The sequence below is a fragment of the Nisaea sediminum genome (assembly GCF_014904705.1).
In the GTDB taxonomy this organism is placed as follows: domain Bacteria; phylum Pseudomonadota; class Alphaproteobacteria; order Thalassobaculales; family Thalassobaculaceae; genus Nisaea; species Nisaea sediminum.
Genome location: NZ_JACZCQ010000010.1, coordinates 171,178 through 285,030, shown reverse-complemented (window position 1 = coordinate 285,030; position 113,853 = coordinate 171,178). Strand labels below are relative to the sequence as shown.

Sequence of the window (113,853 nt, the reverse complement as noted above, 5' to 3'; positions counted from 1 at the left end):
CCACCAGACTGCCGAGCCGGCCGTCCCACGGGATCCAGTAGCCGAGATTAGTTCGCTGAAGGACGTCCCCGTCGCCGGTCCGGGCACTGACGTAATTCGCCGTCGGTTGGTCGGCGCCGAGTGCAACCTCGATCTCGACAGACACATTCGCACTGTCGACCTCCATCTGGGCCAGCCGTACGCCCTCTTCGCTGAGGGTGACCGGGTCGGCGAAAGCGGTTCCGCAGGCAACGGCGAGAAGGGAAAACGCGGCCAGTCCGCCGCGATAGAAGTGCCGGAAATTCATTTCGCCGCAGTCTCCCTTACCGGATGCATTGGCGGCATGCCGTCCAGGTGGAAAGCATGACAGGTTACGCAGGGGCTGGGTACCCGGTCGGAGACCGCTTCCCCGCCGTGACAATCGCGGCAGACGGAGATCTTCGGCAGCAGCACGTCCGAACTCTCGATGGAGTCGGCGGCCGCATGGCAATCGGTGCAGACGACATCCTCGTGCGCCCCGTGATCGAAACGCGCCTTCGGGTGCCAGACCGCGGCGACCTTCACTGGCGCGACGGACAGCGCCTCCGGGGCGGCATCGGTGTTGGTCAGCACATGACAGCTGCCGCACTGGCTCTTGGAGAACAGATAGCGCGCCGCCCAGTCCGCCTTCTGACGGGCCCAGGCCAGCGCCTGAGGCCGCTCTTCCGCCGTCAGCGGCGTGCCCGGACGCCGGCGCACCACGGCCGGCGCTTCAGGTTCGCTGACGCCGCCCTCGAGTGCCCGCTCCGCGTAGAATTCCCGGAGTTCGCGATAGACCTGATCGGGCTTGCCATGGGAGACGGTGCGCTTCGGCGCGTCCTGATCGAAGGTCAGCCTGTGGCACGCGCCGCAATTGTCCTCCATGACGAGAGGCTTCATGAGCGCGCCGCCGGCCTCCGGGACATGACAGCTGGCGCACTCGAGCTGTGTGCTCTGGCCCGTCTCCGGATCCTTCATCTTCTTCGGATCGAGGTGGGTCTTGTGCGGGAAGCGCAGGTTGGAGACTTCCTTCGGGTTGTCGTCGAGGCTGATACGCACCTGCTTCCCCGCTGCCGGATCTGTCCAGACAGTCGCCCGGAACTCGGGATGCGCCTTGCCGAAATCGCCTGCGTTCAGAAGCGCGGTTTGCGGCCACGCCTTGTCGAGCCCTTCGTGACAGGAGGCACAGAGCCGCTGCCGCTCGGAGCGGACCGGCTGCGGCCCGTTATGCTCCGTGTGACAGCTCGCGCAACGGGTTTCTGTGATACCGGTCGCGACAGAAGCCTCCAGCGCGGCATGCGCATGCTGCCCGGTGTGGCAGGAGGTACAGGCCGCATCCTCCACCTGAATGAAGGGCTTGGTGTGGCAGGCACTGCAATTGTCAGCGAAGAACTTGTGCGAGTTCATCATCTCGCCGGGATTCCAGCTGATGTCGAACCCCATCTCGTGCCCCTTCGCCATCGCGGCACCCGTGGCGACGACCTCTTCCACCGGCGCATCCTTCTCCGGCGACAGGAAAGGCCAGATCACCGGCACGGCGAGGAACAGAACGAGGATGAGCAGCGAGAGAACCCAGGCGGTCCCGCGCTTGCTGATCCCCGATTCGGCGACCGACAGGCAGGACCGGCGCCGGAGTTCCTCGAGATCGTCGCCGAGCGGCTGGGTCAGCTCCAGCGTCACCCCCAGATCGAGACCGTCCGGCTTTTCCTCGACGACGATCTCGTAGGGACCGGCGCCGAGCGTATCCCCGGTCTTCAGCACCGCCGTCCGGGTCACTGCGCCGTTTACACGCAGGTCGACGCTCCCGACAGCCTCGACGAATATCCCGTCATTGTTCAGATGGATGATGCCGAGATGGAGCGGCACGCGGGGGTCAGGCAGAAAGAGCTCGTTGTCACTACCCCGTCCGATGCGCAGGACTTCCGCTGAGACGAGCTCTTCCTTGCGGCCGATACCGCCCTTGGCCCGTCGTGTCAGCGTGGTGATCCGTGCGTCCATGATCCGGTCACCAGTAGTAGAAGACGGAAATGATATGCGCGGTCAGCGCAGCGAGCAGCGCGAAGGACAGCGGCACATGGAGATGCAGCCAGATGTCCATCAGCGCCTTGAGCTGGATATCGCGCCGGACAGTCGTCAGTAGCGAGCATTTCTTGCCGATCAGCGTCAGCAGCTTGCGCACCGACGGTCCATGCTCCGGGCCGACATTCGTGCTCACACGACGCAGCTCCTCGAACGCCTCGGCGGCCGCACATTTGCGATCCCTGCCGGAAAGCTGTCTCCAGCAGGAGCCTCCGATCCGGGTCTCGTTGCTGGACTTCAACACCAGCGCCGCGATCTCGTCCGGCAGATTAGCGGAGACCTGCCGGCATTCCCGGTCGATATCGCCGATCTGGCTAAGGAACTCGTCAAGCGAAAGGCCGCGCCGATTTTCCGTCATCATCCGCGGGTAACGGGCATAGGTGTAGATCCCAAAAGCGCCGCTCGCGATCACCAGCATCATCAGCACATAGGCGAGCGTGTGCACGTTCCAGCCGAGCTGAAAACCGGTATGCAGGGTCGCGACGACGATCAGGCTGAGCCCGAGATAGACATGAGCGGAGAGCCAGGAGCGCAGGCGAAAGGCGCCACCGTAGCGTCGCTTGCGGATGCCGAACCACATCAGCCAGACGATCAGCAGGGCACCGATCGTCCCGAGACCGTAGCCGAGCCAGGTCCCGCCGCTCTGCACGTCGAGCGGATCGTAAATCGCATAGGCGACGGCCGAGAGGATGCAGAGCGCGCTCGCCCATTTCAGGAACTTGAAATTGCTGTGAACCAGGAACCCCTCGTGCATCCCTACCTCCCGAACCGTGCGAGGTTGGTAATGGAGAGGAACTCCTCGGGCTTGACCCGGATGGCGGCCCCCGTCGGGCAGGCGCTGACGCAGGAGGCGCCGCCGGTGACGTCCTTGCACATATCGCATTTGACCGCCGATTCGCGCGCGCCGTCCGGCTTCACCATCGGGCGCTTGTCCTCGCCCGGCCCGGGGCCGCTGCCGAACATCAGCCAGGACAGCAGCCCCGGCTTCTTCGGGCGCGGATAGGCCATCTGGATCACGTTATACGGGCAGTCGCGGGCGCAGTTGCCGCAGCCTATGCACTTGTCGTCGATGAAGACCTCGCCGTCCGGGGCACGATGGATCGCATCGGCCGGGCAGTCCGCCATGCAATGCGGATGCTCGCAGTGCCGGCAGGAGGTCGGGACATGCAGGGTGCCGAAGGTCGGGCCGGCTTCTCGGTTGAGGCGCGAGACACCGCCATGTGTCTCCGCGCAGGCCTTCTCGCAATTATCGCAGCGGACGCAGAGGCTCTCATCGATCAGCAGGATATCCGTCGCCTCGCCGACACCCTGGTTGACCAGGAAGTCGATGATGTCGCCGGACTCGGGCCGGGTCTCCGTCTGCACGTTCTCGACCAGCCGGTCCTGGAACCGGGATTCGATCTCCCGCCGGAGATCGGGTTCGCGGTCCAGCAGGCTCCGGAACGCCGCCGCGTTGATCCTGATCGCCTCGGAGGCAACCGTCGCCTTCACAGTGGCCGAACGCGGCGTATTCCCGAGCAGGGCCATCTCGCCGATATAGTTTCCGGCCGGGATATACGAGAGCACGATGTCCCGTCCGGCGATGCGGCGGGACACCGTCATCGAGCCCGTCCGGATCAGATAGACATCGTTGCTGGTCTCGCCTTCGGTGATCACAGTGTCACCCGCGGAGAAACTCTCGATCTCGGCCGTTTCCACGACCTCCCGCAGCATCTCCGGATCGATGTTCGGCGCCAGATGCATCTGGATCTGTCGCGAGATCGCGGCCTGGTCCAGAACCCGGCGCGCCGCCGGAACGGAGTTGATCAGGCGCAGCATGGCGCGGCGCGGCGTCTCGACCAGGAAGCACTGCTCGCGGGCGATGATCGTCGCCGTCCGGCGGCGGCCCGCGATCAGGCCCATTTCACCAAAGAAAGAGCCCGCTCCTAGGGTCACAACCTCGCTCGGGTCCGCCGGATTGATCTGCACATCGACAGCGCCGTTCACGATGGAATAGACGCTGTTGGTGTAGTCGTTCCGCTCGAAGATCACGTCGCCGGGCTGTTTCAGGTGCACCGTACTGTCGATCATGAACTCACGAAGCTGGAGCATGGTCATGGAAGAGAGCAGCGGCACGTTCGACTGGATCGCGCCGAGGACATCCTCGACCTTGACGTTGCCGAGGGTCCGGAACTTGTTCTCGAGGAGCGGCTCGTCGGCGGGCTTCACCTCGTTACCGATGATCGTCTCGACGACCTCGTAACCCTGGTTCATCGCCAGCTTGATCAGCGGGTAGCCGGCCAGCGCACCGATGACGTAGAGGCCGGGGACAGAGGATTCGTAAGTCTGGGACAGCTCGGGAAGCGCACCCGGATCGTCGCCCGCGAACCCGATGCCGCAGTCTTCAACGAACTTACGCGGCGGATTCGCTCCGAGACGGGCGATGACCCGGTCGCAGGCCACCACACTCTCACCCTCCGGCACTTTGAGCGTGATCCGGCCCGGTTCGACGCTGAGCGGTGCGGCATTGTAGAAGCATTCGATCCTGCCGCTTTCGATCGCTTCCGTGATCAGCGAGAGATTTCCCGCCTTCGCCCGCGCGAATTCGTCGCGCCGGTTGACGATCACCACATTGTTCTGCGCCGCGAGCCCGATGGCATTCTCGATCGCCGCATCGCCCGCGCCGACCACGACAATCGTTTCGTCCTCGTACTCCAGCGGATCGTCGAGCTGATACTGCACGCGTTCCCACTGGTCTCCCGGAACGCCGAGCTTGCGCAGGTTTCCCTGCAGTCCGATGGAAAGGACCACATGCCCGGCGGAGACCGTTTCGCCGTTCGCCAGCGCGACCGTGAAATCGCCCTTCTGGCCGCTGATCCCGGTCACCTCGGCCCTGTAGCGGATATTCACCCCGAGATTTTCCAGTTCCCGGTCCCAGGTGCCGAGAATGTCCTCGCGGACCCCCGCCTCGAAACTCATGTCGCTGCGCAGCGGCATGACATCGGGCGTCGCCATCACGAATTTCTTTTTCTGATACTTGAAAATGGTGTCGGCGGCGTGATCCGTCCGCTCGAGCAACAGATGCGGAATGCCTCGTTCGGCCGCACGTCCGGCAGCGCTGAGCCCAGCGGGACCAGATCCGACGATCACAATTTCAAAGCGATCAATCACGGCTCACCGCTAGACCCCAGACATATCTCTCAAGTTTATTCGGACTATTGATTGCCCTTTAACTACCAGAGGACGATATGCGTTAACTCACATGCTGTCAAAAATGAGGTTCTTGAAATCACATGAAAATTTGACGTTCTTGCTGCTCGCAAAGATGCGTCCCGGTCAAAGGCCCGCAATCCAGGCGATCCAGCCCGCCACCGCGAGGAAGGGACCGAAGGAAATTCGGGCATTGCGCGCAATAGATTTGCCCGCGATTCCCGTGCCGGCAAGCACCGCAAGCGCCCCGCCGGAAGCCATCAGGATTGTCAGCGGCAAGGCTCCGATGCCGACCCAGGCACCAAGCGCGGCGATCATCTTCACGTCGCCCAATCCGAGCCCGTCGATTCCCCGATACCGCCGGTAAGCGAAACCGACCAGCCAGGCGCCGCCGCCACCGAGCGCTGCTCCGGCGATGCTCTCGGCCGGTGATACCGGCCCCGCCGCGAAAGAACATCCCAATCCGGCGAGCAGCAAAGGCAGAGTGACGACATCCGGGAGCCGGCCGGTGCGCAGATCGTGAAAGCCAAGAAAGACAAGCGCGAGCCCGAGTGCGATACCGCCGGCAGTGAGGAGAGAGAACGTCCAATCCGCCTCGATCAGCGCGGATGCGACAACAATGGCACTCATCGCCTCCATCAACGGGAACAATGGATCGATCTTGTTCCCGCATGTCGCGCAACGCCCCCGCAATACAACGTATCCGAGCACCGGTACGAGCGCGAAAACCGGCACCAGATCGCCGCACTCTGCGCAATGCGATCGCCTGGCTCCGAAAACGGGAGCCTTGCGGGCGCTGCGCGAGACGCAAGTGGCAAGAAAACTGCCGATCGCGAGCGCCGCTACCAACGAAATCGCACCCTGAATGAAGCGCTCTTCAGCCAAAAAAACCCGTCTCCCGTTACCCGTGCTCTTGTCACCCACGAGTTTAAGGTGTGAAACTCCCCGTAACGAACGGGGCGGATTATGTCGAGAAACGATACGCTAGCACTTCTGCTCGCGAGTGCCGCGGCTTGCTCCGTCTTTGTGGGCGCCGGGACCTGGATCGCGGGTTTGCCGCGGGATGTGGTACCGCAACCGGTGGGATCCGCGCTGTCTCTACCCGACGCGCAGATCGAGAATCTTCTTGTTCATCTGCAGAATAATCCGCGCGATGTCGAAGCGATGAAGCGGCTCGGTGCACTCTATGCGGAAACCGGCGAACTGAAGGAAGCCGTATCGGCCTATGTGTCCGCCTCCATCGAACGTCCCGGCGATGCCGAAACGGAACGTGCCTTGATGGACCTGCAGGCCCGGGCACAGCAAAAAGGAAAACATTAGGCGCTATCATCGGCCGAAGAAGAGCCGAACGGCGAAATGAGAGTAACGGACGGGGAGCTCCGGAGGGACTATGCTGAAGCGTTTTTTCGTCACTGGGACCGTCGCAGTCCTGCTGCTTGCCGCGGGCGTGCGGGATGGATTCGCCACCCCTGACCTCCCGCAGAACAGGCCGGACATTCATCTTGGCGTCACCTCCTGCGCCGGCAGCACTTGCCACGGCGCGGCCGCCGCCTGGGATAAATCGACCGTGCTGCAGAACGAGTACGTAACCTGGTCGCAGAAGGACAGCCACTCCAAGGCCTATACCGTCCTGATGAACGATGCCTCGAAACGGATCGCGGCAAATCTCGGTCTGCCGAACGCGCATGAAGCCGATGTCTGCCTCGATTGCCACGCCGACAATGTTGCTCCGGCGGCGCGCGGAAGGGTGTTCCAGATTTCCGACGGGATCGGCTGCGAGGCCTGTCACGGCGGCGCGGAACGCTGGCTCGGCCTGCATGTCGCCGGCATCGCCGGACATGCGGAGAACGTCGCCGCAGGCATGTATCCGACCGAGGATCCGGTGAAGCGCGCCGAACTTTGTCTCTCCTGCCATTTCGGCGATGAGACCAAGTTCGTCACGCACCGGATCATGGGTGCCGGACATCCCCGCATGAGCTTCGAACTCGACACCTTCACCGCCATCCAGCCGGCGCATTTCGTGGTGGACGACGATTACCGCAAGCGCAAGCAGGTGGCGAACGGGATCCAGACCTGGGCGATCGGCCAGGCGATCGCGCTGGAACGCCGGATCGACGCGCTGCTCGACCCGAAGCGGGGCATGGACGGGATCTTCCCCGAGCTGGTGCTTTTCGACTGCCAGGCCTGCCACCATTCGCTGACCGAGCCGCGCTGGCAGGCCCGCCCGAGCACGGGCCTTGGCCCGGGGGTGGTCCGGTTCGACGATTCCAACCTGCTGATGCTGCGCGTGCTGGTCAGCAGCCTCGATCCGGACCAGGGCGCCAGGCTCGCCGAGCAGACCAAACAACTGCACAAGGCCAGCACCGAAAGCGTGGATGCCTTCCACGCCGCGGCGAAAGAGCTGAAACAGACGACAGGCGACCTTGTCTCGATGTTCTCCGGGCACAAGTTTGGAAAGGCGGACATCTCGAAGCTTCTGGCCGGCCTCATCACGGAAGCGAAGAACGCGGAATTCTCCGATTATGCGGGCGCCGAGCAGGCCACCATGGCGATCGGTTCTGTGCTTTCCACCGCCACGCAGATGGGGATGACCGAACTGGCCGATGCTGCGAAGGATCCGCTCGACAAGGCTTTCGCGGCTTTGGCGAAATACGACGCTTGGGATTATGCGGGCTTCCGCAGCGCCATCGAGGCGATCCCGGTTCCGAACTGACGACGCGCGTCGCCGTTTCCACCAGGAGACGGCGACGCCCAGCTAATCCTGTCTGACGCTGAGGCTGAAAGGCCCGGTTCCGGCGCAGCAATGCCGGACCTCGAGCGTATAGATGCCCGCCGCCAGATCCGCTTCGAGCGCGAAATTGTACCCGTCACCGCCATCGTCGTTGCGGGCGACGACCGAGCCGTCCGGCGAAAGCAGCACCGCCTCGACATCGCTCGGCCCGGTCGACGTGACGGCAAGTCTGCTGCCCTCGGTCGCGGGAATGCTGAAACAGACCGTCTCCCCAGCGCGGGCGATCGATGCCGCGATGCCGTCCTGCAGAGGCATCGGCCCAACGGGAGCGGACGGCTCCTGCGCCGGCGCACGGGGCGCGGCGCCGTCGCGGACCGACACGTCGCGTTCGGCAACCGGACGGAACCGCACACCCTCCCGATATCCGAGAACGGCCTGACGGCCCTCCGCCCCCGCAACGGCCGAGACGCTGGCGATGACGCCGCCGCCGTCGAGCGGATCGGAAAGCACCTCGAGTCCGGCTGTCCCGACCGCGATATCGGCCGCGGCGAAAGTCAGCGTGCGGACCCCGCCCGGATCGAGAACGATTGGACCGCCGCTATCGGTGAATGCTTCGTCGATCGCGGCGGCCAAAGTGGCAAGAGACGCATCCGCCGGCGTGGAACGGGCAATTGCGGCAACGGCCTCCGGCACCGCCGCGCTGCGCGCCAGCAACAGCCGCAACAAATCCGACAATGCCGCTTCCGGCGCGTCGAACCAGCGTCCGGGCGCCCCGTTGACGGAGATGAAATAGCGTGCGCCGTCGCGCCGGAAGCGGAGACGGCCTTCCGGCTTTTCCCCGCCGAGCTGACGGTAGAGATCGTAGATCCCGAGGCAGCGTTCGGCCCACGCACGATCTCCGGGACCGTAGGGTAGCCCGCCTTCGCCGCCGGCAAGATCCTCACCCGCGTCATAGAACATCAGAGTCCCGAGCACGGAGCCCGCTGCCGGCTCTTTGCCGAGAACTCTCTCGGCTCCCTCGCGGATCGTCGTGGCCGAGACCGGGCATATCGCCACAAACAGAATCGCGCCGCCGGCCAGCAGGAGGGAGGCAGCGCGCATTGTCATGTCCTCAGGCCGCCGCGTGCGGCGTCAGGATCTGCCGGATGGCCGACCCGTCCGCGAGGCGGTCGAAGCCTTCGTTGATGTCCTCGAACCCGACAGAGCGGCTGATCAGCGCGTCGATCGGCAACCGTCCCTGACGGTAGAGATCGATGAAGCGCGGAATGTCCCTGACCGGAACGCAGCCGCCCATGTAGCTGCCGCGGATCGCCTTTTCGTCCGAGACCAGCTGCGGCGGGCTGAAGGAGAACTTGCTGTCGGCGGGCGCGAGCCCCGCGATCACCAGTTCTCCGCCCGTGCGCAGCAGGCTGTAGCCGGTTTCCAGCGCCGGAACCACACCGGCGAAATCGAAGGCAAAATCTACCCCGCCCCTGGTGATGTCGCGCACCTGCTCGGTCAGATTCGGATCGGCCGCATTGAAAGTATGTGTCGCGCCGAGCTGGCGGGCGAGACCGAGCCGCTCGTCGTTGAGATCGATGGCGATAACGGCGCCCGCTCCCGCGACCTTCGCGCCGAGCAGACCATTCAGCCCGACACCGCCGAGCCCGATCACCGCGACCGTGTCGCCGGCCCGGATCCGTGCGGTGTTCAGCACGGCACCGACACCGGTCATCACCGCACAGCCGAAGATCGCCGCCGTCTCCAGCGGAATGTCACTGTCGACCTTCACGCAGCTGCCCCGGTCGATCACGGCATATTCCGCGAAACAGGAGACGCCGGAGTGATGCGCCAGCATCTCGCCGTCGGCCGCCTTCAGCCGCCGTCCGCCGCCCATCAGTTCGCCCTTTGCGCGGGCCTCGGCATTGACCTCGCAGATCTGCGGTCGGCCTTCGAGGCAGCGGCGGCAGCGTCCGCAATTGGCGCTGAACTGGAAGACTACAGGATCGCCCGGCTTCAGATCCCGGATGCCCGGGCCGACCTCGACCACCTCGCCCGCTCCCTCGTGCCCGAGCACGAGCGGCAGCGGCCGAGGCCGGCTGCCGTTGATCACGGAAAGGTCGGAATGACAGAGCCCGCCGCCGATCACCCGGACCAGCAGCTCGCCCGCCTCGGGCTTGGAGAGTTCGATCTCCTCGACCGAAATCGGCTGCGATGTCTCATATGGCGCTTTCGCCCCGCTCTGCCGCAGCACGGCCGCCCGCATCTTCATGTCTCATCCCCTGATTATTGTCTTGGTGGGACCGGATCAGAACTGTCCGGCGCCCGGAACTGGTCGATCAGCCCCCTATACTGGCGCAAAAGCGTGCGCGTCGCATCCGTCGCTTCTTCCCGGTTTCGGATCACCCGGGGGGTGATCAGCACGACCAGTTCGGTGCGCTGGGTCGACTTGTCCGTGGTGCCGAAAAGGTCGCCCACGACCGGGAGCTGGTGCAGCACCGGAATGCCCGACTTCACGTCGTTCTGGATCTCGCGGATCAGACCGGCGAGCAGCACCGTCGTTCCGCTCTCGACCGCCGCGGTGCTGACCACACGGCGTTGCTGGATGGTCGGCGAATCGATGTCGGAGCTGTCCGTCCGCACCACGTCGCTGACTTCCTGCGAGACCTCGAGCGTCACCACGCCGCTCGCCTTCACCTTCGGCGTGACGTTGAGTGTGACGCCGGTGTCGCGGTATTCGATCTCGTTCACGATCCGGTTGTCGTCGGTCACCGTCGCAGAGGAGGTCCGGGTCACGATCGGCACCTGATCGCCGACATGGAGCCGTGCCGTCCCGCCGTCGAGCACCAGCAGCTGCGGCGAGGAGACGACCCGGACATCGGTCAACTCGGAAAGCGCGTCGATCACGATCTTGCTGCTGTTCGGCCCGCCGATCGAGATCCCGAAACCGGGCGTCAGGGGAGACACGGTGTTGGCGTTCGTGCCGCGCGTGAAGATGGTGCTGAACTCGCCCGTCTCGATGAAATACTGCAGCCCGTAGCGCAGGTCGTCCTGCAGCGAGACCTCCAGCACCGTGCCCTCGATCAGCACCTGCAGCGGCGTGATGTCGAGCTTGGCGAGTACCTCGGAGATGAGCTCGTATTCCCTCCCGGTCGCCCAGACCAGGATTGCGTTGCTGGACCCGTCGGCATTGAAGCGCGGCCCGCTGCTCCGAAGGCGCTCCGCGCCGCTGCCGCCCTCGACACCGGCCGCGTTCTTGTCAGGAACCGGACCGCCGAGGAACCCGTCATCCTTGAAGGCGCCTTCCAGCGTCTTCACCAGCGACGTCGCCTCGCCATGCTTTACGAAATAGACGAAGAGCCGCCGCTCGTCGGCATTCCGGGTGCGGTCGAGCCGCTTGATCCAGGTCCGCGCCCGGACCACCTGCGCCTCGTCCGCCGCAATCACGAGGATCGCGTTGAGCCGGTCGATCGGCGTGAAGCGGACGATGCCGTTCGCCCCCTCGCCACCCGCCGAGAACAACTCGTTCAGTTCCGGGATCACCGCCTCGACCGAGGCATTGGCGAGCCCGATGATCGCCACGGAACGCCCGGCGAGCCGGTCCACGTCCAGCAGCCCGATCGCCCGTTCCGCAGCGCGCCGCTCGGTCGCCGGTCCCGAGACCAGCACCAGATCGTCCGCCAGCCCCACCGGGAGCACCCGACCGGCACGCACGAAGGGTTCGAGCAGCCGGACCATCTGCGTCGCCGAGACATAGCTGAGCGAGAAGACCTCGGCGCCGGAGCCCGGCCCCCCGGCAAGGCCGATGCCGGTGCCGCCCTCGCTGCCGGCCGCGCCGCGCACGACGCGGACGAGGTCGCCTTCATAGACCGCGGACAGCCCGTGCGAGGCAAGCAATCCCTCAAGCAGGACCGTCATCTGCCCCCGTGTCAGCGGTCGCGCGGTCCGCAGCGTCACCCGCCCGGTCAGATCCGGCGGCAGCACGTAGGAGAGCCCGAGCTGATCGCCGATGATGACCTTCAGCGCCTGTTCCAGCCCGGCACCGTCGAAGGAAACGGAGAGTGTACCGACCGGACGGGGCGCGGTCTCGGCGACACGCCCGGCGCCGCGCGCGGTTCCCGGATAGACCTCGTCCACCGGCGCAAGCGTCGCGGGATCGGTACTCGAAAGCTCGGAATCGACGCGCGTCGCGCCGGGTTTTCCTGAATTGTCTTCTTCCAGCGCATTGGCAATCGAGGGAACATCCCGCCCGGCCTCGGGGCGCCCCCCGCCGATCCGGTCGCAGGCGGTGATACCGGTGACGATGACCGCAGCCAGAAGCGCGAAGCGGAGAGATGCCGTCATTGTTTCTGTCCGGCTGCCGGCAGCCATCTCGTGTTGCGACCGCCGCTCCCGGAAGACGCGTCTTCCGCTCCGCCCAGCAGATCGACGCGGATCTCTCCGTGAGAGAGAATCACAGCCGTCTCGGCAATGCTCTCGACCGTCCAGCCGTCCACGCTTTCCCCCTCGTATAACTGCACCGGCTTGCCGCCGGGTGTTTCCAGCAAAATCATACGTTTTGCCCCCGTGCTGACTATACCGGTCAGGCGGTAGCCGACAAGCTGCGGCGGCGCGGGCGTAGGCGACTGCGCGACCGGGGCGTCGGGGACCGGGCGCCTGGTTGAACGGAACAGCGGCCGGCGCAGGGTTTCGGGATAGCTTGTCTCCGCTCCGGGCAGCACGAGTTCCGGCAATGGCGGGGGCGCCCATTCCGGCGCCTCGGATAGGACAGGCTCCGGAACCTGCAGCCATGGCATGGCGGCGGCCCCGAGCCCGAGCAGGACAACCGCCGGCATCAGGAATTTCAATCCGCGCATCTCAATGTTCCTTCGCGGACAGTGCGCGCAGATCGAGCGACAGGCGAAGCGGTCCCTCCGCCGATACCGTCCGGATCGAGACCTCCTCGACGAGGATCACGGGACGCGCGTTCGAGAGTGCGATCAGGAGGGACTGGATCTGTTCGAGCGATCCGTCACCGTCGATCCTGAGCGCGTGACGGCGATACAGCTCCTCCGTCTCGACCTCGCCGACCTGCAACCGCGTCAGCGCGACACCTGCGGCGGACGCGAGTTCGCGAAGCTGCGCCTGAAAGGCTGACTGCACGGCTCCGTCGCTTCCCGAGCGGAGGATGTCCCAGCGTCCCTCTGCCTCGACCGCTTCGGCACGCGCCGTTTCGATGGCCTCCGCTCCCCCCAGCAGAGTCGTCTGCCGGAACAGGATCTGCCGCTGCCGGTCGAGTTGCCGGGCGGCCTCGCCGCTCCAGTCCTGCAACGGAGCCACCACACCTGTCCAAAGGGCGGCGATCAAGGCGAAGAGCAGGGCCCAGGAGAGTATGGGAGAAATGCGGTTGGCGCCTGTCATCTGCCCCTGGTCTCCAGCGCGGCGCCGATCCGGAAACGCTCGCCGCCCCCGGCGGGGTCGCGGGTGACCGGAGCCTCGAAGGCAACCTCCGTCATCCCCGGCATGGCCTCAAGTTTTTCAAGCAGGCCGCTCGCGTCGCGCGCGAACCCTTCAAGGGTGAGCCGGCCGGGCCGGACCTCGAAGCCGGTCAGCCAGGCATCGTCCGGCAGCGCCATGGTGACAGCCTCAAGGAGAGTCGGCACGTCGGGTTCCGCCGCGAGGACCGCCTGGAGGCGCTCCGCAAGCTGCCGGTGACGGTCGAGCGCGCCCCGCGCCTCCTGAACCGCCGCCACCCCGCCGCGCAACTGGTCGATCTCGGCTGAAACATCCTGCAACTCGAAATAGGGCTTCGGCAGCGGCGAGAGCAGTGCGAGCAGGATCGAGAGCGCCGCCATCGTCGGCCAGAACAGACCGCGCCTGCCCTGCGCCGTGACCGGGCTTCCGTTGAAATCGAACGCTGAGGGCGCTCGGACTTGCTCGGCGCCGGCAAGCATCAGTGCCGGCGCGCCGCCGCCGGCCGACTCGAATTGCCTGACGGCCGCTTCAAGACGGGTTCTGGGCACCACATACAGCCGGATCCGCAGCTTGCCGTCCCGCTCCTCCAATAGATCGTAGGCCAGCCTGACCTCTCCGCGCTTGAAGGGCGTCAGGCGCTCCACCTCGCCGTCCAGCAGGGAACCGAGCGAACGGCGGGCGGATGCCGGCACAGAGAGCGTTGCGTTCACCCGGTCGGCCGCCGGCATCACGAGCGCGACCGGCGATCCAAGCGCAGCGAGATGCTTCGACAGATCGCCGGTGCTCGCTGTGCCTTTCGGTTGCACGTTCCCGCCGCGGGCAGCGAAAAGCAGAAAGCCGTCGCCAACCGGCTCGACGATCGTCACGGAGCGGCCGAACAAGGTGCGGAAACGCGGCGGCAAACCCGCCACCAGGCCATCTCCCCATGCCCCCATGAATGCACCGAGCCCCGTCAACTGTCCTCCCGCCCGCAGGTCTGATTTGCGCCATGGTACAAGGCCGGACGGGAGCGGCAAACGGACTTACTCACTTGACCGCCATTCGAGAATGCGAACGGGATGCCGGATGTCGTGCGAGAGCGCGACGACGGCGCTGATGGCAACCAGCGTGCCCGGGCCGGTTTCCCGTTCTCCGGCGAGATGCCAGGTGCGTCCGCCGCCGCGTCCGTCGATCACCATGCCGGAGATCCGCTCGGCCCGCCGCACCGCCGCCGCCAGTTCGGGCGCGGCATGCCGCGTATCCACGAATTCGGCCCTGCAATGCACCGTCACAACCTTCGCCAGTTCCGCCCGCTCGGTGGCGTTCAGACCCGGAAGCGCCAGCAATTGCGAGACATCGAGGAAGGGCTCCCGCGCGAGGCGCGCCTCCCGCAGGAGATCGACGACGGAGGCCACGCGGACCGCGTCCGCGCCGACCCCGGCAAGCAGCTCGACGAAGACATCGAGATTGCCGCGGTTGACGTCCCAGCGACTGCAGATATCGGCGATCCGCAGCTCAACGATCTCCTCTCCGACACGTACAGGCCGGACCGCCGCCGCTCTCCCGCTCATCTCCGCGGCCTCCTCATCGAAGAGGTCCGGGATCACCGCCTGGATCGCGCTCTCGAGCAGGATCGCGTTCTCGGAGCGCGCGATGGCCGTCCCCGCGGTGCCAACGGCGGATCGCCCGAGCCCCGTCAGACCGAGAAGCAGGCCGGAGGCAAGTGCCAGAAGCACCAGGGCGAGCAGCATTGCCGTGCCGCGCTCTCCCTCGGGCACCGGCCGCCTCACTGGTCCGCCCTTTCGGCCGGGACAGTCACGATCAGGGCCGGGGCACCACCGTCGAGTTCGAGGCGGACGAGACGCGGGGGCGCCAGTTCGCCCGCCCAACTGTCATGCCAAACGGGCTCCGTGTCCGCGTCTTTCCGTCCGAAAAAGGAGAACCTTTCCGCGTCCGGAGCAAAGCGCGCGACCGCGTCCGCGAAGCGGCCTTCGCGGATCTCCACTGCCCCGTCTTCGGCAATGGCCAGGACCCGGCGGCGCGGTCCGTCCGCCGCTGCCGCGATGAACAGGAGGGTCCGGCTGTCACCCGAAAAACTGCTTTCCGGACGGCCGGACTCGTAGCCGAGCAGCGGCAGCGCCGCGTTCATCTCCCGCCGGAACCGCCGCTCGAACGCGATCCGGTCTCCGATCTCCGCAGTCCGGATCGCAAGCCGGCGCTCGCCGTCGGTGGCGAACCTTATGAGACCTGTCGCGAGCAGCGAGACAAGACCGATCAGCGCGAGGGCGACCAGCAGCTCCATCAAGGTGAAGCCAGCCTCGCGGTTCCTCGCCCCGTCGCACTTCACCGGCTTTCTCCAGGCGGAACGGTCTTCACCGCATCGAGTGTCACACCGGATCCGCCGAGGACCGCGTCGAGCCTGATATCGTAGCTGACCAGAAGATCCGTCCGGATCCGCTCGGAGACCGTCGCTGTCCAGCCGCCGGACGCGCCGAAATCGCCGGACATCTCGCCCGCACGCAGCGGCCGGCTGACCCCGAGTTCCGCCAGAACGGACCGCGCCGCGCTCATCGCCTCCGCGCTCCGTTCCGCGCGTCCGGAGGCGAATATCCCGGTGCCGAGCGTCTCGGCGAGCAGCATGGCCACGAGAGCGATCAGCGTCAGGCCGACCAGGGTTTCAAGCAGGGAGAACCCGTCGTCCCGGTTCATGGCTTGTGGAGGTCGGCATCCTCGCCGTCACCGCCCGGCGCGCCGTCCGCGCCAAGCGTCGACAGGCGATAGGGCGCCCTGTTCTCGCCCGGCTGCCGGTAGAGATAGGGCCGCGACCATGGATCAAGCGGGACCGTCTCGCCCTGAAGATAGGGACCGTTCCAGCGCTCCATGCCGGAGGGCTTCGCGACAAGGGCCTGGAGCCCCTCCTCTGTGCTCGGATAGCGCCCGGCATCGAGATGGAGCAGATCGAGCGCGGTGCCGAGATTGTCCATCTGCGCCGCTGCCACATCGCCCTTCGCTTTGCCAAGCACCCCCATGACACGGGGACCGACGAGCGCGGCGAGGAGTCCGAGAATGACCAGCACGACCAGCAGTTCGAGCAGGGTGAAGCCTTCCTCGCCCCGGCGCCTGCGGCTCTCCGGTCCGGACCTTCGCTTCAGGATCATGCGCTCCTCCCCAGAGCCCCGTCAGAGCAATGCATCGTTCAGGCTCGTCACCGTCAGCATCAGGGCGACGGTGACGGTGGCGACGATGCCGCCCAATACTAGGATGATGACCGGCTCGATCAAAGCCGTCAGCCCGGCGAGCCGTTCGCGCGCCTCTCCGCCGTGATACTCCGCCGTGCGTTCCAGCATCAGAGCAAGGTTACCGCTCTCTTCGCCGATCCGGATCAGCTGGATCGCCGCATCCGGGAAACGCCCGCTTTCCGCCGCCGCCGTGGAAAGGGACCGACCTTCCCGCACCCGGCCCGCGAGGTCTTCTCCCGCCTCCCGCATCACCGCGTTCGAGAAGAGCGCGGCCGCGATACGGAGAGCCTCCGGCAGCGGAACGCCTCGTCCGGCAAGCAGGGCAAGGCCCCGAGCCCAGCGCTCGATCTCGAGGCTTTCCAACAAGCGGCCGAAAACCGGCAGACGCAGCAAGGCCTCGTCGGCCTGCCGGCGTCCCGCCGGGGTGAAAAGACCTGCCAGTAGAACCCCGATCAGCATCAGGCCGATCCAGCCGAAATCGCGAACGCCTTCAGAGAGTGACAGAAGCGCCTGCGTCAGGGCCGGCATGTCCGTGCCGCCCTGGCGGAAGATCGGTTCGAAGCGGGGAATGACGAAGACCATCAGCGCCGTGATCGCCGCGAGGGCGGCGATGGTCAGGACGGCCGGATAAGTCAGCGCCGAGCGCAGCTTCTCCCTCTCGGCGTGGCGGGCTTCGTGATGACGGGCGAGCGCCGAGATGCCGGGAGCGAGCTCGCCGGTTCGCTCCGCGGCTGAGATGACGGCACGGTCGAATCCATCGAAAGGCCCCTCCGCCGCCTCGATGGCCGCCGAGAGACTCTCCCCCGCTTCGATCCTCCCGGCAACACCGCCCGCGAGGCCCGAAAGACCGGCCATAGACCGGTCTCCCGCCAACACACGGAAGGCGCGGTCCACCGGCAGTCCGGCCTCGAGCAGGGTGGAAAGTTGACGGAAGAAAAGCCGGAGATCGCCGCGCGAAGCCGTCATCTCAGGTCCGCGCGCCGCCGAGCACGGAAAGCACCTCTTCGGCTGTTGTCTCCCCGGCAACGAGGCGCCGGCGCGCATCCGCCGGCATGGAAAGATCGGGGTCGAGCACCGAACGCAGCCGCCCGGCATCCGCCCTTTCGGCGATCGCGGCTTCGAGACGGCTGTCCATCGGCATGATCTCGGAGAGCACAAGGCGGCCCCGATACCCGGTCTCGTGGCACCGGGCGCATCCAACCGCCCGGCCGATTTCTGTCCCCGGCTGAAGCCCGAGACGTTCGGCAATCGTGGTCTCTGCCGGTGCCATGGACCTGCAGTCCGGGCAGAGCCGGCGGACGAGGCGCTGCGCCAGGACGGCCCTGAGCGACGCACTCAGAAGATAGGGCTCGATCCCCATATCCATCAGCCGCGCCGCGGCGCCGGGCGCGTCGTTGGTGTGCAGCGTGGAGAGCACGAGGTGCCCGGTCAGGGCCGCCTGGACGGCGAGCCGCGCGGTTTCCTCGTCGCGGATCTCGCCGACCATGATGATGTCCGGGTCATGCCGGAGCACGGAGCGCAGGAGGTTGGCGAAACCGAGCCCGATGCGCGGATTGACCTGGATCTGATTGACGCCGTCGAGCCGGTACTCGATGGGATCCTCCAGCGTGACGATCTTGCGTTCGGCGAGATTGAGCCGCCGCAGGGCGGCATAGAGCGTCGTGGTCTTGCCGCTACCGGTCGGCCCCGTCGCCAGCACCATGCCGTGCGGCGCCGAGAGCACATCCGTCAGCGCCGAGGCCACCGGACCGGCGAGCCCCAGACTCTCAATGTCGGTCGGACCGCGTTCCGGATCGAGCAGGCGCAGGACGACGCTTTCCCCGTTCAGCGTCGGCGCCGTCGAGACCCGGATATCGATCTTCCGGCCCGCCACATTCATGCTTGCGCGTCCGTCCTGCGGCAGGCGCTTTTCGGCGATGTTGAGACCCGCGAGTACCTTGATACGCCCGACCAACATGTCGGTGAGATAGGCGGGCGGACGGGCGCCGAGCTCCATCAGCCGCCCGTCGATGCGGTAACGAAGGCGCAGACCGCCTCCCGCCGGCTCCAGATGCAGGTCGGAGGCGCGATTGGAGATCGCGGTTCGGACCAGATCCTCCAGCAGCCGGACCGCCGGGCCGTCTTCAGCCGCCCCCCCAACGTCCGGTTCGGCGCTGACGGCCACGGCTCCGTCCCCGCCCTTGCCATAGAGACGGTCGAACGCCCGGTCGAGATCGGAGGGACTTGCGACCTCCAGACGGATGTCCTTCCCGACGAGCAGTCCCATCGCCTGCACGGCATCCCGGTCGAGCGGATCCGCCATCGCGAGAGTCAGACTGCGTGCATCCTCCGCGACCGGCAGGATGCGGGATTGCCGGAGAAAGGAGAGCGTCGCCCCGCCGGCGGCAAACGGCGCGGCGGGAAAGCGCTCGGGCCCGGCGAAGGGAATGTTCAGATAAGCGGCGAGCGCCTCCGCCATTTCGGCCTCGCCGACCAGGCCGGCGGAGACCAGAGCCCGGTCCGGACGTTCGGGGTCCGTGAGCGCTCCGTCCGGAAGGTCATGCCCGCGCTCGCGCAGCAGGTCCCGTAATCCTGTGTAGTCGATCATCGGCGGCTCTCGCGACAGACTCGGCCGGACTCTACGCCGGGGAGCCATCTCCCGCAATCGCTCCAAGACGCAAAAGCGTCGGGAATCAGTATTATAGCGATAAGAGCCATGGCAGACTGTCTGTCCGGCAAGGTTCCGACGGGCGGAGAGGCATGAGATTTCTGGGCGGCAAGAAACTGCAGATCCTGTTCCCTGCCGTGATCCTGTTTCTCGCCGTCGCCTTCCGCATTGCCGATCCGATCCTGCTGGAAGAGTTCCGTCTCCGCATCTTCGACAACTACCAGCGCCTCGCGCCGCGGCTTTACCAGGACGCGCCCGTAGTTGTGGTGGATCTCGACGAGGAGACGATGAAACGGCACGGCCAATGGCCCTGGCCCCGTACGAAACTCGCCGAGCTGGTTCAGCGTCTGAGCGATCACGGGGTGGCACTGATCGCCTTTGACATCGTGTTCTCGGAGCCCGACAGGACATCTCCGGCCCGCCTGCTCGCGGAACTGGCCGACCGCGACGGTACCGGCAAGATCTCGGAACTGATCCGCAAGAGCGGGGCTCTGGATAACGATCTCCTCCTTGCCGAGACCATGGCTTCGGTCCCGGCGGCGACGGTCTCCGGCTTCATCCTGACCCAACAGGACACTGGGGCGAGTCCCCCCGTGAAAGCGGGCTTCGCGACCACCGGCGACAATCCTCTCCAGTTCCTGACCCAGTTCGCCGGTGCAACCCCGAACCTGCCGCAGATCGACGAGGCGGCGTCCGGCATCGGCAGTCTGAATGCCTTCACGGACAGCGACGGTGTCGTGCGCCGGGTGCCGATGTTCGTCGCGCACAAAGACAGGCTCTACCCGTCCCTCTCCGCAGAAATTCTCCGGGTGGCCCAGGGTGCCTCGACCTTCGTCGTGAAATCCTCCGGCGCCAGCGGTCAGGAAGCGTTCGGCGAGGCGACCGGGATCGTTGAGGTAAAGGTCGGCCAGATCGTGCTGCCGACCGACAAGGGCGGGCGGGTCCTGTTGCACGATACCGGACCGGCTCCGGATCGCTCCCTCGCCGCATGGAAAGTGTTCGAAGCGACCGAACCTCTGCCGCGGCTGGAGGGCGCGATCACGATCATCGGCACCAGCGCCGTCGGCCTCAAGGACCAGCAGACCACACCGCTCGACCCCAACGCGGCGGGCGTCACGGTCCACGCACAAATCCTCGAACAGGCGTTCTTCGGCGATTTCCTGAACCGTCCGGACTGGGCCGACGGCGCCGAAATCCTGCTCCTGCTGTTCCTCGGCGGCATGATCATCCTGATCTTCGCCCTGCCGCAGATCGCGACCCTGCCTGCGACACTGTTCAGTCTCGGCATCGTCGGCGCGGGCGTTGCCGCGAGCTGGTACGCCTATACCGACCATGCCCTGCTGCTCGACCCGATCTATCCCGGCATCATGGGGATCGCCGTCTATACCAGCGCATCGCTCCTGCGCTTCGTCTCGACCGAGCGCGAACGCAAACAAATCCGCACCGCCTTCGGCCAGTACATGGCGCCCGCCCTCATCGAGCGCCTGGCGCAGGACCCGGGCCAGCTCCGGCTCGGCGGCGAGATCCGTCCGCTCACCCTGCTCTTCTGCGACATCCGCGGCTTCACGACGATCTCCGAGAAGCTGAACGCGGAGGAACTGACCCACCTGATTAACCGCTTCCTCACCCCGATGACCAACATCATCATGAGCCGACAGGGTACGATCGACAAATATATGGGCGATTGCATCATGGCCTTCTGGAACGCCCCCCTGGACGTGCCTCGGCATGGGAAGGAAGGCGTCGATTCCGCGCTCGCGATGCGCGAACGGCTGGTGCTGCTGAATTCGGAACTGAAACTCGAGGCGGCGGCGAGGCGCCAGTCGGACATCGAGATCGGGATCGGCATTGGGCTCAATACCGGCGAGGCCTGCGTCGGCAATGTCGGCTCCGACCAGCGTTTCGACTATTCCGCCCTCGGCGATACGGTAAATCTCGCCTCACGCCTGGAGGGCCAGTGCAAGACCTACGGCGTCGAGATTGTCGTTAGCGAGAGCACGAAGGAAGAAGTGCCGGGCTACGCGGTGCTGGAGCTCGATCTGATCACGGTCAAGGGCAAGACCGTCCCGATCCGGATTTTCACCGTGCTCGGAGGACCGGAAAAGGCGGCCGATCCGGCCTTCGCCACGCTCTCGGAGGAGAATGCGGCGATGATCGCGGCTTTCCGGGAGCAGCGCTGGGGCGACGCGGAGGCACATTCGGCGGCCGCACGGAAACATGCCAGCGCGCTCGGGGAAAAACTCGACGAGTTCTACGATCTCTATGACGCACGCATCGCCAGCTTCAGGAAAGAACCGCCGCCAGCAGACTGGGACGGGGTTTACATCTCGCTCGAGAAATGACGACGCGCTATAGAAACCGTCCTGCCTGACCGATTAGAAGAGCTTTCCATGTCCCTTGCCTTTCGCCGTGCCACTGCGGCCGATCTCCCGGCCATCATCGAAATGCTCGCCGACGACGAGCTTGGCAGGCAGCGCGAGGATACCAGCGTGCCGGTCGCGGACTGCTACCGGGAAGCCTTCTCTGCCATCGACCGGGACGGAAACCAGTTTCTCGCCGTTGCCGAAAACTCAGGCGAAATCGTCGGCACCCTGCAGCTGACCTTCCTGCCGGGCCTCTCGCATCAGGGGCTCTGGCGCGGCCAGATCGAGTCGGTGCGGGTGTCTTCCAAAACCCGGGGCGGCGGCATTGGCCGGCAGATGCTGGAATGGGCGATTACGACCTGCAAGGAGCGCGGCTGCCGCATCATCCAGCTGACCAGCGACAAGAGCAGAACCGACGCGATCCGGTTCTACGAGAGTCTCGGCTTCACCGCGAGCCACGAAGGCTTCAAGCTGAAGCTGTGATTAAGTGTCCCAAATGCAAATTTACGACCGATAGCCTGGCGAAGGCCTGTCGCAACTGCGGTTACGCGCACGAGCCCGTGCTCTCCAAGTTCCAGCGTTGGGATATTACGATCGAGTTTTGGATAGTCCTGTTGGGAACCATCGCGAGCACGATCTGGTATTTGCTTGCTATTTGACTACGGGCCAATTTCTTCCGCCCAGGCCGCCTCGAAGACCAGCACCGCCAGCTGCAGTTAGCCGGCGGTGCCCAATCGGATGGAACGGAGCGTTACTGACGCGCCGCGTATCCCCGTCCGGAATCGTAGTCCTCTTCCTTGACCTCGCGCTGACGGCGGATTTCGTAATACGCTTCGATCTCGGCGCGCCTTTCGGCAGCTTTCTGTTCGAGGCCGCAACTGGAGGTCTTGGCGACCTGCTCGATGGCCTCGAACTCTCCCTTGCGCTTGGCCAGTTCGGCCTCCTCGCCGTTGTCACCGGCCGCGGCCACCGCCAGCGGAACGAAAAACAGAATGGCCACGCCGGTGACCAGCGCATCTTTAGATGCCTCCGCATCCTGCGCCCGGCTCGCGGTCAGCAACCTGTCAGCCGCCCTCTCCATCTCGAACTCGAGCTGCTGGCAGTTGAGCCCGGTGTATTTTCCGGCATCCGCCTTCTGGGCTTCGATCGTGTGCGAACTCGACGCGCAACCGGACATGGTGAGCGCTGCGGCAGTGACGGCCGCAACCGAAAATTTCTTCATGGAATAATCCCCGACTGAATACCTGAATACGCAGGCCCCGAAGCATCTGTTCCAGCAAAGGGGGCTCAAGGCAACCATCGTTTGCTCGATTTACGAAAAATCAAAACTCAGGAGCACCATTCGCCGACAAGCGCCCCTATTTTTTCAATTTTAACGGGATTAATGCAGTCTCGCAGAATCAGGCCCGCGGCAGGCAGTAGAAGATCGACTCGTAGCGCGTCATCGAATAGCTGCCGAAACGGAACTCGTAATCCTCGCACATCGCCATCATCCGGAGCGGCATCTCCCAGAGATGCCGGGTCGCGTGATAGACGCTGAGCGCGATCTGCGGACGGTAGCGGGCGACGATCTCGGGAAGATCCGCGATCAGCATTTCCTCGGCACCCTCGACGTCGAACTTCATCAGGTCGATTCGCTCGGGCGCGATCTCCTCGATCAGCGTCGAGAGCTTGCGTGTTGGGTAGACCGGCAGCGACTTCTCGCTTCGGGCCTTCGCTTCGGCGGTCATCGCGTGGGCATGTGAGGCGGCCTGGCCGTCGTCATACTGGAGAAAATCCGTCTCCCCGTCCCTGTCTGTGACGCAGTAAGGGAACAGCTCGACCAGTCCCTCGTACTGGTCGAGCGCATCCCGCACATAGCGGCTGAGATAGGTATGGCCGAGCGGGTCGATATTGATCAGCCGGCCCTGCCCATGCATCAGGGCCGCGAAGCCGGGAATTTCGAAACCGTCGAAAACTCCGAAATTCAGTACCGTGTCTCCCGGTGACACCTCTACATGCTCGAAATATTGCTGCCCCCGCAGCATCGTGCCGACAAAGGCATCGAGCCGCGCGAACGGGGGATCCCGCAGCACGGAGAGATAGGCACTCCTGCTCTGCTCGTCGGCGAGCGCGTCGTGGACCTTGCGGATATCGCCGGCTCCGAGTTTCAGGCGATTGGGTTCATGAACCGCCGGATACAAGGTGGAAGAGATCTCGATCCTGCCGGCCTCCAACTTTGCGGTCCCCTCGCGCAGCAGGATCGTGATTGCCGTGTCTTTCGGCAGGTGCACGCGCTCCGGCTCGTCTGCTCCGTCGATGAGGTCGGAAATGTCGTTCAGAAACCGGGAAAAGCCGCTGGACGGGCAATCCGCCGCCAGTGGCAGGACCATGATCCGCTCGGCCGGCCATCCGGCTCCTGAGAGCCGGCGCGCGCGCTCCTCCCAGTCCGCATCCGTGATCAGGACAAAGCTCTCGCCCTCCGTCACGGGAAGCCTCTGGTCCGGTCCGATGATGCCGAGGCATTCCGCCCCCGGATGAAGCCGCGCGACGAGCCGGACAAGTTTCCAGGTCAGGGCATCGGCGCCGTACACCCAATAGGGCGCCGCGGGCAGGTGGATCGGGTGGGAGATGGCCCTGTAGGCAGCGCTCGAATATGACATGGCGCCTTGGTTCCAGATTTCCGCGGGCTTGTAAATAGATCCGGCGGCCGGACAGACGGGGAACGCCAGCAATCTGCGGCAAGACGAAAGCGGCCTCCGGAGAGGCCGCTTCTGCCCGGTTCACTCATGTATCAGCGGTAGGTCTGGCCGCCGTCGAGATCGACCACGATCCCGGTCGCCCAACCGGCGCGCGGCGAGCAGAGGAAGGTTACCACGTCCGCGATCTCCTCCACCGTCGCCGCCCGTCCGAGCGGTTGGCCCGCCAGGAAATCCTGCCATCGACTCTCGTCGCCCTTTTCCGCCGAAGCCTTGGTCTTCAGCAATGTCACCAGCCGGTCGGTCGCGACCAGTCCCGGATTGACCCCGAGCACGCGCATCCCGTCGGCAAGCGCGTTCGACCCCATCGCCTTGGTGAAGGCGTTGAGCGAGGCATTGCCAGCCGTCCCGGCGATGTATTTCGGATCAAGCTTCACGCCGGCGAGACCGATGACGTTGAAGATCACGCCACCGCCTTTCGCCTTCATCAACGGATAGAAGGCGCGGGCCATGTTGATGTAGCCGAAGACCTTCAGATCCCAGGCCTGCCGCCAGGTCGCCTCGTCGATCGCCTGCAGATCGCCGCCGGGGATCGCACCCGCGTTGTTGACGACGATGTCCGGCACCGGAACCGCCGCGCTGAGCCGTTCGACGGCGCCCGGCGCGGAGAGATCCACCGGATGGATCGCACAGTCCGCGCCCGCACCGGCCAGCAGGTCGCGCGCCTCCTCCAGCCGATCCTTATCGCGGGCGACGAGATCGAGAGTACAGCCTTCCGCCGCGAACGCCCGCGCGCAGCCGAGGCCGATGCCTTTCGACGCGCCGGTCACCAGGACGCGCTTGCCTTTCAGTCCGAGATCCATCCCTTTGCTCCCATTTGTTCTTGCTGACGGTCGTTGATTTATCCGTCGCTTGTTCCTCCGATACCATGTGTCTCTCGCCAGTCGGAAAGAAAGGCCCCCATTTCTTCCGAGCCTGTCGCCGCAAGAGCCTCTTCCGGAAATCGGGCTCCGGCTTCAAGCAACAGCCGCGCACAGGCGAGGTAATCGGCCGCGTCCGAGGGAGGGGCGAACTCGGCCCCGTGTATCACTGTCCCGATCGCATCGCCGCCGAAGCGGTTCCGGTGAGAGAGGTTCGGCTTCAATGTGAGCAGGTAGGCCACCTGGTCCGCCTGCCCGTTCCAGCCGGCGGCATGCAGCGGGGTCAGCGCCATCTCGTCGGTCTCGTCCGGATCGAGCCCGGCGTCGAATAGCGCCTTCAGATGTGGTAGCGCCCCTGGCTGACCTGCGATCCTGACGGCGAGCTTGCGGTCCTCGCTGCCGAGCGCCAATCCGCGAACGTCACCGGCGGGCTCTCCGCCGCCGGCGCAGGAGGCCAGAACGGCAACTTCGGGCGGAAGCTCCTCTCCGCAACCCCGCGCCTCCAGTACCCGGGCGAAATCCCGGTTTCCGTAGAGACAGGCGAGGGCATAGGCCGTGCGGCCGTTCCAGACCGCCCGCGGCTCGGCGCCGTGCTCGAGAAGCAGTTCGGCGAATGCCCCCGAGCGCCCCCGCCGCGCCGCCTGATGCAGGGCGGTGAAGGTCACCGGCGGCTGCCCGCTCGGATGGGGGTGAAGTCCCTCGTTGGGATCCGCGCCGTGTTCGAGCAAAATCCGGACGGCTTCGATGCGGTCGAAGTCGAGAGCCCGGGCGAGCGCGTTGGTGCGCGCGGGATTGACACCATAACGGCAAAGCAGGCGCAGCCCGTCGAGATGCTCCAGCTCGACGGAGTGGTAGAGGCTCTCGTTGTCGTCCGGGTCGGCACCGTGCTCCAGAAGCCAGGCCGCGAGCGGCATGTTGTCCCCGTGCCCGAGCGCACCGTAGAGCGCGGATTGACGGTGTGTATCCGAAGGATCCTCCGCGTAGCTCTCGTTCGCGGAGGCGCCGTTGGCCCGCAGCAGTTCGGCGACCGCGAGGATCCGCTCTGACGGGACCTCCACACATTTGTGATAACGCGAGAAGCAGAGATGGACGAGCGGCGTGCGGCCTCCGTTTTCCGTTCGCGCCGCTGCCGGGTCCGCGGCGATCCGGGCCCGCACAGCCTCGAGATCGTAAAGCGCGAGTTCGATCGCCAAGTCGAAATGGGCTAGCGCCGGCTCGGCGCCGAGCAGCTTTTCGATGACCCAGCCCTGACCGTGGAAGAGCGCTTTCTTCAGCCGATCCGCTCTTTCCGCAACGGTCATCTCGCCGGCCTCGAGGGCGAGTTTAAGTTTCGGCCAGCTTTCGTGGCCATGCTCCACGGCAACGACTTGAAGAACGTCGGCGTGGCGCGGCGCGGTCACATCCGTCAGGACGGCGCGCAGCCGCGCGGTCGCGGCAGGATCGCCGGCAGCGATCGCTTTTCTCAGAAGTTTTGCCGAACGGCGCAGGTTATCGAGTGTTGCGGACATCCGTTTTCTCCCGACAGCGCGCCCATGGATCCGCTACGTCGGGCGCCGGAGGAAAACCGGAAGAAAGACTTCTACTCCAAGGTGCTTTCGCTTTCCGCGGATCGGGACGCCGCCTTGCCGGCTCGGGATTGCTACCATCGGCATGCATCTCATGCAACGCAAGCGATCAAGGTATGCACACGAAATCGCCCCCGTCCGGTTGACCCTCGGCCCATTCGGAGTCACGCTTTCATTGTCCCATCCGGACAAGGCGAAACCCAAAGAGGGAGATCGTTAACGCGATGGAACCACCGATGCAGGAACCGCGTCTCTGACGAAGGGGCGCGACGGCAACGAGGCGGCCCGGGCCGCCGGTAAGTCCGCAGACATATGAAGATCAGAGAGCCTCAGGCTCGATAGTCTGTCTTATGCAACAGACATGAAAAAATGCTATGCCCCACCTGACGCAGACGCGCGGTGGGGCTTTGCATTTCCGCCTTCCGTGGTCGCGCACGGCCCACATCGCACACGGAACGAAAACCGGCATCGATGCACAAGAACCTCAGGCACGACCGCGTTCTGGTCGTCGATCTCGAACTGACATGCTGGGACGGCCCCCCGCCCGCGGGCGAGCGTCCTGAGATCATCGAGATCGGGCTCGCCGAAATTGACCTGAAACGCGACGAGATCGTCCGTACAACCTCGATCCTCACAAAACCTGTGGACTCGCAAATCTCGGCTTTCTGCGCCGAGTTCACCGGGATCACCGCAGAGATGATCGCCGCCGACGGGATCCGTTTTCAGGACGCCTGCCACCGGCTGCGAAAGACCTATGGTTCGAGTTCGAAACTCTGGCTCGGTTGGGGGTCTGACAATGCCCTGTTCGATACCGAAGTTCGGGCGAAACAGGCCGTGGATCCCTTCTCGCACTGCTATCTGGATCTCTGCCAGGTGCAGGAATATGTGCTCGCCGGCGGACGCCGGATCTCGCTCGACGAAGCGCTCGAAGTCATGAAGCTGGAACGGGCCGGCACCGCCCACCGGGCCGAGGGAGACGCAATCGACACCGCGCGGCTGTTCCTCGCCTGGCGCGAGCGTTTCGGCCTCGGCTATCTGCCCCACGAACATTTCGATTGAGGAATAAGCCGGTCAGCGGCCGAACAGGTCCGCGACCGTATCCAGCCAGAGCTTGTCCGCAGCCTCACCCTCGAGGGTGCCGTAGGCCGCCATATAGATCTCGGCAACCTGGAGGAACCGGTCCTTCTCGGTCAGCATCCAATCCTCGTAGGACCAGGGCAGATCCGTCGGCGCGATGTTGCTGATCGCACCGCAGAAATGAGCATCCTCCGGCCCGGTCGCCGTTTCGACCACGGTCTGTTCGATGGCGAAATCGAAATCCTCGAAATAGCGGATCCTCCGGTCATCCTCGTCGGAATAGTTCCGCAGCAGCAAGCCGTCGACGCTCGCGCCCGGCGCGCTGACGAGCGCGGGATAAGGCTCGTTCGCGACCCTTACACGCGCGTAACCGTGCAATGTGGCAGCGGTGGAGAAAGACCCGGGCGACCGTCCGAGCACCAGCCGCAACACATCCGGGTCCATCAGGGTCCCGAAAAAGAAATAGGGGAGGCGCATCTTCGCGTTACCGGTCCGCGGCGAGATGTACCGTGCAGCGGGTCGAGCCTTCCCGGGTGAAGATATAGACGCCCTGCTCGATCGGGTAATTGCGCGGCCGCCGGATGTCGCGTGCGCGGGCCGCCCTGTAGGTCCGCCCGCCGATCCGCGCGATACCGCCGCCGAAGCGGTTGAATCGTCCGTCGCGGCAGGCGTCTGTCGCCTGCTTGTCGAAATCGGCGACCTGCCTCAAGGCGCGGCTCTCCAGCATGAGCAGACCGCGCTTCGCCGCGTTCTCGTAGATCGTGCTTTTTTCCAGGGTCACCCGCTTCATCCGCCATTCCGGCCGCTCCGGCGCGCGGGACATGTGACGCGGGTTCGTCTTGTCCGGCGAAGCACGCTCCGCCGACGCCGGACCGCCGCCGCCGGCAATGCCGGTCAGCACGACCGCGCAGATCACGGCAAGAGACAGATTGCGGAGCGGTTTACCCAAAACGGCCTTCCCGAAAAATTACCCGACATCCAGCAGATGCTTCGCCAGCATAACATGGATGCCCTTGTTTCCGTTCACCATCTGGGTCACCCGAAGGTCGGCTGCAAGGCTGCAGAGCATGTAGGCCTCGGGCCGGCTGCGGTTGGTCCGCTCTGTGATGAGGTCCAGCATCTGGCGCAATGCCTCGCGTCCCGCCTCGTCCAGGTCCTCGTTGAAGGCCATGGTGATGAAATGGTCCGGCGTCTCCGCGCGCGGCAGCTTCAGGCTCATATCCTTGCGCACGGTCAGACGGAAACGGCCCTGCAGCGCCATTTCGATCGCCGTGACATTGACCTCTCCGTCGCCCTGGCAACCATGCCCGTCACCCGCCGAGAACAGAGCGCCCTCCACGAAAACCGGCAGATAGAGGGTGGAACCCGCGACCAGCTCCTTGTTGTCGAGATTGCCGCCATTGGCGCGCGGCTGGATCGTGCTGACCCGCCCCCAGGCCGGTGGCGGCGCGACACCCATGACGCCGAAGAACGGCGCGAGCGGGAGTTCGAGCCCCCAGGGCAGCCGGCCCACATTGCGCTCCATATCGATGGCGATGGTGGCATGGGTGATCTCGTCGAACTCGTCCGGCAGCGTGCCCTTGAGCGGCGCGCTGTAATTGAATCCCCAGTCCTGACGCGGCTTGACGTCGAGGATATCGACCTGCAGCACGTCGCCCGGCTTCGCGCCCTCGACATGAACCGGCCCGGTCAGGATATGCCCCGGAAGGCCCGGCCGCATCGTCTCGATGACTTCGAGATGTTCCGGCAGGACGGTGTATCCGGGGCCCGGCAGAACCGGCTTGTCGCCGGAGATGCTCGAGATCGTCACTTCGTCGCCGGAAGCCACCGACAGGACCGGTTCCAGCGCGGCGTCGAAGAATCCCCAGTGAACCGTCTTAGGACTGCTTTCAAGTCTGTGCTCGCTCATCTGACTCCCCCGCCCGACGAAAAGAAACCCATCAGTGGCCGTTTTCCACGACCGCCTGTCCCGATTTCAGCGCAGCCTTCTTCCGCGCCGCTTTCTTGGCCTGGCGCTCCCGCCGTGCCTTCTTGAACCGCTCGATGTAGACGTGACTCCAGCGATAGCTCAGCCAGCCGCCGCCGATCATCCAGGGAAGACAGCCGACAAAGAGCGGCAGCCCCCACTCGTCCAGCATCGCGGCGAAATAGACCCAGACCGCCATGATCCCGGAAACGTCCTGTCCGAGAATCTGCTCGAGACGCGCTGAGAAATGTTCAAAGGCGCTGAGATTGTCCCAGCGCCCCAGCATCAGGTTCCCCGTCTGCAGGAAAATGTAATAGACGATCGGCACCGTGAAGACGTTGGTGAGCCACGTCCAGGCCAGCGCAACCACGAGATTGAAAGTCCAGTTCGGGCGCAGCAGGCGGATCAGCGACCAGATCCCGGCGACGATCGGCATCTGTATTCCAACCAAGGGCGTCAGAGAGACGGCGACCCCGATGCCGACCCCGCGGGCGGTATAGTCCGGCAAATCGGTTCCCCGCAGGATGGGAATGACGAGCCGGTAACGCATGAGGCGCCTGAGCGGAGTGATCATATGTTCGGTCAAACTGGTCGAGAGTTGCCAATCGGCGTCACGGTCAAGCCATAGCAAGCCGCAGCCGCCGCGCGCAAAGAGAGATTTGCACGATTGTCTTTACATTTCGTGACCGCATCCAGCTTTAAGAAGGGCCCTGCGACGAAATAGCTATGGTCGCTCGCCCTTCGCCAGCCGGGCCGCGATGTCGTCGACCACATCGCGCAGCGAGGCAACGCTATCGATCAGATAGTGCGGATTGGCGCTCCTGAGGGTCCTCTCCGCCTTCTTCTTGCGCGCGGCGAAGCTCGTCTCGTCCAGCGCCTCGGTCTCCTCGCGGGAAAGTCCGAAAGCATTGCCGGACACCGTGACGCCGACCGTCCAGCAGCCCGCCGCATTGCCTTCCGCGATGCCGGGCTCCGTATCGTCGACCTTGATGCAGGCCGCGGCCGGCCAGACGTCGAGATCGAGGAAGCATTTATACATCATCAGCGGCGTCGGCCGCCCGTGCGCGAGATCTCCCGCGCAGACCATATTATCCGGCGCGTAGCCAAGATCGCGCGCGATCGGCACCAGCCGCTCCATGATCTCGCGATTGTAGCCGGTGGTGGAGCCGATCTTCATACCGCGTTCCCGCAGGGCGCCGACGGTTTCGAGCGCCCCCGGGATCATGTCCGCGAAATCCGGGATCACGTCGACATTCATCGGCACGAAGACCTCGTAGATCCGGTCGACATCGGCATCGGTGAACGCCGCGCCGTGCGCTTTCTCCCAGGCTTCCGCGATCCGCGGCTGGGTTCCCACGGCCTTGATGTGATCCCATTTCGGCAATCCCATCGGCGCGCGCGCCTCATCGATCGTGATTTCGACATCGAAGGCGGCGAAGGCACGCTGGAAGACCCCCATCGGCGCCCGGCTGCCATGATCGATAATCGTGCCGGCCCAATCGAATATGACGGCCTTTAGCTCAAGCTTCTCCGCGGACATCTGGAACTCCTTCCGAATTTATGCCGCCGCGCCGTAGAGCGATGCGACGGTTTCCTCTCCGAGCGCGAATGCGGTGCTCATCCCCGTGCCGCTCGAGACGACAAGAATGCGCACGCCCTCGGACGGCGTGTCGATAAAGGCCGTGCGGTCGGCGGCGGACGGGTAGATCCCGGTCCAGCGCTCGATAACCTTGCTGTTCTTCAGTGCCAGCACGCGGCCCGCTTCCTCGACAATCAGATCCTCCACCGCGGCCGGCGCGAACGGATCGGGCGTCGCGGCATAGTGATGGGAATCCCCCACCACGAGGGAGCCGTCAGCCCCCTGCACGACGATCAGGTGAATGCCATGAGCCAGCCATTGCGGCTGCTCCACCTCAAGGCGCGTGCGCAGAATCTTGGACGCCGGAAGTTCGGTATAGCCCTCGTACCGTACCAGGCTGAGATCCGACATGACCGCGCCGGGCAACTTCCATTCCGGCGGCTGCGGCGCCAAGCGCAACATCTGCAGCTTGCAAAGGCGGAGGCCGTAAGAGGCAAGACGCTCGGGAAACAGAGTTGCCAGATCCGGCCCGGGGCAGACGACCACCGCCTCGGCCTCGATCAGGCCCGCGGTCGTCTCCACGCCTCCATCAGAAACACCGATCACGGCGGTGGACCAGCGAATGTCGACGCCACATTCGGCCTGCAGATATTGCGCGATCCTCGGCAGCGCCTGGCGCGGTTCGACGCGCGCCTCGTGCGGGCTCCACATCGCCGCGGCGAGACGGGACGAGACCAGCACCGGAGCCTTCGCCGCCGCAGCCTCCGCAGTCAGCATCAAGCATTCGCGGCCCATCTCGGTCGCGGCGAATTCTTCCAGAACGGCGACCGCTTCCGGTCGCTGCGCCGTGATCAGAAGGCCTTCATGCAATACCGGGATTCCCGCCTTGGGGGCAATATCGCGCCATATTTCGGCCGACCGGCGTGCCCGTTCCCAGGTTTCACCCGCTTTCTGGCCGGTAACGGTCACGAAGCCGAAATTCCGGACCGAAGCGCCGTTCGATTGGGCGTCCCGATCGATGACGATGACGCGCTTGCCGCGCTTCGAAGCGGCCAGCGCCGTCGCCAGACCGCAGATACCGCCGCCGACAATCGCGAGATCGTAGGAATTTGCCATTTTCGCCCGCCCGAACTGAGGTGCCGGCTGCGGATAGCATACCGGCGTGACAAGTAGGTTACTCAGTAGTGCCTAAAGCACCGGCGCATCAACGGCGAAAAATGCGTATTGCTCGGAGATGTCACGCCACGAGCCGTTCTCGAAAATCTGGACTCGCGGCAGGACCGGCGGCATTTCGTGCTCGAAAACCTGCACGACAATGGCCATGTCCGCGTTCCTGCCATCGCGCGAGAGCGGCATCATCAGGCGGGACGTTCGCAGCATGCGCCCCTCGTCCCAGCGGAAGCGGCTGTGCGAGAAGACCGGAAGCTTTTCCTTGCAGGTGAGCATGAAGAGACCGTGGACGAAGTCGAAGTAACTTCCCCGCAGAACCTCGGAGAGGTCGATGCCCGTAATATCCCGGCCGAAATTCTCGGCGAAGTTCGTTCCGACCACCCTGTGGCGCACGCTCCCCGCTGCGACGTCGACATCCGTCAGCAGGCTGTGAGGAAGCAGAGCCGGCCCCATATCCATCGGATCCAGATCGCGGCGCAACGGCATCGCTGCCCCGTTGCGGATGCGAGTCCAGTAATCGAACGCGCGACAGAGAACGCCGTTCCCTAATACAGATTCCGTGCTATTCCGCAACGCAACACGCCCCAAACGCGATGCAGGAGAGCCAGCAGTAGCTCGCTCCGGTCCAGACACGAATCTATCATTTCATTTTAATTTAACTCAAACCCTTTTCGCATTGAAAAACAAAGAAAATACAAACCTATTTGGTGCAGAAAATTTATTTCTGCACCTTACGCGGATATTGATCGGACATTATTTCAAACTTGGATTCTCTTCAGCTGCCAAGTTCCGTCCGATACCCCTCGAGGAGCGGCGCAACGCCGGAAAGATCATATCCCTGTGCCGCGGCGGCGGAAGTAACCTCGGCGATCGATTTTCCGTGAAAACAGACCTGGGTCAGCGCCCACAGGATCGTCGATCTCGTCCCGCTCCGGCAAAAGGCAAAAACGGGTCCGTCGGCCGACTCGACCGCCGTATGATGCTCCGCCACCAGTTCGGGAGTGAGCGTAGGCATGGTCATCGGAATAAAACGATACGACAGCCCCGCGGCCTCGGCCGCGGCCCTCAGATCGACCTCAAGAGCCTGTCCCGGCTCCTCCCCATCCGGCCGATTGTTGATCACGAATTTAAAGCCTTGATCAGCTATCGCTTGCATATCTGAAGGAAATACCTGACCATCGACCGCATAATGCTCGCTGATTTCTCTGATATTCATTATGGTGCACTCCGCCTCAACGACTCTGAAATCTGATTGATTTTTCTCACAACGCCGGGTTCAAAACGACTCTCTATCAGCCACAAATTGTTCCTTTCGTGGTGAATCGCACCGCCGATTTTGCCTACTTGGTTCATTATCATATGCGATCTGATATAAAACATGTTGAAGACCACCATGCCGCGCACTTCGCTTCCAGTGCTTCCAGTGAGTCTGGATCAGGACATGGGTTTGGGGGAACCTATAGTGTCACGGTCGATTGACCAGCATCTTCTGCAGGAAGACGCCCAGAAGTTCATGGGTACATTCCTTTCAGAGCACAAGAAGTGGCTGCAACGCAAACCCGGCGGCAAGCAGTGCGATCTGTCGCGCCTGGACCTTGCCGGCATAGATCTCAAGAGCGCTTTGCTCCCACGCGCCGTTCTGGTCGGAACGGGCCTGCAGAACGCCCAGATGGAAGATGCCGACCTGAGCGAGTCCGATCTTTTCGGCGCGAAGCTTCAGGGCGCGAACCTGAAGCGGGCCAAGCTGAAACGCACGATCCTGCGCGGCGTCAATCTGAAGAATGCCGACCTGTCCCATGCCGACCTCGAGGATGCGGATTTCCGTGGCGGCCTGGTCCTTGGAGACTCGCCGGGTGAAACGATCGGCATGGAGCAGAGCGATCTCAGCGCCTGCCTGATGGATTTCGCCCGCGGTCAACGCGCCAAGTTCTCCAATGTGGATCTGAGTGGTGCCAGCCTCCGGGAAGCAAATCTGAAGGGTGCCGAGCTTTTCGGATCCGATCTGTCCGGAGTGGACCTCACCGGCGCCAATCTCGAGGATGCCGATCTCTCGGACACCCGCCTGACGGACGCCAAGCTCGAGCGCACGATCCTGAAGGGCGCGCGCCTCGCCAACAGCATGGTCAGCGAGGATGCCCTCGCCAGAGCCGAAACCGATGCGCACGCCTTCGACGAGATCAACAACGTCAAGCTCAGCATCGATCTCAACACCACGGGCGATTTCAAATCGCTGCCCCAGGAATTGCGGATCGCACTGGCCCAGCATTTCGAATGGCTGCAGTCGAACGGCGAACGCGGAACACGCGCGATCATCAAATCGATGTCGCTGCGCAAACTGAAGTTGCGGCGCCAGAACCTGACCGGTGTATCGCTCTATTCCTGCGATCTGAGCGATGCCGATCTGTCCTTCGCCAACCTGGTGCTGGCCGATCTCGAGAAGTGCAATCTCATGAACGCCACGCTCGCGGGCGCGCTGATGTTCGGCACCAATCTGAAAGGCGCGTTCCTTAGCGGAGCGGATCTTTCCAACGCCCATGTCGGCGCCATGCCGATTTTCGGGGCCGACGGAAAGCGGACCGGGAAGGTGCGCAAGACCGACATGAGCGCGGCGAACCTGAACAACGTCAACTTCGACGGCGTCGACATGGAAAGCATCGTCAGATAAGGCGCGGCGCGCCTCAGCTCTTCATCGAATTCCGCAAATCCTGATGCTGCAACCCGGCGAAAATCGATTTCGCCCCCTTCATGTGGGTATTGACCTTGGCGTTGTAGCAGATGTGGTCGAAACCGTGCTTGTCCACGATCTTGATCTTCTGATTGCGGAACCGCGCTTCGTCCTTCGGGCCTGTGAGGTAGAACCTGATCTCCTCGACCTGGTCGCCGAAAACATTCAGCCCCCTGAACCCGTCCAGAACCTTGTTCGCCGCCATGACATAGCGGTGCGCGGTCCAGATGTCTGAGCCGAGGGAGAGGTTCGCGCAATCGCCGACCAGGATCTGATCCGTGCGCGCCTTGCCGATCAGACGGGCGACATTGATGGTGACGTCGCCGACGATATATTCGTGGCGCGCGACATATTTCGGGCTCGGCTCGTAAAATACGTAATGGCTACCGCCGCTGAGAGCCAATCTGATGTCCGGCAGCGGCATCTTGTCCGTCATTTCCCGCTGCAGGCTCTTGTAATAGAGCGAGAACAGGGTCATCAGAACGAAGAGGCTGATATCCTCCTCAATGCCAGTCTCGAGGTTCCAGACGTAATAGCCGTCGCCGGTCGTCGAGCGCCCCATGACCATCGGCAGCCCTTTCTGGTGCAGGGTCGCCTCGGCGAGCGAGAGGCTGAATTTCAGCGTCGACAGATGGTTTGCCTGCTCTTCCGGGCTGTATTTCGAGAACCCGACGACATCGATGAGGAAGACGGTGCGGAAGCGGGCGAATCCGATCGAGTAGCGGGACATGACGGATTCGACATCGTCGTGCGAAAGCCCGTTGCCGCTGCCTCCGATCGGGAAATCCAGCCGGATTTCCGTCGGTTGCACACCGAGAAAACTCACGATGAGCTTGAATTCCTCGTCCGTGCAGTGACGCGGCCCCTCGAAGATCCGTTCCTCCGGCTCCTTCAGTTGAAAGAGACGCGTCTTCGGCAGCAGGATGATCTCAAGGCCCTTGCGTGACGGACGCCATGCCACGACCGCGTTCGAGCCGAACTGCGACAGACCGAAGAGAAGCTGATTCAAGGAAAGGCGCAGGTCGTCCCGGCGTCCGACGGGCGGCTGCGATCTCACGGTCTCCTGCATACTCGTTCACCAAGTGTAAAGGATTGCTCCATAACCTAAGCCATACTATGGCGGTCGGAAACCACCTTGAACCTGAACAGAAAATGCGTCCCGTGGCTTTCGTCGGATGCACGATCTCCCAAATTCCGGGGGGTTCACCGTCACGTGCATTCGCGTCGCGCATGCGGCAAATATTGAACCTTCGAGTGTCTGCATGACCGTGGCATTTGAGATATCCGAGCATCGCCCCATCCCAGAAGAGGTTATGACCTCGATAAAGTCGCACCATGCATATGTCGCCGGGCGGCCGGGCGGGACCCGACTCAACCACAACGACCTCGACGTCTCGAAATGCCGCTTCGACTACATGTCCCTGACGCAGGCGGTCATCCCTTGCGCAGATTTCACCGAGACCTCGTGCGGGCGCACCGACTTCAGCAAATCCGATCTCTACGGTTCGAACTTCGCCTGGGCAGACCTGAAGGGCGCGATCTTCTCCAAAGCCGACCTCCGCGGCGCGAACTTCACGATGGCGGACCTTACCGGCGCCTCCCTGCTGGAGGCCGACATGCGGCCCGGCCAGATCGTCCGATGGGCCACCAAGAGCAACGGCGGCGCCACGAGCACAAATCTGGACGGCGCGAATATGAACGACGTCGATCTTCGCGGAGCCGACCTTCAGGACGCCAATCTGACGAATGTCCGCGCCATCGGCACGATGTTCACCGACGACGACATGCATGCGGTCAACCTCGCCGGCGCGACCCTGGACGGGGCTGACCTCTCCGGGTCCAAATTGCGCGGGGTCATTCTCGCCGGCGCTTCTGTCGTCGGAACGAACCTTTCGAACTGCGATCTTTCGGGCGCCAATCTGCGCAATGTCGACCTGTCGAAAGCCAAGCTGCACAATACCAATCTCGACGGCGCAATCACTTTGGAGAACAGCGAGGATCTTCCCGGCGAGATCGCGGAGATGATCGGGTTGCACAGCAAGTGGATCGTCTCGAACGGCGAGGTTGGCGAGCGGGCCGATTTCAGCGGCATGGACCTGCACGAGATCGAGCTGACGGGATGCGATCTGCGCGGCGCGACATTCTCGGGCGCAAATCTGGACGGCGCGACTTTCGACCAGTCCGAATTGATGCTCGCCAATTTCTCCGGTGCCAGCCTGGTTCGTGCAAGCTTCATTGGCGCGGCCCTCCGTGGCACAATGTTCTCCAACGCGGATCTGCGGGAAACGAAGTTCATGGGCGCGCGCCTCGAAGTCGCCGAAATCTTCAATGCGAAACACCAGCGAACTGGCAAGACGATACCCGTCATGTTCAACGGCGCCGCCCTTCACGGCACCAATTTCGGCCGCGCCAAGATCGATGGCGCGATCTTCAACGACTCGGTTCAGGTCGGCACGATCTGGGAACATGCCAGAATCGATAACTGCACCGGCATTATCTGACGGGGATCGGACAATCGCACCGTCAATCACATCGCGCGCCCCAGAAGGCCAACCGGAACGTCGCAGCTTCAACCGTCGCGAGACATCGCTGACGGGGGCGATCTCTACGTCGCCGGACTTCCGGGAAAGCTGGCCTGTTGCGGTGCAGGACATCTCGCTCATCGGAATGCATATCGTCGGCGAGTTGCCCGATTTTGACTCATCCCGCACCTACTTTCGTCTCACGGGAACGAAAACCTGCATCGCCTGCGACCGGGTTTCCCAAAATGATGGCGGCCTCCGCGTGAAGATCGAACTCGCCCATCTGGAGCTTCAGAACCTGATATTGGAATCCGACGTTTACGCCTCCCTTGTCCTCGAAGCGATCCCCGACGAACTTCCGTCCTCCTGATCCAAAATATTCTTTATCCATTTGAAATAATTGCATTTTAAAGAAGACAAAATTAGTATTCTATGGCTATTGCAATTGAGAATGACTTTCAATAAGGTTCTCTCATCGACACCGGAACCGACGGCTCCGACCGGTCGGCCAAATGAAGGCGAGAGATATGAAGACCAAGATTTTTGCACAGATGGTGATCGCCGCAGCGACAGTCGCCGGCGCCCTGACCGGCCTCCCGGCCAGCGCCGACGAGAGCGGCTCCAAGAAAGCAGTGCTCGCGACCTATGCGGACATCGCCGCGGCCGGCTATGCCGACTCCCTCGCGAGCGCCGAATCCCTCCGCAATGCGGTTTCCACGCTGATCGCAGCGCCGACAGAGGCCAATCTGGCCGTGGCGCGCAGCGCCTGGATCGCCGCGCGCGAGCCTTACCAGCAGACCGAGGCTTACCGTTTCGGCAATGCGATCGTCGATGATTGGGAAGGCAAGGTGAACGCCTGGCCGCTCGACGAAGGCCTGATCGACTACGTGAAGACCGACTATTACGGCTCCGAGTCGGACGCCAATCCCTATTACACCGCGAACGTGATCGCGAACCCGGCTATGACGATCGGCGGCAAGACCATCGACGCCGGTACGATCGACCGCGCTCTGGTCGAATCGCTGCACGAGATCGACGAGATCGAGGCTAATGTCTCGACCGGTTACCACGCCATCGAGTTCCTGCTCTGGGGGCAGGACCTGAACGGCACCGGCGCAGGCGCGGGTGACCGCAAGGCCAGCGATTTCGACACCGGGAACTGCACCAATGGCAATTGCGCGCGCCGCGCCGCCTATCTCGCCGTCGCCACCGACATGCTGGTGGACGAGCTTGAGTGGATGGCGGCCCAGTGGGCCGACGGCGGCGCCGCGCGCACCGGCCTTCTGGATGGCGATGCGGACAAGGGCATCGCCACGATCCTGACCGGCATGGGCAGCCTCTCCTACGGCGAACTCGCCGGCGAGCGGATGAAGCTCGGCCTCATGCTGCACGATCCCGAGGAAGAGCATGATTGCTTCAGCGATAACACCCACCGCTCGCACTACAACGATGCGCTGGGAATCCGGAATGTCTATCTCGGCGAATACAAGCGGATCAACGGCACGGTCGTGAAAGGCGCGAGCCTGTCCGCCCTGGTCGCCGCCACGGACAAGGGTGCCGACGCCGACCTGCGCGCCGCCCTGGACGCCACCATGAACAGGATGACGGTCCTCTCCGACGAAGCGGAGAAGGGTCAGCGTTATGACCAGATGCTCGCGGAGGGAAACGCGCGCGGCAATGAGATCGTTCAAGCCGCCGTCGACGCCCTGACCGCGCAAACCAAGTCGATCGAGCGTGTCGTCGCAGCGCTCGGTCTGTCTGCCCTCGAGTTCGAAGGCTCCGACAGTCTCGACAACCCGGGAGCTGTCTTTCAGTAAGCGGGTGCGACACCAGCATATCTCTCCCACTAGGGGGCGGCTCACGCCGCCCCCTCTTTTATTCCGGGAGAGAACCGGACTGCGATAAAACGTCCCGTTCCCTCCATTGGAACGGCCCGTGTTCTTGCGATAGAACAGGCACATGTTGAACAGAAAGACCCTGCTGCTGACCGCGCTGCTCGCCATCGCCGGCGGCATTTCAGAGAGCGCCGCCGGCAGCGACGCCGAACGGATCACGCGCGTGGTGGCGCCGACCTCGGATTTCTCCAGCGCCGAGAAGTACGAGACCATGCAAGGGGGAGCGACGACGCACCTCAAACGAATCAATGGCGACGTCTTCTCTCATCCCTCGGCCAACATGGCCTTCGAGCGTAGGCTCGATTTCGAAATCGGCGACGGCATCTTCAAGAAGATGTGGGTCAGCTCGCCCGCCAGCACCAAATCCTCCGACGGCCTCGGCCCGCTCTACAATGCCCGCTCCTGCCAGCGCTGCCATCTGAAGGACGGGCGCGGCGCGCCACCGGTCGGCGTTCACGCGGGTTCCGTCGCCCTCCTAATCCGGCTCAGCGTTCCGCCCCGGAACGATGCGGAGCGGGCGCTTTTGGAGGCCGGAACCGTCCACGCGATCCCCGACCCGGTCTATGGTGGCCAGTTGCAACCCTTCGCCACACCGGGCCTGGACGCCGAGGCGCAGGTCGAGATCAGCTACGAACCGGTTCCGATCGCGCTCGCAGACGGCACCATGATCGAACTTCGCAAGCCGACGGTCACCCTCGCCGATCCCGCCTATGGGGCAATCCGCAACGACCTCATGATATCCGCCCGGATCGCCACGCCGATGATCGGCCTTGGCCTTCTGGAGGCGCTCTCCGAAGAAGATATCCTTAGCTGGGCCGATCCCGACGACCGGGACGGAGACGGTGTCTCCGGACGCCCCAACCGGGTCATGAGTGCGCTTCATCGGGAAGTCATGCTCGGCCGTTTCGGCTGGAAGGCCAACGAGCCGACCCTGAAGGATCAGGTTTCCGCCGCCTTCGCCGGCGACCTTGGCATATCGTCGAGCGTGCATCCGGCCAATGCCGGCGATTGCACGGAGGCACAGCCGGTCTGTCTCGACGCTCCGCACGGCGGCGACGCCGAGGACGGCAATGTCGAAGTGAACGATCACCTGCTCGATCTCGTGACCTTCTACAGCCGCAACCTGTCCGTTCCGGCACGGCGCAAAGTGGATGATCCGTCGGTACTTGCCGGCAAGCGGGTGTTCTACGAGACCGGTTGCATCGCGTGTCATCGCCCGAAATATGTGACGCCGCGCGATCCCTTGCGGCCGGAGCAGTCCTTCCAGCTAATCTGGCCCTATACGGACATGTTGCTGCACGACATGGGTGACGGCCTCGCCGATAACCGCCCCGACGGCAACGCGGACGGACGGGAATGGCGCACGCCGCCGCTCTGGGGTATCGGTCTCACCGACACCGTCAATGGCCATACCTTCTTCCTGCACGACGGTCGCGCACGGAACCTGCTGGAGGCAATTCTCTGGCATGGTGGCGAAGCCGCAAGCGCGCGCGACCGGGTGCTCGCTCTCTCCAAGCAGGAACGCGAGCACCTGCTTCGCTTCCTGAATTCCCTCTGACGAGGAGGACGACATGAAACGCATCGTAGCTTCAGCAGCCATCGCCTTCTCGGTCTCCTTCTTCCCGCAACCGGAAGGCGCTCGCGCCCAGGATGCCGAGACGGCCTATGCGACCATCGCCGCGGCCAGCGTCACCAACCATATTCTTCCGCGTTACGAGCGCCTCGCCGCCGCCGGCGCCACGCTCGCCGGCGAGGCGGACGCCTATTGTGCGGCCCCGGATGCCGCGGCTTTTTTCGCGCTCGACCGGGCCTTTCGCGATTTCTGGCTCAGCTGGGCGGACATCCGGCATATCCAATTCGGCCCGATCACCTATCTCGACCGTGCCTACCGGATCCAGTTTTGGCCGGACACGCGCGGCAAGATCGGCAAGCAGCTCGCCCGCACCCTCGCCGACGCGGACAGCGCCTCCCTCTCCGCGGAGCGCTTCGCCACCACCAGCGTCGCGATCCAGGGATTGCCCGCGCTCGAACGCCTGCTGGCCGAGGGCCATGACGGCTACGCCGGCGCCAAGGGCGCTTTCCGCTGCGCCCTGACCCGTGCGATCGCCCGGAACCTGGCCACGATCTCCGAGGAGCTTGTCGCCAACTGGAACCCGAACGACGGCTACGCTCACATGGTGGCGGTGGCCGGAACCGGGGACGGTCCCTACAACGAGGCCTACGAAGTCCCGGTCGACCTGCTGCAAAGCCTGCTGGGAGAAATCGAGGCCAATCGCGATACCCGGCTCGGTCACCCCCTCGGCTCGACCAGCGAGACCGCACGGCCGAAGCTCGCCGAGGCTTGGCGCAGCGGGCTTTCGCGCGAAATCCTGGGGCGATCGGTGAGCGGGCTCGAAGACCTTTATCTGAACGGCGGCTTCGACGCCGCGCTCCGCACCAGCGGTGAAGCGGCCCTTGCGGACCGGATCAAGGGGCTCTTCACCCGAATCGAAAGCGACGTCACGACCATCGGGATGCCGCTCTACGACGCCTTCGAGAAGACCGAAGGCCGGGAAAAGCTGCAGGCCATCCGCACCGAACTCAAGGAACTGGCTGGCCTGATTGGAACGGACCTCGCCGTCGCGCTCGACATCTCGCCCGGTTTCAACAGCAGGGACGGAGACTGAGCCATGATTTCACGCCGGGACCTACTCGCCGGGCTCGCCGCTACCGGCGCAACGACACTGTTCACCTCTCCGCTGACCGCCGGAAGCGGAGACGACCGCCTGCTGATCTCGGCCGCCCGCAGGAATGACGGGAGCTTCGTCCTCGTCGGCTGCACGGAAAGCGGGGAGATCACCTTCGAACTACCGCTCCCGGGGCGCGGCCATGCCACGACGCTCTCGCCTGACGGCAAAACGGCCGTGCACATGGCCCGCCGCCCAGGGCGATTCATGCTGGTGGTGGATATCGCGACAGGGACGCTCCGCGAATTCGTCAATGCGCCGGAGGGACGGCATTTCTACGGTCATGCCGGCTTCGCCCCGGACGGGAAACTGCTCTTCACGACGGAGAACGACTTCGATCGCGGCCGCGGCGTGATCGGCATCTGGGACTGCCGAGACGGATACCGGCGCGCCGGCGAATGGGACAGTTTCGGTATCGGTCCACACGATCTGACGCTGCTGCCGGGCGGTACCGTTATGGCAATCGCAAATGGCGGCATTCTCACCCATCCGGACAGCGGCCGAGCGAAACTGAATATCCCGGACATGAAGCCGAACCTTACCTTCGTCGACGTACGCGACGGAACCTTCATTCGCCAGATCGAGCTGCCAGCCGAGCTGCACAAGAACAGCATCCGCCATCTCGATTCCGGGCCCGACGGCAGCGTGCTCTTCGGCATGCAGTATCAGGGTGCCAAGACCGATGCGCCGCCGCTGGTCGGACATGTCGGGCCCGACGGCGGGTGTACTTTGTTCGATGCGCCGGAAACACTGACGCCGCAGCTGCAGGGCTACTGCGCCGACGTGGCGATCGACGCCTCGGGCCGGTTCGGCGCCAGCACGTTCCCGCGCGGAGACCGGATCGCGATCTGGTCGATCCCGGACGGCAAGCTCGTGATGCTCAATACAGTCCGCGACAGCGCCGGAATAGCGACCGGCTCCCGTCCCGGCGCCTTTCGCTTCTCCACCGGCTTCGGCCGCTTGCTGACCCGTGTGGCCGGACCGGACGGAACGATCGCCGAACACGGTGCGCGGCGCTTCGCCGGCCTCGCCTTCGACAATCACATGACCCTGGCTGACCGGCACATCTAAGGCACGGTCACGGCTTTACGCGGCAAGCCATATCGGCAAGTGTATGCAGCGTCGGCACCGGAAAACGGTGCGACAGTTCGCCGACTGGGCGGAGTGTGGGAGCCTGCCTATATCCGGTCCGTTACCGAGCTGCCGGCCAGAAACTGTGGAGAGAGAAATGTTGCGCAATGTCGCCTATGCCGCCGCCGTCCTGACCTTGATCGCCAGTCCGGCCGTCGCCTCCGGCGACGCGGACCAGGGCAAGAAGGTCTTTAACAAGTGCAAGGCCTGCCACGTCGCGGACAAGCAAAAGAACCGGGTCGGCCCGCACCTCGTCGGGATCTTCGGACGCAAGGCCGGTACCGTCGAGAGCTTCAAATATTCCAAGGCCATGACGGAAAAGGGCGAAGAGGGTCTCGTCTGGACCGAGGAGACCATGACCGAATATCTGAAATCTCCGAAGGCCTATGTGAAAGGGACCAAGATGTCTTTCGCCGGCCTCAAGAAAGAGGACGATATCGAAAACGTGATCGCCTATCTCAAGGCCGAAACCGCGAAGTAATCGCCTCTGCCTGACGATTCGGACCGCGCTGCCGGTGTTCCGGCGGCGCGGTTTCTATTTTTGCTTTCCGAATCTGGCTGCCAGCTCGGCGCAATAATCGCGCTCGGGATGCGCCCGCTCTGTGAACCAGAGGAAATCGAACCTCCGAGAGAGCGCCGCTTCGGGGACCGCCGAATTATCAGCGCCGCGCTCGAGAAGCGACAGCGACGCGATATCCCGCACGCCGAACCGGTGGATCAGATGATAGCCGGCGCCGATATCCCGGCGCGCATGTTGTCCGCCCGCGATCAGAACGGCGCCGTCGGCCGTCGCCGCGGCGCGGACCATCGCTTCCGCAAGGCTCGCGTCCCTGGCGATCTGAACCCTGATCATCGGCGCCAACCGGTCACGCGGTACCAGCTCGCAATGACCGCGATAGACCGCCTCCTCGACCGCATTCCTGACCTCTTCAGGTAACGGGGCGTTCAGGTGGAAAGCGTCCGTCAGGCCCGGATCGGCGTTTTCGGGATCGTTCGCCAGTTGCCCGACCGTCCCGCGGTCGATATTTCCGGCGACCATAGGCAATCCGGCCGCCAGCGCGACCTCGGCGATCGGCCGGTAGTATTTCCAGTCCGGCCAGCCGGACTCCGCCCAACCGACTGCCTCGGCGAAGCGATCCGGGTCGGTATCGCCGCCGGCGGCAAGATCGTCGATGGCGGGTTGCTTGCCGCGTGGAATCATTTCCCACACCAGTGCCGGCCGACGACCCAGATCGACCATCCGCGCGAGCAGGCGCGCCTGGATCAAATGATGCTCCGGATTGTTGTGCTTCTCGCCCAGCAGCACGAAACGATGCGACGCGAGTTCGCGACCGAGGTAAGCCTCGGCATCTGCCGCAACCGTCGCCAAGAGTGCGGGAACGAAAGACAAGGCCAGAAGCAGGGCCGGCACGCGGCCCGGTATCAGGTTCGAGAACACGTAACGCCCCCCTTTTGCCGTCGCTTGAGAACAGATAGCCCCGGGGGAATGATACGGCGCTGCGGCGAAATGTCGGGCCCGGTCAGTCGAACAGACTGTCGATCGCGGCCTGATCCATGATGTCGTCGATCTCGGCCTGGTCGTAGCGCGGCACGGTGCCGTTGATGACGCCGGATATCTGCTCCAGCGTCGCCTTGATCTCGCGGACCTTCGCCATGGTCTGATGCTGAAACGCGTCAGCGGGCACCGTTCCGTTCAGCTTCTTCAATAGGTCGGTTGCCGAGAAGATCTGCTCGTTCGCCGCCGCGACGAGATCCTCGAAGGCGTCGATATATTCCCGGGGCGCGTTCTCGTAAGCCCAGATGGCGAGTTCCTTGTCGGAGAATCCGCTGGCGGCGAAATGCTCGATATAGGTCGCCGGTTCCCACTGCTCGACCTCCTCGAGCATCTCCGGCATGTCCGGAACGAGCTCGAGCAGCATCACCACTTCGTTGAAGTGATTCAGATAATCCGTTGCCAGTAGGGACGTCTCATTGATGTTCGTCCCCCGGACAAGCAGTCGGTAGGTTTTGGTCAGGCGAGGCTGCGTATCCATCACAGCAACCATAGCGCATTCCCGGCATTGTACAGATGCAATTATCCAAATTAACGCCTCAACTCATTAAGATTACGTATATTTTAATCATGTTGCCGGTACTTTCGGCGGTACGCTGTTGACGCTCTCCAACCCCGGCGCGGGTCAGTCTTCGAGGTCGAAGCGCCGCAGTTTGTCGGGATTGCGCGTGATCATGATTTCCTCCACCCGGTTATCGCCCCCAACCGCGAAGGTCACCACCGCCTCCGTCCGGGTGCCGGCGCGGGCGATCAGCGCGCGCTGCGCGTTGATCTCGGCGACAGCGACCTGATAGTTCGCATACCAGCGTGAGAGATAGCGGGTGACAAACTGGAGGATCACATCCGGACCATGGAGCGGTTTGCGGATCGAATCCGCCTTTCCGCCACTATCCGCAGTCAGCACCGCGTGGCTCGAAAGCAGGGCCGCAAGGCCGTCGGCGACGCCTGTCGTCACGGCGGACTGGAAGGCCTCGACCAGGCGCTCCTGGATGTGTTTCGGAGCCGGCCTGGTATTTCCCGCGCTGCGGACATTGACCCGCGCGCGGGACGCCAGCTTGCGGCATGCCGCCTCGCTAACCTGCAGGCTTTCCGCGATCTCCGCATACTCCATGCCGAATACGTCATGCAGGATGAAGGCTGCACGCTCCTTCGGCGCCAGACGCTCGAGCACAAGCAGAAACGCCATGGTGACGCTCTCGCTCATCAGAAATTCGGTCTCCGGCGTTCCCTCCTGCGCCGTTTCCATCGGCTCCGGGAGCCATGATCCGACATATTCGGTCCGGCTCCGGCGCGCTGACTTCAGCACGTCGAGCGACCGGCGCGTGGCCACCGACGTGAGCCAGCCCCGCCGGTTCTCGATTTCGTCACGATTTGCCGCGTCCCAGGCGAGAAAGGTGTCCTGAACGACGTCCTCCGCCTCGGCGCGGCTTCCGAGCAGGCGGTAGGCGAGACCGGTCAGCATCGGTCTCGCCTCCTCGAATGCTTCTATATGATCCAACGGCCGTTCCATCAGTGGTTCGAGATCTGGATCCGGTTCCAAAGATTGATCATCGCCACGATCGCCGTCAGCGTCGAGATCTCGCGGTCCGTGAAATGTTCCCTCAACTCCTGCCGCAAGGGGCCGAGATCCACCTTCGGATCGGGCTCCGTCAGCGCTTCGGTCCAGGCCAGCGCGGTCTTTTCCGCCGGCGTGAAGTCGCGCACATGGCGCCAGACGATGACGCGGTCGATCCGGTCCTGGCTCTCGCCGTCCTTACGCGCTTCGTCGATATGCATCTTGACGCAGAAGGCGCACTGATTGATCTGCGATGCCCGGAGCTTCACCAGGTGATGGAGAAGCCTGTCGAACCCGGCCTCCGAAATCTCGTTCTCGACGGCCTGCAAGCGGCCCAGAATATTTTCTGCATTGGCGTAAAAATTCACGGCTGCGGTCCCGGTCACCTTATCCTCCTTCATGGCGTTGCGGTGGGGTTTCACAGACCTGTCGAGCCAGCGCCAGCGGCTGTGACGTAGGGCGGCATTTTTTTCGCCGCGGCAGCGACGCGCGCTGGAAGTCGCCGGGCCGACGGGGTAGCTTTGCGGCCATGACGAACCGCCTGATAGCATTCGGGAATCTGTTTCTGGGCACGGTCCGAGACGTGCTCCCGATCATCGTCGTCGTCGCCTTTTTCCAGCTCGTCGTCCTGCAGCAACCGTTTCCCAACCTGACGGAAACGCTGATCGGGCTCGTGATCGTGGTGCTCGGCCTCACCCTGTTCCTGCAGGGCCTGGAGATGGCGCTGTTCCCGATCGGCGAGTTCCTTGCCGGCGCCCTCGCGCGCAAAGGCAGCCTGCTCTGGCTTCTGCTCTTCGCCTTCGGTCTCGGCTTCGGAACCACGGTCGCCGAGCCGTCGCTCATCGCCGTCGGCGAGGAAGCGGCACGCGTCATGGCCGAGAGCGGTTTCATCCAGCACGATCCCCGCGCCATGGCCGACTATGCGCTGGCATTGCGCTACACGGTTGCTGTCTCGGTCGGCGTGGCGATCGTCGTCGGCGTCTTCCGGATCCTGAAGGGTTGGCCGCTGCACTGGATCATGATCGGCGGCTATGTCGTCGTCCAGGGCCTGACCGCCATCGCGCCGGAGGAGATCATCGGCATCGCCTACGACAGCGGCGGTGTCACCACCTCGACAGTCACCGTGCCGCTGGTGACCGCGCTCGGCGTCGGGCTGGCGACGGTGATCCGCGGACGGAACCCGGCCATCGACGGGTTCGGCCTGATCGCCTTCGCCAGCCTGTCGCCGATGATATTCGTGCTCATCTTCGGAATGGTGGTCTGATGACGGAATGGCTGACGGCGCTCGCGGACGCCTTCTTCGGCACCATCCTCGACGTATTGCCGATCGCCGGCATCCTCGTCTTCTTCCAGCTCGTCGTCCTGAGGCAGCGCATTCCGCATCTCGGACGTGTGCTGACCGGTTTCGTCTACGTGATCATCGGCCTCGCGCTGTTCCTCGTCGGCCTCGAGAAAGCCCTCTTCCCGATCGGCGAGCACATGGCGAAACAGCTCACCGACCCGGGCTTCATCGCCCTTGGCCGCCCGGCGGACTCGATAAGCTGGGCGGACTATTACTGGGTCTATCTCTTCGCCGCCGCGATCGGCTTTTCGACGACCATCGCCGAACCCTCGCTGATCGCCGTCGCGAACAAGGCCAGCGAACTGACCGGCGGCTCGATCAGCGGTTGGGGCCTCAGGATGGCTGTCGCCATCGGCGTCGCGCTCAGCATCGCGGTCGGTGCCTTCCGCATCGTCACCGGAACACCGCTCTATCTCTACATGATCGTCGGTTACAGCCTCGTCGTCCTGCAGACGATCTATGCCCCGCGCATGATCATACCGCTGGCCTATGACAGCGGCGGCGTCACCACCTCGACCGTGACCGTCCCGCTGGTCACCGCGCTCGGCCTCGGGCTGGCCTCCACGGTGCCCGGCCGCAATCCGGTGCTCGACGGATTCGGCCTGATCGCCCTCGCGAGCCTGTTCCCGATGCTCAGCGTCATGAGCTACGCACAGGCGGGGGCCTGGCTCGCCGCGCGTCGCAAAAAGCGGGAGCGGGAACGCGCGGATTTCGATAAAGCGACCCCACAGACAGGGAGTGAGCGATGAAGTTCAAACTGATCGTCGCCGTGGTCAATGACGAGAAGACCGACATCGTCGTCGATACCGCACGCAGCTGCGGCGGAACCGGCAGCACGGTGATCACCAATGTCCGCGGCGAGGGGCTGAAGCCGTCCTCGACCTTTCTCGGGCTTACCCTGGAAGGTCAGCGCGACATCGTGCTGCTCGTCGTCGAGGAGCATATGTCGCGTCATATCCTCGAGGAAATCGGCAGGGCGGCCCGGTTCGACGAGGATGTCGGGAGCGGCGTGGCATTCCAGATCGACATCGAGGACGCCGTCGGCCTGACCTCGCAAATGAAGACCATCGAGAAAGAAATCGAGGAAGAAATATGAGCCAGCACAGTTACGTGAAGGTTGAGGACGTGATGAGCGGCAATCCGCGCGTCATCGACGGCCTCGCGACCGTGCGCAACGCGATTGACCTGATGCGGGAGCACCATGTCAGCTCGCTTGTGATCGAGCGCCGGCACGATGGAGACGAATATGGCGTGGTCACTGTCGGCGACATCGCCGCGCACGTCGCCAGCAAGGACCGGTCGCCCGAGCGCACAAGCGTCTACGAGATCATGTCCAAGCCGGTGCTGACAGTCGATGTGAGCATGGACATCAAATACGCGATCCGGATGCTGAACCGTTTCAAACTCACCCGGGCGCTTGTGACACGGCAGGGCGAGATGGTTGGAATCGTCACGCTCCGCGACATGGTGGTACGCTACACGTCGAACGGATCCGACTGACCGCCCGGGAGGAACGGCAAGAGGTGAACGGCCCCCTCGGAAACACCGCCTACCGGCACCTATTTGCGGCGCAGGCGCTCTCGCTTCTCGGCACCGGCCTCACGACCATCGCGCTCGGGCTTCTGGCCTACGACCTCGCCGGTGCCGATGCCGGTATGGTTCTCGGCACGGCCCTGGCGATCAAGATGATCGCCTATGTCGGCCTCGGCCCCATCGGCGCCGCTCTGGCGGAGCGATTTCCCCGCCGCCCCTATCTCGTCTCCCTGGATCTGGTCCGCGCCACCTTGGTCCTCGTCCTGCCGTTCGTTTCCGAGATCTGGCAGATATACCTGCTGATCTTTCTGTTCCAGGCCTGTTCCGCCGCCTTCACCCCGACGTTCCAGGCGACGATCCCGGATCTTCTGCCGGACGAAAAGGACTATACGCGGGCGCTTTCCCTGTCCCGGTTGCTCTACGATCTCGAACAGCTGCTCAGCCCGGTGCTGGCCGGCCTGCTGCTGACATTCGTCAGCTTTCACTGGCTGTTCGTCGGGAACACGGCCGGTTTTCTCGCCTCGGCCGCCTTCATCGTTACAGCCGCCATTCCACGCCAGACGACCGACGAGAACCGGCGCGGCTTCTGGCAGCGCGTGACCCGCGGGACCTGGATCTATCTGAAGACACCCCGGCTGCGCGGTTTGCTCGCACTCAGTTTCGCCGTCGCCTCGGCGGGGTCGATGGTGATCGTTAATACCGTCGTCTTCGTCCGGACCGAGCTCGGCGGCAACGAGACCGATGTAGCGATCTTCTTCGCCGCCGCCGGCCTCGGGTCGATGGCAATCGCCCTTACCGTGCCCCGGCTGCTGGAGAGGATCGCGACGCGGCCTGTCATGATATGCGGCGGAGCGGTCCTTTGTGCCGGACTGATCATCGGGCTCTGGGCGGAGTCCTACGCCGGTGCACTCGCCATCTGGGTCTTCCTCGGCGCAGGGTCGTCCCTGGTCATGACCCCGTCCGGCCTCCTGCTGCGCCAGTCCAGCCATGCGGAAGACAGGCCCGCGCTGTTCGCGGCGCAATTCGCCCTCTCTCACGGATGCTGGCTGGTCGCCTATCCGGTGGCCGGCTGGATGGGCTCGCGCTTCGGCATGGACGCGGCCCTTATCGTGCTTGCCGGTGGCGCCGCGACGGGCAGCGCCGCTGCCCTGATGCTCTGGCCGCGCAACGATCCCGCCGAACTGGAACACGAGCACGAGGAAGTGGTGCACGCGCACGCGACGGTCGCCGACGGGCATCACCGGCCGGACCAGATCTCCAGCGAAGATCGGTCAGAAAGAAAGCACCGGCACCGGAAGTTCCGGCACCGGCACGTCTTCGTCATCGACGACCATCATACGGCCTGGCCGAGATCCGGCTGATGCCGGCACCCGGCCAATTCGCGCCGCTTACCAGGTTCCGGTATTCTGCATCGAGGCCCAGGGCTCGGCCGGGGCCAGCGCCTCGCCTTCCTGCAGGATCTCGATCGAGATGCCGTCCGGCGACTTCACGAAGGCCATGTAGCCGTCGCGCGGCGGCCGGTTGATGGTGACGCCGGCATCCATGATCTTCTGACAGGTCTCGTAGATATTCTCGACGCGGAAGGCGAGATGCCCCCAGGCGCGGCCGGTCTTGTACTCTTCCGGGTCCCAGTTGTAGGTCAGTTCGATCACCGGCGCGCGCTTGTCGGACGCGGCGGTCGCCTCGTCGCCCGGGGCGTAGAGGAAAATGTTGGTGAAACGGCCCTTCTCGCTCTCGTAGCGATGGACTTCCTTCAGGCCGAGGATGTCGCAGTAGAATTTCAGGCTCTCGTCGATGTCGCTGATCCGGACCATCGTGTGCAGATAACGCATGGGTTCGCTCCCGTTCCGCAAGCAGGTGAATGATTGGCTGGTTATGACATCGCGCAGCGGCGGCCGTGACACAACCCCGCTTTCCGCAATTCCTTCGTTCCGTTACGCGGCCTTGCCCATCTTCCAGGCCGCGATCAGGTCCGCCGCATCCGCCCCGATATGCTCCACCGGTTTGCCCGGCTTGAAGATCGAGGAACCGACGGCGACCGCCTTTGCGCCGGCGGCGAAAAAATCCGCGATGTTGCCAATCCCGACACCGCCGGTCACCACGATCCCGGCCTCCGGCGGGAGCACCGCGCGGAGCGCTCCGACGACCTTTGGCTGCACGGCATCGCCGGGGAAGAGTTTCAGATAATCGGCGCCCGCCTCGAGCGCCTGGAAGGCCTCGGTCGGCGTGAAAAAGCCCGGCATCGATATCAGACCCAAATCGGTGGTCTCGGCGATCACGCGCTCGTCGGTATTGGGCGAGACGATCAGACGTCCGCCGGCGCGGTCCACGTCCCTCACCGCCTGGGCCGAGAGCACGGTTCCTGCACCGATGACCGTGCGATCGCCAAGAGCCTTGGCGAGCATGGCAATACTCTGCAGAGGCCTTGGAGAATTGAGCGGCACCTCGATGACCCTGATACCGGCCTCGAAAAGCGCGGCGCCCACCGCGCCGGCCTGCTCCGGTTCAAGACCGCGCAAGATCGCGACAACGGGCGCCTCTTCCAGCGCCTGCTCGAAAGTGATCACCTTCACCCCCACGTCATGACACGGCCCAGTATGCCGCGCCGTCTTTCGCAAGGCCACCGCTCCGGAGCCGAAGCGGGATCATTCGAGACAGGAACGGAAGCCCTCGGCAAGCCCGAGCATCAGGGCGTCATAATTGTCCGGCCCGAAATCCAGCGAACTCCCGACAGGGTCGAGCAGGCCAAGCCGCGCCCCGGTCCCTTCCGCGACGATTTCGGCAAGACGGGGCGAGAACTGAACCTCCCGGAAGATGCATTTGATGCCGCGTGCGGAGACCAGCTCCCGAAGCTCGGTCAGCCGACCTGCGCCGGGGGGCGCCCCGGTGCCGAGGCTGATGGCACCTGCCGCCATCAGGCCGAATTCCGCCTCGAAATACTGATAGGCATCGTGAAAAACCAGAAACGGGCGGTCCTTGACCGGGTCGAGACGCGCTGCAATCGTCTTCGACAACGCCTCAAGTCCCTGCCGGGCGGCAATCGCATTGGCGCGGTAGAGCGCGCCGTTGGCCGGGTCGCGTTCCGCCAGGACCGTCGCGATTGCAGCCGTGAAAGCCATCGCGTTGCGCGGACTGAGCCAGACATGCGGATCATCGCCGTCATGGCCGTGAGCATGTTCGTCATGGCTGTGGGCGCCTTTGGCGTGGCCGCGATCCAGTTTCCAGACGACGGCCTCGCGCACCGGGAGGTGTGTCACCCCTTCGGCCTCGCCCAGCTCCACGAACCTCTTTGCGCCTCCGCCTTCAACTTGGTGGCTGGCGGCGAGGAAATTCTCGATATCGTGGGAGACGAGAAAGACCAGGTCTGCATTCTCGACCGCACGCGCGTCCGACGGCCGCAAGGCGTAATCGTGAGGCGACTGGCCGTTCCGCAGCAGGAGATGCGGCGTCCCTACCCCCGCCATCACCTTTGCCACCAGACTGTGAACCGGCGGAATGGAGGCAACGACGGACAGGTCGGCACGCGCGGTTCCGGCAAAGGCGAGAATCACGGCAAGCACGGCCGCCACAGAGCAAAAAAGGGTTTTCATCGGGATCTCTGAACTTGAAATGAAAAAATGTTATAACATTACATTTATTGAAATCAAGCCATGATCGAACCTGTCCGCGAAAGGGTCATCAGCGGAGTCCTGCTCCCACCGGCCAGCGTGGCAGGCCGAACAGAAATATGAGAAAGGCGACCAGGACGATGGAAGGGCCGGCCGGCGTGTCCAGCTCGACCGAAAATCCGAGACCGGCGACGACAGAGACGATCCCGATCAGCACGGCACCGGCGACCATGGCCTCCGGGCTCCGCGCCCAGCGCCGGGCGGCGGCGGCGGGCAGGATCAGCAGGGAGGTGATGAGAAGCACGCCCACCACCTTGATCGAAACCGCAATGACGAGCGCGAGCAGCAACGTAAACAAGAGCGAGGCCCGCTGCCCGCCCAGCCCCTCGGCACGTGCCAGATCGGAGCTGACCGTCGCCGTGAGCAAAGGCTCCCAGATCCGCCAGAGAACAGAGAGGACGATCGCCGCCGCGACGTAGATCAGCGCGATATCCTGCATTGAAACCGCGAGCACGTCGCCGAACAGGACCCCCATCAGATCGACACGGAGCCAACTCATGAGCCCGATGGCGACCAGCCCGAGCGCGAGGGCGCCATGGGACAGGATCCCGAGCAGCGTATCCGCCGGGACTTCCGTCCGTCGCTCCAGCGTGAGCATGAGTGCGGCGACGGCGAGCGTCACGGCCGCGATCCCGATCACCGGCGCGATCCCGAGCAGAAAACCGAGAGCGAGACCGAGGAGCGCGGAATGCGCCATGGTATCGCCGAAATAGGCAAGCCGACGCCAGACGACAAAGCAGCCGAGCGGTCCGGCGGCGAGGGCAGCCCCGATGCCGGCCGCAAGCGCCCGCAGAAGAAAATCGTCTATCATGGGACCTGGCCTGCCATCGGCGTCCGGTTCAGAGCGCGACCGCTTCGCCTTCGACCTCGCAAAGCATCTCCGGCGTCGCCAGCTGGGAGATCTCGAGATAGGTGCAGGCCGGCGCATGACCCTCGAAGAGCCGGTCGCGCATCGCGCGGAAGGTCGCGACCGACCCCGGGACGGTCGAATAGAACACGATCTTCACGATGTCGGTCTTCTTCATGCCGGCGGCGGCGAACACGTTAAACAGGTTCTCGAAAGCCTGCTCCATCTGCCCTTCCAGCCCGTTCTTGAGGCTGCCGTCCGGCGCGACGCCGATCTGCCCCGACGCAATGGCCCGCCGCGCGTTCGCGGGGACGGTGACGACTTGCGAGTAGCGGGATGCCGGCGCGGCAACGCCATCGGGATTGGTGAATTCCATCGGTTTGCTCCCCTGAGATCTCTGAAGTCCGCAACGGACCCAGCGCTTCACTTAGAGCGAAAACCCGGCGATGGCAATTGTACGCGCGCTCCGGTCAGGCTGCCTGCATGCTGCTCTTGGTGACCACCCGGTCGCGTCCGCCGTGCTTGGCTTCATAGAGTGCAAGGTCGGCGGATTTCAGAACATTCTCGACACCATCGCACCCACCGTCGAACTCGGCGCAGCCGATACTCACCGTGAATTTCAGCGCCTCGCCGGCAGCATCGACCGAGATCGAACGGACCGCGTCCAGAAGACGGACCGCCGAGACTTTCGCCGCGGCCTCGTTCGTTTCAGGGAGCAGGATCGCGAATTCCTCGCCTCCGAGCCGGGCGACCGTATCCAGCTGCCGAACTTTCTCGCCGAGAACATTCACCAGTTCGACCAGCACCACGTCTCCGACATCGTGGCCGTAAGTATCGTTGATGCTTTTGAAATGATCGATGTCAAGCATGAGGATCGAGGACGGCCGGTTGTAGCGGTCCACCCGTTCCAGCTCGTCCTGCAGTTTCGACATGAAGTAGCGCCGATTATACGCCGAGGTCAGCGGGTCGGTCGTCGCCAGAAGCTCGAGCTTCTCGTTCAATTGTTCGAGCCGCAGAGCGTATTCCCGGAGCCGAAGGTGATTGCGGACACGAGCGAGGACGACGGCAGGCTTGTATGGCTTCGTGATGTAGTCGATTGCGCCGAGTTCCAGACCCTTTTCCTCATCGCTTTCGTCGGACAGGCCTGTGACGAAGATGACGGGCACGTTCTTGGTTCGCTCGTCCTGCTTCAAGACACGAATCACATCGTAGCCGTCGAGATCGGGCATCTGAATGTCGAGTAGAATGAGATCGGGTTGCATTTCCAGCGCGATATCAATGGCTTCCCGCCCGCTGGTGGCCGTGGTGACCGCGCCCTGATCCTTCAGAATCAGCCCGAGCAGCATCACGTTTTCCGGCGCGTCATCCACCACCAGAATCTTGAAGTCATTGGTGTTTACGGCTTCGCTCATCAACAGATCCGGCTCATGTCGAGCACTCTTGGGCTCAATATGTCATCAGCACCAAGCATCGTCGAAGATGATTAACGTGACGTAAAAACACCATTCTCACATCACTTTTAAAGCGGCAGCGTGCCGTGGTTTGTCCGGCCCGGAAGTCGCTCACCGCGGATCCCGGTCTAGCCCCTGAAATCCGCCATCTTCTCTTTCAGCCCCTCGGTCCAGCCGACAGGGCGCCCCGTGCTCTTCACGAACTGGACAAGTGTTGAACGGCAAACGAGACGAGCTTCTCCGTCGCAGCTCGCCGCGATCTCCAGATCCAGACTCGAGGTTCCGATGCGCTTCACCATCAGACTCCAGTCCAGCACATCCCCAAGACGGCTCGGAGCCTTGAATTCAACCTCGATCCGGGCGGTCGGAACGCCACGGTCGTCGACCTCGTGCATGCGGAGGAAATCCCACCCGAGCCCGGAGCGGAACCATTCCTCGATGGTCAGATTGATCATCTCGAAATAGCGCGGATAGAAAACCATCGCCGCCGGATCGCAATGCTGGAAACGGACGTCCTGCTGCATATGAAACGCCGGCATCGGTCAGACTCCCGCGTCGATGAATGATTGCGTGAGGGCCGAGTCCCGGTCCTCGAGATCGGCGATCACATTGAAGTGATGTTTGTCCGGCACCCGGACCGCTTTCGTCTCCGCGCCCAGACCGGTCCAGATATTCGCCAGCAGATCGTTCTGGCGCAGGAATTCGGGCCGCTCGTCCGCACCGACCCAGCAGGTCAGGCGCGCGCCTTCGACCGGATATTGCAGCGCCGGGCTTTCCATCACCGCCTCCGCGTCGTCCAGCCGGAGAACCTGGTTCATTTCCAGCTTCAGAAGCGGTCTCAGATCATGCAACCCGCTGATCGAAACGACCTGGCGCATCCGCGCCCGCAGGTTCTTGCCGAGCGGCGCGTTGCGGCACAACATCCGGGTCACCAGATGTCCTCCGGCCGAATGACCGGCCAGATTTACGGGCCCATCGACCCGCTCCGCCGCCGCTGCGAGCGCGCGTGCGATCTCCTCGGTCATGTCCGTGAGCCGTGCTTCCGGAGCAAGCGTGTAGCTCGGCAATGCCACGGCCCATCCGTTCTCGACCGCCCCCCGCGCGAGATGGGACCAGGTATTTTTGTCGAAGGCCTTCCAGTAGCCGCCGTGGACGAAGAGCGCGAGGCCTGCGGGCACTCCGGCCGGCCGGAACAGATCAAACCGTTGCCGCGCGCCGTCACCATAGGCAATATCGAGTTCGGCCCGGTCTCCGAGTTCGGTCCGGTAAGAGGCCGCCCGTGAGGTCCAGAGCGCCGGGTAGCTCTCGGCCCCATCGATATGCGGACCGTTTGCGTAGGCGTCGTCCCAGTCCACGATCATAGCGGCCCTCCCTCAGGATCAAGCTCTTGCTCCACACGGCCATGGTAGGCTTCGCGAAGAAATGCCGCCAAGATTATTTTATATTTAAAATTTTTTCCCGAACCGCTTCACTCGGGATACTATCGAGCGTCAGCCAAGGACGGCCATGCAACAGACAGACGACCCCGTGACCCGCAAGACCAGGCTCAGGCTCTGGCTCAATCTGCTCCGGACGACGCGCTTCGTCGAGAACAGGCTGCGGGAGGACATGCGCCTCGCCTACGACCTCACTCTACCGCGTTTCGAAATCCTTGCCATGCTCGAGCGGAGCGAGACCGGCCTCAGGATGACGGATCTCTCGTCGCAGCTCATGGTTTCGAACGGGAACGTCACCGGCATTATCGACCGTCTGGTCGAGGACGGTCTCGTCGAACGGGTTCCGGTGCCGGGCGACAAACGGGCGAGCCTGGTGCGCCTCACTTACAAGGGCGAGGCTGTTTTTGCGGAGATGGCCGACGTACACGAGCGCTGGGTCGATCAGTTGCTGTCGGAGATTTCCGGCGCGGACGCCAAGGCCATGATCCAGCGACTGACCGCGGTCCGGAAAAAGGATGCCGCGTCCTAGATTTCCGTGCTCATCCGGTATCCCGGCCGGTAGGCGAGGCGAACATGGGTGATCGCCGCGTCCGCGTTCCAGGTCGTGCGCTCGATGGCGAAGAGAGCCGCGCCTTCCCCGGTATCCAGCGCTGCCGCCTGTTCGCTTGAAGCCGGTTCCGCGAGAAAGCTGATCTCGCCGCGGGTGAACGGCTGGTTCCGCACCAGCCACTCGTTCGGGCTGACGGATGCGAAATCCGCTGCCTCGAACTCCGGAACCGCCGTCAGATTGACCCAGCGCTCCTCGTAGAGGAACGGCTTGCTGTCGGCGAGATGCAGCCCGCGCATATGCAGCAGCACGGCACCTGGATCGAGCCCCATTCTCTCGGCGATGCCGGAAGGTGCCGGAGCCTTTTCGCTCTCCAGGACCTGATAATCATAGGCGCTGCCCGCCGCTTCGACTTCCAGCCGGGTGACCGGGATCTCCAGCGTTGCCTTACGCACGGGATCGAGCGCGACGCGGGTGCCGGCCTTGCGCCGGCGTTCCAGCAAGCCTGTATCGGCAAGTCCCTGCAGGGCCCGGTTCACCGTCGCGCGGGCGCAGCCGAACTCGGCTGCCAGCTCCGCCTCGCCCGGAATCTGGTCGCCGGGCCGCCAGACGCGGTCGGCGATCCTGCGGCGGATTTCCGCCTGGATCCCCTGCCAGGAATTGAGCGCCGTCTGGCTCAGAGCGCGTCCTCCAGCTCCGCGATGGTTTTCAGGTAGTTCGCCCGGATGCGGTCGCGGGCGACATGCCGCCCTTCTCTTACCATGTGCCGGCCGCCCGACCAGACATCTCGCACCCAGCGGTCGTCACCGGCGAAGATGAAGGCGTCGAGGATGCGGTCGCCGGTCCGGCCGGCGAGGTCCAGCGCATTGCCATCGAGCGCGATCATGTCGGCGAGCCTGCCCGGCGCGATACGTCCACTGTTCCGGCCCGCCGCCTGCGCTCCGCCCAGCGCCGCCTCCTCATAGAGCACGCGTCCCGCCGAACGGCCATGCTCGGCAAGGACGGCCCGGCTCCGGTCGCGCAGGCGCTGGGAATATTCCAGCGTCCGCAGCTCCTCGCTCAGCGAAATCCGGATGTTGGAATCGGAGCCGATGCCGAAACGCCCGCCATGCTCCCGGTAGCGCATGCCGTCGAAGATCCCGTCGCCGAGACTCGACTCGGTGATCGGGCACAATCCCGCCACCGCGCCGCTCGCTGCCAGCGCCTCGGTTTCACGCGCCTCCATCTGCGTCGCATGGATCAGGCACCAGCGGGCGTCGACCGCGTGATTGTCGAGCAGCCAAGTCATTGGCCGTGCGCCCCAGGCGGCCTCGACCTCCTCCACCTCGGCGACCTGCTCGGCGACATGGATATGGAGCGGCCGCTCCCGGCGCAGGGCGACCGCTTCCTTCAGGGCCTCCCGGGTGACGGCGCGCAGCGAATGGGGGGCGACGCCGACACCGCAATCCGCCGGAAGGCCGGACACCGCATCCTCCGCACCCTCGAGAAGGCGGATGTAACGATCGAGATCATTCCCGAAGCGGATCTGCCCCGGCCCGAGCGGGCGCCCGTCGCAGCCCCCGACCTGATAGAGCACTGGCATCAGGGTGAGGCCCATGCCGGTCTCGGCGGCCGCGAAAACAGTCCGGCGGCTCAGCTCCGCAACATCGTCATAAGGCGTGCCATCCGTCTGGTGATGCAAGTAGTGGAATTCGACGAGCCCTGCGTATCCCGCCTCCAGCATTTCCATCTGCACCAGAGCCGCGATCGCCTCGACATGCTCCGGCGTCAGCCGGTCGAGGAAGCGGTACATCAGCCGCCGCCAGGTCCAGAAACTGTCCCGCTTGTCCGGCCCGCGCGACTCGGTCAGTCCCGCCATCGCGCGCTGGAAAGCGTGGGAATGCAGGTTGACCGGGGCGGGCAGCAGCACGGCGGCGCGGTGATCCGCCCCCGCCGCCGAGGCGCGGTCGTCGGGCGAGACGGAGGCGATCAGCCCGTCCCCGCCAACCGTGACCAGCACATTCTCCCGCCATCCCTCTTCCATCAGAGCCGTCTCGGCAAAAACCGTCGTCACTGCGCGCACCTCGTATTGACAGGCAATATTATGTATAGACATAATAATCGAAATCGCCCACCGGGCAAACACGTTTTCGGACCTCTGGCCCATGCTGATCCTCAGGAATATAAAACTCGCGACGATGGCTCCGGGCGCAACGGCCTACGGCCTCGTCGAGAGCGCAGCATTGGCGATCCGCGAGGGAGACATCATCTGGCTCGGCCCGGAGAGCGAGATGCCGACCTCGATGTCGGTCTGGCCGCAGGAGGATCTCGGCGGGCGGCTCGTGACCCCCGCGCTGATCGACTGCCATACCCATATCGTCTTCGGCGGAAACCGGGCGCGCGAGTTCGAGCTTCGCCTCAAGGGCGCGAGCTACGAGGAGGTCGCGCGGGCCGGCGGCGGCATCCTCTCCACCGTCACGGCGACCCGCGCCGCCAGCGAGGACGACCTCCTCGCAAGCGCGCTGCCGCGGGTCGACGCGCTTCTCGCCGAAGGCGTCTCCGCCATCGAGATCAAGTCGGGCTACGGCCTCGACATCGAGACCGAACTCCGGATGCTGCGCACCGCGCGGCGGATCGGGAAAGAACGGCCGCTCCGGATCCGCACAAGCTATCTCGGCGCCCACGCCGTGCCGCCGGAATTCAAAGACCGGGCAGACGCCTATATCGATGAGACCTGCCGGATCGCGCTCGACCGGGCCGCGGAGGAAGGCCTCGTCGATGCCGTCGACGGGTTCTGCGAGGGAATCGCCTTCACGCCGGCACAGATCGACCGCCTCTTCGCGCGCGCGACACAGCTCGGCCTGCCTGTAAAGCTGCATGCCGAGCAGCTCTCCGATCTCGGCGGCGCCAGGCTCGCGGCGACATACGGCGCGCTCTCCGCCGACCATCTCGAATATCTCGGCGCCGACGGCATCGCCGCGATGTCGGGGGCCGGCGCCGTCGCGGTGCTGCTTCCGGGAGCCTTCTACACCCTGCGCGAGACGAAATTGCCACCGGTTCAGGCCCTGCGCGACGCGGGCGTTCCAATCGCCATCGCGACCGACTGCAATCCCGGCTCCTCGCCGCTGACCTCGCTACTGCTCACGATGAACATGGCTTGCACCCTCTTCCGCATGACGCCGGAGGAAGCGCTGGCCGGCGCCACACGGAACGCCGCCCGCGCGCTCGGCATCGAGGATGCGGGCACGCTGGAGGTCGGCAAACGCGCCGATCTCGCAGTCTGGGACGTGCAGGAACCGGCCGAACTCGCCTACCGCATCGGCTTCAATCCACTCCACCGACGTTATCTCCAAGGCAGGACATGAGCGACATCACCCTGATCCCCGGCCGCACCACGCTGCGGCAACTCGAAAACCTGCTCGGTCAGGGCCACCTCGTGCGCCTCGACCGCCGGGCGAAACCGGCTGTCGAGGCCGCTGCCGCACTGGTCGCCAAGGCCGCGTCTGGCGGTGAAGCCGTCTATGGCGTCAATACCGGTTTCGGAAAGCTTGCCACCGTACGCATCCCGCCTGAGGACACCTCCACGCTGCAGCGCAACCTGATCCGCTCGCATTGTGCCGGCGTCGGCGATCCGACGGAGACGCAGGTCGTGCGGACGATGATGGTGCTGAAGCTGCTCTCTCTCGGCCGCGGCGCCTCCGGCGTGCGCTGGGAAGTAATCGAGCTGATCGAGGCGATGCTACGGGAGCGCGTGACTCCCGTCGTGCCGAGCCAGGGTTCCGTCGGCGCCTCGGGCGACCTCGCACCGCTCGCCCACATGACCGCGGTGCTGATCGGCGAGGGGAAGGCGGAGTACAAGGGCCGGATCATGCCGGGGCGCGACGCGCTGGATGCGGCCGGACTGAGACCGATAGAGCTTGGCCCGAAGGAAGGTCTGGCGCTGATCAACGGCACCCAGTTTTCAACCGCCTATGCATTGCTCGCTCTCTCGCAGGCCTGGCGCAACGTGGAGACGGGCATCGTCGCCGCCGCGCTCTCCACCGACGCGATCATGGGCTCCACCGCACCGCTGCAGCCGGCGATCCACGCGCTGCGCGGACAGCCGGGACAGATCGACGTCGCCGCCGCGATGCGCGCACTGATGGACGGCTCGGAAATCCGCGAGAGCCACCGCCACGGCGACACCCGCGTGCAGGACCCCTACTGCATCCGCTGTCATCCGCAGGTCTCCGGCGCCGCCATCGACCTGCTGCGCCACGCGGCGCGCACGCTGGAGATCGAGGCCAATGCGGTGACCGATAACCCGCTGGTGCTGGTCGAGGACGGTCAGATCCTCTCCGGCGGAAACTTCCACGCCGAGCCGGTTGGTTTCGCCGCCGATATGATGGCGCTCGCCATCGCGGAGATCGGCGCCATCGCCCAGCGCCGCGTCGCCCTGATGGTCGACCCGGTGCTGTCCCACGACCTGCCCGCCTTCCTGACACCGGAGCCGGGCCTCAATTCCGGCCTCATGATCGCCGAGGTGACCACCGCCGCGCTGATGAGCGAGAACAAGCATCTCGCCAATCCCTGCACGACCGACTCGACGCCGACCAGCGCCAACCAGGAGGACCACGTCTCCATGGCGGCCCACGGCGCCCGACGGCTGCACCGGATGAACGCGAACCTCGGCAACATCATCGCCGTCGAACTGCTCTGCGCCGCGCAGGGCGTCGAGTTCCGCGCACCGCTCAAGACCAGTGAGCCCCTGCAGAACGTCATTTCGGCGATCCGCCAGGTATCCCCATCCCTCACCGACGACCGCGAGGTCGCCGTCGATATCGAGGCGGTCGCCGCGCTTATCAGCGACCTCAGCATCGTCAAGGCGAGCGGCCACCTGCCGCTGATGGAAATTTCCAGCCGCTACTGATCCCCGGAGAGACGCCATGAAAAATCCCCGCAAGAATGTCCGCGACATCTTCCCGCCGACCGGGACGCAGCTGAACGCCAAGAGCTGGACCACCGAAGCGCCCCTCCGGATGCTGATGAACAACCTGCATCCGGACGTCGCCGAGAATCCTCACGAGCTGGTGGTCTATGGCGGCATCGGCCGTGCCGCGCGGACCTGGGAAGATTTCGACCGCATCGTGGAGAGCCTGAAGGAGCTTGAGGAGGACCAGACCCTGCTGGTCCAGTCCGGCAAGCCGGTCGGCGTCTTCCGCACCCACAGCGACGCCCCGCGGGTGCTGATCGCGAACTCGAACCTGGTGCCGCACTGGGCGACCTGGGAGCATTTCAACGAGCTCGACCGCAAGGGGCTGATGATGTACGGCCAGATGACGGCCGGCTCCTGGATCTATATCGGCAGCCAGGGCATCGTGCAGGGCACGTACGAGACCTTCGTCGAGGCCGGGCGCCAGCATTACGGCGGCGACCTAACCGGCAAGTGGATCCTGACGGCAGGGCTCGGCGGGATGGGCGGCGCCCAGCCGCTCGCAGCGGTCTTCGCCGGGGCCTGCTGCCTTGCCGTCGAGTGCGACGAGACAAGGATCGATTTCCGCCTGCGCACGAAATATCTCGACGAGAAGGCGACCAGTCTCGACGAGGCGCTGGCGATGATCGAGCGCTGGACCGCCGACGGCGAGGCGAAATCCGTCGGCCTGCTCGGCAATGCCGCCGACATCGTGCCGGAGATCCAGCGCCGCGGCATCCGCCCCCATATCGTCACCGACCAGACCTCGGCGCACGACCCGGTGCACGGCTACCTGCCGCAGGGCTGGAGCGTCGCCGAATGGCGGGAGAAGCAGGAGAGCGATCCGAAAGCGGTCGAGAAAGCCGCGCGCGCCTCGATGAAGACACATGTCGCGGCCATGGTCGCCTTCTCCGAGAGCGGCGTGCCGACGGTCGACTACGGCAACAACATCCGCCAGGTCGCGCTCGAGGAAGGGCTGGAGAACGCCTTCGCCTTCCCGGGTTTCGTGCCGGCCTATATCCGCCCGCTCTTCTGCCGCGGCGTCGGTCCGTTCCGCTGGTGCGCCCTCTCCGGCGACCCGGAGGACATCTACCGCACCGACGAGAAGGTGAAGGAGCTGCTGCCGGGCGACAATCATCTGCATAACTGGCTCGAGATGGCGCGCGACCGGATCGCCTTCCAGGGCCTGCCGGCGCGGATCTGCTGGGTCGGGCTCGGCGACCGCCACCGCCTCGGTCTCGCCTTCAACGAAATGGTCCGCAAGGGCGAGCTGAAAGCGCCTGTCGTGATCGGCCGCGACCATCTGGACTCGGGCTCCGTCGCCTCGCCGAACCGGGAGACCGAAGGCATGCGCGACGGTTCCGACGCGGTCTCCGACTGGCCAATGCTGAACGCGCTGCTGAACTGCGCCTCGGGCGCGACCTGGGTCTCGCTGCATCATGGCGGCGGGGTCGGCATGGGCTTCTCCCAGCATGCCGGGATGGTCATCGTCTGCGACGGCTCGGAAGCGGCGGACAGGCGGCTGGAGCGCGTGCTCTGGAACGATCCGGCGACCGGCGTCATGCGGCACGCGGATGCGGGCTACGAGATCGCCCTCGACTGTGCACGGGAGCACCAGCTCAACCTGCCCGGCATCCTCGGCTAGGAAGGCGCATGATCGGGTCACGCAATCGTGCGTTCATGTCAGCGGCATAACTGACCAGCTTGCCCGGAAGCGCTTGAATTCCGCCTCCGGGCAAGGAGAATGCACCGCCATGAGTACCGCGACCGTCCGCCGGCCCGCTGCCGCCGCCATGTTTCCGCGCCACCTGCCCTGGACCGACCGGGCGGGACGGCTCTCGCGGCTGAAACTCGCAACCTTCCTTGCCCTGCTCGCGCCGGCCCTGCTTCTTCTGGCCGACGCGCTCGCTGGAACCCTCGGCGCGCGTCCGTGGGACGAGGCGGTCCACCGGGTGGGCTGGTGGACTACCCTCTTCCTCCTCGCCTCGCTCGCGGTTACGCCGCTCCGCCGGGTGCTGCGCTGGGGCGAGCTGATGTCGGTCCGGCGCATGGTCGGGGTCACGGTCTTTTTCGGTGCTCTCCTGCATCTCGTGCTCTATACCGGTCAGGAGGCCTGGAACCTGCCGAAGGTGGCGAGCGAGATCGTGCTCCGCTTCTACCTCACCATCGGCTTCGTCGCCCTGCTCGGCCTCGGCGCCCTCGCCGCGACCTCGACCGACGGCATGGTGCGCCGCCTCGGCGGGCCGCGCTGGCAGAAGCTGCACAAGCTGGTCTATCCGATCGCGCTTCTGACGCTGGTGCATTTCTTTCTGCAGGTGAAGAACGATGTGACCGAGCCGCTGCTCTTCAGCGGGCTCTTCGCGTGGCTGATGCTCTACCGGCTCTGGAACTGGAAGATCGGTTCGCCGGGGACCAAGGCTCTAGGGGCGCTGGCGCTGCTGCCTGCGGTCGCTACCGCGGGTCTCGAGATCGCTCTGATCACGCTGAAATACCCGGTCTCGATCACGACCATGCTGCAGGCGCAATTCGATTTCGCCGCCGGGATCCGCCCCGCCTGGTGGGTGCTCACGGCGGGACTTGCCGTGGCGTGCATCGCAGAGATCCGGCGACGGCAGAAACTCCGCGCGGCCTGAAACCTTCAGGCGAGCGCCGCCCACTTGTCTGCAAACGGCTTCTCCAGCGCCCGCGCGACCAGCTCAAGCCGGTCCTGACCATAGAAGACGTCGCCATCGACGACATAGGTCGGCGAGCCGAAGAAGCCCCGTTCGATAACCTCTGCCGTGTTCGCCTCATGCCGCGCGCCGATCTCCGGCGCCCCGGCCGCGGCGATCAGCGCTGCACCGTCGAGCCCGGCTGCGCGCGCGAGTCTCTCCAGAGTGGCGAGGTCCGAGAGGTCGGCATCGTCCGCCCAGTGCGCTTCGAGGAAGGCATGCGCGAGGCGATCCGTTCCGGCATCCGTCTCTCCATTGGCGATCAGCATCCGGTTCGCGGTTTCGTAGGAGGCCTGATGATGCGTCGGCGTCCGGCCGAGCATGCGCACGCCGCGAAACTCCGCCCAGCGCTCGATCTCCCGGCGAAAGGCATAGTTGCGGTAGACCGGATCGGCGATCCGCTCCGCGTTTCCCCGCGCAGCCACCAGCGTCCGGAGATGGAATGGCCGGTGGACGAGCACCGCGCCCGCCGCAGCGGCGATCTCCATCAGCCTGGCGGAACCGATCCAGGCATAGCCGGAATAGGCGGCGTAGAAATATTCGATGCGCTTCATGCAAGACGGCTCCCGATAGCGGCACTGATCCTTCATACAGCACCCATCGTAGAAAGAGTCACCGACACTTCTCCGTGACCAGAAGATGAAGATGAGACGGAAGGGCGACCTGCCCGAAAAGATTTGCGTGACCTGCCGGCGCCCCTTCGCCTGGCGGCGCAAGTGGGCACGCGTCTGGGACGAGGTGCGATACTGCTCGGAGCGGTGCCGTCGCTCTGCGAAGGCTTTTAGTCAGGAAAGCGCCGCAAGGAAAGACGCCGCGCTGTCACGGTCGGCCGCCTGTTTGTCCTCCGCCATCCGGTCCCAGGTCCGGTAGACCGGCCCGAGGCGCGGATTGCCGTCGAGCTTGTTCCAGTTGCGGGCAAGGAAGACCCAGAGGAGAAAATGGAGGGGGGGGCAAAGAAAGCGCCCCGCCCCAGGGGGGGGGGCCCGTCGTCCATTCTCAGATTGACGCGTCCGTCAGCCGATCAGGCCGTTGTCGTCGCGCTTGATGGCGATGACGCAGGAGCGCGGCACCGAGGCGCCGCCGCCCGGGAAGTTGCTGTTGCCTTTCTCGCCCGGATGCTGGATGCCGACGAAAAGCGTCTTGCGGTCCGGGCTCCAGGTGATGCCGGTGACCTCGCATTCCTTCGGACCGACCAAGAAACGCCTGATCTCGCCGGTTTCCGGGTCGCCCACCAGCATCTGGTTGTTGCCCTGACCGGCGAAGTCGCCCTGGTTCGAATAATTGCCGTCGGTCTGGATCCAGAGCAGGCCGGTGCTGTCGAAGGCCAGGCCGTCCGGCGAGTTGAACATGTTCTCCGGATTGACGTTCTTCGACCCGGCATAGGCATCCGAATGGACCGTCGGATTGCCCGCGAGCACGAACAGGTTCCAGTTGAAACCGGTCGCGACATGATCGCCGCCTTCCGGCTGCCAGCGCACGATCTGACCGTAATTGTTCTTCTCGCGCGGGTTCGGGCCGACCGCCGGCGTGGCGTCGCCGCCGGCATTCGGCTTCACGCCGCGGTTCTTGTTGTTGGTCAGGCAGCAATAGATCTCGGCCTTCTTCGGATGGGAGGAAACCCATTCCGGCCGGTCCATCGTCGTGGCGCCGACCTTGGAGGCCGCGATCCGCGTGTGGATGGCGATTTCGGCCTCGGACATGCCGGTGGTCTCCGGCGTCAGCGCGAGCCATTCGCCGGTGCCGTCCTCGTTGAATTTGGCAACGAAGAGAGAGCCGGTCTCAAGCAGGTCCGAATTGTCGCCACCGATCGCATAGGTGCCATCGGAGATGAAGCGGTAGAGGAACTCGCCGCGCTCGTCGTCGCCCATATAGACGACGACCCGGCCGTCCGCCGCGACCACGAGCTCCGCATTCTCGTGCTTGAAGCGGCCGAGCGCGGTGCGCTTCTTGGGCGTCGAGGTCGGGTCGAACGGATCGATCTCGACGATATAGCCAGCACGGTTCGGCTCATGCGGATGCTTGGAGATGTCGAAGCGCTCGTCCGCGGTCGCCCAGGCATAGCCCCAGTCCTTGGTCTTCACGCCGTAGCGGGAGAGCTCCGCGCTCGGCTTGTAGCTTTCGTCGCTGGAGGAGAAGTAGCCGTTGAAGTTTTCCTCGCAGGCGAGGTAGGTGCCCCAAGGCGTGCGTCCGTTGCCGCAATTGTTCCAGGTGCCGAGCGAGGTCGTGCCGCTCGGGTCGGCCGCGGTTTTCATCAGGTCATGACCGCGTGCCGGACCGGTGATCTCCATCGGCGTATCGGCGGTGATGCGCCGGTTCAACGGCGAGTCCACGACGATGTTCCAGCGTCCCCCCGTCTCAGCGACCTCGATCACGGAAACGCCGTGCGCGGCCTTGCCCTTGCGGACGTCGTCGGCATTCTCCGGCAGCTTGCTCTCGCGCGCGCCATAGATGATCCCGCGGTTGGTATATTCGTTGTTGATCGCGAGGACATGCTTGCCGCCGTCGACGAACATCGCCATGCCGTCGGTATTGTCGCCGAACGCCAGCTCCTGGGTCTCGCCCGTCCCCCGCGTGGCCTCGTCGAATTCGGCGCCCTTGGACCAGAGCGGCTGTCCCCAGGTCGCGACGATGCTCCAGTTGTAGCCTTTCGGCACGGTCACGGTGTCGAGCGTGTTCGCCGCCACCTGTTCGAAGGAAAGTCGGGATGCCGCCTCCGCCGGAGTGAGGGCCGAAGTCCCCATCAGGAAGCTGGAAGCGCCAAACACGGTCAGGGCGCCGAGGAAGCCGCGGCGGCTCATGGCCTTCTCGACGACATGGTCAAAATCGCAGAGCGCCGGACGCGGGGAATTGACCTCGTCCCAGTCGTCGAACGACAGATCGCGCTCCTGCGTGACTGCGGATTGATTCGTCACGTTTGTCATATCTCACCTTCGTAATGTTCGGTTCGTTGATCGAACGGCCGCAATGCGGCCCGTCTTCCGCCGTCGGTCTCTTCATCGGTGTGGAGACGTCCCTGCGCGGAACGAAGGTAGCTGTTGTGCGTGATTCAAATATGACAAGAGCCGCGCGAGCATGCAGGTCGGCGCAAGTGCGTTGCCTGTTGCTTTTCCCCGGTCGGCAGGACAAAGTCCCGTGGCTTCCGATCCACAATCCGAATGCTCCTGATGCGCGTTTGCCGGCGATTCCGTTCCTTCGCTTTGCTGCCCATGATCGTCTGGCTCATGGCGCAATTCGCGATGTCCGGAATTCTGGCCGGACCGGCCACAGCCGCCCTTAACGCGCTCAGGGCCGGTGATGCCGTTCAGGTCGTCACTCTTTGCACCCCGGACGGTTTCCGTCTGGTGGCGCTTGACGAGAGCGGACAACCGGTCTCCGGCGAGACCGAGGGTGGCCGCTGCGACTGGTGCCAGTCCTTTGGCGGCACCGTGCTTCCGGCTCCGGCCTGCAACGATCTGCACGGCCCGTATGAGGCTGTTCGCACTCTCGCGACACCTCTCGAACAGCAGACCGTCCGCGGCAACGCCGCCGCAGGCGTCTACGTCACCCGGGCCCCTCCTTTTCTGAGCTGATCCGATACCCCGTGCCTCCGGCACAACGATCAGACCTCAAGAAAGGGACCATTCCATGTTCCGTCCGATATTTATGGGCGCGGCCGTCATCGCCGTCGCCGCGACCCTGTTTTCCATCCTGCAACCGACACCCGCCCGGGCCGTTGAAACGGTGACCGTAACAGATACGGTGGGCCGTACCGTGACCGTTCCGCATGGCGCCGAGCGCGTGCTGCTCGGTTTCTATTTCGAGGATTTCTATGCAATCGTCGGCCCCGGCGCCTATCAACGGGTCGTTGCGATCTCCCGTGGGACCTGGGAGGGCTGGCGCCCGTCCCAGTGGATTGCCTACACGAGAATCGAACCGCGTATCGAGACGCTGGCCGATATCGGCGATTTCGGCGCCGGGACCTTCAATCTCGAGGCGGCCCTGACCGCCCGTCCGGATGTCGCCATACTCGCAGTCTGGCAGTACCGATCGCTCGGCGAAGCGGCGCAGACGCTGGAGAAGGCCGGAATCCCGATCGTCGTCGTGGACTACAATGCGCAGACCCTCGAGAAGCATATCGCCAGCACGCACCTGATCGGGAAGGTGATGGCGAGCGAGAGCCGCGCCGACCGGCTTGCCGCCGAGTACGAGGCCGCTGTCACCGACGTGCTGGCGCGGGTCGCGAAGGCCGAAGGACCGAAGAAGAAGGTCTATGTGGAACTCGGGCGCAAGGGCCCGGGTGAGGTCGACAACAGTTATGCCGGCGGGATGTGGGGCGGCGTCATCGACATTGCCGGAGGCGACAATATCGCCAACGATCAAATCGAGAACTGGGGGCCGCTCAACCCCGAATATGTGCTTGCCTCCAAGCCGGAGGTCATCCTGCTCGCCGGGTCGAGCTGGACCGGGCTGGACCAGGCGGTCCTGATGGGCTTCGCCGTGGATCCGGCGGTCACGAAGGCCCGTGCCGGTGCCTACAGGACGCGGTCTGGCTGGTCCGCCCTGCCGGCGGTCGAGAGCGGCGACCTCTACACGGTCTATCATAGCGGCGCGCGGACGCTCTACGACTACACCTTCCTGCAATTCATCGCCAAAGCCCTCCACCCGGACCTGTTCGCGGATCTCGATCCGGAAGCGGCACACCGCCGGTTCTATCGGGAATGGCTGCCGGTCGCAGCCGACGGCACTTTCATGCTGAAGGCAAACTGAGATCCGGGCTGCGCGGCCGACCAAGTCGCGCAGCCGCCTGTCGAAAGGGCTCAGCCATGATATCCACAGATTTGCATACGCCCGCGCTTGCGGACGGATACAACGTCCTCGTGCGGCGACGTCTCACGGTGATGGTCGCGGTCCTGCTCGGACTCGCTGGCGGGACCGTTGCCGATATTCTCGTCGGTCCTTCGTTTCTCGCCGCGGGAGATGTCCTCGGCGCCCTCTTCGGAGCTGCCGGGTCGCTCGACCCGATGGCGCGGATCATCGTCCACGACATTAGGCTGCCGATGACCCTGACCGCGATGACCGTGGGCGCCTCGCTCGGAGTCGGCGGCGCGCTGATGCAGACCATTCTCGGCAATCCCCTTGCAAGTCCCTACACGCTCGGCTTCTCCGCCGCAGCGGGCCTGGGAGCGGCGATCGCCATCCTCGGCGGGTTCTCGCTCCCGCTCCTGCCATTTCTCGGCGTACCGCTCGCGGCATTCACGACCGCGGCGCTCTCCGCCCTGATGGTGATCGCGGTCGCGCGGCTTCGGGGAATCAGTTCGGAGACCATGATCCTCGCGGGCATCGCGATGCTGTTCCTCTTCCAGTCCCTGCAGTCGATGGTGCAATACATGGCCTCGCCGGAAGTGCTGCAGGAGATCGTCTTCTGGACCTTCGGCAGCCTGCTCAAGGCGACCTGGACAAGCGTTGCCGTATCCGGCGCGATCCTGTGCGCCGGAACGCTCCTCCTGCTGCCGGATCTCTGGCGCCTCACGGCCCTCAGGCTCGGCGACGATCGGGCGGCGAGCCTCGGGGTCAATGTCGAGAGCCTGCGCATCCGGACGTTCGCCATCGTCGCCCTGCTGACCGCCGGAGCGGTTTCCTTCGTCGGCACGATCGGTTTCGTGGGGCTGGTCGCACCGCATCTCGCGCGCATGCTCGTAGGCGAGGATCAACGTCTGCTGCTGCCGCTCTCCGCATTTACCGGGGCGGGCCTGATGATCGTCGCCTCGATCACCTCGAAACTCATCGCACCCGGTGCCGTCATTCCGATCGGCATCGTCACCGCCATCGTCGGCGTACCGTTCCTGCTCGGCCTCGTGCTGCGCCAGAGACGGAGGTTCTGGTGACTCTCAGGATCGAGAATCTCTCTGTCTCCTACGGCCGCCAGACCGTCCTGGAGAATATCGGGTTCACGTTGGGAAAAGGCTGCTCGGCGGCGATCATCGGGCCGAACGGAACCGGAAAGTCGTCGCTTCTGCGGGCCATCGCCGGTCTCCAGACACACGGCGGATCGGTGACGATAGACGGGCGCGGACGAACCGCCGACAAGGTCGCCTACATGCCGCAGGACACCGGCAGTGCCTCGTCTCTGACAGCAATGGAAGCCGTCCTGCTCGGACGGCTGCCGTCGCTCGGTCTGAGAGTGGCGAAGGCCGATCTCCGCGCCGCCGGCGATGCGCTTGCCGCCTTCGGTCTGGAAGCCCTGCAGCATCGCCCGATCGCAACCCTGAGCGGCGGACAACGGCAACTCGTTTATCTCGCCCAGGCTCTGGTGCGCGCGCCGGAGGTTCTGCTGCTGGATGAACCCACCGCGGCGCTGGACTTGCGGCACCAGCTCGTTGTTCTCGATATCGTCCGCCGGCTGGCGAGAGAGCGCGGGATCGCAGTGCTGACCGCGATGCATGATCTGGCGCTCGCGGCCCGCTTCGCAGACCACCTGATCGGTCTCCGCCACGGACGCATCATCGCGTCGGGCCCCGCGGAAGAAGTCATTACGGACGCCAACCTCGCCGCGCTTTATGGTGTGACGACCGATATATCGAAAACGGTCTCCGGGGTGATGTCCGTGGTTCCGACCGGGCTGGCGGAACAGGAGGCGGGGAAAAGCCCCCTGCTAGGCTGACCGCGCCTTGTGCTCGGCCAAGACCGTATCGATCTTGCTCTTCAAATGCGCGAGGGACACGGGTTTCGCGATATAGCCGTCCACGCGCAGCTCCTTCGCCTTCAGTACCGTATCGACCTCCGCATCCGCGGTCAGGAAGATGACAGGAAGGTCGGCGGCATCCGATGTCTTCAGGTTGCGGACCGTCTGCAGGAATTTCAGTCCGCCCATCGGCTCCATATGGATGTCGCAGAGGATCAGATCGGGACGGACCCGCAGCAACTCCTTCATACCGTCAATGCCGTCACTCGCTTCGTAGATCGTATCGAAGCCGATCTCCCTCAGCAGTCGCACAATGATCCTGCGGATGTGGATCTCGTCCTCCAGGACCAGAACGCGCTTCAAGTCATATTCGGACTTACCCCAGGTCATTTGAGTTGCCCCTGATGCTGAAAGATCTCCCGGATCGTCTCTTCGAACTCGGTCAGTGTCGGTGTCAGGATCTCGACCATGATCGACGCCATCGCCTCGTCCTTTTCATCGAGGGCTGCCTGCAGGTCACCGGCAATGCGGCCCAATCTGAGCGCGCCGACCGACAGAGCGGCGCCCTTTAGAGAATGGGCAACATTGCGGGCCGCCTGATGGTCGCCGGATTCCAATTTCCGCGCAATCTCCTCGATTCGCGGCCCCCAGACCGCCTGTGCGGAAAGGACGAATGCCTCGGCTTCCCCGTCGAGCGATCCGAACGCCTCTTCCATCGAGGATGGATCGAAGATTTCCCGATCCCATTTGGGAGCGGCCTGTGCCGGAGCGCTGCTCACGGCATCGATGCTCCGCCTCAGATCGAGCGCCTGCGGCAGGTGTTCGGCAAGCATCGCCCCGAGCGCCCGGCTGTCGATCGGCTTTGTGAGGCAGGCATCCATTCCGGCGGCGTGGCATTCGGCCTCAGTCTCGGCCATGGCGTCGGCGGTAAGGGCGATCACCGGGAGGCGCGCGCCGGTTTCCCGTTCCCGCACGGCCCGGGCCAGCGCGAAACCGTCCATCTCGGGCATATTGATATCGGTCAGCAAAAGCCCGTGGCCACCCCGTTCCAGCGCCCGGAGCGCCGCCCGTCCGTCGTGCACGAGCTCGGCTGCGAACCCCATGCGCGCAAGCATTTTCCGGATCACCGTCTGGTTGGTCTGATTGTCCTCTGCGACCAGCACCAGCGCATCCGCCGCGCGCGCCGTCTCGACGGCCGGGGGCGCGAAGGCAAGATCCGGCCGGGTTTCGATCTCCCCGGCCGCTGCGGTTTCCAGGCCGAGAGCAACGGCAACGGCGCGCCAGAGCTTCGGACGGGTCAGCGGCTCCGCCAGCAGCAGCGCCGCTCTCGCCTTCGTCCCGGCCGCCAGCGATGCCAGCTGCTCCCGTCCGTCACAGAAAACGAGCGTGCCCTCCGGCTTGCGCAACCGCTCCGCCTCCTCCGGGGCGACAAGCGATCCCGCGATCACCAGGTCTCCCGGCGCGGGCTCCGGCCCAGAATCGCTGACGATGGCTATATTAGAAACCCCGCCTGCCTGGAGGTAGCGCGCCGCAATCTCGGTTTGCTCAGGTTCCAGACCGACCAGAACCACCCTGGCGGCGGACAGTCCGTATGGCGGGACCGGCGGCGTGGAATCCGCGATCGGCAGCGGCAGCTCGAACCAGAAGGTGGATCCCTCGCCTGGCGTACTCTCCACGCCGATCCGCCCGCCCATCAACTCCGCCAGACGGCGACAGATCGAAAGCCCGAGCCCGGTGCCTCCGAATTTGCGCGCGGTCGACTGATCCGCCTGCACGAAAGGCTGGAACAGCAAGTTGCGCTGCTCTTCGGAAATCCCGATCCCGGAGTCGCTCACCTCGAAACGGAGCCAGCCGGCGCCCCGGGTCGAGAGTGCCCTGACACGGATCCGAACCTCTCCATATTCGGTGAACTTGACCGCGTTACCCACGAGATTGAGCAGGATCTGCTTGAGCCGGGTCGGATCGCCGAGGCGCCTGTCGGCAAGATCGGTCTGCATGTCGACGACAAGCGAGAGCCTCTTCTCCTCGGCACGGGGAGCGACGATTTCCGCGGCGGAGTCGACGCTATCCATCAACGAGAACGGCACCTTCTCCACGTCGAGCTTGCCTGCCTCGATCTTCGAGAAGTCGAGGATGTCGTTGATGATGGTCAAGAGAGCGGCGGCGGACTCGCGGATCACCCGCGCCATGCTGCTCTGCTCGGCGTCGAGCCTGCTGACCGAAAGGAGTTCCGCCATCGACATGACGCCGTTCATCGGCGTGCGGATCTCGTGGCTCATGGTGGCGAGGAAAGCCGACTTCGCGCGTGTCGCAGCTTCGGCAACGTCGCGGGCCTCGACCAGCTCCGCCTCGGCCCGGACCCGAGCGGCAACCTCTACCCCGAGCTTGACCGCGTAGAAGGAAATCAGGCCGAAAGCAACGATCGCGAGGAACAACAGGACCACATTGCGCAGGAGAGTCTCATGCGCATCGGCGAGGATCGTATCCATGTCCTGGGCCAGATAAATGCTGATCGGCATCGCCAGATTCGGGTCTAGATCCCCCTTGGTCGCGAGATATTCTCCGTCGCCGACATCGACGATCTGGACCGCATCCGTCTGCTGGACCGCCTCGATCAGGATCCGCTCCACGGACTCCTCTGTGCGGTAGCGTTCGAGGAAAGCCTCGACATCTGCCCGTTCCGAAGGACGGGCGCGGACGAGATCCGGATGCGCGAGCATGCGTCCCGCAAGGTCCGTGGCGAAGACCATGTCATCGAACCGGGTCAGGGTATTGGCTGCGTCGAGCAGCGTCAGCGACAGAGAGGCGAGCGAAAGATCCACCCCGAGCACGCCCCAGAGGGTCCCGTCGTCCCCGTAGATGCGATGTGCGTAGGTGACACCGAGAGATCCGCTTGAGGCGAAGATATAGGGCTTGGTCCAGACCGGACCGCTGGAGGTAATGGCCGCCTTGTACCAGGGACGGCTGCGTGGGTCGTACGGCTCGGCCTCGATCTGCTTCTCGACCCAACGTCCGTTTCCACCGCCCGGCTGGAACCACCGGCCTTTTGGAAGACTGACGGGATCGTCGATGATCCGCCGGGTGAGACCTGCGGCGATGCCGCTCTTGCTCGACGGCACGAGATCCTGAACATGCAGGAAGCGACCGTCCGGGAACCCAAGGAAAATGCCGTTGATCTGCCGGGTCCGGCGCACCGGACCGGTCGCGATTGAGAAGAACAGGTCGCGGGCCTCGCTCTCGGAACGCGCGGCCAGACGCGCGTCCACCATGGCTTCATAGACAGCCGGTCCGGGCTCGAAAAGCCGGTTGAGCTCTCGGGTGAACGCGCTCCGGGCGACCCCAAGCTGCTCGCTTCCACCGGCAATGAGTTCGCCGTGCTGCTTCTGGTAGACCCAGAAGGATATGCCCGATCCGACCGCGAGGATCAGAAGGAACGCGGCAAGCGATACCCAGGTCCGTTTCATCGAATTTCCGGAGCCTTCATGAAAACCGCCCCCACATCCCTAAAATACCATGCAATGATGCATGGAATATCGCCTCTGAGAATCCTTTTTGTCGCCTTCCGATATTTTGTCCCGGCCGAAGGATGGCACACCGGGCAAAGCCGGAGATGACGGCAGCGGACGGTTTCTGCTTTCGGCTTGCCTTTGCCGGGCGTGCTGGGGCAGAAGGCCCGCCACGGGGGATGACGAGTGATTTCTCTTGAACAGGTGAACGTAACGGTTCCCGGCCGGACCGTACTGGAGGACGTTTCGCTGACGCTGCGCGAGCGGCGGATCGCCGTGATCGGCGCGAACGGCTCCGGCAAATCGACATTCGCCCGGCTCCTGAACGGTCTCGTGAGACCCAGCTCCGGGCGGGTCACGGTGGATGGGGTCGATACCGCGAAGGATGCGAAGGCGGTGCGGCAGCTGGTCGGTTTCCTCTTCCAGGATCCGGACAACCAGATCGTCATGCCTCTGGTGGAGGAGGACCTGCGTTTCAGTCTGAAAGCACTGAAGCTCGACCGGCCGGAGGAGGATGCGGCGATCGAGCGGATCCTCGCCCGCTTCGCCCTCGGCCATCTCCGCGAGCAACCGTCGCACAATCTGAGCGGTGGCGAGAAGCAGCTTCTGGCGCTCGCCAACATCCTGCTTCGGGCACCGCGCTATCTGGTGCTGGACGAGCCGACGACCCTTCTGGACCTGCGGAACCGCCGCCGCGTGATGGAAGCGATCGACGCACTCCCGGAAACCGTTATCTGCGTCACCCACGATCTGGAAATCGCCGCCGGGTACGAGCGCGTCCTGCTCCTGGAGGACGGTCGGGTGCTCGACGACGGCCCCGCGGAGACCGTGATCGCGCGCTACCGGAGCATGGCGGAATGAACCTCTCCCTCTACCAGCCCGGCACCTCGCCCGTGCACAGACTGCGCACCGTCTGGAAACTCGCCGGGCTCTTCGCCGCGGGCATCGCCGTCCTGCTGACGGAGTCTCCGCTTCTGCTCGCGGCCGGCCTTGCCGCCGTGATTGCCTGTTTCACGCTCGCTCGCCTGCCACTCGGCGCGGTGCTCCGGCAGGCACTCCCGCTGTTCGCCGTTCTCGCCCTGTTTTTCGCCGCACATGCCATCTTCACATCGCCGGAACTCGGCACCGTGCTAGTTCTCCGTTTCGCGACGATCATCGGCTGCGGCCTGCTGCTCACATTGACGACCAAGGTCTCGGACATGATGTCCGTGCTCGAGGGCGCACTCCGTCCGCTCGCCTTCTTCGGAATCAATCCGGCGAAGATCAGCCTTGTCTTCGCGCTCACAATCCGGTTCATTCCGGTACTCGCCGACACATGGATGTCGGTACGTGCGGCACAGCAGGCACGCGGGCTCGGCGGCAATCCGCTGGCCATCCTGGTCCCTGTCACGGTCCAGACCCTGCGCCGCGCCGACCGGATCGCGGAGGCCATCGAGGCCCGCGGCGTCGAGCTCTGAGAAAACGAACAAGGAAGTTTCCATGACCACACGCGACCTCGTTCTGATCGCGCTCTTCGCCGCCATCACCGCGGTGCTCGGGCTGTTCCCGGCCCTGACCCTGCCATTGACCGGCGTCCCGGTGACGGCACAGACACTCGGCGTGATGCTCGCGGGCTCGCTGCTCGGCGCCAGGCGTGGCGGTCTCTCCCTCGTCGTTTTCCTGATCCTGGTGGCGCTGGGCTTGCCGCTGCTCGCCGGCGGACGGGGCGGCGCCGCGGTTTTCGCCGGCGTGACAGCCGGTTTCCTCTTCTCCTGGCCGATTGCCGCATGGCTGATCGGCTGGCTCACCGAGAAGAACTGGGAGCACTACAATCTCTGGCGCGCCGTCGCGATCAATGTCCTCGGCGGCATCGTGCTGGTTTATGCGGGCGGTATCGCCTGGATGGTCGCGGTCGCCGGCATTCCGCTGGACAAGGCGCTCTACGGCTCGCTTCCGTTCATTCCGGGCGACGCGCTCAAGGTCGCCGTCGCCGCGACAGCGGCGGTCGCATTACGGCGCTATCAGCAGCACCCGCTCGGGCACCCCGCATAGACGGACGTGTCTTCCTGAACAAACGAAAAGCGGCCCGGTGGGCCGCTTTGTTTTTTTTGACGCGGGACGCTCAGACAGCGATGTCGAGCGTCGTCCCGCGGTTCGGGTCGCCGGAATTCGGCAGACGGTCGTCACGCGATTGCGTGCCCGCTCCCGGATTATCGTTCTCGCCCCGGCTACTGGCGGTTTCCGCAACGCCGGTCGACGGCTCGTTGGCGGCGGTATCGAGCCGCGCCGTATTGACGCCATTCTCCTGCGCCTCACCGCCACGCTCTTCACTCGCAGGTGCCTGCTCCTGCGGCCTCACGAGGCCTCTGAGGTCCGCAAGTGATGCGCTGATCGCTGATCCGACAGCCATGATCGTCTCCACCTTAATGATCCGGATTTCTCCGGAAATCGCCTTCAAATATAGTTGCGGCCCGCGACAAGTTCAATCACGGATCTTGCCGGCTCCGCCGAACGCCGCCCGGAAATCCTCGGCCAGCAGAGCCGCATCCGCCGCCGGAACGCCGATGCGGACGATCCCGTCCGCGATGCCGAGGGCAAGGCGGATCTCCTGCGGCACGGCTTCGTGGGACCGGCGCGCATAGTGCCAGTACGTCCCGGGCAGGCCCGGAGCAAGGCCCGGACCGAAACACCGCAGCCGGCCGAGAGCGCCCGCGACCTCCGCAGCCGTCCCTTTCAGCGTCAGCGACAATTCCGCCGCGCCGCCGCCGGGATAGAACAGGTCCACCACGAAGTCTGCCTGCCCGAGAGCGTCCGCCAGCGCCGCCGTACTGGCCGCCCGCCTCGCCATTTCCTCCGGAAGCCCCTCGAGGTCCCGGAGCATGTCCGCCGCCTGCCCTGGTTGAGGCAGCGCATCGTAGGCCATCTGCAGAAACGCAAAGCGATCCTCCGCGAAACCCCGGTCCCGCGAGAACGCGACCAGACCGCCGCGCGCACCGGCGCTCCGTTCCGAGAACGCGCGTCCGGGAGCGGCGGAAAAGACGATGTGAGCCCCTGACGCGAGGGATTGTGCGCCCGCATGTGTCCATGCGGAGATGTCGACGACGGTGGAGATGTCGCGGGACCTGGCGAACCGCGCGAGCGCCGGGAGATCGGGGCCGGAAAGCCTCGGTCCGGCAAGCGCCTCAATCCAGAGCAAGCGCGTTTCCGCAGATACCGCCGCCTCCACCGCGGCGAGGTCCGCCATGTCGACGAACCCGACCTTCAGTCCCGCGGAACGCCGGCGAATGCCTTCGATCATGCGGTAGACGTCGGCCTGGAGGCCTTCGGAGACCAGGATGTGCGCACCACCATCCAGCAGATCGAGCAGGGCCGAGACCGCAAGCGGGGCCGACGCGAAGGCATATCCGTTGCCGCCCTCATTGGCCCGCGCGAAAGCCGTTTCCAGCACCGCGACTTCCGGCGGCCTTTGGAACGCCCGCATGGTTCAGCGTCCGCCCAGGATCCGCACGCTGGTCCGGCCGAGCTCGAAGAGCGGCTCGAAACGAAGGAAACGCATCGAGGAATCGCCGACATAGGTACGCCAGACCTCGATCGTATGATCGATCCGGCTCATGCTGTCGCCGAGCTGGTAGAACCGCTTCCCCGCGCTGTTCAGGAACTTGATGAACGGCTCCGGGCTCTTGTGATCGCGGAACAGGATCTCGTAGGAATTGCGGTAGTCGGACAGCATCAGATGCACCGCTTTCCAGCGCTTCTGGTAAAGTTTCCGCCACTCGCCGATTTGCTGATCCAAAGACATCTGTGCCATCGACGGCATCGAATCGAGCGGCCGCGACTCCGAATTCAGCCAGTTCGCGTAGTCTTTCCAGGTTTCCTGGCGACGGGAGAAGACATAGTCGTAATAGATGATGCCTTTCCAGGCATAGAGGGTTTCGGCGGCATCGGCCTCGCTGATCCGCATCGCCTTGATGACGGGCTTCAGCGCGTCCATGTCGTTGCCGTCCCACAGCTTGTTCACCAGAGTCTTCAGGTAAACGGCACGGTTGGCATCCGTAACACCCTCGAATGCGGTTTCCACGATCGGCTGGAACTGGCGCATGACGTGATCGCGGACGCGCCCGAACTCCGCCTCGGTGATCTCGAAATAACCCGGATGCGGATCGAAACCTTCCGACTCCATGCGCTCGCGGAACAGAAAAGGATCCACGGATGGCAATTCGTCGATGATCTTCAGGATCTTCAGATCCGCCTGCGCCTCCTCGGACGCTTCCGAGGCGGACATCCCGGCATGGAACTGCAAGGCTGTCCGGAGATTGCGGTCGTTCAGGAAGATCGACTTGCCGCCTTCCAGATTGGCCTTCTGGTTGTAGGAAAAGAAGATCTTGGTTCCGACCGGGTTTGGCGACGCCTCCCTCATGTCGTCGTCCGGATAGACTTCCTTCATGAAGATCGCGTTGTTGAGATCGTTGGTCTTGAACAGGAACTGACCCGGCGCCCCGCCGGCGGCGAGCACATTCCTGTGCAACGCCGCGCAATTGAAGACGCGCGACGAGCCCGCCTGCAGCATTCGGGACAGCTGCTCTACGGCAAGTCGCTCTATCGAAACACGTTTACGCGTATGACCCATGGTCGGGAGTATGTACCAAAAGTTACATCCAGGCTTCGATCAAATGCGGGCCGGGCTCGTTCAGTGCACGCTCGAACTGCTGGTTGAACTCCTCCGCGGTCGTCGCGCGGGTCGCCGGTACCCCCATTCCGGCGGCAAGCTGCCGCCAGTCGAGATCCGGCCGGCCGATCTCCAGCATATCGAAGGCCTTGCGGCCCGGATTCTGCGCGCCGACATTCATCAGCTCGCCTTTCAGGATTTCATACGTCCGGTTGGCAAAGATAACGTTAACCACATCGCATTTCTCGCGCGCCTGGGTCCAGAGCGCCTGAAGCGTATACATGCCGCTGCCGTCGCCTTCGAGGCAAATCACCTTGCGGTCCGGGCAGGCGATGGCCGCGCCGGTCGCATAGGGCATACCAATGCCGATCGAGCCGCCGGTCAGCGCCAGCCAGTCATGCGGCTCGGTGCCTGCCGTGAACGGCATCAGGCCGCGTCCGGACGTTACGGATTCGTCCGCGATGATCGCGTCCTTCGGCATGAAATGCCCGATGGCCGACGCGATGCTCTCCGGCGTCAGTTCGCCCGTCATCAGGTCAGGCTTCTTCGCCTCCTGGCGGATCGGTTCGACATCGGTGGCACCGACCTCGTCGGCAATGTCGCGCAGTGCCGCGAGCAGATCGTAGCCTTCCGGCGCGACCTCGACGACCTTGCAGCTTTCCGGGATCAGCACGCTGGGCTTGTTCGGATAGGCGAAGAACGCCACCGGAACCGGCGCGCCGAGCAGGATCAGATGCTTCACGGTGCCGAGCTGCTTCAGGGCGATGTCGACAGGATACTGGATGCGCTCGACCGGGACGCGGCCCGCGCCGCGCTCCCAACGCCGGTTACTGGTCTTGCAGGACAGCCGGCAGCCGGTTTTGGCGGCAATGCGCCCGGCCATTTCCAACGCCTCGCCCATAAGGGCCGTGTCGGACATGTGGATCATGCATTCCTCGCCGGAAACGAGGGCCGCCGCCGCGGCGCGGACCGCCTCCTCCGGCGCCTTCGGCCGGGCAACCGGCGGCACCGGCGCGGCCGGACCGTCGGACTCCTCCCAGGCGGTGTTGGCCGGCAGGATCAGGGTCGCGATCTGGCCCGGGACGCCCATGGAAGCGGCGACCGCCTCGGCCCCGTCCTTCGCGACGTCCTTCGACGACATGGAGGTCTTCACCCAGCCCGAGACCGGACGGGCGATACCCTCGATGTCGGCCGTCAGCGGTGCATTGTGCTCCACATGGTAGGTCGCGTGCTCGCCGACGATGTTGACGATCGGCGTGAAGGCCTTCTTGGCATTGTGCAGGTTGGCGAGGCCGTTACCCAGCCCCGGGCCAAGGTGCAGCAGGGTGGAAGCTGGCTTGCCGGCCATCCGGGCATAACCGTCTGCCATGCCGGTGACGACGCCCTCGAACAGGCCGAGCACGCAGCGCATGCCCTCGACCCGGTCAAGCGCGGCGACGAAATGCATCTCCGAGGTGCCGGGGTTGGAGAAACACACGTCCACTCCGGACGCGACAAGGGTTCGCACCAGGCTCTCTGCGCCGTTCATCTTTTTCCTCTGAAATCGGGGAGGTCGGGAAAGGAAGAGGGATGATGGCAACGGGCCGCCGAAAGAGCAAGTCCGGCGGCCCAGTTACTCTGTCCGATTTGGCGTTAGCGCTGTTCTAGCCCGCGATCGCGTGCAGCTTGCGGGCCTTTGCGCCGAGCTCGTGATCGTGGGTCCGGATGAATTCCTTCACCATCGGTGCGATTTCCCGCCGCCAGCGTCCACCGTTGAAGATGCCGTAATGTCCGACATTCTTCTGCAGGTGATAATGCTTCATCGAATCCGGAAGGTTGGAGGCGAGATCGAGCGCGGCCTTGGTCTGGCCGACGCCGGAAATATCGTCCAGTTCACCCTCGACGCAGCATATCGCCGTCCTCGTGATCGCTTCCGGCTTCACCGGATGCCAGCGTGCGATCATCTCGCCCTTCGGCAGGGAATGTTTCTGGAACACGGTCTCGACCGTCTGCAGATAGAATTCCGCCGGCAGATCCATGACCGCGAGATATTCCTCGTAGAAGGCCTTCCGCTTGTCCGCCTCTTCGTCGTCGCCCTGGACCAGGTGATCGAACAGCTCGTTCAGCGAGATCATGTGCCGGTCGAGGTTCATCGAAATGAAGTTGGTGAGCTGGATGAAACCCGGATAGACCCGGCGGCCCATGCCCGGATAGGGCGGCGGCACCATGGTCACGACATGGCGCTCGAACCACTCGATGGCGTGTTCCTTGGCGAGCTTGTTGACCGCCGTCGGGTTGCGTCTTGTATCGATCGGCCCACCCATCAGGGTCATCGACGCCGGGGCGCAGATATCTCCCCAGCCGGACATCACGGACACCGCGGCGAGCACAGGCACGCTCGGCTGGCAGACCGCGATCACATGCGTGTTCGGCCCGAGATAGTGCAGGAAGTCGATAATGTAATCGATGTAGTCGTTCAGATTGAAACGGTCGGAGGTGATCGGCACGTAGCGGCAGTCGTTCCAGTCGGTCACGTAGACGTCGTGGTCCGGAAGCATCGCTTCCACGGTACCCCGCAACAGCGTTGCGTAGTGCCCTGAAAGCGGCGCCACCACCAGCAGCTTCGGATCCTTGCGCTTGGTGTCACGCTTGAAATTCACCAGGCTGCAATAGGCACGATGGATCACGGCGTCTTCCTCGACCGCGACCTCCTTGCCGTCGATCACCGTCTTGTCGAGCCCCCATTCCGGCTTGCCATACCGTCGGGTCACGCGTTCGAAAAGCTCCGCCGCGGACCCGATCTGCCGGCCGATCGGCGTATAGGAGAGCGGGCTCCAGGGCGCCATGACCGAATTGCGGACCGCCTGCGCACCGAGACGCCACGGCATGATCGCCATACGGGTGGCTTCATACATATGATACAGCATTGCTTTGGCTCCGTTCTCCGGAGGACGCGGCGATAGCCGGGGCCGGCCGCCGCAATCTCCACACCATTGGCCGACGATAGTGGCACTGTCTTTGCTGCATTGCACCAAAGAAAGTGGAACGCGTGTTTCAGATGCCGGTTGCGGCGCTCAGTGAACCGCCGGCGATTTCAGGAGTGCATCGCGCGAAATCGACCGCACTTTCGCATTCAGGATCTCGCCGTCGCGTGCGAGCGAGAGCGGTACGGTGACCCCCGCCTCGCCCAGGGCCCAGACATGGCGGAAGAATTCCGCAAGCGATTTGACCCGCGCGTCGTCCACGGCGACGACGATGTCGCCGACCTGGATATTCGCCTCGTCGGCCGGGCCGTTCTCGCTCAGGGCGGCGACCACGACCTGGTCCTGAATCTCCGTACCGAAAATGCCGAGCCACGGGCGCGGCGGCTTTGCGACCCGTCCGAAGGTCGAAAGCTGATCGAGAATCGGTTTGAGAAGATTGATCGGCACCACCATGTTGCCGTCGATCGCGCCGTCCTCGGTGGTCTGCTGCACCATGAGCGAGCCGATCCCGAGCAGGCTTCCATCCGGACCGATCAGACCGCAGCCGCCCCAGTTGGGATGTGCCGGCGCGGTGAAGATCGCCTTGTCGAGCAGATATTCCCAGTAGCCTGCGAATTCACGGATCGCCATGACCTCAGCCGCAACGGCCGTCTTCGCGCCGCCGACGCCGCCGAGGATCACCGGATCGCCCTCTTCGAGAATGTCCGAATCTCCGAGCGGGAGCGCCGGAAGATCGAGATGTCCGAGAGCCTGTACGAGACCGAAACCTGTTTCCTGATCGTATCCGAGCACATGGCCGGCGAGGGCGCGGCCGAAATTATCGGTGATCCAGACCTGCTCGGCCTCCGTCACGAGATAGCCGATGGTCAGAACCAGTCCGTCCTCGCGGATCACGACACCGTTGCCGCTCCGCTCCGTGCCGAGAATGTCTGCCGTGAAGGCATCGTCCGGGATGGCCGTTCTGATCCCGACCAGGGAAGCATAGACCCGGTCGAGATCGAAACCGTAATCCTGCTGTCGAGGCGACTGTGCGCGTTCCTGTTCCATCATGTCCCGACGCTATGACATATCCGGCCCCGTCGCACCACTATACAGACCCGCTCTGCGGTTGGAAGTCCGCACGGGCAAGGTCGCGAGAGGATCTCGGGCGGATGCGGCAAAACGCAGGCTCGCAGACCTCAGCGGGCCGAGTTGCCGCGCATATAGCGTTTCTCCGGACGATACGGATGAAACAGAGCATGCACGGATTTACGTACAATTTCCATTATGCGGACCATTCTGTCCTACTCCGTCGGCTCTGAGCCCGGCTCCAGCGCCCTTGCGCGGTGCCCCGGCCCTTTTTCGGTTTAAGTACGAAAGTATGCAATTGGCGGGCCAAGGAGAGGTCCGATGCATTACGTCGCCTACTGTGCGATATGGGAATGAAGATAACGTAAAGAAACCAAGGGATTTGACCAAAATGCGCAGCGCGCTGACGGGCTGTGAACAAACTCACTCCCGTTCGCCATCGGACGGGAACGCTTCGATCTCATCGTCTCATGCGCAAAAGATTGGCAAAGCGGCATTCGGATGACCAAAAGACCAGCAGCCTTCCTCGACCGTGACGGCGTCCTCAACCGGGACTCCGGCTACCCGCACAAGCCTGAACAGATCGAGTGGATCGCCGGCGCCCCCGAGGCCGTAGCGCTGCTCAAGGCGCGCGGATACCTCGTGTTCATTGTCACCAATCAGTCCGGAATTGCGCGCGGCTATTTCGGCCCCGAAGAGGTAGAGGCCCTGCATCGCTGGATGGACCGGGAACTGCGCGCTGCCGGCGGCGGGATCGACGATGCCCGCTACAGTCCGTTCCATCCGGATTTTGACGACGGCCGGTTCAGTGATCTCGCCCATTGGCGCAAGCCGGCCCCCGGAATGATCCTCGATTTGCTCGAGCACTGGGACGTGGATCTCTCCCGCTCCTTTCTGATCGGCGACAACCTGACGGACCTTGAGGCCGCAGAAGCGGCCGGGTTGCCCGGCTTCCAATTCACCGGCGGCGATCTCAGGGATTTCGTTGAAAATCTGCTCTCGAAGAAAGCCGACTGAGCGCCCGCAATAAAAAATGGTTTCCGTTTCCGCATTGCGGAACCTCAGCTTGCGCGACCGCGCTCGGATCACGAGGATGCGCCGCGATTCAGATGAACATGACCCCATGCGGAAAGGGCTTCCCAATGACCAGCCGGACCGAGATCGGCAGCCTGCAGATCGACTCAGCGCTCTACGAGTTCATCAATAAAGAAGCCCTGCCGGGCACGGGCGTCGACGCGGCCGCCTTCTGGAACGGCCTGGACAAGATTGTCCGTGACTTCGCTCCGAAGAACCGCGCCCTCGTCGCCAAGCGCGACGAGCTGCAGAACAAGATCGACGCCTGGCACAAGGCCAATCGCGGCGCCGGCTTCGATCTCGACGCCTACAAGGCGTTTCTGAAGGAAATCGGCTATCTGGTCGAGGAAGGCCCGGCCTTCTCCGTCGGCACCACGGGTGTCGATGCGGAGATCGCGACGGTTGCCGGCCCTCAGCTCGTCGTTCCGGTGATGAACGCACGATACGCGCTGAACGCCGCCAACGCGCGCTGGGGCAGCCTCTATGACGCGCTTTACGGCACCGACGCCATCTCCGACGAAGGCGGCGCCGAAGCAGGCGGAACCTATAATCCGAAACGCGGCGCCAAGGTCATCGCCTGGGCCCGAGACTTCCTCGATCGTTCGGCGCCGCTCGCGTCCGGCAGCCATGCCGATGCGGCCGGCTATTCCGTCTCCGGCGGAGCTCTTTCGGTCGCCCTCAAGAACGGCGGCGCCACCGGCCTGAAGAACCCGGCACAGTTCGCGGGTTACAAGGGCGATGCGGGCGCGCCCAGCGGGATCCTGCTGAAGAACAACGACCTGCATTTCGAGATCGTCATCGACAAGAACCATCCGATCGGCAAGGACGATGCGGCCGGCGTCGCCGACGTCATCGTCGAGGCGGCGCTGACCACGATCATGGACTGCGAGGATTCCGTCGCCGCGGTCGATGCCGAGGACAAGGTGCTGGCCTATCGGAACTGGCTCGGCCTGGTGAAGGGCGATCTCTCCGACAGCTTCGTGAAGGGCGGCAAGGAGGTCGTCCGCAAGCTGAACCCCGACCGCACCTACACCGCGCCGAACGGCAGCGGCGAAGTGCGCCTGCATGGCCGCAGCCTGATGCTGGTGCGCAATGTCGGCTTGCTGATGACCAACCCGGCGATCCACTATGACGGCGGCAAGGAAATCCCGGAATGCATCATGGACGGCGTCTTCAATGCCGCCATCGCCCTGCATGACATCCGCGGCGCCAACAAGGGTGGCAACAGCCGTGCCGGGTCGGTCTACACCGTGAACCCGAAGATGCACGGGCCGGAGGAAGTCGCCTTCATCGAAGCGCTCTTCAGCGAGACCGAGAAGCTGCTCGACCTGCCGACCAATACCCTGAAGATGGGCATCATGGACGAGGAGCGCCGCACCACGGTGAACCTCAAGGAATGCATCCGCGCCGCCAAGGACCGGGTGGTCTTCATCAATACCGGCTTCCTCGACCGCACCGGTGACGAGATCCACACCTCGATGGAAGCGGGCCCGATGATCCGCAAGGGCGACATGAAGGCGTCCTCATGGATCAAAGCCTATGAGGACTGGAACGTCGATATCGGCCTCGAATGCGGACTGCAGGGCCATGCCCAGATCGGCAAGGGCATGTGGGCCATGCCTGACCTGATGGCGGAAATGCTGAAGCAGAAGAAGGCGCATCCGGAAGCTGGAGCGAACACGGCCTGGGTGCCGTCGCCGACCGCCGCCGTGCTGCATGCGACTCACTATCACGACCTGAACGTGAAACAGCGCCAGAACGAGCTGAAGTCGCGCGGACGGGCCAATCTGGACGACATTCTCTCGATCCCGGTGGCCGAGCGGCCGAACTGGGACGCGGCGACGATCCAGCAGGAACTGGACAACAACGCCCAGGGTATCCTCGGCTATGTGGTGCGCTGGGTCGATCAGGGCGTCGGCTGCTCCAAGGTGCCGGACATCAACAATGTCGGGCTGATGGAAGACCGCGCGACCCTGCGCATCTCCAGCCAGCATATTGCCAACTGGCTGCATCACGGCGTCTGCACCGCAGCTCAGGTCGAGGAGACCATGAAGCGCATGGCGAAGGTGGTGGACGGTCAGAACGCGGGCGATCCCGCCTACAAGCCGATGGCGCCCGACTATGACAAGAGCATCGCCTTCAAGGCGGCCTGCGATCTGGTCTTCAAGGGCCGCGAGCAGCCGAGCGGCTACACCGAGCCCGTGCTGCACGGCCGGCGCCTCGAAGTAAAAGCCGCCGGATAACGATGAGCCCGTCATCCGGGACAGCTCTCGACGGCCTGATTGAGGCCGTCCGGGCGCTGATCCCGGACGCCGGTATCGTTCACCTGTCGAGCGACACGATTGCTCCCGGCCCGGGAAGTTACCTGCTCCTCCTGCAGCTGCAAGCGCCCCTCTCCGTTCAGATTGCAAAGCGCGAGATCGGTCTGCCGGCAGGTCTCTATGTGTATTCAGGCAGTGCAAGAGGACCCGGCGGCCTAAAGGCGCGCCTTGGCCGGCACCTGCGCGGCAACGGCCGGCCACGATGGCATGTCGACCAGATCACCACCTGCGCGGCCAGCCGCGCCGGCCTGTCCTTCAGGTCATTCACGGAATGTGACCTGATTTCAAAGCTTCTTGAATCCTCGGATTTTTCTGTGCCGATAAGGGGATTCGGCAGCAGCGACTGCAATGTCTGCCCGGCGCACCTGATCCAGTTCCGGGCGTGCCCGGAAAACTGATCAGTCTTCCTCCCGCGGCCGCAGTCCCAGATCCATGACCTGCTTGCGCGCTTCGTCGTCCTCGACACCTTCGACTGCCGATAACAGCATCGCCGCCGCGACAACACCTTCCATATGGGCCTTAAGGGGCGACAAGCCGCGATCGAACGACTCAACGACGGTTTCATAATATGCGTCTTCGATCATGCTAATCGTGGTTTGATCCACAGCAACCTCTAGAGGATGAGGGTAATGGTGATTCCCGCCACCGCCCCTTGCCGGACCCGTTCTGCGGAGACATGCGCAAGGATCGGGACACCTCCGGACACCTGTTCCAGGCAGCTGGGAGAGAGCACGTCCCGCTCCCGGAAGGAGTTCGAACCGGTTCTCTCAGCCTAAGAGGTGACCCCTAACAAATAGTGACTCGGCGCAAATCTTTCACGCTTCGAGCCATACACGTTCCACAATCCGGCATTGCAGCGTCCCCCCGGCTCCCGGCCGGAGTCGTTCCGGCGGATGACGATTGTTCACAACCTTTTGAAATGCGGCTCGAAAATTCTCCTTCATACCAATCTGATCGAAATATGTGGAAGGCTCTGATCGGAAGGAACAAGGCCGGATGGATGTGACGGAACTGATCGCCGGCTGCGGCCTCACCGCAGAACAGATGCGCGCGCTCCCGCAGTGCTGGGATCGCCATGTAAGCCCGGAGATCGATGATACGCTCAAGGCCACATACGGGTTCTGCAAATCCTTTCCCGGATTGAAGGCGTTCCTCTGGGGCCAGAACGAAGGCGACTGGGTTGCGAACCAGCGGGACCGATGGGCCGCCGTGTTCCGCACCGGGATCGACGCCGCACATGTGGAAAGGATCCGCGGCTTCGCGAAGAGCGATCTCGAGAGCCGGATGAACCCCGCCGTCTACGGCCAGTTTTTCGCCTGCCTCGGCCGTGAGCTTTCCGCCCGCATCCTCGCATCGGGCGATGGAAGCCGGGAAGCCCGCGAGGCCAGCCTTCTTGTCGGTACATTGATGAACGCGGAAGCGACAATCGCCTCCTCCGCCTATAGCGAGGCGCAGACTGCGGCAACCCAGGCCACTGTCGATGGCCTGACAGGCATGATGGGAGAGAATGTGGGCACCATCATCGGAGACGTCGCCGGCGCCTCGGAACAGCTTTCCGCCAGCATGGCGACGATCCGCGAGAATGTCGGACGCAATCTCGATCATGCGACAGGTATTTCCGGCACCGTCGACAAAGCCGTCGCAAGGCTCTCCGAACTCTCCGCGGCCATCGACGGCATTCTGAAGCTCCTCGACGGGATAAAGTCGATCGCCGGCCAGACCAATATGCTGGCCCTCAACGCGACGATCGAAGCGGCGCGCGCCGGCGAGGCCGGGCTCGGCTTCGCCGTGGTCGCGAGAGAGGTGAAGATGCTCGCAACGGACAGCCGGGGAGCGGCTGACGGCATCGCGGAAATGACGACGAAACTGAGCGACACACTGGCCATGATCCAGGCCGGTTTCCAGGACATTTCGGAGCGGGTATCGATCATGGTGCAGTCGATCGAGGAAAACGGCTCCGCCGCGGACGAACAGCTCCGCGCGACAGGCAACATCGCCGACCGCATGTCTCAGCTCGGGCAGGAAATCGACGACGCCATTTCCGGAATCCGGCATCACTACGCCGGATAGCCGACCGGCGCCTTGGGGGGAGGACGACAGGATGATCCAGGCACCGGGCACGGAGTTCGTGAGCGCGTTTCTCGAACTCGCAACATACTGGGGCTATGCCGGTGCGCTGGTCGCCGCAGCCTTCCTCACCGCCGGCATCACCCGGATCGACCCCGGCAGCCGGGGCAGCTATCTGTTCCGTCTTCTGCTTATTCCCGCGACCGTCATTTTCTGGCCGGTCATTCTCTGGCGCTGGCTCGTTCTCGCGCGTTCCGGAGACTGGCAATGAAGCGGCCACATCAACGCTGGCACTTCCGTCTCTGGGTCGGACTTTCGCTGCTTTTGCCGGCGCTGATCCTGCTGACGGTGCTGCAGCGCCAGGAGCGCCCCGTCGAGCCCGTCGCCGATTACCTGACACGTCCGGCGGAGGGAGCGGCGCAATGAGCGTGCAATACCGTCCCGTCACCTGGACGCGGAACAAGCTGATCTATGACCTGATCCTCGGCTTCGGGATCTCGGCCTTCATCATCCTCTTTCTGCGCTACGCGCCCGGCTGGCTCGAGAGCCCCCATATCAGCGGCCCGCAATTGCGCATGCGCGCCTTCGGAACCTGCGCCTTCGTGTTGCTGACCATCGTGCTCTCGATCGGCCCGCTCGCCCGGCTCGACCCGCGCTTCCTGCCGCTGCTCTACAATCGCCGGCATTTCGGTGTCGCGCTCTTCTTCGTCGCGCTCGCCCATGCGCTCGCCGTGCTCGGCTGGTACATGGCCTTCAGTCCGACCGACCGGTATGTCGCGATTTTCGTCGCGAACAGCAGCGTCGGATCCTGGCAGGCCTTCCCCTTCGAATATCTCGGCATGTTCGCGCTGGCGGTGCTCTTCACCCTCGCCGCGACCAGCCATGATTTCTGGCTCAATTTCCTCGGCGCGCCGCTCTGGAAGGCGATCCACATGTCGGTCTATGCGGCCTATGCCGCCGTGGTCGGCCATATATGCCTCGGCCTGCTGCAGGCGGAGCATTCGCCTTGGCTCCTCGGCCTGACAGTTGCGAGCGTGGCTCTCGTCTGCGGATTGCATCTCGCTGCGGGACTGAGGGAAAGGAACATCGCGGAAGCCGAGAGCGTGAGAGGCGACGATGGCAACTGGGTGCATGCAGCCAACATCTCCGACCTGCCGCAAGAAGGGGGTGTCACCGTCTTCCTGCCGACCGGCGAAAAGGCGGCCCTGTTCCGCTATGACGGCAAGGTCTCGGCGCTCTCCAACGCCTGCGCGCATCAGAACGGACCGCTGGCGGAGGGACGGATCATCGACGGCTGCGTCACCTGTCCCTGGCACGGTTACCAGTACCGGCCGGAAGACGGCTGCTCGCCGGCTCCCTTCACCGAAAAAATCGCGACCTACCGGCTACGGCGCGACGGCGACCGGCTGCTGATCGACGCCAACGCCCTGCCGCCGGGAACGCCCGTGCCGCCGATCCTGCTGGAGGAAGGCGCATGAGCGGAGACCGGAAAGAGGACTTCTTCGTCGGCTATCTGAAGACGCCGCCGAGACTGGCCGTCTTCGTCGCTTTCGCCTCTGTCCTGCTGATCGGGCTCGGCATCGGCGGCGGCCTCGCCATGGTCGCCGGGCAGCGCGATTACACAGGCGGCGGCTTCCAGGGTGGCTATCAGGAGCATCTCGGCGTGCTCGAGACCGTGCCCTACCCGATGCTCCGCCTGCCCCCGAGCGAGGGTTATCCGGAGGGGCGGAGCATCCTGCTCATCGAGCCTGGAAAATCCGGTGCGCAGGGGCGCAGCAAGGGTCTCGACGGCAAGGCTGTAGATGCCGGTGGCGTCTTCGTCACCCGCGACGGGACCCGCATCCTCCAGGTCGGCGGCGCCGCGAAGATCCGCGCGGCCGAGGACGCAGGTCCGCTCGCCGGTTACACGCCGGGCCCGGACGTCCCGCTGGGCAAGGTCACGCTGCGCGGCGAGATCGTCGATACGAAATGCTATCTCGGCGCCATGCGGCCGGGCGAGGGCAAGGTGCACAGGGCCTGCGCCAATCTCTGCCTGATGGGAGGCATTCCGCCGATGCTCGCCGTCTTCTACGAGAACGCCCCGGCGACCCTGTTCCTGCTGACGGACCCGGACGGAAAGGCCCTCGACGCGGCGATCCTCGACTACGTGGCGCCCTATGTCTCGGTCGAGGGCGAGCTGTTCCGGCGCGGCGATCTGCTGATCCTGCGCACCTCGGCAGACCGCATGGAGATCCTCTGATGCGTCCGGCCGGGCTGGTATGGCCCCTCCTCGGCCTGCTCTATGCCGCCGGCGCCGGATGGCTGCTCTTCAACTATTCCGGCGAGGCGGCGAACCTCCTCCGCGGAAGCTGGCTGCATGATCTGAGGATCGTCGCCGTTCCCGTCTATGTCGCGCTGGGTCTATGGTTGGCGGAGCGGATCTGGAATTGGATCGAATCGCTGAAAGGCAAAAGCGGCCGACACTGAACGGACCGCCCGGAGGAGGGGGAAATGTCAATCAAGGGGAAGGTCATCGCAGTCAGCGGGGCATCCGGCAATCTCGGGCAGGCCTGCGTTGAGGCCGCACGCGCGGCGGGCGCGAAGGTCGCGACCATCGACCGGTCCGACCGGGGCAACGTCGCCGCGGACGAGAATGTCCTCCATCTCACCGGTATCGATCTCGGTGATCCCGACTCGCCGAAGCAAGCCATCGCGGATGTCCTTGACCGTTTCGGACGGCTCGACGCTGTTCTGAACACGGTCGGAGGCTTCGCCATGGGTTCCGTCGCCGACACGGACATTTCTGAATGGGAGAAGCTACACGCGATGAATTGCGTGACCGCCGTGAACCTGACGCGCGCGGCCGTGCCCACACTGCGGGCGGGCGGCGGCGGCGCGATCATCCATGTCGGCGCCCTCGCCGCTTTCAGCGCACCCGCGAATCTTGGCGCCTACGCTGCTTCCAAGGCTGCCCTGCATCGCCTCGTCGAGGCTGCGGCGGCGGAGCTCCGCGCCGACGGCATCCGGGTCAATGCCGTGTTGCCGAGCACCATCGACACACCGCAGAACCGGCAGGCGATGCCGAAGGCCGACACCTCGAAGTGGGTCAGCCCAGGCGCCATCGCCGAGGCAATGCTGATGCTCGCGGACGATGCCGCCCGCGCCGTTACCGGTGCGCTGATCCCTGTTACCGGCTGCGGCTGACAAGCACCGGAGGTGCGTGATCTAATCCCCGGACATCGGAGGTGGGTCATGGGAAAGAAAAGCGGCGAGAAGAGCCGTAAGCTCGGCCGCAAGGCCTACGAGAAAGCACTCTACGATCTGCAGGTCGAACTATGCCGCCTGCAGGCCTGGGTCAAGGCCTCGGGCGAACGGGCCATCGTCGTGTTCGAAGGCAGGGATGCCGCCGGCAAGGGCGGCGTCATCAAGCGCATCACCGAACGCGTGAGCCCGCGAGTCTTCAGGGTGGTGGCCCTGCCCGCGCCGTCGGAGCGGGAGAAGACCCAGCTCTACGTCCAGCGCTATATCGAGCATTTCCCGGCCGCCGGAGAGATCGTCCTCTTCGACCGCTCCTGGTACAACCGGGCCGGCGTCGAGCGGGTCATGGGCTTCACCGAAATGGAGCGGGTCGAGCATTTCCTCCGCACCATCAGCTTCTTCGAGCGCGAGGTCGCAGAGACCGGGATCAAGCTCATCAAGTATTTCCTCCATGTCGACCAGGAGGAGCAGGAGCGGCGCTTCCTCTCCCGCATGACCGATCCGACCAAGCACTGGAAGCTCAGCCCGATGGACATCGAGTCCTTCCGGCGCTGGGACGAGTACTCCATCGCCTATGACGAGATGCTGCGCGGCACCCACACGCCGGACACGCCCTGGTTCATTATCGACGCGAACGACAAGAAGCGGGCGCGGTTGAACCTGATCACCCATCTTCTCTCCCGGTTCGACTACGAGCCGATCCCTTTCGAGGCGCCGGATCTGCCCGCGCGTGAGACGATCGAGGGCGCGCCAGAGGACGGGCCGCGCTACGGTATCCGGATCCCGGAGCCCTATTGACCGGCACTCTGTTTCGCCAAGCGAAACTGAATTTCGAAAAGACTTGTCGCTCTCCCCCTCGGTTCGATATGACATATCAAAACGAATGGGAGGAAACGGTGAAGGAAGCCGTCATTCTGTCGACCGCCCGCACAGGGCTGGCGAAATCCTTTCGCGGCGCGTTCAACGACACCCACGGCGCGACCATGGCCGGCCATGCGCTGGGCCACGCTGTCAAGCGTGCGGGGGTCGATCCGGCCGAAATCGAGGATGTCATCCTCGGCTGCGGCCTGCCAGAGGCCGCGACAGGCAAGAACATCGCCCGCCTTTCCGCGATCCGAGCCGGGCTTCCGGTCTCGACCGGCGGCGTCACCGTCAACCGTTTCTGTTCCTCCGGCCTGCAGGCCATCGCCATGGCGGCGCAGCGCGTCATCGTCGACGGCGTGCCGGTGATGGCGGCGGGCGGCGTCGAATCCATCAGCCTGACCCAGGCCAATCTCAACCAGACCCGGCTCGAGGAGCCCTGGCTGATGGAGCACAAACCCGAGCTCTACCATTCCATGATCGAGACCGCGGATCTCGTCGCCGCGCGCTACGGGATCTCCCGCGAAGCGCAGGACGAATACTCCGTGCGGAGCCAGAAACGCACCGCCGCTGGTCAGGAGTCAGGCAAGTTTGACGACGAGATCGTTCCGATCTCCGTCGAGAAGCTGGTGAAGAACCGGGAAACCGGCGAGACCTCCCGCGAGACGGTCACGCTGACGAAAGACGAGTGCAACCGGCCAGGTACCACGCTGGAAAGCCTCGCCGGCCTCGAACCGGTCCGCGGAGCGGGGCACTTCATCACCGCGGGGAACGCCAGCCAGCTCTCCGACGGGGCGTCGGCCTGCGTCATCATGGATGCGAAGCTCGCAGAGCAGCGCAACCTCAGCCCGCTCGGCATCTTCCGCGGCCTCGCGACCGCCGGCTGCGAGCCGGACGAGATGGGGATCGGCCCGGTCTTCGCCGTGCCGCGTCTTCTGGAGCGGAACGGCCTCAAGGTGGACGATATCGATCTCTGGGAACTGAACGAGGCCTTTGCCTCCCAGGTTCTCTATTGCCGGGATAAACTCGGCATTCCGGATGAGAAACTGAATGTCAACGGCGGCTCGATCTCGATCGGCCATCCCTACGGGATGACCGGCTCGCGCATGGTCGGGCATGCCCTCATCGAGGGACGGCGCCGGGGCGCGAAATATGTAGTGACCACGATGTGCGTCGGCGGCGGCATGGGCGTCGCCGGCCTCTTCGAAGTGGCGTAAGGGAGCAGACGATATGGACCTGAACTTCACCCCGGAGGAACTGGCGTTCCGCGACGAGGTGCGCGCCTTCCTGAAGGCCGGCGTGCCGGACGACCTCCGCGCCAAGATCAAGGGCGGCAAGCGTCTGGTGAAGGACGATTATTTCCGCTGGCACAAGGCGCTCTCGGAGCAGGGCTGGCTCGGCTCCAACTGGCCGACGGAATTCGGCGGCCCGGGCTGGACCCCGGTGCAGAAGCACATCTTCGAGGAGGAATGCTACGCCTACGGCGCGCCGCGGACCCTGCCCTTCGGCGTCAACATGGTCGCCCCGGTCATCATGAAATTCGGCAGCCAGGCGCAAAAGGATTACTACCTGCCGCGCATCCTCGACCTCACCGACTGGTGGTGCCAGGGCTATTCCGAACCCGGCTCCGGCTCCGATCTCGCCTCGCTGCGCACCAGCGCGGTGCGCGAGGGCGACCATTACATTGTCAACGGCCAGAAGACCTGGACCACGCTCGGCCAGTATGCCGACAAGATCTTCTGCCTTGTGCGCACCAACCCGAACGCGGCGAAGCCGCAGGAAGGCATCTCCTTCCTGCTGATCGACATGGAGACGCCCGGCGTCACCGTGCGCCCGATCATCCTGCTCGAGGGCGAGCACGAGGTGAACGAGGTCTGGTTCGACAATGTGAAGGTCCCGGTGGAGAATCTCGTCGGCGAGGAGAACAAGGGCTGGACCTACGCCAAGTACCTGCTAACCCACGAGCGCACCGGTATCGCCAATGTCGGCTCCTCCAAGGCGGCGCTGCTGCATCTCAAAGCCATCGCCCGCGACCAAGTCAAGAACGGCCGTCCGCTGATTGAGGACCCGCTCTTCCGCAACCGGATCGCCAAGGTCGAGATCGACCTGATGGCGCACGAGATGACCAACCTGCGCGTCCTCGCCGAAGTGCAGTCAGGCGGTGCGCCGGGGCTGGAAAGCTCGATCCTGAAGATCCGAGGGACCGAGATCCGTCAGGAGATCACCGACCTCGCGCGGCGCGCGATCGGCCCCTATGCGATCCCGTTCCAGTCGGAAGCTCTCGAAGAGGGTTTCAACGGCGAGCCGGTGGGTCCGGACTACGCCGCCCCGATCGCCAAGCAATATTTCAACATGCGCAAGCTCAGCATCTATGGCGGATCGAACGAGATCCAGAAGAACATCATCGCCAAGGCCGGGCTCGGACTCTAAGGGATTACAGGAAATGGATTTTTCGCTCAGCGAAGAGCAGCGCATGCTCAAGGATACGGTCGAGCGTCTGGTGCGCGAGACCTACGATTTCGACACCCGCCAGAAGATCGCCGGCAGTGACGAGGGCTTTTCCCGCGAGGTCTGGAGCCAGCTCGCCGAACTCGGCATGCTCGGCGTGCCGTTTGCCGAGGAGTTCGGCGGTCTCGGCGGCGGCGGCGTCGACCTGATGATCCTCGGCGAGGCGATGGGCCGCGGCCTCGTGGTCGAGCCCTATCTCTCGACCGTCGTGCTCGGCGGCGGCCTGGTCGAGCTGCTCGGCTCGCCCGAGCAGAAGGAAACGCTGCTGAACGCCGTGGTCGGCGGCGAGACGCTGCTGGCTTTCGCCCATAGCGAACCGGACGGCCGTTACGAGACCGCCCATGTGCGTTGCACGGCCGAGAAGACCGGCGGCGGTTGGAAGCTCACGGGCCGCAAATCGGTCGTGCTGAACGGCGCGTCCGCCGACCTGCTGATCGTCTCCGCGCGGATCTCCGGCAACCATGACGACGAGGATGGGATCGGCCTCTTCCTGGTCGAAAAAGGCGCCGCCAATTTGAAGCTCTTCGGTACGCCTGCGATCGACGGGACTCAGGTCGCCGAGATCGCGCTCGACGACGTCGAGATCGGCGCCGACGCAGTGCTCGGCACGCCGGGCGCCTGCTTCGCCGCGATCGAGGAAGTGATGGCCCGCGCCATTGTGTTGCTCGCCGGCGAGGCGGTCGGCGCGATGGAGGTCGCGGTCGAGACCACGGTCGAGTATCTGAAGACCCGCAAGCAGTTCGGCAAGGCCCTCAGCCAGTTCCAGGTGCTGCAGCACCGGGCCGTGGACATGCGGATCGCGCTGGAGCAGGCGAAATCCCTCGCCGTTCTCGCCGCCGCGCGCCTGAACGAGCCGCGGCAGATCCGCGAGCATGCGGTGAGCGCCGCCAAGGCCGGGATCGGCCAATATGCCCGCACCGTCGGCGAGCAGGCGATCCAGCTCCATGGCGGTATCGGCATGACCTGGGAAGTGCCGGTCGCGCACTATGCGAAACGGCTGGTGATGATCGATCACCTATTCGGCGATACCGATCATCATCTCGAGCGCTTCGCCGCGCTCTCGGATGCGGCTGCGTAATTTTCTAAAACATCGTCATCCCGGACCCGATCCGGGACCTTCCGAAGGATCGGGTCCGATGTTCGACAAGGTCCCGGCTCTGTGGCCGGGATGACGATCTGAAGATTACCCCCGCCCCCGATAGGGCGGCACCCCCTGATCCGGCAGCCACACGCCGTCCGGCACCGGTCCGGTCTGGAAGAAAACGTCGATCGGGATTCCGCCGCGCGGATACCAGTAGCCGCCGATCCTGAGCCAGCGCGGCTTCAGCTCACCCACCAGGCGCTTCGCGATCCCGACGGTGCAATCCTCGTGGAAGGCACCGTGATTGCGGAAGGAGCCGAGGAAGAGCTTCAGCGACTTGCTCTCCACCAGCCAATCGTCCGGCACGTAATCGATCATCAGATGGGCGAAATCCGGCTGCCCGGTCATCGGGCAGAGCGAGGTGAATTCAGGCGCCGTGAAGCGGACGACATAGTGCGTGTCGGCCATCGAGTTCGGCACCTTTTCCAGCACCGCCGCCTCGGGGCTCGCGGGCAGTTCGGTCGCCCCGCCGAGCTGGGTCAGCCCGGAAAAGCGGGTTTCGGAGGATGTCATGGCAGCGGCTCCGCGCGTGTTCGTTCAGCGCCTTTTACGCCGATGAGGCTTCGCCGCCAATCTCTCTGACCGGCGCGCGTCCTAGCCGAGGACCCAACCGGTCGCCGCCGCAAGATCGGTTTTGGAGACACCGATTACCGTGACACTGCCACCGTCCGAGAAAGTCACGGTCGTATTGCCGCCGCTCTCCACCCCGCCGCTGACGCCGAGCCCGGCCTGCAGCGCGAGCGTGTCTGTCCCCGCCGCGAAGTCGCTGACCGTCTCGTTGCCGCCTCCGAAGCTGAAGACGAACGTGTCCGCGCCCGCTCCTCCGGAAAGCGTATCGTCGCCTGCGTTACCGGCCAGATAGTCATCGCCGGACTGCCCGAAGAGCATGTCGTTGCCCTGCCCGCCATAGAGCCGGTCGTTACCGAGGTTGCCATAGAGACTGTCGTTCCCGGCATTGCCATAAACGATATCATTGTCCTGACCGCCAAAGAGCAGGTCCTCGTTACCGCCACCGGAGAGCGTGTCGTCGCCCTTGTTGCCGTAGAGCACGTCGTTGTCGTTGTCGCCCCGGACCGTATCCGCGTCCTGGCCGCCATAGAGCGTGTCGAGGCCGCCGCCACCGAACACCAGGTCCGCGCCCTGGTTGCCGTAGACGATGTCCTCGCCCCAGGAAGATCCGACGGTATCGTTACCGCCGCCGCCGGCCAGCGTGTCGTCCTCCGCGCCGAGCGAAATGAACTGCGCCGCATCGTCGCCGACCGCGTAGTTCCGGCCCGCGCCACCATTCACCGTCGCACTGCCGACGATGGCCGCGAACTCGATATTATCGAGCTGCAATGTGCAACCGCCCGGAAAGCTCGAGGTATCGATCACGAACGCCTCGCCGCCGCTTTCGGATTGCCCCGTCAGCTGAATGGTGTCCCCGGCGCTCCCGCCCGAGAAGGAAATCGTCCGCACGTCCAGCAGGGTACCGCCCATCTGGTTGGTGAAGGTCTGGCCGTGCCCCGAGAGGAAACTTTGCGCGCTGGCGGACTGTTCCGTGACCTGGATCTGCTGCGTCAGTGTCGTGCCGGCCGAACTTCCCGCCACCGCGGAGGCGGTCCCGCTATTGGTCAGAGTCACGCCGCTCGGCAGGGTTGCCGTGACCGTGTTGCCGTTGCCGGTACCCGATACCAGCGTGCCGGAAGCCGCGCTACCAGAGGTGTTGATCAGCGAGAAGCCGCTCTCCGTTCCGGCAACGTCCGCCGCCGTCTGGTTCGTCTTCGGCAGACCGCTCTCGCCCGAGGAAGCGCTTCCCGATCCCGAGGAGGCGTTGGGATCCGTATTGGTGACCGTCAGAATGGAGTTCCCGCCCGAGGTCGCCCCCGAAAGGTAGAGGCCGGATCCGGGACTGGTCAGGGTGACCGTGCTGCTGCCAACGGTCAGGGTGCTGCCGACGCTCGAGGCATGCAGGCTGGTCGCGTAGCTCGTATCGCCGGTAATCTGAATGACGTCGCCGGCGGCAAGGCCGGTGATCGTGTCTGCGTTGAATTCGGCGACGGTCCCGGCATAGGTATCGTTGCCGTCCCCGCCCCTCAGCTGGTCTGTGCCGTCACCGCCGGAGAGAACGTCGTTGCCGGCCTCTCCGATCAGATTGTCCTGCGACGCGCCGCCGAGGAGGGTGTCGTTGCCGGCCCCGCCGGTAATGAAATCGAGGCTGCCGCCGCCGGTGATGGAATCGTCACCGTCACCGCCCTTGATCGTGTCGGACGAGGACGAGCCGTTGATCGTGTCGTTGCCGGCGCCGCCATCGACCTCCGCGCCTCCGGCCAGGATGATAAAATCATCGCCGGCGTCGCCGTAGATCGTGTCGCCGCCGTCGCCGGTCGAGATGGTGTCGTTTCCGTCGCCGCCATAGAGCAGGTCACTGCCGCCCTGAACGTACAGACGGTCGTTCCCGGCGCCGCCATAGACGGTGTCGTTGGCGTTGCCGGTGCCGATGATGTCATCGCCGGCATCGCCGTAAATCAAGTCGTTGCCGCCGAAGCCGCTGATCGTGTCGTCGCCGTTCCCGCCAACGATCGAGTCGTTTCCGGTGCCTGCGGAGATCTCGTCGTTGCCGTCGCCGCCGGTGATCGTATCGTTGCCGTTTTGACCCCTGATCGTGTCGTTGCCGCCAGCGCCGTCGAGCGTATCGTCGGACGCGGTTCCGACGATGAGGTTGTCACCCGCATCACCGATCGAGACGACCAGCCGCGCCGGATAGGAGGCAAGCGCCGTCGGCGCGAAGATCGTCGCGGCGCGGGCGAGCCCGTCCCATCCGGCGTCGCCGCCGAGATCGGTCTGCGACGCATGCACCGGCACGCCGAGCGCGGCCTCCAGACCGTCGACAAAAGCCAGCCCCTTGAGGCCCGCGCCGGTGGAGCAGGACACCAGGACGACATCGGCATCACGGGCAAGCGCGGACCGGAGACGCGCGAGATCGTCGGCCGAGCCGGCGAGAGCAGACCGGTCGATCGTCCGTCCCGACAGCGAAATCGCGCCCGGCTCGCCATGGGCAAGGATTGCGACACGTCCGACCGGCGCCAGTTCGGATGCAACCGAAGCGATCTCCGCGAGCGCATCGCCCTTGGGCGGAAGCCGGTGGACCTTCGTTTCAGGGGCGAGCCCACCTACGAGAAGTTCCGGATCACGGACTGACGGATCTACGAAAAACAAGCTTGCTGTTCGGATCATGACCTGCTGTGCCTAAAATTTGTTGCTGAACGAGTGCGGTCAGCCGCAAAGATCAACCAAGGCGTTCTTTTCAAGAGAAAACCTCGAAAAACGCGAAACCAGAGTAAATATATGCCTATACCATTTTTATGGGAATGGGGAAGGCACTCTTGGCCGTAGACCTCAGGACTCTTCGCATTTGGCCTCCGAACAATCTCCAAAACCGGATTCAGGTCGGCATTTTTCGAAATCAGACAATGTGAGGCCATCGCCGCGGCGGAAGATGTCAAGACGCCTATAGCTCCCACCCGGTCGCTGCGGCGACTTCGGCCTGGTGGACACCGATGAGCGTCACCGTTCCGCCGTCGGAGAACGTGACCACGGCGTTGCCGCCGATTTCCGTCCCGCCACTGACGCCGAGCCCGGCCTCCAGAGCGAGCGTGTCCGTTCCCGCAACGAAGTCGGTCACCGTCTCGTTGCCGCCGCCGGAGCTGAAGACGAAGGTATCCGCACCAGCCCCGCCGGAGAGCGTATCGTCACCCGCATTGCCGGCAATATAATCGTCGCCGCTGCTGCCCCAGAGCAGGTCGCTCCCCTGACCGCCATAGAGCGTGTCATTGCCGAGATTGCCGTGCAGGCTGTCGTTTCCGGCATTGCCGTAGACGATATCCTCGTTCTGGCCGCCATAGAGCAGGTCTTCGTTCTGGCCGCCGGAGAGCGTATCGCTGCCTTTGTTGCCGTAGAGGACGTCGTTGTCGTTGTCGCCCCGCACCGTATCCGCGTCCTGGCCGCCATAGAGCGTGTCCATGCCGCCGCCGCCAAACACCAGATCCATGCCCTGGTTGCCGTAAAGGATATCCTCGCCCCAGGCAGAGCCGACAGTATCGTTGCCGCCGCCGCCCGCCAGCGTGTCGTCCTCGGCGCCGAGCGAGATGAACTGCGCCGCATCGTCGCCGACCACGTAGTTCCGACCCGCGCCGCCATTCACCGTCGCGTTGCCGACGATCGCGGCGAACTCGACATTGTTGAGTGACAGGGCCGATCCCGCCGGTAGGTTCGTGGTGTCGATGACAAACGCCTCGGAGCCGGAGCTGGAGGACGTGGTGCCCGTCAGGGTCACGGTCTCCGCGGATGCGCTCCTGCCGGTGAACGCAATGCTGCGGACGTCGAGCGACATGCCGGCCATATTCGACATAAAGGTTTGCCCGTGCCCGTTCAGGAAGCTCTGCACGCCGACGTCGGGCTCGACCGCCTGGATTCGGCCGGTCAGCGTCGCGCCCGCCACCGTGTTGACCTGCGCCGACGCGGTTCCGCTGTTGGTCAGGGAGATCCCCTTGGGGAGGGTTACCAAGACCGTGTTTCCGTTACCCGTGTTCGAGACCAGATCGCCGGTCGCCGAGGCGCCGGAATTGTTCACAAGTGTGCGGCCGGTCTCGGTGCCGGCCGCGTCGCCGGTCGTCTGGTTTGTCACGGTCAGCGGACTGGAAGACCCGCCTGAAGAACTTCCGCCGCTGTTGGCGGGAGCCGGGGTGGCGAAAGTAATCACGGTGTTGCCGCCCGAGGTCCCGACGCTGAAGTCGAGCGTCGGGTTATTCGACAGAGACATGGTTACTTCCGACGAGGCAAAAGTCGTCGCGTTGGTGTCGATCTCGAGATTGCCGCCGCTGATCCGGACATTCGCCGACGTCAGGCCCGTGACACCGTCCAGCTGGATCTGATCGCCTGCTGCAAGATCGCTGACCGTATCGCCGTTCAGATCGCTGACCGAGCCTTCGAAGAGATCGTTTCCGGCCCCGCCCGACAGTGTATCGGCGCCGGCGCCGGAGCTGAGAGTATCGTTACCGGCTCCGCCGTCCAGCGTGTCGGTATCGTCCCCACCGATGATCAGGTCATCGCCGGCGCCGCCATTAAGATAGTCCGCTCCGGCATCGCCGGTGATCGAATCGTTGCCGTCCTCGCCGAAAACCCTGTCGTTTCCGGGCCGCGACGCAATCCTGTCATCGCCGCTTCCACCATAAACCTCATCATTGTCTGACGAGGTGATGAGGAAGTCGTTACCGTTTCCGCCGTAGAGAGTGTCATCGCCGGCACCGGTCGAGATCGTGTCGTCCCCGTCATCGCCGTAGAGCGTGTCGGAGCCGTTATTCATGTAGAGGCTGTCGTTGCCGGCGCCGCCATAGGCAAGCTCGTTGCCGGTTCCGCCACCGATAAGGTCGTTGCCGTCGAGACCGGTGATCGTATCGTTGCCGCCGTTGCCGCTGATGGTGTCGTCAGCATTGGTGCCGGTGAGGTTATTGGCGCCGCCGTCTCCGTTGACCGTCGCCAGACGGTCCGGATAGGACGCGAGCGCGGTGGGCGCAAAGATCGTTGCGGCGAGCCGGATCCCGCTCCACCCGGCATCGCCGCCGAGATCGGTCTCGGACGCGCGGACCGGCACGCCGAGCGCGGCTTCAAGCCCGGCGACGAATGCGAGCCCCTTGAGCCCGGCGCCCGTGGAGCAGGACATCAGAATGACATCGGCTCCGGGCGCGAGCGCGGATTGAAGGCGTGCAAGATCCTCCGTCCCGCTCTCCAGAACGCTCCGGTCGATCACCCGTCCCGACAGCGAAATCGAACCCGGATCACCATGGGCGAGAATTGCGATACGTCCGACAGGGGCCAGCCCGGACGCGACCGACGCGATCTCCGCCAGGGCATCTCCACGGTACGGAAGCCTGTGGACCGAAGTCTCGGGATCGAGCCCGGCGACGAGAAGGTCTGGATGACGAACCGACGGATCGATGAAAAGAACGGTTGCTGATCGGGTCATGGTCTGTCTTGCCTCACATTCTGTGGGGTTAGCAGAGGAAACGTTCGGTTTGTCTTGTGAGAAACGCGGGGCCGAACGGACGAGGCCATCCGTAGGAGGAAGTCTGCGAGCGCAGATATACCGTCATCGTTGCCTGTTCCTTCGGGCTTTCTGCCCGGGAAAGAGACGATCAAGTCGAATAGCCTTCGCGTATCCCGGGGAGGGCTCCGGATCCCGCAGGCGACCGGAGAGACATCCAGCAGGATACCTCTAGATTTCGTTAACCATTTTAGATGAATACGCGTGTGTTCGCTTTGCCGAACGTCTCAGTAATCTTTGCCCTGTGTCTCAGTGCTATACTCACCGGCACAATTCGGATATGGTTTTTTTGAAAATTAAAGACCAGAAGGCGCCAGACTTGGACAAAACGTCCCGGATCCCGTCAGCTTCGCTGCTTCCAGGCATGCTGCCGCCGGAAGAACTCTTCTGGCACTGGCGGCGGGCGATATCGCCTTATTTCGAGTCCATTCCTCTCTACGATCCGGAACGACCGCCGCAAATCCCGGAGATCCACAGCTTCAATGTCGGCGGCTTCCTCTTCATGGACACGAAGTTCTCTGCGCAGAAATTCGTCCGCGACAGTTCCTGGCTGCACAGCAACGACGATTCCGATCATGTCGGTCTCCAGCTCTTCCTTAACGGCAGGAACCACTGCGAAAATGGCGGAACGGATTTCGTTCTCGATCCGCACGGTATTTGCGCCGTCAACCTGGGTTACGAAGTCGATGCGCTCTGTTCGGATGCGGAAGTGCTGTCGATTGTGCTGCCACGGGAGAGAATTGCCGAAGATCTGCCCGCCCTTGCGGACGCACGCGGCGTCTTGTTCGACACCGCGACGACCTCTGGAAGATTGCTGAGCGGATATCTCCACCTGCTGAGAAGCACTTTGCCGACCGCGTCGGCCGAGGACGCGCCCATGTTGAGCGAGACCCTCATCGGCCTGTTGCGGACCCTGCTCGGCGGCGGTGACCCCACCTCCACCGAAGCCCATGCCGGCGTGCGTGCGGCGCTGCTCAAGCATATCGACCGCCATCTCAACGACCCAAATCTCGGCACGGAAAGCCTCTGCGCACACTTCCGGATGTCGCGTGCAACGCTCTACAGGATCCTGAAAACCGAGGGAGGGGTGCGCGACTATATCCAGCGCCGCCGGCTAATGGCCGTGTTCCAGGCGCTCGCATCGCCCGCAAATATGGGTCGCGGGATCTTCGAGATCGGGCTCGAATACGGTTTCAGCAATCCGAGCCACCTGTCCGCCCGGTTCCGCGATCATTTCGGGATGACCCCGAGCGAGGTTCGCGAGGCAGCCCACAGCCATATCAGGCACGGCCGGTCGCCGCTTTCCGAAGGCGTCCGGGAGCGCGGCCTCTCCGATGCGGAAATCATGGAGCGCTGGTCCAAAGAACTCGGCGCAGGGAACGCGGAAAGAAATCCTGGGAAACAGGAGACTTCCCCTCCCGCGGCCTAGCCACTGAACCGGCTGCCCCCGCTCAGCACCCGGTAGGCGCTCCGGAGCTCGCCCCGGTCGGTGTAGCAACCGCGCAGATGCCGCTCGCCACTGCTCGCCGTATAGGCTTCGCGCCCATGCACCACGCGGTGATTGTCGAAGCAGATGCACTCGCCCGCGTTGAGACGGAAGCGCATCACATATTTCGGATCGCGCAGCGCCTGACCGAAGCGGAAGAAGGCAGGGTAGTAACGGTCGAGAAAGCTCTGTGGCAGGTCGAACACGTCGGCGATGTGCTGGCTGATCGTCACGCCCTCGACCTCGCCGTCGCGGTCGAGCTCGATCACCCGTTGGCGTGCCCGCATGTCGAAGCTGTCATGCTCGCAATAGAACGGCACCTCGGTTTCCGCGAGCAGGGCGAAATCCTCCGGATGGGCGCGGCGGAAATCCTCCGCCACCGCCACCGCGTCGACGAAGATGCTGTTGCCGCCCTCGACCGAATTGGCGCGGCAATGCAGGTACTGCACACCCGGCGCGAAATCCTCGGAGGGCAGGTCCGTGTGCAGCTCCAGCGCTGCTGCCGTATAGGCCGTGTTGGTCGGGTTGATGTGGGTATAGACCTCGAACACCTTTCCGAAGAAGCTCGGCCGCACATGGCCGGCGAGCGAGGCGGTTTCCTCCAGCGCCTCGGGCGTGTCCGGCAGGCCGGTCACCAGCGCCACCCCCTCCACCAGGATCGCCTCGATCCAGTCCTTGCGTTTCGCCGGGTCGGTCTTCAGCTCCGCGAGGGTGAAGCGCGGCATGTCCTTGTAATGGCCGGCATACCAGGCGCGGCGGGGCAGATGCGCCACGTCCGCGCGCGGCTTGCCGCTCCGGTACGAGGCCAGGACGTCGAGCGGGTAGCGGCTGCGGTGCCCGGAGCACCAGAGCACCTCCAGTTCCTCGCCATCGAGACAGGCCTCGGCCGCGACCGGCGCTTCCGGCTCGGCGAAGAGATCGTAGCTCCGCTCGCGGGTCACCGGGTCGAAGGAGGTGGGGCAATTGTCCCGGAGCCAGAAGTAGTTGAAATAGCCGCTGCTGCCGTCCGGAAAGCCGAGATCGAGACCGCCCTCGCCCAGCGTGACGGCATTGTTCTTGCGTGCCTGCATTTACGACCCTTTCCGCGGCCCGGCCGCTTTCATAAGGAGAAGCTCGCCGGAAAATGTCGAATTCAGGCCAGAAACTGGCCGGACATCGACACGCAAGCCCCTGTTTTCCATGAAAAACTTGAACCTCGTCCGGCCTCGTGAGAAGCCTCGAAAATCACAAGCTTCGATAAGATGGATTTATCGAATGCCGCGTCACCTGCCGCCGCTCCGCCTTTTCGGCGTGTTCGAGACCGTCTGCCGCTCCGACAATCTGCGCGTCGCCGCGGCGGCGCTGAACGTCTCGCAGCCGGCGGTGAGCCAGTCGCTGAAGCAGCTCGAGGAGCATATCGGCGCGCGCCTGATCAACCGGGAGACGCGGCCGGCCTCGCTGACACCCGAGGGCGAGATCCTGCTGCGCGCGACCGAGGACGGGCTGGCGCGCATCGCGGGCGCGGTCGAGGAGATCCGCCGCCGCGTCACCCGCAACGGCTCCGCGGTGACCGTCGCCTGCTCTGTCGGCGTCGCGACGCACTGGCTGATGCCGAACCTTGAGAGCTTCTACGCGGCCCACGGCGATATCCAGGTCAACGTCATCACCTCGGAGAGCGGCGCGCCCTCCATCACCGGCGATATCGATATCGCGATCCGTTTCGGCGACGGCACATGGAACGACGGACAGGTCACCCATCTCTTTGCGGAACGTATCGAGCCGGTCTGCACCCCGACCCTCGCCACCACCCTCGCACTGACGCCCGAGACCCTGCACGCGGCGCCGCTGATCCATGTCGAGACCACCGATGCCCGCTGGCTCGGCTGGTCCGACTATCTCGCCACACTCGGCCTCGGGCGTCCGAGCGGTCCGGTGCAGCTCCGCTTCTCGAATTATGTGCAGGCGACGCAGGCTGCCCTCGCCGGGCGCGGCCTCGCCCTCGGCTGGCGCTCGATCACAGGCGGCTACGAGGCCGAAGGGCGGCTGGTCGCCCCGGTCGACGCCCCGCTTCATCCCGAGAACGCGTTCCATGCCGTGACCGCACATGACCGTTCGGGCGATGCCGCAACGGGCCGGATGCTCGCGTGGCTGACGGAGATCGGAGCACGCTTCGGATGACGGCCGGATCATAACCCCCGCTAATCGCAGCTTCCGCATTTTTGCGGTAGCGAAACGCGCGCGCGAACGGCAGGCTGAGCCCAACCATTTCACCCGCCGCGAGACATCCCATGACCAGCCCCGTCGCCCTCACTCCGAAAAGCAATCTCGGCTACTGGCCCGAGCGCGTCGACCTCGCCACCGCCTTCCGCTGGACCGCGCGGCTCGGCATGCACGAGGGCGTCGCAAACCATTTCTCCCTCGCGGTGAACGAGGACAGCACCCGCTTCCTGATGAATCCGAACCAGATGCATTTTGCCCGCATCAAGGCCTCGGACCTGCTGGAGCTGGACGCGAACGATCCCGAAGTGCTGAACCGTCCGGGCGCACCCGATCCGACCGCCTGGGGCCTGCACGGCTCGGTCCACCGGCGCTGCCCGCACGCTCGCTGCGTCATGCATGTGCATTCGATCCACGCCACCGTGCTCGCCAGCCTGAAGGACAGCCGGCTGCCGCCGATCGACCAGAATTGTGCGACCTTCTACAACCGGATGGTGATCGACGAGCAGTATGGCGGCCTCGCCTTCGAGGAAGAAGGCGAGCGCTGCGCCGCGATGCTGACCGACCCGAAGGTGAAGGTCATGGTGATGGGCAATCACGGCATCCTGGTCATCGGAGACACGGTCGCAGACACCTTCAACCGGCTCTATTACTTCGAGCGAGCGGCGGAGACCTATATCCGCGCCCTGCAGACCGGCAGGGAACTCCGCGTGATGCCGGACGAGATCGCGGAGAAGACGGCGCAGGAGCTGGAGGATTACCCGGGCCAGGCGGACCAGCATCTCGACGAACTGAAAGCGATCCTCGACGAGGAGGGTTCCAGCTACGCGAGATGAGAGAGACCCCTTGCCGGAAATCTGCATAATTTTCGATCTCGACGGCACGCTGGTCGATAGCGAAACCCTCTGCAATCAGGCATTCCTTGACCTCCTTCCGGATTTGACGCAACCGGTCGAGAGGCTCGTGAACCGCTACCGAGGGAAGCAGCTCGCTTCGATCCTCAGGGACCTCGAGAGCCAGATCGGCAGGCGCCTGCCGGAGAGTTTCGAGACGACATACCGTGCGCATGTGTCGGCGCTGTTCGACCGCGATCTGCGCGCAATGCCCGGCGTGATTGATATGCTGGACGACTTGAATTGCCCCCGCTGCATTGCGTCGAGCGGGCCGCTGCCCAAAATCCGGCAGGCGCTCGAGGTCAGCGGACTTGCCTCCTATTTCGGATCGAATCTCTTCAGTTCGTACGAAATCGGCGTCTGGAAACCGGAGCCGGGTCTGTTTCTCCACGCCGCCCGGAAAATGGGTTTTGCACCCGAACAGTGTGTTGTGGTCGAGGATAGCGAAGTCGGCGTTCGGGCCGCGCTCTCCGCCGGCATGACAGCCTTTCACTTTCTCCCGCACAATGTCACGACGGCGCATCCGGAGGCGGAGGCCTTCGATGATATGTCCCTCTTGACGGCCATGGTCGAGGAGAAGATGGCCCACTAGACAGATAAGCTTCCAGAGCCCGAGCTCGATGGCGCGCGATCCAGAGCTGCCGCAATTTGCCAATACGATTTCTCGGCTTCATGAAGCCGAGAAATCTCACGTAGGTCATCCAGCGTGAACTGTTCATAGCTGCGTCCCATGACAACACCTAAGTCGGGTGTTGCACTTCGTTTGAGACTTTCGTGGCCCCGGTGATCGCAGAGCGTCGCTCGTCTTCCCTGGGTCCCCACTTGCTTGGGGATGACGACATTTTTTTGAGTTGGAAAAGCGGCGGGAGACTAGTTCGGAAACCCGATCCGGCCGATGCCCGGGAGTTTCAGCGCGGGTTTCATGACGTCCACGCCGAGCGTCAGACCGAGCACGTTGAGCTCGATCCCTTCCTCGACGGCGAGCATCACTCCCACAAGCCCCAGCAGCGAGACCTGGAATCCGGTCCCGCTCGGCGCCTTGGCGACCAGACCTCCTTCGGGAATGAAATCCTTGCCGATCGCGGTCGGCGGCAGGTCGAGGCTGAGTTCCGGCACCTGCCGGGCGATATGGGCGGTGAAGGTGTTGCTGTTGGGACCGGGCCAGATCCGGTAGGCGTCCGCGTGGGGATAGCTCTCGGCGGCGGCGAGAATACGGGGAATCAGGATCTCCGCCTCGGTGCCGCGGACTTCCGCCAGCAACTCGGGCTCCGAGCCGAACCAGTAGCCGTCCGGCGTGCCGTTCCGCACCCGGACCGCCGTGGACCCGTAGCGGAGCTGCCAGCCCATAACTTCGAGCCGGGTATATTCCGAGGCATTGGGCGGCTTCACCGCGAACCACGTATGCACCCCGAAGATTCCGCGCCAGCTCCAGGCACGGCCGGCATAGACCTGCACCACCGCTTCCGGCGTCTCCTCGGGTTTCGGCGCAAGCCCCGAAGAATCACGGCGTGCCTGGCTCCAGTGCGTCGGTCCCTCCGTCAGCCGGTTGACCGCGCTCGCCGCAAGGGGGAGCCCGAGCAGCAATGTCAGCGCGAGGCAGAAGAGGGTGAGGCGCTGCAGCCGTTTCAATCCGCGAACCATCGGTATGAAATGGGCGCGGCGCCGCCCGTTGCAAGCCCTACTACTCGGCGGCGCTCCGGCTCGGCTCCGGATGACGGAAGGCCTCGAGCGCCTCGATGCGCCGACGGGCGGCGTCCTTCAGGTGCCGTTCCTTCACGTGGCCGTAGCCCCGGATATGTTCCGGCACCTTCGCCAGCGCGACGGCAGCGGCGTGATTGTCCGCCGAGAGTGCGGCCGCGACCTGGTCCATGTCCGCGAAGTATTCCTCGATCAGGCGGCGCTCGGTCTTCCGTTCCTCGGTCTTGCCGAAGGGGTCGAAAGCGGTGCCGCGGAGCCCCTTGAGGGCCGTGAGGAAGCGGAACGCGGTGAAGATCCACGGCCCGTAGGCGCGCTTCTTCAGGTGCCCCGTTTCCGGATCCCGCTGCGCCAGCATCGGCGGCGCGAGATTGACCTCGAGCTTGAAGTCGCCTTCGAACTGCTCGTCGAGCTGCTGGCGGAAGGCCGGATCGGTATAGAGCCGTGCGACCTCGTATTCGTCCTTGTAGGCCATCAGCTTGAAGGCGTAGCGGGCGACCGCCTCGGTCAGGCTGTCCGTGCCCGGCAATGCTTTCCGCTCGGCCTCTCGGACCTTCTCGACCAATCCCTTGTAGCGGGCGGCGTAGGCGGCATCTTGATAGGCGGTCAGTTCCGCAACCCGGCGCTCAATTTCCTCGTCGACGCTCTTCGAGAGTTCGAGATGCTTGGGCTCTTCGGTGACCGGCGCGGCCGCCTTTTCCACCGCGGCGAGATCGTGCGCGGCCCGACGGCCCCAGAGGAACGCCTTCTTGTTGAACTCGACGGCGACGCCGTTCAGTTCCACCGCCCGCTCGATCGCGGCGCCCGAAAGCGGGATCAGGCCGAGCTGGTAGGCATAGCCCAACACGAAGAGATTGGAGGCGATGCTGTCTCCGAGCAGGGCCGTCGCGATCCGGTTGGCGTCGAGGAAATGGGTCGAGTTCTCGCCGCAAGCCTTCCTCAGCGCCGATTTCACCGTTTCCGCGGGGAACTGCAGGTCCGGGTTCTGGGTGAAGGCACCGTTCATGGTCGCCTGCGTGTTCACGATCGCCGTGGTCTCACCGAGGCTGACCTTGGAGAGACTCTCTGCGCCCGCGGCGGTGATCATGTCGCAAGCCAGCATCAGGTCGGCCGAGCCGGCGGCGATGCGGACCGCGTGCAGTTCGTCCGGCTGGGCCGCAAGACGCACATGGCTGATTACCGATCCGTTCTTCTGCGCGAGGCCGATCTGATCGAGCACGGTGACGCCCTTGTTCTCCAGATGAGCCGCCATGCCCAGGAGGGCGCCGATGGTCACCACGCCGGTGCCGCCGATGCCGGTGATGAGGATGTTGTAGGGCTCCTTCAGCGCCGGGACCGCCGGTTCCGGCAGGACCGGGAAGACTTCGGTCGGCCGCGCCGCCGGCTGGATCCCGGTCTTCTTCCGGATCTGCCCGCCGATCACATTGACGAAGCTCGGGCAGAAGCCCTTGGCGCAGGAATAATCCTTGTTGCAGGAGCTCTGGTCGATCGCGCGCTTGCGGCCGAACTCGGTCTCGACCGGGGTCAGCGAAACGCAGTTCGACTGCACACCGCAATCGCCGCAGCCCTCACAGACCTGCTGGTTGATGTAGAGCCTCTTCGCCGGCTCCGGCATCAGGCCACGTTTCCGGCGGCGGCGCTTCTCGGTGGCGCAGGTCTGGTCATAGAGAATGATGGTGACGCCCTCGGTCTCGCGCAGTTCCTTCTGCACAGCGTCGAGCTCGTCGCGGTGGTGCAGGGTGGCGAAGTCCGGCCAGTGGGTGCCGAGCGGATATTTCTCCGGCTCATCGGTGACGATGCGCAGGGCCGAGACGCGCTCGGCGGCGACCTGGTTCGCGATCTCCAGCACCGAAAAGGCGCCTTCCGCAGGCTGCCCGCCGGTCATCGCAACGGCGTCGTTGTAGAGAATCTTGTAGGTGATGTTGATCTTGGCCGCGACCGCCGCGCGGATCGCCAGCAGCCCGGAATGGGTGTAGGTGCCGTCGCCCAGGTTGACGAACATGTGCTTGTGCTCGGTGAAAGGCGCCATGCCGATCCAGGGCGTGCCCTCCGCTCCCATCTGGGTGAAGGTCTTGGTCTCGCGTTCCGGCATCCAGCTCGCGAGGAAGTGGCAGCCGATCCCGGCGAAGGACAGGCTGCCATCCGGCAGCTTGGTCGAGGTGTTGTGCGGGCAGCCGGAGCAGAAATAGGGAATGCGCTGGAAGTCGGTCGCGGGTTCGATCGCGTCCTTCTTGTGGCCGTCGAGAAACTCGAGCCGTTCGCGGAGGCGCGTATGATCGTGCAGGCCGAGCAGACGGCGAGCCAACACGCGTGCGATCTTCCCGGCGGAGAGCTCGCCGTTGGTCGGCATGATCGTGGCGCCGGACTCGTCCTTCTTGCCGACGATCTTCGGGCCGCGGCCGTTCAGTTCGTAGAGGATCGCCTTTGCCTGATCCTCGATCAGCGGGCGCTTCTCCTCGATCACGATCAGTTCCTCGAGCCCGTCGGCGAATTCCTTCAGGCCTTCCGGCTCCAGCGGCCAGGGCATCGCGACCTTGTAGATCGCAAGGCCAAGCTCAGCCGCCTCCCGGTCCGAGATTCCCAGATCGTCCAGCGCCTGGCGCACGTCGAGATAGGACTTGCCGACGGTGACGATGCCGATCCGCGGCTTGGCGCTGCCGAGCATCACCTTGTCGAGGCGGTTGGCGCGGGCGAAGGCGAGCACGGCGGGCAGCTTGAAATCGTGCAGCCGCTTCTCCTGCTCGAGCCAGGGATCCGGCCAGCGCACATTCAGCCCGCCTGCCGGCATCGCGAAATCCCCGGGGGTCAGGATCTCGAGCGCCATCGGGTCGATCTCGATCGAGGCGGAGCTGTCCATGTTCTCCGCCGTCGCCTTCAGCCCGGCCCAGCAGCCGCTGAAGCGGGACATGGCAAAGCCGTAGAGACCGTAATCGAGCACGTCCTGCACGCCGGCCGGATGAAGCATCGGAATGCAGGCATCCATGAAGGCGTATTCGCTCTGGTGCGGAATGGTGGAGGATTTGGCGACATGGTCGTCGCCAGCGATCGCCAGCACGCCGCCATGTTTCGAGGTGCCGCAGAAATTGGCGTGTTTGAAGGCGTCGCCGGAACGGTCGACGCCCGGGCCCTTGCCGTACCAGATGGAAAAGACGCCGTCATATTTGGCGCCCGGATAGAGCTCGGTCTGCTGGCTGCCCCAGACCGCCGTGGCGGCGAGGTCCTCGTTCAGGCCGGGCTCGAAATGGATGTGGTTCTTCTTGACGAAGTCGCGGGCGCGCCAGAGTTGCAGATCGTAGGTGCCGAGCGGCGAGCCGCGATAGCCGGAAATGAAACAGGCGGTGTTGAGACCGGCCGCAGAATCGCGCTGGCGCTGCGCCATCGGCAGACGCACGAGGGCCTGGATACCGGTCATGTAGACCCTGCCCCGGTCGAGGGCGTATTTATCGTCAAGCGCGACGGACTTGAGTGCCGTCATGGTCTCTCCCCGGTGGCTGCGGGCGCCGGTTTCTCCGAACGCTCCGATTTGTTTCATTTGTAATTAAGGTATGCCCTCCGCCGGGGGGCGGCAATCGGCGCCGGGAGCGCGTTTGAAAAACGCAAGAAATCGACAAAGCCGCGCGACAGAACGACGCAGTTTTTCGTTAATCGGGGAGAGCGCGAAACGAAATGCCGGGAGGCAGTCCGCCAGGGACAAATGTGAAATTACCGTTTCGCATGCTTGGCGCCCCGGATTCGTTCCGGCATAAGAAGTCCCGGAAAACAAGGTTCTTCACCGATCCGGAAGAGGTTCATGACGGTACTCCTGACCGGCGCCGCGGGTTTCATCGGCATGCATGTGGCGGAGATCCTGCTGGCGCGGGGAGAGCGCGTCGTCGGGATCGACAATCTGAACAGCTATTACGACCCGGCCCTGAAGCAGGCGCGCCTGAAGACGCTGGAAGGCCGCAACGGCTTTACCTTCGAGGAACTGGAGATCGCCGACGACGCGGCGGTGATGGGGCTGACGGAGCGTTATCCCGATATCGACCGGGTGGTGCATCTGGCGGCGCAGGCCGGCGTGCGCTACTCGATCGATCATCCGGGCGACTATGTGCGCTCGAACCTTGTCGGCCATGCCAACATGCTCGAATTCGTCCGAGGCCTGATGGCGCGTCCGGCGGGTTGCCGAAGCTTCGTCTACGCCTCCTCCTCCTCGGTCTACGGCGCCAACAAGGAGATGCCCTTCAGCACCGAGCAGAAGACCGACAGCCCGGTCTCCTTCTACGG

The 113,853-nt window shown here is 64.3% G+C and carries 111 protein-coding genes and 1 pseudogene (2 of these 112 cut by a window edge); 50 read left to right on the top strand and 62 right to left on the bottom strand.

Annotation, left to right across the window (positions count from 1 at the left end; translation table 11 throughout):
* The 6 genes and pseudogenes from IG122_RS20190 to IG122_RS24570 form a co-directional block, all read right to left on the bottom strand.
* Window positions 1-286 carry the 5' portion of a hypothetical protein gene (locus IG122_RS20190; RefSeq protein ID WP_193187943.1) on the bottom strand. 161 nt of this gene lie to the left of the window's left edge, so the window shows 286 of its 447 coding nt (coding positions 1-286); its start codon is at window positions 284-286; the stop codon falls past the left edge of the window.
* Entirely contained in the window at window positions 283-1,995 is a 1,713-nt protein-coding gene (locus IG122_RS20185) for a hypothetical protein (protein WP_193187942.1), read from the bottom strand. The genes IG122_RS20190 and IG122_RS20185 overlap by 4 nt, the downstream gene beginning before the upstream one ends.
* A gap of 7 nt (window positions 1,996-2,002) precedes the next feature.
* Window positions 2,003-2,830 (bottom strand): hypothetical protein, encoded by an 828-nt coding sequence (locus IG122_RS20180; RefSeq protein ID WP_193187941.1) that lies wholly within the window; start codon window positions 2,828-2,830, stop codon window positions 2,003-2,005.
* A gap of 2 nt (window positions 2,831-2,832) precedes the next feature.
* Entirely contained in the window at window positions 2,833-5,205 is a 2,373-nt protein-coding gene (locus IG122_RS24505) for a cyclic nucleotide-binding domain-containing protein (protein ID WP_319024945.1), read from the bottom strand.
* 186 nt (window positions 5,206-5,391) lie between these two features.
* Window positions 5,392-5,895, bottom strand: coding sequence for a prepilin peptidase (locus tag IG122_RS20170; RefSeq protein WP_264299737.1), 504 nt, complete (start codon window positions 5,893-5,895; stop codon window positions 5,392-5,394).
* A gap of 30 nt (window positions 5,896-5,925) precedes the next feature.
* Window positions 5,926-6,189 (bottom strand): annotated as a pseudogene (locus tag IG122_RS24570) (prepilin peptidase); the annotation flags it as partial.
* Window positions 6,190-6,318: 129 nt separating this feature from the next.
* Between IG122_RS24570 and IG122_RS20165 the strand changes: the two are divergent.
* Both IG122_RS20165 and IG122_RS20160 read left to right on the top strand, forming a co-directional pair.
* Complete coding sequence (locus tag IG122_RS20165; protein WP_193187938.1) at window positions 6,319-6,585, top strand: tetratricopeptide repeat protein; 267 nt, start codon at window positions 6,319-6,321, stop codon at window positions 6,583-6,585.
* Window positions 6,586-6,655: 70 nt separating this feature from the next.
* Entirely contained in the window at window positions 6,656-7,978 is a 1,323-nt protein-coding gene (locus IG122_RS20160) for a multiheme c-type cytochrome (protein WP_193187937.1), read from the top strand.
* 42 nt (window positions 7,979-8,020) lie between these two features.
* Here IG122_RS20160 and IG122_RS20155 read toward each other — a convergent pair whose 3' ends face one another.
* From IG122_RS20155 to IG122_RS20100, 12 genes are all read right to left on the bottom strand, one after another.
* On the bottom strand, window positions 8,021-9,097 hold the full coding sequence (locus IG122_RS20155; RefSeq protein ID WP_193187936.1) for a hypothetical protein: 1,077 nt from the start codon (window positions 9,095-9,097) through the stop codon (window positions 8,021-8,023).
* Between the two features lie 10 nt (window positions 9,098-9,107).
* Complete coding sequence (locus tag IG122_RS20150) at window positions 9,108-10,247, bottom strand: zinc-dependent alcohol dehydrogenase family protein (RefSeq protein WP_193187935.1); 1,140 nt, start codon at window positions 10,245-10,247, stop codon at window positions 9,108-9,110.
* A gap of 14 nt (window positions 10,248-10,261) precedes the next feature.
* Window positions 10,262-12,319, bottom strand: coding sequence for a type II secretion system secretin GspD (gene gspD, locus IG122_RS20145; RefSeq protein WP_193187934.1), 2,058 nt, complete (start codon window positions 12,317-12,319; stop codon window positions 10,262-10,264).
* On the bottom strand, window positions 12,316-12,831 hold the full coding sequence (locus tag IG122_RS20140) for a hypothetical protein (protein WP_193187923.1): 516 nt from the start codon (window positions 12,829-12,831) through the stop codon (window positions 12,316-12,318). The genes gspD and IG122_RS20140 overlap by 4 nt, the downstream gene beginning before the upstream one ends.
* A 1-nt stretch (window position 12,832) precedes the next feature.
* Window positions 12,833-13,375 (bottom strand): type II secretion system protein GspM, encoded by a 543-nt coding sequence (gene gspM / locus IG122_RS20135; protein ID WP_193187920.1) that lies wholly within the window; start codon window positions 13,373-13,375, stop codon window positions 12,833-12,835.
* Window positions 13,372-14,340 (bottom strand): PilN domain-containing protein, encoded by a 969-nt coding sequence (locus tag IG122_RS20130; RefSeq protein WP_193187918.1) that lies wholly within the window; start codon window positions 14,338-14,340, stop codon window positions 13,372-13,374. The genes gspM and IG122_RS20130 overlap by 4 nt, the downstream gene beginning before the upstream one ends.
* Before the next feature lie 111 nt (window positions 14,341-14,451).
* Window positions 14,452-15,186, bottom strand: a complete 735-nt coding sequence (locus tag IG122_RS20125; RefSeq protein ID WP_193187915.1) for a hypothetical protein — start codon at window positions 15,184-15,186, stop codon at window positions 14,452-14,454.
* A gap of 8 nt (window positions 15,187-15,194) precedes the next feature.
* On the bottom strand, window positions 15,195-15,755 hold the full coding sequence (locus IG122_RS20120; RefSeq protein ID WP_193187912.1) for a PulJ/GspJ family protein: 561 nt from the start codon (window positions 15,753-15,755) through the stop codon (window positions 15,195-15,197).
* Window positions 15,752-16,117, bottom strand: coding sequence for a PulJ/GspJ family protein (locus IG122_RS20115; RefSeq protein ID WP_193187909.1), 366 nt, complete (start codon window positions 16,115-16,117; stop codon window positions 15,752-15,754). Before IG122_RS20115 ends, IG122_RS20120 begins: the two co-directional genes overlap by 4 nt.
* Window positions 16,114-16,566 carry a type II secretion system major pseudopilin GspG gene (gspG, locus tag IG122_RS20110; RefSeq protein WP_193187906.1) on the bottom strand — a complete coding sequence of 151 codons (453 nt, stop codon included), beginning with the start codon at window positions 16,564-16,566 and terminating at the stop codon, window positions 16,114-16,116. Before gspG ends, IG122_RS20115 begins: the two co-directional genes overlap by 4 nt.
* 21 nt (window positions 16,567-16,587) lie before the next feature.
* A complete protein-coding gene (locus tag IG122_RS20105; RefSeq protein ID WP_193187903.1) occupies window positions 16,588-17,613 on the bottom strand; it encodes a type II secretion system F family protein in 1,026 nt (341 codons plus the stop codon).
* Between the two features lies 1 nt (window position 17,614).
* Window positions 17,615-19,234: a GspE/PulE family protein gene (locus IG122_RS20100; RefSeq protein ID WP_193187901.1), complete on the bottom strand. Its 1,620-nt coding sequence runs from the start codon at window positions 19,232-19,234 to the stop codon at window positions 17,615-17,617.
* 152 nt (window positions 19,235-19,386) lie between these two features.
* On the opposite strand from IG122_RS20100, the gene IG122_RS20095 reads away from it, so the two are divergent.
* Both IG122_RS20095 and IG122_RS20090 read left to right on the top strand, forming a co-directional pair.
* Window positions 19,387-21,636, top strand: a complete 2,250-nt coding sequence (locus IG122_RS20095; RefSeq protein WP_193187899.1) for a CHASE2 domain-containing protein — start codon at window positions 19,387-19,389, stop codon at window positions 21,634-21,636.
* Window positions 21,637-21,684: 48 nt separating this feature from the next.
* On the top strand, window positions 21,685-22,140 hold the full coding sequence (locus IG122_RS20090) for a GNAT family N-acetyltransferase (protein ID WP_193187897.1): 456 nt from the start codon (window positions 21,685-21,687) through the stop codon (window positions 22,138-22,140).
* Window positions 22,141-22,408: 268 nt separating this feature from the next.
* On the opposite strand, the gene IG122_RS20085 is transcribed toward IG122_RS20090, so the two are convergent.
* The 4 genes from IG122_RS20085 to IG122_RS20070 all read right to left on the bottom strand — a co-directional run bounded on the left by IG122_RS20085 (window position 22,409) and on the right by IG122_RS20070 (window position 26,763).
* The gene (locus IG122_RS20085; RefSeq protein WP_193187895.1) at window positions 22,409-22,879 is read right to left on the bottom strand and encodes a hypothetical protein; all 471 of its coding nucleotides are present in this window, start codon (window positions 22,877-22,879) and stop codon (window positions 22,409-22,411) included.
* 178 nt (window positions 22,880-23,057) lie between these two features.
* Window positions 23,058-24,299 carry an FkbM family methyltransferase gene (locus tag IG122_RS20080; RefSeq protein WP_193187893.1) on the bottom strand — a complete coding sequence of 414 codons (1,242 nt, stop codon included), beginning with the start codon at window positions 24,297-24,299 and terminating at the stop codon, window positions 23,058-23,060.
* A 131-nt stretch (window positions 24,300-24,430) separates the two neighbouring features.
* Window positions 24,431-25,198: an SDR family oxidoreductase gene (locus IG122_RS20075; protein ID WP_193187891.1), complete on the bottom strand. Its 768-nt coding sequence runs from the start codon at window positions 25,196-25,198 to the stop codon at window positions 24,431-24,433.
* 38 nt (window positions 25,199-25,236) lie between these two features.
* The gene (locus IG122_RS20070; RefSeq protein WP_193187889.1) at window positions 25,237-26,763 is read right to left on the bottom strand and encodes an ankyrin repeat domain-containing protein; all 1,527 of its coding nucleotides are present in this window, start codon (window positions 26,761-26,763) and stop codon (window positions 25,237-25,239) included.
* Window positions 26,764-27,291: 528 nt separating this feature from the next.
* On the opposite strand from IG122_RS20070, the gene IG122_RS20065 reads away from it, so the two are divergent.
* Window positions 27,292-27,879: a 3'-5' exonuclease gene (locus IG122_RS20065; protein WP_193187887.1), complete on the top strand. Its 588-nt coding sequence runs from the start codon at window positions 27,292-27,294 to the stop codon at window positions 27,877-27,879.
* Between the two features lie 12 nt (window positions 27,880-27,891).
* On the opposite strand, the gene IG122_RS20060 is transcribed toward IG122_RS20065, so the two are convergent.
* From IG122_RS20060 to IG122_RS20025, 8 genes are all read right to left on the bottom strand, one after another.
* Entirely contained in the window at window positions 27,892-28,374 is a 483-nt protein-coding gene (locus IG122_RS20060) for a gamma-glutamylcyclotransferase family protein (RefSeq protein ID WP_193187885.1), read from the bottom strand.
* 7 nt (window positions 28,375-28,381) lie between these two features.
* Window positions 28,382-28,846 carry a hypothetical protein gene (locus IG122_RS20055; RefSeq protein ID WP_193187884.1) on the bottom strand — a complete coding sequence of 155 codons (465 nt, stop codon included), beginning with the start codon at window positions 28,844-28,846 and terminating at the stop codon, window positions 28,382-28,384.
* 18 nt (window positions 28,847-28,864) lie between these two features.
* A complete protein-coding gene (locus IG122_RS20050; protein ID WP_193187881.1) occupies window positions 28,865-29,806 on the bottom strand; it encodes an acetamidase/formamidase family protein in 942 nt (313 codons plus the stop codon).
* A 31-nt stretch (window positions 29,807-29,837) separates the two neighbouring features.
* Window positions 29,838-30,437 carry a DUF2062 domain-containing protein gene (locus tag IG122_RS20045; protein ID WP_193187879.1) on the bottom strand — a complete coding sequence of 200 codons (600 nt, stop codon included), beginning with the start codon at window positions 30,435-30,437 and terminating at the stop codon, window positions 29,838-29,840.
* Between the two features lie 150 nt (window positions 30,438-30,587).
* Window positions 30,588-31,403, bottom strand: coding sequence for a phosphonoacetaldehyde hydrolase (phnX, locus tag IG122_RS20040; protein WP_193187877.1), 816 nt, complete (start codon window positions 31,401-31,403; stop codon window positions 30,588-30,590).
* Window positions 31,404-31,421: 18 nt separating this feature from the next.
* The gene (locus IG122_RS20035; RefSeq protein WP_193187875.1) at window positions 31,422-32,558 is read right to left on the bottom strand and encodes a TIGR03364 family FAD-dependent oxidoreductase; all 1,137 of its coding nucleotides are present in this window, start codon (window positions 32,556-32,558) and stop codon (window positions 31,422-31,424) included.
* 72 nt (window positions 32,559-32,630) lie between these two features.
* Window positions 32,631-33,245, bottom strand: a complete 615-nt coding sequence (locus IG122_RS20030; RefSeq protein WP_193187873.1) for a PAS domain-containing protein — start codon at window positions 33,243-33,245, stop codon at window positions 32,631-32,633.
* A gap of 142 nt (window positions 33,246-33,387) precedes the next feature.
* Entirely contained in the window at window positions 33,388-33,828 is a 441-nt protein-coding gene (locus tag IG122_RS20025) for a TIGR01244 family sulfur transferase (RefSeq protein ID WP_193187871.1), read from the bottom strand.
* A 246-nt stretch (window positions 33,829-34,074) separates the two neighbouring features.
* Between IG122_RS20025 and IG122_RS20020 the strand changes: the two genes are divergently transcribed.
* Entirely contained in the window at window positions 34,075-35,277 is a 1,203-nt protein-coding gene (locus IG122_RS20020; RefSeq protein WP_193187869.1) for a pentapeptide repeat-containing protein, read from the top strand.
* A gap of 13 nt (window positions 35,278-35,290) precedes the next feature.
* On the opposite strand, the gene IG122_RS20015 is transcribed toward IG122_RS20020, so the two are convergent.
* Window positions 35,291-36,394, bottom strand: a complete 1,104-nt coding sequence (locus IG122_RS20015; RefSeq protein ID WP_193187867.1) for a hypothetical protein — start codon at window positions 36,392-36,394, stop codon at window positions 35,291-35,293.
* A 256-nt stretch (window positions 36,395-36,650) separates the two neighbouring features.
* On the opposite strand from IG122_RS20015, the gene IG122_RS20010 reads away from it, so the two are divergent.
* The 7 genes from IG122_RS20010 (at window position 36,651) to IG122_RS19980 (ending at window position 44,092) form a co-directional block, all read left to right on the top strand.
* Window positions 36,651-37,838, top strand: coding sequence for a pentapeptide repeat-containing protein (locus tag IG122_RS20010; RefSeq protein WP_193187864.1), 1,188 nt, complete (start codon window positions 36,651-36,653; stop codon window positions 37,836-37,838).
* A complete protein-coding gene (locus IG122_RS20005; protein ID WP_193187862.1) occupies window positions 37,804-38,229 on the top strand; it encodes a hypothetical protein in 426 nt (141 codons plus the stop codon). Before IG122_RS20010 ends, IG122_RS20005 begins: the two co-directional genes overlap by 35 nt.
* 157 nt (window positions 38,230-38,386) lie before the next feature.
* Entirely contained in the window at window positions 38,387-39,676 is a 1,290-nt protein-coding gene (locus IG122_RS20000) for an imelysin family protein (RefSeq protein ID WP_226893781.1), read from the top strand.
* A 142-nt stretch (window positions 39,677-39,818) separates the two neighbouring features.
* Window positions 39,819-41,312 (top strand): di-heme oxidoreductase family protein, encoded by a 1,494-nt coding sequence (locus tag IG122_RS19995; protein WP_193187861.1) that lies wholly within the window; start codon window positions 39,819-39,821, stop codon window positions 41,310-41,312.
* Window positions 41,313-41,325: 13 nt separating this feature from the next.
* Window positions 41,326-42,420 (top strand): imelysin family protein, encoded by a 1,095-nt coding sequence (locus IG122_RS19990; protein WP_193187857.1) that lies wholly within the window; start codon window positions 41,326-41,328, stop codon window positions 42,418-42,420.
* A gap of 3 nt (window positions 42,421-42,423) precedes the next feature.
* Window positions 42,424-43,551 carry a DUF1513 domain-containing protein gene (locus IG122_RS19985; RefSeq protein WP_193187855.1) on the top strand — a complete coding sequence of 376 codons (1,128 nt, stop codon included), beginning with the start codon at window positions 42,424-42,426 and terminating at the stop codon, window positions 43,549-43,551.
* Window positions 43,552-43,708: 157 nt separating this feature from the next.
* Window positions 43,709-44,092 carry a c-type cytochrome gene (locus IG122_RS19980; RefSeq protein ID WP_193187852.1) on the top strand — a complete coding sequence of 128 codons (384 nt, stop codon included), beginning with the start codon at window positions 43,709-43,711 and terminating at the stop codon, window positions 44,090-44,092.
* 54 nt (window positions 44,093-44,146) lie between these two features.
* Here IG122_RS19980 and IG122_RS19975 read toward each other — a convergent pair whose 3' ends face one another.
* From IG122_RS19975 to IG122_RS19960, 4 genes are all read right to left on the bottom strand, one after another.
* Window positions 44,147-45,049 (bottom strand): ChaN family lipoprotein, encoded by a 903-nt coding sequence (locus IG122_RS19975; protein ID WP_193187850.1) that lies wholly within the window; start codon window positions 45,047-45,049, stop codon window positions 44,147-44,149.
* An 82-nt stretch (window positions 45,050-45,131) separates the two neighbouring features.
* Window positions 45,132-45,644 (bottom strand): hypothetical protein, encoded by a 513-nt coding sequence (locus IG122_RS19970; RefSeq protein WP_193187848.1) that lies wholly within the window; start codon window positions 45,642-45,644, stop codon window positions 45,132-45,134.
* 144 nt (window positions 45,645-45,788) lie between these two features.
* Entirely contained in the window at window positions 45,789-46,673 is an 885-nt protein-coding gene (gene sigJ, locus IG122_RS19965; protein ID WP_193187844.1) for an RNA polymerase sigma factor SigJ, read from the bottom strand.
* Window positions 46,673-47,104 (bottom strand): carboxymuconolactone decarboxylase family protein, encoded by a 432-nt coding sequence (locus tag IG122_RS19960; protein WP_319024944.1) that lies wholly within the window; start codon window positions 47,102-47,104, stop codon window positions 46,673-46,675. Before IG122_RS19960 ends, sigJ begins: the two co-directional genes overlap by 1 nt.
* A 143-nt stretch (window positions 47,105-47,247) precedes the next feature.
* Here IG122_RS19960 and IG122_RS19955 point away from each other — a divergent pair, with 143 nt between their 5' ends.
* The 5 genes from IG122_RS19955 to IG122_RS19935 are packed head-to-tail and all read left to right on the top strand — an operon-like array spanning window position 47,248 to window position 50,954.
* A complete protein-coding gene (locus IG122_RS19955; RefSeq protein WP_193187838.1) occupies window positions 47,248-47,982 on the top strand; it encodes a DUF1538 domain-containing protein in 735 nt (244 codons plus the stop codon).
* Window positions 47,982-48,809 (top strand): DUF1538 domain-containing protein, encoded by an 828-nt coding sequence (locus IG122_RS19950; RefSeq protein WP_193187835.1) that lies wholly within the window; start codon window positions 47,982-47,984, stop codon window positions 48,807-48,809. The genes IG122_RS19955 and IG122_RS19950 overlap by 1 nt, the downstream gene beginning before the upstream one ends.
* On the top strand, window positions 48,806-49,156 hold the full coding sequence (locus IG122_RS19945; RefSeq protein ID WP_193187833.1) for a P-II family nitrogen regulator: 351 nt from the start codon (window positions 48,806-48,808) through the stop codon (window positions 49,154-49,156). The genes IG122_RS19950 and IG122_RS19945 overlap by 4 nt, the downstream gene beginning before the upstream one ends.
* Window positions 49,153-49,560: a CBS domain-containing protein gene (locus IG122_RS19940; protein ID WP_193187831.1), complete on the top strand. Its 408-nt coding sequence runs from the start codon at window positions 49,153-49,155 to the stop codon at window positions 49,558-49,560. The genes IG122_RS19945 and IG122_RS19940 overlap by 4 nt, the downstream gene beginning before the upstream one ends.
* Before the next feature lie 23 nt (window positions 49,561-49,583).
* A complete protein-coding gene (locus tag IG122_RS19935) occupies window positions 49,584-50,954 on the top strand; it encodes an MFS transporter (protein ID WP_193187829.1) in 1,371 nt (456 codons plus the stop codon).
* 27 nt (window positions 50,955-50,981) lie between these two features.
* On the opposite strand, the gene IG122_RS19930 is transcribed toward IG122_RS19935, so the two are convergent.
* The 8 genes from IG122_RS19930 to IG122_RS19895 form a co-directional block, all read right to left on the bottom strand.
* Entirely contained in the window at window positions 50,982-51,425 is a 444-nt protein-coding gene (locus tag IG122_RS19930) for a VOC family protein (protein ID WP_193187827.1), read from the bottom strand.
* Between the two features lie 102 nt (window positions 51,426-51,527).
* A complete protein-coding gene (locus tag IG122_RS19925) occupies window positions 51,528-52,166 on the bottom strand; it encodes a 2-dehydro-3-deoxy-6-phosphogalactonate aldolase (RefSeq protein WP_319024943.1) in 639 nt (212 codons plus the stop codon).
* A 72-nt stretch (window positions 52,167-52,238) separates the two neighbouring features.
* Window positions 52,239-53,183: a zinc ABC transporter substrate-binding protein gene (locus IG122_RS19920; protein ID WP_193187825.1), complete on the bottom strand. Its 945-nt coding sequence runs from the start codon at window positions 53,181-53,183 to the stop codon at window positions 52,239-52,241.
* Window positions 53,184-53,271: 88 nt separating this feature from the next.
* Complete coding sequence (locus tag IG122_RS19915) at window positions 53,272-54,072, bottom strand: metal ABC transporter permease (protein ID WP_193187823.1); 801 nt, start codon at window positions 54,070-54,072, stop codon at window positions 53,272-53,274.
* A gap of 28 nt (window positions 54,073-54,100) precedes the next feature.
* Window positions 54,101-54,484: a RidA family protein gene (locus IG122_RS19910; protein ID WP_193187821.1), complete on the bottom strand. Its 384-nt coding sequence runs from the start codon at window positions 54,482-54,484 to the stop codon at window positions 54,101-54,103.
* A gap of 94 nt (window positions 54,485-54,578) precedes the next feature.
* A complete protein-coding gene (locus IG122_RS19905) occupies window positions 54,579-55,520 on the bottom strand; it encodes a diguanylate cyclase (RefSeq protein WP_193187819.1) in 942 nt (313 codons plus the stop codon).
* Window positions 55,521-55,687: 167 nt separating this feature from the next.
* The gene (locus IG122_RS19900; RefSeq protein ID WP_193187817.1) at window positions 55,688-56,098 is read right to left on the bottom strand and encodes an acyl-CoA thioesterase; all 411 of its coding nucleotides are present in this window, start codon (window positions 56,096-56,098) and stop codon (window positions 55,688-55,690) included.
* A 3-nt stretch (window positions 56,099-56,101) separates the two neighbouring features.
* On the bottom strand, window positions 56,102-56,920 hold the full coding sequence (locus IG122_RS19895) for an alpha/beta hydrolase (protein ID WP_193187815.1): 819 nt from the start codon (window positions 56,918-56,920) through the stop codon (window positions 56,102-56,104).
* Window positions 56,921-57,065: 145 nt separating this feature from the next.
* Here IG122_RS19895 and IG122_RS19890 point away from each other — a divergent pair, with 145 nt between their 5' ends.
* Window positions 57,066-57,524 carry a MarR family winged helix-turn-helix transcriptional regulator gene (locus IG122_RS19890; protein ID WP_193187813.1) on the top strand — a complete coding sequence of 153 codons (459 nt, stop codon included), beginning with the start codon at window positions 57,066-57,068 and terminating at the stop codon, window positions 57,522-57,524.
* Here IG122_RS19890 and IG122_RS19885 read toward each other — a convergent pair.
* Together IG122_RS19885 and IG122_RS19880 are read right to left on the bottom strand one after the other, a co-directional pair.
* Window positions 57,521-58,189: a UTRA domain-containing protein gene (locus IG122_RS19885; protein ID WP_193188012.1), complete on the bottom strand. Its 669-nt coding sequence runs from the start codon at window positions 58,187-58,189 to the stop codon at window positions 57,521-57,523. The two genes, IG122_RS19890 and IG122_RS19885, sit on opposite strands and share 4 nt — an antisense overlap.
* A 29-nt stretch (window positions 58,190-58,218) precedes the next feature.
* Entirely contained in the window at window positions 58,219-59,595 is a 1,377-nt protein-coding gene (locus IG122_RS19880; RefSeq protein ID WP_193187811.1) for a formimidoylglutamate deiminase, read from the bottom strand.
* 91 nt (window positions 59,596-59,686) lie between these two features.
* Between IG122_RS19880 and hutI the strand changes: the two genes are divergently transcribed.
* From hutI to IG122_RS19860, 4 genes are all read left to right on the top strand, one after another.
* Window positions 59,687-60,886 carry an imidazolonepropionase gene (gene hutI, locus IG122_RS19875; protein ID WP_193187809.1) on the top strand — a complete coding sequence of 400 codons (1,200 nt, stop codon included), beginning with the start codon at window positions 59,687-59,689 and terminating at the stop codon, window positions 60,884-60,886.
* On the top strand, window positions 60,883-62,430 hold the full coding sequence (gene hutH, locus IG122_RS19870; protein WP_193187807.1) for a histidine ammonia-lyase: 1,548 nt from the start codon (window positions 60,883-60,885) through the stop codon (window positions 62,428-62,430). The genes hutI and hutH overlap by 4 nt, the downstream gene beginning before the upstream one ends.
* A gap of 16 nt (window positions 62,431-62,446) precedes the next feature.
* A complete protein-coding gene (gene hutU, locus IG122_RS19865) occupies window positions 62,447-64,117 on the top strand; it encodes a urocanate hydratase (protein ID WP_193187805.1) in 1,671 nt (556 codons plus the stop codon).
* Between the two features lie 109 nt (window positions 64,118-64,226).
* Window positions 64,227-65,105 carry a protein-methionine-sulfoxide reductase heme-binding subunit MsrQ gene (locus IG122_RS19860; protein ID WP_193187803.1) on the top strand — a complete coding sequence of 293 codons (879 nt, stop codon included), beginning with the start codon at window positions 64,227-64,229 and terminating at the stop codon, window positions 65,103-65,105.
* A 5-nt stretch (window positions 65,106-65,110) separates the two neighbouring features.
* Here the strand turns inward: IG122_RS19860 and IG122_RS19855 are convergent, their stop codons facing one another.
* Window positions 65,111-65,737 carry a 2-hydroxychromene-2-carboxylate isomerase gene (locus IG122_RS19855; protein ID WP_193187801.1) on the bottom strand — a complete coding sequence of 209 codons (627 nt, stop codon included), beginning with the start codon at window positions 65,735-65,737 and terminating at the stop codon, window positions 65,111-65,113.
* A gap of 85 nt (window positions 65,738-65,822) precedes the next feature.
* Between IG122_RS19855 and IG122_RS19850 the strand changes: the two genes are divergently transcribed.
* Entirely contained in the window at window positions 65,823-66,053 is a 231-nt protein-coding gene (locus IG122_RS19850; protein WP_193187799.1) for a DUF2256 domain-containing protein, read from the top strand.
* 143 nt (window positions 66,054-66,196) lie between these two features.
* On the opposite strand, the gene IG122_RS19845 is transcribed toward IG122_RS19850, so the two are convergent.
* Window positions 66,197-68,095, bottom strand: a complete 1,899-nt coding sequence (locus IG122_RS19845) for a PhoX family protein (protein WP_319024942.1) — start codon at window positions 68,093-68,095, stop codon at window positions 66,197-66,199.
* Window positions 68,096-68,419: 324 nt separating this feature from the next.
* Between IG122_RS19845 and IG122_RS19840 the strand changes: the two genes are divergently transcribed.
* The 4 genes from IG122_RS19840 (at window position 68,420) to IG122_RS19825 (ending at window position 71,823) form a co-directional block, all read left to right on the top strand.
* On the top strand, window positions 68,420-68,752 hold the full coding sequence (locus tag IG122_RS19840) for a hypothetical protein (protein ID WP_226893778.1): 333 nt from the start codon (window positions 68,420-68,422) through the stop codon (window positions 68,750-68,752).
* A gap of 55 nt (window positions 68,753-68,807) precedes the next feature.
* Complete coding sequence (locus IG122_RS19835; RefSeq protein ID WP_226893777.1) at window positions 68,808-69,929, top strand: ABC transporter substrate-binding protein; 1,122 nt, start codon at window positions 68,808-68,810, stop codon at window positions 69,927-69,929.
* 110 nt (window positions 69,930-70,039) lie between these two features.
* Window positions 70,040-71,047 carry a FecCD family ABC transporter permease gene (locus tag IG122_RS19830; protein WP_319024941.1) on the top strand — a complete coding sequence of 336 codons (1,008 nt, stop codon included), beginning with the start codon at window positions 70,040-70,042 and terminating at the stop codon, window positions 71,045-71,047.
* Window positions 71,044-71,823, top strand: a complete 780-nt coding sequence (locus IG122_RS19825) for an ABC transporter ATP-binding protein (RefSeq protein WP_193187791.1) — start codon at window positions 71,044-71,046, stop codon at window positions 71,821-71,823. Before IG122_RS19830 ends, IG122_RS19825 begins: the two co-directional genes overlap by 4 nt.
* Here the strand turns inward: IG122_RS19825 and IG122_RS19820 are convergent.
* The gene (locus tag IG122_RS19820; protein WP_193187789.1) at window positions 71,815-72,234 is read right to left on the bottom strand and encodes a response regulator; all 420 of its coding nucleotides are present in this window, start codon (window positions 72,232-72,234) and stop codon (window positions 71,815-71,817) included. The two genes, IG122_RS19825 and IG122_RS19820, sit on opposite strands and share 9 nt — an antisense overlap.
* Entirely contained in the window at window positions 72,231-75,308 is a 3,078-nt protein-coding gene (locus IG122_RS19815; protein ID WP_193187787.1) for an ATP-binding protein, read from the bottom strand. Before IG122_RS19815 ends, IG122_RS19820 begins: the two co-directional genes overlap by 4 nt.
* A 228-nt stretch (window positions 75,309-75,536) precedes the next feature.
* Between IG122_RS19815 and IG122_RS19810 the strand changes: the two genes are divergently transcribed.
* The 3 genes from IG122_RS19810 to IG122_RS19800 are packed head-to-tail and all read left to right on the top strand — an operon-like array spanning window position 75,537 to window position 77,381.
* Window positions 75,537-76,211, top strand: coding sequence for an energy-coupling factor ABC transporter ATP-binding protein (locus IG122_RS19810; RefSeq protein ID WP_193187785.1), 675 nt, complete (start codon window positions 75,537-75,539; stop codon window positions 76,209-76,211).
* On the top strand, window positions 76,208-76,807 hold the full coding sequence (locus IG122_RS19805; RefSeq protein WP_193187784.1) for an energy-coupling factor transporter transmembrane component T family protein: 600 nt from the start codon (window positions 76,208-76,210) through the stop codon (window positions 76,805-76,807). Before IG122_RS19810 ends, IG122_RS19805 begins: the two co-directional genes overlap by 4 nt.
* 22 nt (window positions 76,808-76,829) lie before the next feature.
* Entirely contained in the window at window positions 76,830-77,381 is a 552-nt protein-coding gene (locus IG122_RS19800) for a biotin transporter BioY (protein WP_193187782.1), read from the top strand.
* A 70-nt stretch (window positions 77,382-77,451) separates the two neighbouring features.
* On the opposite strand, the gene IG122_RS19795 is transcribed toward IG122_RS19800, so the two are convergent.
* The 6 genes from IG122_RS19795 to IG122_RS19770 form a co-directional block, all read right to left on the bottom strand.
* On the bottom strand, window positions 77,452-77,739 hold the full coding sequence (locus IG122_RS19795) for a hypothetical protein (RefSeq protein ID WP_193187780.1): 288 nt from the start codon (window positions 77,737-77,739) through the stop codon (window positions 77,452-77,454).
* A 72-nt stretch (window positions 77,740-77,811) separates the two neighbouring features.
* Complete coding sequence (locus IG122_RS19790; protein ID WP_193187778.1) at window positions 77,812-78,810, bottom strand: PLP-dependent transferase; 999 nt, start codon at window positions 78,808-78,810, stop codon at window positions 77,812-77,814.
* 3 nt (window positions 78,811-78,813) lie between these two features.
* On the bottom strand, window positions 78,814-79,896 hold the full coding sequence (locus IG122_RS19785; protein ID WP_193187776.1) for a hypothetical protein: 1,083 nt from the start codon (window positions 79,894-79,896) through the stop codon (window positions 78,814-78,816).
* Window positions 79,897-79,978: 82 nt separating this feature from the next.
* Window positions 79,979-81,523, bottom strand: a complete 1,545-nt coding sequence (locus IG122_RS19780; protein ID WP_193187774.1) for an acetolactate synthase large subunit — start codon at window positions 81,521-81,523, stop codon at window positions 79,979-79,981.
* Between the two features lie 115 nt (window positions 81,524-81,638).
* On the bottom strand, window positions 81,639-82,901 hold the full coding sequence (locus IG122_RS19775; RefSeq protein ID WP_193187772.1) for a polyhydroxyalkanoate depolymerase: 1,263 nt from the start codon (window positions 82,899-82,901) through the stop codon (window positions 81,639-81,641).
* Between the two features lie 147 nt (window positions 82,902-83,048).
* Window positions 83,049-84,005: a S1C family serine protease gene (locus IG122_RS19770; protein WP_226893776.1), complete on the bottom strand. Its 957-nt coding sequence runs from the start codon at window positions 84,003-84,005 to the stop codon at window positions 83,049-83,051.
* Window positions 84,006-84,527: 522 nt separating this feature from the next.
* Here IG122_RS19770 and IG122_RS19765 point away from each other — a divergent pair.
* The 3 genes from IG122_RS19765 to IG122_RS19755 all read left to right on the top strand — a co-directional run bounded on the left by IG122_RS19765 (window position 84,528) and on the right by IG122_RS19755 (window position 87,819).
* Entirely contained in the window at window positions 84,528-85,043 is a 516-nt protein-coding gene (locus IG122_RS19765) for a D-glycero-alpha-D-manno-heptose-1,7-bisphosphate 7-phosphatase (RefSeq protein WP_193187768.1), read from the top strand.
* Between the two features lie 125 nt (window positions 85,044-85,168).
* Complete coding sequence (locus IG122_RS19760) at window positions 85,169-87,343, top strand: malate synthase G (RefSeq protein ID WP_193187766.1); 2,175 nt, start codon at window positions 85,169-85,171, stop codon at window positions 87,341-87,343.
* A gap of 2 nt (window positions 87,344-87,345) precedes the next feature.
* Window positions 87,346-87,819 carry a GIY-YIG nuclease family protein gene (locus tag IG122_RS19755; protein WP_193187764.1) on the top strand — a complete coding sequence of 158 codons (474 nt, stop codon included), beginning with the start codon at window positions 87,346-87,348 and terminating at the stop codon, window positions 87,817-87,819.
* Here the strand turns inward: IG122_RS19755 and IG122_RS19750 are convergent, their stop codons facing one another.
* Window positions 87,820-88,005: a hypothetical protein gene (locus IG122_RS19750; RefSeq protein ID WP_226893775.1), complete on the bottom strand. Its 186-nt coding sequence runs from the start codon at window positions 88,003-88,005 to the stop codon at window positions 87,820-87,822.
* A gap of 412 nt (window positions 88,006-88,417) precedes the next feature.
* Between IG122_RS19750 and IG122_RS19745 the strand changes: the two genes are divergently transcribed.
* The 11 genes from IG122_RS19745 (at window position 88,418) to IG122_RS19695 (ending at window position 97,172) form a co-directional block, all read left to right on the top strand.
* A complete protein-coding gene (locus tag IG122_RS19745; protein WP_193187762.1) occupies window positions 88,418-89,491 on the top strand; it encodes a methyl-accepting chemotaxis protein in 1,074 nt (357 codons plus the stop codon).
* A 31-nt stretch (window positions 89,492-89,522) separates the two neighbouring features.
* Window positions 89,523-89,759 carry a hypothetical protein gene (locus IG122_RS19740; RefSeq protein WP_193187760.1) on the top strand — a complete coding sequence of 79 codons (237 nt, stop codon included), beginning with the start codon at window positions 89,523-89,525 and terminating at the stop codon, window positions 89,757-89,759.
* On the top strand, window positions 89,756-89,914 hold the full coding sequence (locus IG122_RS19735; RefSeq protein ID WP_193187758.1) for a hypothetical protein: 159 nt from the start codon (window positions 89,756-89,758) through the stop codon (window positions 89,912-89,914). The genes IG122_RS19740 and IG122_RS19735 overlap by 4 nt, the downstream gene beginning before the upstream one ends.
* A complete protein-coding gene (locus IG122_RS19730) occupies window positions 89,911-90,966 on the top strand; it encodes a Rieske 2Fe-2S domain-containing protein (RefSeq protein ID WP_193187756.1) in 1,056 nt (351 codons plus the stop codon). Before IG122_RS19735 ends, IG122_RS19730 begins: the two co-directional genes overlap by 4 nt.
* The gene (locus tag IG122_RS19725; protein WP_193187754.1) at window positions 90,963-91,727 is read left to right on the top strand and encodes a hypothetical protein; all 765 of its coding nucleotides are present in this window, start codon (window positions 90,963-90,965) and stop codon (window positions 91,725-91,727) included. Before IG122_RS19730 ends, IG122_RS19725 begins: the two co-directional genes overlap by 4 nt.
* The gene (locus IG122_RS19720; RefSeq protein ID WP_193187752.1) at window positions 91,727-91,954 is read left to right on the top strand and encodes a hypothetical protein; all 228 of its coding nucleotides are present in this window, start codon (window positions 91,727-91,729) and stop codon (window positions 91,952-91,954) included. The genes IG122_RS19725 and IG122_RS19720 overlap by 1 nt, the downstream gene beginning before the upstream one ends.
* Window positions 91,955-91,978: 24 nt before the next feature.
* The gene (locus IG122_RS19715) at window positions 91,979-92,671 is read left to right on the top strand and encodes an SDR family oxidoreductase (protein ID WP_226893774.1); all 693 of its coding nucleotides are present in this window, start codon (window positions 91,979-91,981) and stop codon (window positions 92,669-92,671) included.
* A gap of 48 nt (window positions 92,672-92,719) precedes the next feature.
* Window positions 92,720-93,523, top strand: a complete 804-nt coding sequence (gene ppk2, locus IG122_RS19710; protein WP_193187750.1) for a polyphosphate kinase 2 — start codon at window positions 92,720-92,722, stop codon at window positions 93,521-93,523.
* Between the two features lie 98 nt (window positions 93,524-93,621).
* On the top strand, window positions 93,622-94,803 hold the full coding sequence (locus tag IG122_RS19705) for an acetyl-CoA C-acyltransferase (RefSeq protein WP_193187748.1): 1,182 nt from the start codon (window positions 93,622-93,624) through the stop codon (window positions 94,801-94,803).
* Window positions 94,804-94,816: 13 nt separating this feature from the next.
* The gene (locus IG122_RS19700; protein WP_193187746.1) at window positions 94,817-96,016 is read left to right on the top strand and encodes an acyl-CoA dehydrogenase family protein; all 1,200 of its coding nucleotides are present in this window, start codon (window positions 94,817-94,819) and stop codon (window positions 96,014-96,016) included.
* 13 nt (window positions 96,017-96,029) lie between these two features.
* Window positions 96,030-97,172 (top strand): acyl-CoA dehydrogenase family protein, encoded by a 1,143-nt coding sequence (locus IG122_RS19695; RefSeq protein WP_193187744.1) that lies wholly within the window; start codon window positions 96,030-96,032, stop codon window positions 97,170-97,172.
* Window positions 97,173-97,277: 105 nt separating this feature from the next.
* Here the strand turns inward: IG122_RS19695 and queF are convergent, their stop codons facing one another.
* From queF to IG122_RS19680, 3 genes are all read right to left on the bottom strand, one after another.
* Window positions 97,278-97,748, bottom strand: a complete 471-nt coding sequence (gene queF, locus IG122_RS19690; RefSeq protein ID WP_193187741.1) for a preQ(1) synthase — start codon at window positions 97,746-97,748, stop codon at window positions 97,278-97,280.
* Window positions 97,749-97,829: 81 nt separating this feature from the next.
* The gene (locus tag IG122_RS19685; RefSeq protein ID WP_193187739.1) at window positions 97,830-100,451 is read right to left on the bottom strand and encodes a DUF4347 domain-containing protein; all 2,622 of its coding nucleotides are present in this window, start codon (window positions 100,449-100,451) and stop codon (window positions 97,830-97,832) included.
* A 274-nt stretch (window positions 100,452-100,725) separates the two neighbouring features.
* Window positions 100,726-103,239 (bottom strand): DUF4347 domain-containing protein, encoded by a 2,514-nt coding sequence (locus tag IG122_RS19680; protein WP_193187737.1) that lies wholly within the window; start codon window positions 103,237-103,239, stop codon window positions 100,726-100,728.
* Between the two features lie 397 nt (window positions 103,240-103,636).
* Between IG122_RS19680 and IG122_RS19675 the strand changes: the two genes are divergently transcribed.
* Window positions 103,637-104,746 carry a helix-turn-helix domain-containing protein gene (locus tag IG122_RS19675; protein ID WP_193187735.1) on the top strand — a complete coding sequence of 370 codons (1,110 nt, stop codon included), beginning with the start codon at window positions 103,637-103,639 and terminating at the stop codon, window positions 104,744-104,746.
* Here IG122_RS19675 and IG122_RS19670 read toward each other — a convergent pair.
* A complete protein-coding gene (locus tag IG122_RS19670) occupies window positions 104,743-105,873 on the bottom strand; it encodes a TauD/TfdA family dioxygenase (protein WP_193187732.1) in 1,131 nt (376 codons plus the stop codon). The genes IG122_RS19675 and IG122_RS19670 overlap by 4 nt on opposite strands.
* Window positions 105,874-106,057: 184 nt before the next feature.
* On the opposite strand from IG122_RS19670, the gene IG122_RS19665 reads away from it, so the two are divergent.
* From IG122_RS19665 to IG122_RS19655, 3 genes are all read left to right on the top strand, one after another.
* Window positions 106,058-106,960 (top strand): LysR substrate-binding domain-containing protein, encoded by a 903-nt coding sequence (locus IG122_RS19665; protein WP_193187730.1) that lies wholly within the window; start codon window positions 106,058-106,060, stop codon window positions 106,958-106,960.
* A 110-nt stretch (window positions 106,961-107,070) separates the two neighbouring features.
* Entirely contained in the window at window positions 107,071-107,835 is a 765-nt protein-coding gene (locus tag IG122_RS19660; RefSeq protein ID WP_193187728.1) for a class II aldolase and adducin N-terminal domain-containing protein, read from the top strand.
* A 10-nt stretch (window positions 107,836-107,845) separates the two neighbouring features.
* Window positions 107,846-108,484 (top strand): HAD-IA family hydrolase, encoded by a 639-nt coding sequence (locus IG122_RS19655; protein WP_193187726.1) that lies wholly within the window; start codon window positions 107,846-107,848, stop codon window positions 108,482-108,484.
* A 278-nt stretch (window positions 108,485-108,762) separates the two neighbouring features.
* Here IG122_RS19655 and IG122_RS19650 read toward each other — a convergent pair whose 3' ends face one another.
* Both IG122_RS19650 and IG122_RS19645 read right to left on the bottom strand, forming a co-directional pair.
* Window positions 108,763-109,521 (bottom strand): DUF3750 domain-containing protein, encoded by a 759-nt coding sequence (locus IG122_RS19650; RefSeq protein ID WP_226893772.1) that lies wholly within the window; start codon window positions 109,519-109,521, stop codon window positions 108,763-108,765.
* Window positions 109,522-109,573: 52 nt separating this feature from the next.
* A complete protein-coding gene (locus IG122_RS19645) occupies window positions 109,574-113,062 on the bottom strand; it encodes an indolepyruvate ferredoxin oxidoreductase family protein (protein ID WP_193187722.1) in 3,489 nt (1,162 codons plus the stop codon).
* A gap of 315 nt (window positions 113,063-113,377) precedes the next feature.
* On the opposite strand from IG122_RS19645, the gene IG122_RS19640 reads away from it, so the two are divergent.
* On the top strand, window positions 113,378-113,853 hold the start of the coding sequence (locus IG122_RS19640; protein WP_193187720.1) for an NAD-dependent epimerase/dehydratase family protein. 517 nt of this gene lie beyond the right edge of the window; 476 of the gene's 993 nt are visible here — the first part of the coding sequence; it begins with the start codon at window positions 113,378-113,380; its stop codon lies off the right edge, out of view.

Bases quoted from the DNA above. Each gene is read 5' to 3' on its own strand.
- IG122_RS20185 (WP_193187942.1), bottom strand. From the start codon at position 1,995: ATGGACGCACGGATCACCACGCTGACACGACGGGCCAAGGGCGGTATC.
- IG122_RS20180 (WP_193187941.1), bottom strand. From the start codon at position 2,830: ATGCACGAGGGGTTCCTGGTTCACAGCAATTTCAAGTTCCTGAAATGG.
- IG122_RS20170 (WP_264299737.1), bottom strand. From the start codon at position 5,895: ATGAGTGCCATTGTTGTCGCATCCGCGCTGATCGAGGCGGATTGGACG.
- IG122_RS20160 (WP_193187937.1), top strand. From the start codon at position 6,656: ATGCTGAAGCGTTTTTTCGTCACTGGGACCGTCGCAGTCCTGCTGCTT.
- IG122_RS20155 (WP_193187936.1), bottom strand. From the start codon at position 9,097: ATGCGCGCTGCCTCCCTCCTGCTGGCCGGCGGCGCGATTCTGTTTGTG.
- IG122_RS20150 (WP_193187935.1), bottom strand. From the start codon at position 10,247: ATGAAGATGCGGGCGGCCGTGCTGCGGCAGAGCGGGGCGAAAGCGCCA.
- gspD (WP_193187934.1), bottom strand. From the start codon at position 12,319: ATGACGGCATCTCTCCGCTTCGCGCTTCTGGCTGCGGTCATCGTCACC.
- IG122_RS20140 (WP_193187923.1), bottom strand. From the start codon at position 12,831: ATGCGCGGATTGAAATTCCTGATGCCGGCGGTTGTCCTGCTCGGGCTC.
- gspM (WP_193187920.1), bottom strand. From the start codon at position 13,375: ATGACAGGCGCCAACCGCATTTCTCCCATACTCTCCTGGGCCCTGCTC.
- IG122_RS20115 (WP_193187909.1), bottom strand. From the start codon at position 16,117: ATGAACCGGGACGACGGGTTCTCCCTGCTTGAAACCCTGGTCGGCCTG.
- gspG (WP_193187906.1), bottom strand. From the start codon at position 16,566: ATGATCCTGAAGCGAAGGTCCGGACCGGAGAGCCGCAGGCGCCGGGGC.
- IG122_RS20105 (WP_193187903.1), bottom strand. From the start codon at position 17,613: ATGACGGCTTCGCGCGGCGATCTCCGGCTTTTCTTCCGTCAACTTTCC.
- IG122_RS20100 (WP_193187901.1), bottom strand. From the start codon at position 19,234: ATGATCGACTACACAGGATTACGGGACCTGCTGCGCGAGCGCGGGCAT.
- IG122_RS20095 (WP_193187899.1), top strand. From the start codon at position 19,387: ATGAGATTTCTGGGCGGCAAGAAACTGCAGATCCTGTTCCCTGCCGTG.
- IG122_RS20090 (WP_193187897.1), top strand. From the start codon at position 21,685: ATGTCCCTTGCCTTTCGCCGTGCCACTGCGGCCGATCTCCCGGCCATC.
- IG122_RS20085 (WP_193187895.1), bottom strand. From the start codon at position 22,879: ATGAAGAAATTTTCGGTTGCGGCCGTCACTGCCGCAGCGCTCACCATG.
- IG122_RS20080 (WP_193187893.1), bottom strand. From the start codon at position 24,299: ATGTCATATTCGAGCGCTGCCTACAGGGCCATCTCCCACCCGATCCAC.
- IG122_RS20075 (WP_193187891.1), bottom strand. From the start codon at position 25,198: ATGGATCTCGGACTGAAAGGCAAGCGCGTCCTGGTGACCGGCGCGTCG.
- IG122_RS20070 (WP_193187889.1), bottom strand. From the start codon at position 26,763: ATGTCCGCAACACTCGATAACCTGCGCCGTTCGGCAAAACTTCTGAGA.
- IG122_RS20065 (WP_193187887.1), top strand. From the start codon at position 27,292: ATGCACAAGAACCTCAGGCACGACCGCGTTCTGGTCGTCGATCTCGAA.
- IG122_RS20060 (WP_193187885.1), bottom strand. From the start codon at position 28,374: ATGCGCCTCCCCTATTTCTTTTTCGGGACCCTGATGGACCCGGATGTG.
- IG122_RS20050 (WP_193187881.1), bottom strand. From the start codon at position 29,806: ATGAGCGAGCACAGACTTGAAAGCAGTCCTAAGACGGTTCACTGGGGA.
- IG122_RS20045 (WP_193187879.1), bottom strand. From the start codon at position 30,437: ATGATCACTCCGCTCAGGCGCCTCATGCGTTACCGGCTCGTCATTCCC.
- phnX (WP_193187877.1), bottom strand. From the start codon at position 31,403: ATGTCCGCGGAGAAGCTTGAGCTAAAGGCCGTCATATTCGATTGGGCC.
- IG122_RS20035 (WP_193187875.1), bottom strand. From the start codon at position 32,558: ATGGCAAATTCCTACGATCTCGCGATTGTCGGCGGCGGTATCTGCGGT.
- IG122_RS20025 (WP_193187871.1), bottom strand. From the start codon at position 33,828: ATGAATATCAGAGAAATCAGCGAGCATTATGCGGTCGATGGTCAGGTA.
- IG122_RS20010 (WP_193187864.1), top strand. From the start codon at position 36,651: ATGACCTCGATAAAGTCGCACCATGCATATGTCGCCGGGCGGCCGGGC.
- IG122_RS20005 (WP_193187862.1), top strand. From the start codon at position 37,804: ATGCCAGAATCGATAACTGCACCGGCATTATCTGACGGGGATCGGACA.
- IG122_RS20000 (WP_226893781.1), top strand. From the start codon at position 38,387: ATGAAGACCAAGATTTTTGCACAGATGGTGATCGCCGCAGCGACAGTC.
- IG122_RS19995 (WP_193187861.1), top strand. From the start codon at position 39,819: ATGTTGAACAGAAAGACCCTGCTGCTGACCGCGCTGCTCGCCATCGCC.
- IG122_RS19990 (WP_193187857.1), top strand. From the start codon at position 41,326: ATGAAACGCATCGTAGCTTCAGCAGCCATCGCCTTCTCGGTCTCCTTC.
- IG122_RS19985 (WP_193187855.1), top strand. From the start codon at position 42,424: ATGATTTCACGCCGGGACCTACTCGCCGGGCTCGCCGCTACCGGCGCA.
- IG122_RS19980 (WP_193187852.1), top strand. From the start codon at position 43,709: ATGTTGCGCAATGTCGCCTATGCCGCCGCCGTCCTGACCTTGATCGCC.
- IG122_RS19970 (WP_193187848.1), bottom strand. From the start codon at position 45,644: ATGGATACGCAGCCTCGCCTGACCAAAACCTACCGACTGCTTGTCCGG.
- sigJ (WP_193187844.1), bottom strand. From the start codon at position 46,673: ATGGAACGGCCGTTGGATCATATAGAAGCATTCGAGGAGGCGAGACCG.
- IG122_RS19955 (WP_193187838.1), top strand. From the start codon at position 47,248: ATGACGAACCGCCTGATAGCATTCGGGAATCTGTTTCTGGGCACGGTC.
- IG122_RS19950 (WP_193187835.1), top strand. From the start codon at position 47,982: ATGACGGAATGGCTGACGGCGCTCGCGGACGCCTTCTTCGGCACCATC.
- IG122_RS19945 (WP_193187833.1), top strand. From the start codon at position 48,806: ATGAAGTTCAAACTGATCGTCGCCGTGGTCAATGACGAGAAGACCGAC.
- IG122_RS19940 (WP_193187831.1), top strand. From the start codon at position 49,153: ATGAGCCAGCACAGTTACGTGAAGGTTGAGGACGTGATGAGCGGCAAT.
- IG122_RS19930 (WP_193187827.1), bottom strand. From the start codon at position 51,425: ATGCGTTATCTGCACACGATGGTCCGGATCAGCGACATCGACGAGAGC.
- IG122_RS19920 (WP_193187825.1), bottom strand. From the start codon at position 53,183: ATGAAAACCCTTTTTTGCTCTGTGGCGGCCGTGCTTGCCGTGATTCTC.
- IG122_RS19915 (WP_193187823.1), bottom strand. From the start codon at position 54,072: ATGATAGACGATTTTCTTCTGCGGGCGCTTGCGGCCGGCATCGGGGCT.
- IG122_RS19910 (WP_193187821.1), bottom strand. From the start codon at position 54,484: ATGGAATTCACCAATCCCGATGGCGTTGCCGCGCCGGCATCCCGCTAC.
- IG122_RS19905 (WP_193187819.1), bottom strand. From the start codon at position 55,520: ATGAGCGAAGCCGTAAACACCAATGACTTCAAGATTCTGGTGGTGGAT.
- IG122_RS19900 (WP_193187817.1), bottom strand. From the start codon at position 56,098: ATGCCGGCGTTTCATATGCAGCAGGACGTCCGTTTCCAGCATTGCGAT.
- IG122_RS19895 (WP_193187815.1), bottom strand. From the start codon at position 56,920: ATGATCGTGGACTGGGACGACGCCTACGCAAACGGTCCGCATATCGAT.
- IG122_RS19890 (WP_193187813.1), top strand. From the start codon at position 57,066: ATGCAACAGACAGACGACCCCGTGACCCGCAAGACCAGGCTCAGGCTC.
- hutI (WP_193187809.1), top strand. From the start codon at position 59,687: ATGCTGATCCTCAGGAATATAAAACTCGCGACGATGGCTCCGGGCGCA.
- hutH (WP_193187807.1), top strand. From the start codon at position 60,883: ATGAGCGACATCACCCTGATCCCCGGCCGCACCACGCTGCGGCAACTC.
- hutU (WP_193187805.1), top strand. From the start codon at position 62,447: ATGAAAAATCCCCGCAAGAATGTCCGCGACATCTTCCCGCCGACCGGG.
- IG122_RS19860 (WP_193187803.1), top strand. From the start codon at position 64,227: ATGAGTACCGCGACCGTCCGCCGGCCCGCTGCCGCCGCCATGTTTCCG.
- IG122_RS19855 (WP_193187801.1), bottom strand. From the start codon at position 65,737: ATGAAGCGCATCGAATATTTCTACGCCGCCTATTCCGGCTATGCCTGG.
- IG122_RS19850 (WP_193187799.1), top strand. From the start codon at position 65,823: ATGAAGATGAGACGGAAGGGCGACCTGCCCGAAAAGATTTGCGTGACC.
- IG122_RS19840 (WP_226893778.1), top strand. From the start codon at position 68,420: ATGTCCGGAATTCTGGCCGGACCGGCCACAGCCGCCCTTAACGCGCTC.
- IG122_RS19835 (WP_226893777.1), top strand. From the start codon at position 68,808: ATGTTCCGTCCGATATTTATGGGCGCGGCCGTCATCGCCGTCGCCGCG.
- IG122_RS19820 (WP_193187789.1), bottom strand. From the start codon at position 72,234: ATGACCTGGGGTAAGTCCGAATATGACTTGAAGCGCGTTCTGGTCCTG.
- IG122_RS19815 (WP_193187787.1), bottom strand. From the start codon at position 75,308: ATGAAACGGACCTGGGTATCGCTTGCCGCGTTCCTTCTGATCCTCGCG.
- IG122_RS19805 (WP_193187784.1), top strand. From the start codon at position 76,208: ATGAACCTCTCCCTCTACCAGCCCGGCACCTCGCCCGTGCACAGACTG.
- IG122_RS19800 (WP_193187782.1), top strand. From the start codon at position 76,830: ATGACCACACGCGACCTCGTTCTGATCGCGCTCTTCGCCGCCATCACC.
- IG122_RS19795 (WP_193187780.1), bottom strand. From the start codon at position 77,739: ATGGCTGTCGGATCAGCGATCAGCGCATCACTTGCGGACCTCAGAGGC.
- IG122_RS19790 (WP_193187778.1), bottom strand. From the start codon at position 78,810: ATGCGGGCGTTCCAAAGGCCGCCGGAAGTCGCGGTGCTGGAAACGGCT.
- IG122_RS19785 (WP_193187776.1), bottom strand. From the start codon at position 79,896: ATGCTGCAGGCGGGCTCGTCGCGCGTCTTCAATTGCGCGGCGTTGCAC.
- IG122_RS19780 (WP_193187774.1), bottom strand. From the start codon at position 81,523: ATGAACGGCGCAGAGAGCCTGGTGCGAACCCTTGTCGCGTCCGGAGTG.
- IG122_RS19775 (WP_193187772.1), bottom strand. From the start codon at position 82,901: ATGCTGTATCATATGTATGAAGCCACCCGTATGGCGATCATGCCGTGG.
- IG122_RS19770 (WP_226893776.1), bottom strand. From the start codon at position 84,005: ATGGAACAGGAACGCGCACAGTCGCCTCGACAGCAGGATTACGGTTTC.
- IG122_RS19765 (WP_193187768.1), top strand. From the start codon at position 84,528: ATGACCAAAAGACCAGCAGCCTTCCTCGACCGTGACGGCGTCCTCAAC.
- IG122_RS19760 (WP_193187766.1), top strand. From the start codon at position 85,169: ATGACCAGCCGGACCGAGATCGGCAGCCTGCAGATCGACTCAGCGCTC.
- IG122_RS19755 (WP_193187764.1), top strand. From the start codon at position 87,346: ATGAGCCCGTCATCCGGGACAGCTCTCGACGGCCTGATTGAGGCCGTC.
- IG122_RS19750 (WP_226893775.1), bottom strand. From the start codon at position 88,005: ATGATCGAAGACGCATATTATGAAACCGTCGTTGAGTCGTTCGATCGC.
- IG122_RS19745 (WP_193187762.1), top strand. From the start codon at position 88,418: ATGGATGTGACGGAACTGATCGCCGGCTGCGGCCTCACCGCAGAACAG.
- IG122_RS19740 (WP_193187760.1), top strand. From the start codon at position 89,523: ATGATCCAGGCACCGGGCACGGAGTTCGTGAGCGCGTTTCTCGAACTC.
- IG122_RS19735 (WP_193187758.1), top strand. From the start codon at position 89,756: ATGAAGCGGCCACATCAACGCTGGCACTTCCGTCTCTGGGTCGGACTT.
- IG122_RS19730 (WP_193187756.1), top strand. From the start codon at position 89,911: ATGAGCGTGCAATACCGTCCCGTCACCTGGACGCGGAACAAGCTGATC.
- IG122_RS19725 (WP_193187754.1), top strand. From the start codon at position 90,963: ATGAGCGGAGACCGGAAAGAGGACTTCTTCGTCGGCTATCTGAAGACG.
- IG122_RS19720 (WP_193187752.1), top strand. From the start codon at position 91,727: ATGCGTCCGGCCGGGCTGGTATGGCCCCTCCTCGGCCTGCTCTATGCC.
- IG122_RS19715 (WP_226893774.1), top strand. From the start codon at position 91,979: ATGTCAATCAAGGGGAAGGTCATCGCAGTCAGCGGGGCATCCGGCAAT.
- ppk2 (WP_193187750.1), top strand. From the start codon at position 92,720: ATGGGAAAGAAAAGCGGCGAGAAGAGCCGTAAGCTCGGCCGCAAGGCC.
- IG122_RS19700 (WP_193187746.1), top strand. From the start codon at position 94,817: ATGGACCTGAACTTCACCCCGGAGGAACTGGCGTTCCGCGACGAGGTG.
- IG122_RS19695 (WP_193187744.1), top strand. From the start codon at position 96,030: ATGGATTTTTCGCTCAGCGAAGAGCAGCGCATGCTCAAGGATACGGTC.
- queF (WP_193187741.1), bottom strand. From the start codon at position 97,748: ATGACATCCTCCGAAACCCGCTTTTCCGGGCTGACCCAGCTCGGCGGG.
- IG122_RS19685 (WP_193187739.1), bottom strand. From the start codon at position 100,451: ATGATCCGAACAGCAAGCTTGTTTTTCGTAGATCCGTCAGTCCGTGAT.
- IG122_RS19680 (WP_193187737.1), bottom strand. From the start codon at position 103,239: ATGACCCGATCAGCAACCGTTCTTTTCATCGATCCGTCGGTTCGTCAT.
- IG122_RS19670 (WP_193187732.1), bottom strand. From the start codon at position 105,873: ATGCAGGCACGCAAGAACAATGCCGTCACGCTGGGCGAGGGCGGTCTC.
- IG122_RS19665 (WP_193187730.1), top strand. From the start codon at position 106,058: ATGCCGCGTCACCTGCCGCCGCTCCGCCTTTTCGGCGTGTTCGAGACC.
- IG122_RS19660 (WP_193187728.1), top strand. From the start codon at position 107,071: ATGACCAGCCCCGTCGCCCTCACTCCGAAAAGCAATCTCGGCTACTGG.
- IG122_RS19645 (WP_193187722.1), bottom strand. From the start codon at position 113,062: ATGACGGCACTCAAGTCCGTCGCGCTTGACGATAAATACGCCCTCGAC.